This is a genomic window from Psychrobacter cibarius (assembly GCA_030686115.1).
In the GTDB taxonomy this organism is placed as follows: Bacteria; Pseudomonadota; Gammaproteobacteria; order Pseudomonadales; family Moraxellaceae; genus Psychrobacter; species Psychrobacter cibarius_C.
Genome location: CP131612.1, coordinates 921,772 through 1,037,114, shown reverse-complemented (window position 1 = coordinate 1,037,114; position 115,343 = coordinate 921,772). Strand labels below are relative to the sequence as shown.

Genomic DNA, 115,343 nt, shown 5'->3' with positions numbered 1-115,343 from the left:
GGATGGAAAGTCGAGCGATGTCAGTGCCACATTAAACAATCAAAGTGCCAAAGCACAGCTGTATCCGAATGTTAAAGTCAGCGTATACGGCGCAAATGATATGATTGGAGAATTCATCGCCACGCCAGCTGATTATCTATTAAGCAAGCAAAGCCAATTAGCGGCGAACAGTAGTCGAAACATATTATTTACCATCCCTGTTGCTAATAGACAAATTCGAGAAGTGACTATAAGTCCTCTGTATTGAGTGGATAATTACTAACAAAATAGCTGTTTCTATAAACAACCTCGTCTCTTAAAACTTCAGCCGTCAGAAAAACATAGGCAAGTCGCAAGTTCAATAGTGATGCAAGTGCGACCCAGCCAGTTATATTTTGTGGCAATGTTATAATAGTAAGCATATACCCTAGTCATACTGCTGCCAATATAAGGTTAATCTGTCAGCGCTAAACGATATTAATTTGATATAATACCCTAATATCTTATGGTTTGACTCTTTCCAATCCCAAGGACATTATCTTATGGCACCTCATGCACAGCATAATGCCAATCATTTTGCCACAAGCTCTGAGCATCCTGCCGATTATAGTACAGCTAACCATCATTCAACTCGTCATGTTGACTCCTCATTAGACAGCGATGCGAGCCAGCGTCATGAACCACTGCGCGTACATGTGGAGCGTGTGGTACGACAGTACTTCGCGATGCTAGGCGATGAGATGCCGACCGACTTGTATGAGCTTATTTTAAAACAAGTTGAAGAGCCACTATTATCGGTTGTCCTTGAAAAAACGCGAGGCAATCAAACCAAGTGTGCACAAATCTTAGGTCTGAATCGTGGCACTTTACGCAAAAAACTCAAAACTTATGACTTAATGTAGCATCTGCTATATGCATTTCTCTGTCTTTATTACCAATCATTATGTATGGCAATTTAACGTTATTGACGCTATCCACCATGATATGTCTGCAAAAATTGTCATTGTTACCTTGCCAGACGTTTACGTCAGGCTTTTTTTATGGAAATTTTCTTATGAGTACAACCCCACTTGCTCTATTGTCAGTCTCTGATAAATCTAATATCGTTGAATTTGCGCAAGGCCTTATTAAGTCAGGCTTTGGCTTACTGTCTACTGGCGGTACTTATCGTTTACTCACAGAAAACAATGTTGCTGTGACCGAAGTATCCGATTACACAGGTTTCCCTGAAATGATGGATGGCCGTGTCAAAACGCTACATCCTAAAATTCATGGTGGCATCTTAGGACGCCGTGGTACAGACGATGCCGTCATGAGTGAGCACGCGATTGAGCGTATTGATTTGGTTGTCGTGAATTTATATCCGTTTGCTGAAACTATTGCTCGTGCGGATGTCACCATGAACGATGCTATCGAAAACATCGACATCGGTGGTCCTACGATGGTGCGTTCTGCGGCGAAAAACCACGCTCATGTGGGTATCGTGACTGATCCAGCAGATTATGAGCGCATACTTGCCGCTTTAGGTGATGGCACCGAGCTGACACCTGCTTTGCGCTATGACTTAGCGGTTAAGGCTTTTGAGCATACTGCACAGTACGACGGAATGATTGCCAATTTCTTAGGTAGCCGTGTCAATGAAGGCCAGCAACCTGAGAATTTCTCACGTACATTTAATGTGCAGCTCGAAAAAGCACAGGATCTACGCTACGGCGAAAACCCACATCAAAACGCCGCTTTTTATACAGAAAACCATCCGCTAAAAAGCCAACAGGCCTCTATAGCGACTGCTAAGCAACTGCAAGGCAAGGCGCTGTCTTATAACAATATCGCCGATACTGATGCTGCTCTTGAGTGTGTGAAAGCCTTTAGCGCCCCTGCTTGCGTTATCGTTAAGCATGCCAATCCTTGCGGTGTCGCTGTGGATAACGATCAAGTAACCGCTTATAACACTGCCTTTAGTACTGACCCTGAGTCTTCTTTTGGCGGCATTATTGCTTTTAACCGCCCATTGACGTTGGCAGCGGCTAAAGCCATTATCGACAATCAGTTTGTAGAGGTTATTATTGCACCAAGCATCGAAAATGGTGTGCTTGAAGCGACAGCTGCTAAGAAAAATGTCCGTGTATTGGTGTGCGGCGAACTGCCAGCGCCAGATCAACGCGATAGTCAGCTTGACTACAAGCGCGTCAACGGTGGCCTGCTAGTACAAGAGCAAGATCTTGGTTTGATTACAGCCAATGACTTAAAGATTGTCACTGATGTACAACCAACGGAAGCGCAAATCGCCGATCTATTATTCAGCTGGAATGTAGCAAAATACGTCAAATCTAATGCAATTGTTTATGCCAAAGGTCAGCGTACTATCGGTGTTGGCGCTGGTCAAATGAGCCGTGTCAACTCAGCGCGTATCGCTGCTATCAAAGCTGAGCACGCTGGATTGGCTACTGAAGGTGCTGTTATGGCATCAGATGCCTTCTTCCCGTTCCGTGATGGCATCGATAACGCTGCCCAAGTCGGTATTGCTGCTATTATCCAGCCAGGTGGGTCTATGCGTGATGATGAAACCATCGCTGCGGCAAATGAGCATGGCATCGCGATGGTATTCACTGGTATGCGTCATTTCCGCCATTAAATTGTTCCGTATCACTTTGAATAGTAGCATTGATAGCAGTATTGAATTTCGTATCGCCATTAATGCTAAATCTTTATGATAACAATAATACTCATTAAAAAAGCCACTGTAGACAGTGGCTTTTTTATGCTTAAAACTTGAGAAGATTATTTAGAACGAATGACTAAGTAAGTATCTCAAGTTTGCTTTAACCGTTTTATTTCTAACGCCCTTGCGCATTTGCTATATTGGCGTCATTAATTTCAACTTTATATACCAAGCGGAGATAATCCAAGTAATCTTGTAGCTGATCTTGCCCCAAGTTATCACGAATGATGGCAGCCGTTTGTGCTCTTTGCACATCAGATAATGGCGACTGCTCCTCTGTTTTAATACGATCACCGACCAACAAAGTCGCGCCCATCTCAGTCTCACTGGCAATAGCAACGACGCCATTATTAGCTGCTTGCTGACTAAAGGCCAATCCGCGTTCTTTCTCTGTCAATAGAGTGGTTTGGCGATTCACTTCACCTAATGATTGAAAACGTACTGGCTGTTTATTGATATCAGCAGGCGTTTTAATACCAGCGGCTAGTTTCTTCGCCTCTTTTAACGCCAATGCCGTGGCCTTTTCTTGACGTAATATCTGAGTAATTTTTGGTGTAGCAGCAGCTAAGCTAAGCGTTTTCGTAGGACGATAGTTGCTTGGTTGCACCCATACTGTCCCGTTACCAACTTCGATACCTGCGGTTACTGCCTGATCTTGAATCGTAAACTCATCAAAAGCCTGCTTAATCACTGCTGGTTGTGATAACTCCGATTTGTTGTTTTCTTTACGATAATCCTTGATACGTTTTAGCGTTACGTTCTCTTGCTGAGCGATGTCTTCAATACTGAAGCCATCTGCTGCCAAGTCATTAATCGCTGTCACTTTATCTGCATAGATTTCTTGACGCTTATATTCTTTGGCTTTTGCTGTCAGCTCTGCACGCATGCTTTCTAGGCTTGGGATTTTACTACCGTTATCTTCGGTTACGGTAAATATCTGGTAGCCAAAGCTAGTCTTAATAGGTGCTGTTACATCACCCACACTTAAGCCTTCTAAAGCCTGCTCAACCGCTGCGGCATCATTACCAAACACAGAGGGATTAAAGGTACCAATATCGCCACCTGTTGCTCCTGATGGATCATCTGACTCGGTTTTAGCCAATGCCGCAAAAGACTCACCTTTATCCAAGCGAGCTTTGATTTTGGCCGCTCTGGTCTTCGCGTCTTTACCCGTTAATAGGATTTGACTGATTTTACGTTCATCGACGACCGCTAGCCCTTGCTTATAAGCTTCATATTGCTGCTGCAAATCTTCTTCCGCAACCTCATTCACTTGAATGGTTTTAGGACTTAATTGCAAATATGCCAAATCCACCATCGCCGCACTTTTTAGCGTGTCTTTATTGGCATCATAATAGGCTTGTATATCGCCTTTGCTTAACTTGACCTGATCTGCATAGTCTTGCCAATTAAATCGATGCAGCCAGATATTGCGCGACTCAAGTTGTAAGTCAATCAATTGACTGACCGCTTGCATCGGATATACTGCCGTGCCAACAATACTGGCATTGAGTTGGTCGAGGCTTAACTGGTTACGAAACTCAGCAAATAGCTGATCTTTGGTCATGCCGCGCTGGCGCAAGAAGTTTGAGAATTGGTCGTTAGAAAAATTGCCTTCTGCGTCCTTAAAAATTTCTTCTTCACGCAATAAACGATTAATCGTGTCATCAGAGACTGTCATACCAAGCTTGCCCGCTTGCTGCTCCAGTAGCGTACGATCAATGAGACCTTTGAGCACCTGCTCGTGCAACACATCTTCATTTAATAGACTGGCATCATCAACTTGTTCTAGTATTTCAGTACGACGGTTATTTACGGCAGTCTGATACTCGGACAACCCTACGCTTGCTTCACCCACCTGAGCGACTTGGTTGGGATCGACCCCGCCTCCAAAATAGCTTTCGACACCCAATAGAGCGAGCGGCGATAGGCATAAAATCAATAAAATGCGACCTGGCCAGCTTTTTAAGAAATCGCGCAATTTATCCATAGTTATCTCTGCTTTATAAACCTATATTGATGAAAAACCATTGTAATATTACTATTAATATCAATGCTATCTAAGCAGGCAATGGTAAGAATAAGAACGTGTGAATTTGATATAGAACAACAAGACTGAGTAAAACAGCCTTATTTAAACAACGCATCTATCGCGCGCCCTATGATACGTGATTTTTGATGCAGACTCAAAATATTCACGTGGTATGATACAAACTATAGCGATAAAAAAAGCACCTAATATTTAGGTGCTTTCTTATGATTCATATTATGACTTTTCAGCCATGCTATAAACCATATAGTGTTTTACTAAGTAAACGCTGTGTTCGTTCGTATATCACGTCGTTATACAGCATCCGTTTTTAATAAAACGGCTTAGTTTAAACGCTCTTTTAAGTTTTTACCCGCTTTAAAGCTTGGTACCTTACTTGCTGGAATGCTAAGCTCTTCACCCGTCTTAGGATTACGGCCAGTACGTGCTTTACGGTCTTTTACGCTGAAAGTACCAAAACCAACCAATGAGATGCTATCGCCAGCTTCTAGCGCTTCACCAACACTTTCCATAACAGCATTCAATGCATCGCCAGCTTGGGTTTTGTTTAGGCCACTTTTGTCTGCGATGCTATCAATTAATTCTGACTTATTCATAAAATTTCCTTCAAGTTTAAGGGGGATAATAAACGCTCACGCCAAGCATTGTAACGCTCTCATAGCATTTAAGCAATAAAAACTGCCTGACTGGCGTATTAACAGGTTTCGCTTTGTTATCGTCTTTATATCAAGGCAGCATAAGGAGCGCAAGCGATTTTACATATTTTTGCCTACTGTACTACGTATTTGACACTCAATGTTACGCAAAGCCTCTGCAACGGTCATAACTGCTAGTAACCTTGGCTTTTCCTAACTTCGACTTAGCGAGTCAACCTCTATACTGCCTTATCGTTAAAAGAGATGTCATCTCATACTAAGGCATCGCCAGTCATAAATATCTGTGTCCTTGTTGATTACCAAATTGTAAAGTAATAATTTTCCAACTGACAGAAACTAGCGTTACTTTTTATTATAAAGGCGTTACTATAAGCAAAATATCACTGCACCTTTTGGGTCAATTTTGACTCTTGTTTGTCTTTTGCCTCTAATTTGCCAAATATAAAACGGATTATTTACATGAAGCGTTCTACGTTGTCTCACTCTTTTCTTAATATCATTCTGGTGTTCATCGAGTCGGCGCTGACACTATTGTTACGTTTAGATCCCGAACTACGTAAGGCCGCTTACCCACTTGCCAAGCAAGGTACTGTCGTGGCGCTACGCTTGTATCTACCGCATGTTGAGGTGTTTGCCACGTTTAGCACCAAAGGCGTATTATTAGACGCAGAGTTACCTATTGACCGCAGCGAACCTGACGTCATCATTAATGCTTATAGCATCCAAGTGATCAATGCGATCACCACCCATGACAGCGAAACCACCGAAAAACTACAAATGCGCGGCGAGTCTGTTCAAGTACAGTTGGTCAAGCAGTTTATTATGCAACTCGGTCTTGGCAGCTTAATTCAAGGTCTTATTAAAAAGATAAAAGGTGGCAAAGGTAAGACCAAGCCTACTGAAGCTGAAATGGCTGACAAAAAAGACAGCTATAAATTACGCATCAAAGAGCAGCAAACCCAAATAAACACCTTAACTATTAAAAACCGTGAGCTTGAAATCACGGTTAAAGAGTTACAGAGCAAACAAAAAACGCTGATAATCGTCACCGTGGCTGCTCTCGTCATTATGATCGCAGCCATTATCGCGCTATTGATGAATTAATGTCGCCAACGACGACTTACCAATGACAGCTTACCAATAACAAGCTACTTACTTTACCAAACGCGTTTGATGCCGATTAAGGCATATTAAGCGCTTAATATACTAAGCGCTTAGATGACTGGGGCGTATTGAACATTCAGCACGCCCTAATATAATTGATAGTCGTTAAAGAAAAAAATTAGAACTCAAACCTCAAGACTGTATTTTAGTATTTCAAAATTTTAGTATTTCAAAAATGCTAGGAATCAATGTTCTCAATCTTATAGTCCCTCCTTTTAATACCATTGTTTTTATCAATCATAGTGATAAGCTCGATTAACCATTCAACCACACTTTAATCTTGACTAAATTACTCAGGATTAAGTATAATTGGCTTAATCGTTGCACACATCGGGTTCATCATCTGCTGTTTAATAACGATAAGACACAACTTAGCGGTTATGTGATTTCATCAGTAGCTTTCATATTGCGCTACAAGCTGCCACCACTATCATTTTGCTAAGGTCGTTGTTAAATAAAAATGACTTAAAAGTTTGGAGATAACACATGCGTTTGACTACTCGAGGCAGATATGCCGTTACTGCGTTACTGGATTTGGCACTACAAACCAGCCAACAAGACACTGCAGTCTCCTTATCTGATATCGCCAAGCGGCAATCGATTTCTATCTCTTACCTTGAACAACTGTTTTCCAAACTTCGTAAGCGTGGTCTGGTCACTAGCATCCGAGGTGCGGCCGGTGGCTATCATCTGGCCAAACCATTGCATGAGATAGATGTCATGAGCATCATATCTGCCGTTGACGAGTCGGTTAATGCGATGCAGTGCGAAGGACGTGGCGACTGTCAAGGTGGTACAATGTGCTTAACCCATGATTTATGGTGTGCACTGTCCAATCATATCGAACAGTACTTGAAAAATATAACATTAGCGCAATTATTAGACATGGAAAATGTGCAGTCAGTGTCAGAGCGTCAGCACAACTCTACCAAAGAGATTTCCATAAAAGATATCAACACTATTACCCTATCGAACAGCGAGGCAAACCCAGCATGAGCCAACATAACAACCTTATATACTTAGATTATGCCGCCACCACACCAGTTGCTAAATCAGTAGCTGCTAAGATGAGCGAGTATCTGACAGTAGATGGCATCTTTGGTAATCCAGCCTCGCGCTCGCATGGCTATGGCTGGCAAGCAGAAGAAGCGGTAGAAACAGCGCGTCAACAAGTGGCCGAAGTCATTAATGCTGATCCACGCGAAATCGTCTTTACCTCTGGTGCAACAGAATCAGACAACCTAGCGATTAAAGGTGCAGCGCATTTTTATCAGTCTCGTGGTAAGCACATCATTACCAGTAAGATCGAACATAAAGCCGTATTAGATACGTGCCGTGAGCTTGAGCAAGAAGGTTTTGAGATTACTTATCTTGAGCCGCAGCCAAGCACTGGGCTAATCTTACCAGAGCAAGTTAAAGAAGCATTACGTGATGATACTATCTTAGTATCACTCATGATGGTGAATAATGAGCTTGGTACGATTACTGATGTCGCTGCCATTGGTGAAATCACTCGTGAAGCGGGTGTAGTCTTCCACGTCGATGGCGCACAATCTGTTGGTAAAGTATTGATTGACCTTGAAACCACGAAGATCGATTTGATGAGCTTCTCGGGTCACAAAGCCTACGGTCCTAAAGGTATTGGTGCATTATTTGTTCGTCGTAAGCCACGTATCCGTTTGAAAGCAGAGCAGCATGGCGGTGGTCATGAGCGCGGTATGCGTTCAGGTACATTACCGACGCATCAAATCGTTGGTCTTGGAGCAGCATTTGCTTTAGCCAATGAGCGTTATGAAGAAGACCATGCACATGCAGCTAAATTACGCCAAAAACTGTGGGACGGTCTACAAGATATCGAAGAGATCTACCTAAATGGTGATCTTGAGCACAGCGTGCCTAACATTGTAAACATCAGCTTCAACTTCGTTGAGGGCGAGTCTCTCATGATGTCACTTAAAGATTTAGCTGTATCATCAGGTTCAGCCTGTACATCAGCGACGCTTGAGCCATCATATGTATTACGCGCTATTGGTCGCCCAGATGAATTAGCACACAGCTCAATTCGTTTCAGCTTCGGTCGTTATACCACTGAAGCAGACATCGATACTGTCATCAAACAAATGCATGAAGCGGTCGATAAATTACGTGCCTTATCACCACTTTGGGATATGTACCAAGAAGGTGTTGATTTAGATTCAGTCGAATGGGCTGAGCACTAAAATTACCGAAAGCAACGACATAGTTATCAAACAGAACCATTAAACGATTGATCAGACACTTATAAATCCAGTTTTTATAAATACCGTTTTTATAAATACCGTTTCTATTAACTAAATGTTTGACCCCAATTATCGATGAGTAGTTAGACATTTAAAGTCAGTAATTGACTGCTCATCATCTAACTAGGAGAAAACCCCATGGCCTATAGTGACCAAGTTATTGATCATTACGAAAATCCACGCAACGTCGGCAATCTTGATAAAAATGCCAAAAACGTTGGTACTGGTATGGTTGGTGCCCCAGCTTGTGGCGATGTAATGCGCCTACAGATTCAAGTTGATGATAACGGCATCATTGAAGATGCACGCTTTAAAACTTATGGCTGTGGTTCAGCAATCGCTTCAAGCTCGCTCGTGACTGAGTGGCTAAAAGGCAAAAGCTTGGATCAAGCGGGCGAAATCAAAAACAACGATATCGCGAAAGAGTTAGCCTTACCACCAGTAAAAGTGCATTGCTCTGTACTTGCTGAAGACGCCATTAAAGCCGCTATTAGCGACTATAAAGGTAAGCATAGCGCAGCAGTAGAGACAGAAGAAGCGGCTAGCTAAACCTATTAGCGTAAGTATTGTACTTCTAAGTACACGGTCTTAATGAAAGTACTTTAGTAGTCGATGTATTGAACAGCTACTAACGCTAAAGAGGTGACAATAACGCTAATGTAATTGTCACCTTTTATTTTCTAGTGATTCTTAACTGGTCGTTATTAAGATTTTTTTGGCAAGTGCGCTATTTTCATTGCCAGTTTATACAGATTTTTTTGATTGATATTTATTATTGATAGTCAATGGGAGTTGGCATGATTGAAATGACAGAACGCGCCGCTCAGCATGTTCGAGACTTTTTGGACAATCGCGGCAAAGGCGAAGGTATTCGAGTGGGTATCCGTACCGCGGGTTGCTCAGGCTTAGCTTACGTTTTAGAGTTTGTAGATACCCCTGATGAAAATGACACGCGTTACGAAAGCCGCGGCGTTAACATCTTTATTGATCCTAAAAGTTTGGTGTATTTAGATGGTTTGTTGATGGACTACGAAAAAGAAGGTCTTAACGAAGGCTTTAAGTTCACCAATCCCAATCAAAAAGGCGAATGTGGTTGCGGCGAATCTTTTACCGTTTAATGGTTCAAAGGTTAAAAAACCCTTGAGTTTAGAGTTTCCTAACTCTATATTCAAGCCATAGTAAATATGTTCTCAGCCAAAGAAAACTTTCAAAATAAATAACAAGCAAGGCGTATGATATGACAGACATTACTGCAGAAGCCCAGTTTGATAACTTCTTTGCCCTATTTGAGCAGCCTGTACAGTTTGAAGTCAATCAAGAGAGTCTCGATCAGCATCTACGTCTGCTACAAAAACGTTATCATCCTGATAATGTCACCAAGAATCTAGCCAATACTACGCAAGCGCAACAGCAGTCTGAGCAGGCCTCAGCGTTAATCAACCAAGCCTACCAAGCATTAAGTGCGCCTGATAGTCGTGCTAGCTATCTACTAGACATGGCAGATCAAGCACAGAATCTAGAGCATTCAATTGCAGACTTGGACTTTTTAGAAGATGCGATGCAGATGCGCATAGATTTAGATGACGCTATCGAGGGTAAAGATCGTGCGACATTGCAACAACTACACCCTCAAATCACCGAGCGACTGGCAAAACAGTCTAAGCGTTTTAACGATGCTTACCAAAACCAAGATTGGCAAACGGCGATTGATGCGACACAAAAACTAAAATTCTTAGTCAAATTAAATGCTGACGTGACTACTGGTATCGATGAGTTAGCGACTGCTGAGCATTCAGATGATGATGATTTATACGTCTAACTAACTGACGTATAAGCTTGTTAATTTATTTTATATGCCAAATTTATTTATAAATGGTATTAGCTTATGACGCTTATTTGAAAACTATATTATAAGCGATGGTTAAAATAGTCACAGCGATGCCGTATAATCCCTTATTTCAAGCACTTTTAATTGCTAAGTATCTTCGTTTTCACGTGCATACAACGCAGTTAAACTACAATAGTGCGCTTATCATATTTGTTTCATTTCACTTATTAATTTTATCTCTTTCATTTTATCTTTGAGTTATCTTATGTCTTTATTGCAAATTGCCGAACCCAATCAAAGCGCCCAACCCCATCAGCATCGTTTTGGCCTAGGAATTGATCTTGGTACTACGCGCTCATTGGTCGCGGTAGTACGCTCAGGCAAGGCGCAAGTCTTAGAGGCAAGCGCAGCTACCGATACCTTATTACCTTCTGTGGTCTATTATCCAAGTGTAGGTAAGCCGTTAGTTGGCTCTGATGCATTAGCCCACTTAGCGGATGATCCAAAAAATACGATCGTCTCGGCTAAACGTTTTATGGGTCGTAGTCAAGCTGATATCAAATTCTCTCATCCTTATGAGTTAAGCGGCAGCAAAGATGACATGCCAGCATTTGTGACGGCTCAAGGTGAAGTATCGCCTGTTGAAGTATCAGCACGTATTTTAGCAGCGCTTGAGCAACGGGCAGCGAGCGCATTGCCTGCAGACAGTATCGAGGGTGCGGTCATTACTGTCCCTGCTTATTTTGATGAAGCCCAGCGTCAAGCGACCAAAGATGCAGCCCAAGCGGCTGGTATCAAAGTGCTACGTCTGCTAAATGAGCCTACTGCTGCTGCCGTCGCCTATGGTCTCGACCAGTCAACGCAAAACGGCGATAAAGAAAGTTATTATTTAATTTACGATCTGGGTGGCGGTACTTTTGACGTTTCTATCTTAAAGCTGACTGATGGCGTCTTTGAAGTATTGGCAACTGGCGGTAATAGTGCATTAGGCGGTGATGACATCGATCGTCTAATGACCAATTGGCTTATCAAACAATTAGCTATCGATCCTAAAGATGTGAGTCGTCATGATAAATCGATACTCGCCCAACAAGCCAAGGCTTATAAACAAGCCCTGACTGATGCTGAGCAAGTCAATATTGACATCACTGTCAATGAGCAATCTTACCAAGGTGTGCTTCGCCGTACAGATTTGCTGGCTATTGCAGAGCCAGTTAGCCGCCGTACACTGAGCGTATGCGAACAAGTACTGCGTGATGCCAAGCTTTTGAGTGCTGATCTAGACGAAGTGATTTTGGTCGGTGGCTCTACTCGTATGCCTGCTATACAACAAGTTGTGACAGAGTTTTTTGCCAAGCAACCACTTTGTCGTCTAAATCCAGATGAAGTCGTGGCTTTGGGTGCTGCCCAAACGGCGCATCAATTGGTCAATGGCGATAGTAATAACAACCTACTATTGTTAGACGTAACGCCGCTATCGCTTGGTCTTGAGACCATGGGTGGTTTAGTTGAAGTACTGATTCCACGTAATACGCCTATCCCTGTCAAAAAACGCCAAGTGTTTACCACCTATCAAGATGGTCAAACAGGCATGGTGATTCATGTGGTACAGGGCGAGCGCGAGACAGTAGATAACTGCCGTTCATTGGGTCGTTTTGAGCTATATGGTATCCCGCCGATGAAAGCTGGATTTGCTCGTATTGAAGTGACCTTTAGTATCGATGCGAATGGACAACTAACCGTCAGCGCACAGGAAACCACAACCAAGACAGAAAGTAAGATTGAGATTGTGCCTTCTTATGGGTTATCAGATGAGCAAAAAGAGCAATTGCTCGTCGCAGGATTCAAGCATGCAGAAGAAGATAAAAATACACGTTCTTTAATCGAAACCAAAGTAGAAGCGGAGCGTGAAGTATTAGCGCTACAATCTGCCCTTAAAGAATTTGCAGCTTTATTGTCGTCTGAGGAGCAACACTCATTGGCTGAGCAAATACAAGTGTTGCAGACAACGCTCAGTACTGATGATTTGGCACTTATCGAAGCACAGCAAGCAAAGCTCAAGCCTCACAGTGATGCTTTTGCTGCCCGTATTATGAATCAAAGCGTCAAAGCCAGCATGGCAGGCACGAATGCCCAAGATTGGTAGCAGATACATTTAAAATGTGACTTAGTCACCATACTAAGCTCATTTCTTATATTTTTATTCTTTTAATTGATTAGCACTGGAAAGACGATTTATGCCAAAAATTACCGTACTACCGCATCATGAAATTTGCCCTGAAGGCGCCGAAGTCGAGCTAGAAGCTGGCAGCAACTTATGTAAAGCGCTATTGGAAAAAGGCATTAAAATTGAACATGCATGTGAGATGTCAAAAGCCTGTACCACGTGCCATGTGGTCGTCCGTAAAGGTTTTAATAGTTTAGATGAAATGGATGATATTGAAGCCGATTTATTGGATCGTGCTTGGGGATTAGAGCCTGACTCACGCCTATCTTGTCAGGTCATGCTCGATGATGAAGACTTAACCATTGAGATTCCTAAATATACGCTCAACCATGCAAAAGAAAACCACTAAACGCTAACCGTGAAATTCATCTGACTGTTATATTGCAAAAGCCAGCTATCATAATAATAGCTGGCTTTTTTGTGCTTGATTTTATAAACATTATTTTTGGATGATTATTTATGACGATTGTCATTGATTGTCATTACGTTTGCTTGCTGCCGCTATGTCAGTTGCCACTTTTTCTTGCTCCTGCTCGACACGCTCAAGCGCAAAATTTAAGCGTGCTCTGATATCTTGATAATCATTATCCTTCATATCTTTAAAATTTAGATGCAAATTGAAACCTGGTAATGTGTGATCAACCCACTTTGATAAATGACCTTTATACGTATCTGGATCCAGCACTTGCCATGCATTTACCTTGCTATCAAAACCCTTTAACTTGAACGCACCCGCATGCTGACAGTCATAATTATGACAGATATAATCGTAGGTACTCTCACTGACCAGTATCTCATCTTTACCAGCGCTTGACTCAAGTCTTGCCGCGAGATTGGCCTCTTTACCAATAAGAGTATAGCTTAGACGATTATTACTACCAAAATTACCAACATGGCAATAACCTGTGCTGATGCCGATACGGATGTACAACCCCTCAAAGCCCATCAAGCGCCATTTCTGCCTCAAAGTTCGCATCTCGCGACGCATGTCTATTGCCATTGCAATACAGTCTAAAGCATCTTGGCGCGCACCGCGACTATTTGGCTCACCAAAAAAACACACCATGCCATCACCAATAAATTTATCAAGTACGGCGCCATGCTTGTTTGCTATCAATGTCATACAATGCATATAAGTATTTAAGATATCAGCCAAATTGTCAGCGCTCAAACTATCTGACAATTCCGTAAAGCCAACGATATCTGAGAACATAATCGTCAGCTTAGCACGCTTATTAGCAACAGTAACTGGGCTATCAGATTTTACGATAGGCTCCCAAACTTGCGGAGGTATGAAGCGCGTCAACTTATTAATGACGGAGACCATCGTGCTTAATCGTCCAACAGCCTGATGAGCACGAGTTTCATAACCAATATACTCTTGGTACACATGCCAAAACTGATACAGTATGACGATCATACTGGCTAATAATATTATTGGTGTGGTCCAGCCTTCATGGCAATCTATATCAGCACTGCTTAGGGTAACGCTAACATAATAGAAAACAATGACGGTTATTACAGAGACGGCAATCAGTTTTAAATGATTTTCAGGGCTACTGATAATAATTCTGAGTGCTATGAGCGCGGCTAAGCTAAGCGAAATAACCGTGCAAAACTGTATCGACCCAATAACTACCGATAGTAAAATGATAACAATGTTAGACGTCCAAAAGCTTTTTTGGCGGCGATAGTTATAAATCAAAATCATTAAACTTGGCAGACAAACAATAACGAGCAGTGCCATTGAAGTAGGTCTAAAATTAAAATGTACAGCGAGGAGTATTACCGTGAGTATTAAAACGAAGACTTCTGGATAGTCAAATCGATAAATCCCTTCATTTTTTGAAGAGTGATTTGGTCTCAGCGTGTCTAAAAAAGGCATATGAAGTATTCGCTCACGTAAAACAGGCTATGTAAAAAACTAAAAGGCTTGAGGATAGCACACGCGTACTACCTGCCTCTACGCCAAGTTGTGTATAAAATTAATCAATGATTACATTATACTTTTTAAATACTATAAAACCCATGTCACTGATAGCCAAAAGCCTACCACTCATCACTCATCTTGTCTTAATACGCTACCAAATCGGGATTATAAGACATATCGTTTGAGCCATATACAAAAAATCCAGATAATATTTATCTGGATTTCAAATACTTAAAACCTATTAATATATAAAAATTAGGGGCTGTAATAACTGAGCATAACGTTGGCACATAACCATAAAACGGCTAAGACACCAAAATAAGGCTTAACTTTAAACGTTTAGCCAGTTTTCCAGTTACTTTGATGGGTCAATCGATGCCCAGTTAATCAATACCTCGCCAATAGAGTATCATTATCGATTTGCCAATCAACTTACCGACCTGTTACTACTCAGGTATTTATTACATTTGCCAGTCAAATGGCATTTGATGATGACCACGTAGCGCCATCATTAACGTCTGCTGCATCTGCGCCAACACTTCTTTAGTATAAGGAATAGCAGGGACGCCCCATACTGGATTTGGCCATTGCATGTCGTTTTGATAGCGAACGATATGATGAAAATGAAGTTGGGGTACTTGATTACCGAGTGCAGCTACATTCATTTTATCGGCTTGAAAGGTCTTGGCTAGCTGACTCGACAACCAGCTTGACTCACGTAAAAACTGTGTTTGATCGGCTTCAGATAACTCATATAACTCTTTGATACCTGATACGCGCGGCACTAATATTAACCAAGGAAACTGGCAATCATTGATTAAACGACAAGTCGATAATGGGAAATCACCCACTAAAAAGCTATCGGCAGCAAGTTTATGATGAAGTTGGAACATAATGACGGTTCTCTTGTTATGACACTAAGATAAATGGAATATAGATCTAGAAAAGCAGAATTTAATTTACTAAAAAACAATAGGCTAAATATAGGATGTCGCTATTTTATCAGTTATCCAACCGATAAAATAGCGCTATGACTCATTGTCTTGACGTCCTACTTGAGCACCGGCTAGCTGACTTATTGAGCTGATTGAATCTACTAAAAATCATTGCTGAGCTCTCAAAATGCCGAAATGCCAAAACAACTACGCTGACTCTGCCACCGTATGCTCGCTAAAATAGCATAATAATTCTTGAATCGCGGTGACGCGCTGCTGCGGCGTTGCCAGTTTATCAGCATCTTGATAACGAATACCAGAAGCACCGTTCATACGATAGCGCTGACCATTTGATTGAATCAACTTAATAATCGCCAAGGCATCGACTGGGGTATCAGGCGCAAACTCTAATGTCATGCTATTACTATTGGCATCAATCTTATTAATCTTCAGCGGCTCAGCTTGTATACGCAGTCCGTGGATGGCGAACAACTGCTTAGTTTGCTCTGGTAATGTACCAAAACGGTCAATCATTTCGGTACGAATATCAATCAATGTCTCTTTATCATCGGCATTACTGATACGCTTATAAAATAACAAACGCTGATGGACATCATGGAGATATTCTTCTGGTATCAATGCTGAGCTATGCAGATTAATCTCACTAGTCAGCGACAACGGTGTGCTTAAATCAGGCTCTTTACCCGCTTTAATGGCTTTTGTCGCTCGCTCCAGCATGTCCATATATAAGCTAAAACCAATCGCCTGCATATTACCACTTTGCTGCTTACCAAGTATTTCGCCAGCACCGCGAATTTCTAAGTCTTCGCTAGCCAGCATAAAACCTGCACCTAAGGTATTGGCACGTTCAATCGCATGCAATCGGCGCTTAGCATCGCCTTTTAGACCTTTGATAGAAGGCACAAGTAAATAACAATACGCTTGATGATGACTACGACCGACACGACCACGCAGCTGATGTAATTGTGCCAAGCCAAACTTATCGGCGCGCTCAATGATGATAGTATTGGCATTGGGCACATCAATACCGGTTTCGATAATGGTAGAGCATATCAGAACGTTGAATTTTTTATGATAAAACTGCTGCATCACTTGCTCAAGTTGGCGCTCTTGCATTTGCCCATGAGCAACCCCTACTCGCGCTTCAGGCACCAATTCACGTATGGTTTCTGCCATACGCTCAATGCTCGCCACATCATTATGTAATAAATAAACCTGCCCACCGCGCAATAGCTCACGCAAGATGGCCTCTTTCATTAAAGCATCAGTTTTTTGCATGACAAAGGTTTTAATCGCCAAACGTCGTGCTGGAGGTGTCGCGATAATTGACATGTCACGCATACCTGAGAGCGCCATATTGAGCGTTCTAGGGATCGGTGTCGCTGTCATCGACATACTATCCACATCAGTCTGAATCGCCTTGATACGCTCTTTATGGCGCACCCCGAAGCGATGTTCTTCGTCGACAATCATCAAACCTAAATTAGAGAATTTCACATCAGGTTGTAACAGTTTATGGGTGCCGATGACAATATCGACTTTACCTGCTGCTAAATCTATCAACACCGTTTCTTGATGCTTTTTGCCGCCAAAGCGTGAGAGCGTCTCGATACGCACTGGCCAATCAGCAAAACGGTCGCGGAAATTGTCTTCATGCTGACCGGCCAGCAAGGTCGTCGGCACTAGCACCGCTACCTGATAACCGGCGCTGACAGCAATGAATGCTGCCCGCATAGCCACTTCTGTTTTACCAAAACCCACATCACCGCAGATGAGCCGATCCATTGGTTGGTTTTGTCGCATGTCTTCCATCACCGCATGAATGGCATTGGCTTGATCCGGCGTTTCTTCAAAGGCAAATTGACTGGCAAAGAGCTCATACTGTGACGCATCTATTTTAAAATGAATACCGACTTTAGCTTCACGACGCGCCTGCATATTAAGCAGCTCAGCCGCTACATCGTGAATTTGCTCGAGCGCTTTTTGCTTGGCTTTATCCCATTTGCCGCTACCGATTTTGTGCAATGGCGCAAGTGCTGGGTCACCGCCACTATAACGGTTAATCATTTGCAAATTAGCAACGGGCACATAAATACTGGCATCATCGGCATATTTTAAGTGAATAAACTCTTGCTCACCATCACCCACATCTAACGTAATCAGCCCATTGTAACGCCCAATACCATGCTCGATATGCACCACTGGGCTGCCTTCGGTTATCTCGGTGACACTCTTAACCAAAAACTCTTCGGACACCCCGCTTTGACGACGACGGCGTGTTTGCAGCACTTGCCGACCAAATAACTGCGTCTCACTAATCAGCACTAAACGCTCAGGAACATATACCCCACGCTCAATGGGCGCAACGGTTAAACCAACCTGCGGCAGCTTATTACCTTTAACGCTGTTGGTTTTGTCCGCTGTTAGAAACGCTGCAAAGCTGTCATAAGCCTTAATGTCAATCTTGCCTTTAAACAACTCGATGAGAATTTCGCGGCGACCCGCTGTTTCAGCAACGATCAATACTGGCGTCGCTGTTTGTGCTTGCAGCTCTAAAAATTCTAATAGCTGGGTAAGAGGCTCAGCCTTTTGGTGGTTAACGGTCAATTGTGGCGGCTCTTGCGCACTGAGCGTCACCAAGCCTTGCTGCTTATTTGCCGTCAGTGGCAATTGTGGCTGTAAATCTGATTGGTGTTCAACTTGTAACAATGAAGCATCTTCCAATAACGAATCATCGCTGTCAATCGCAGCAACATCCGTCATGCTAGCCAGCTCATTGCGCGCACTGAGAATCACCCGTGGATAACGATTAAGATGCGCGTTTAAGGTATTTGATAGCAAATATAACCATTCAGGGGCGACAATAGGTTTATCGATATCATGACGGCGCTCTTCATAACGGCGCTGAATTTGTGACCAGTAATCTACCTGTTTTTCATTAATCAGTTCATCAGTGATAAAAAGCGCATCGCTTGGTAAGTAAGCAAACAAGCTACTCTCTGCTGTCCACTCTTTTAAATCAAAAAATAGCGGCTGATAATATTCAAGTCCGCTACTAGCGATACCTGCCATTACGTCTTTATGTAGCTCAAACTTACGGCTGCTCGCATTAGGGAACATCGTGGCGAAGTTGGTACGAAACGTCTCACGCCCTTCATCAAGCGGAAATTCTTTGGCGGGTAGTATTTGGAATTGTTCGATAGGTTTTGAGATATCTGGCAGCTTGTGTAGCAGTGATAGTGACTCTTTGCCCATGCTACTATCGTTGCCGCTCATCATTGTTTTGAGGTCATCAACGGTCAGTGTCCGCTGGGTTTGCGGATTAAAAAAACGAATGGTCTCAATCTCATCATCAAACAAATCTAAACGTAGTGGGAACGGCTGACCCATGGCAAAGATATCAATGATGCTGCCACGTACCGCGAATTCCCCCGGCTCAAACACATTCTCAACCGCGCGGTAGCCTGCCTTTGCCAGCAATACGCGCTGGGTATTTATATCAAATCGATCACCAACACTCAAATCAAAATGCTGCCCTATCAGCCAGCTTGGCGGTGCGACACGATGCATCAATGCCTGAATCGAGATGAGCAGCACGCCTGACGTTGGCATATCGGTTAATAGATTGATACGCTCACTAACAATATCTTGATGCGGTGACAGCTCATCATAGGTCAACGTCTCCCAATCGGGGAACACATAAGCATCGACGCCGCAAAATGCCAATTCCGTCTCTATTTGATTGAGCTGGTTTTGGTCACGCGTCACCACAACTTTTAATCGGTCGGCAACATTCCATAGCGGTGTTTGCACCAGACTTGCTAGCCACAAACTGCTGACTGCACCATGCACAGGTGCCAGCCAACGCCGCTCGGCATTCTGGATAGGAAACAACTGCTGGTTAATTGGTTCAAACGCGTCAGTCAAAGCAGTGATAGGCATAAAGAGTAGGATCAATGTTAGGAGTCAGAGAGCTATTATACGAATATTTCAGCAATTACCAAAATTTATGCCGTAACGGTTTGTCACTTAGTATTTTTATTAAAAAACCAATAGACAAATAGCTGATAAAGATTATATTCGTATATAAAGACAGGATGATTAAATGTAAAAACCTCAACGGCTAAGCTGAGGTTTTTGAGTGCTATTTATTAAGCTGGTGTTAAATGACAAGCCACTTTTAAATTAATGGCTTGTCGCTAGCGATAGTGCCATTGTTATCGGCATAGACAAACATACCAGAATTTAGTGTTAAATCACCAAAGCTAATTTCAATATCGGTTTGACCTTCATCGCGGCGATTCGATTTACGCGGAATGCAACCAAGCGCCATAACACCGATGTCCATTGCTGCCATATCATCAACGTCACGGACGCAGCCGTACACGATAACCCCCGCCCAGCCATTATCAATCGCTGACTGCGCAATCATGTCGCCTAGCAGCGCACAACGCATTGAACCACCACCGTCAACCACCAACACCTTACCGTTACCATCCGTGTCTTTACCATCGCTATTTAGCAATGATTTGACGCGACTATTGTCTTCGAAGCATTTCACCGTCACAATTTCACCGCAGAATTTCTTTTTGCCGCCAAAGCTATGAAAAGACTTACCTTCGATATTAGGCAAACACACCTGCGACTCAGGGTTGGCATCCAATAAATCACAGGTCACAAAGTTCTCTTTATCCATTATTATTGATTCTGGCATGTCTGACATAGTGACGCTCCTTGTTATGTATGATTGGTTATTCATGATTGATTATTTATGACTGGGGCTTAATTTTAATCGTTCCCTTAACTTAATACTTAGGCTATTTTTTAACTTTAGTCATCGCTAGCATTTGCTTATTTTCGATGATATCAGTGGTTTGGATAGCTGGTTCATTACGGTATTTATTACGCTGATAAACATCATGCGCACTCATCGCCATGGCAATGGCAACGCGTTTGGCGGAAATGGGATGCAGTGACAATGATTCTGAGACCAAGGGCGATATCAGCTGAAAGGCTTTTTGACCAATACTTTCAAGCGGACGACCTTTATGCTTCCCAAGTAACAAGGACGGACGGAAAATAACTAGCTGCGTAAAACCTAGCGCCATAATAGACTGCTCAGTTTCAGCTTTTACGCGATTGTATAAAAACCGACTATGAATATCAGCATTCATGGATGATAACAAAAAGAAATTTTCAACACCTTTGTCTTGGCACAGTTTGGCAAAATTGACATTATAATCATGATCAACCTTTCGAAAGGCCTCATCGCTACCAGCCTGCTTCTTAGTCGTACCAAGACAGCTAAAAGCGTCCGTCCTTCGATCAACACCAACGCTGGCAAATATTTCAGCCAAATTATCAAAATCATTAACCTGATAAAAACGCATGCTGGTATTGATATAGCGTGGCGGACGCCTTGCAATCACAATTAACGTGTCATAAAGCTCACTAAGCTGTTTGACAAGATGCTGTCCGACCAATCCTGTCGCGCCAATTACAATTGCTTTTCGCTGCATAGCCTATCCATTTATAGTGTGTTGGAAAATAGATGATAATGAAAAATCTGATTTTAAAGCCTATCACCAAAGCTTTTCATCTTAGGGCGTATCCTCATTTTGAAAATGGTAATAAAAATGAGATAAATCATAGTCAAATGAGGAAAATAGCGCAGATACTATCAGAATGTTAAATAGTATCGGGATATTAACCAGCTATTTGACATTTTTTTTAACATTGTTTGGCAAGATTCAGCCACTTTTAGCCCATTTAGATGTCCATCGATTGAATTGAGGACATGCCCTAGTATCATACCTAAATTAACGCATAACTGAGGGTATTCTATAGAATTTATTGTAAGAGATTTTATCGGCTAAGCGATTTATTCACTCATAAGCGGTTTTTGGTGCAACAATATTGATAAATATTTCAAAAAACAGCTGAGCAGAGACACAAAAACTGTCATCTATATGATCACACAACTTCTTTAAGCATTAATCATCAAATATATTGTTCTAAGGGCGATAATTTGCTAAGATAACCGGCTTTACACGTTAACGCTGTTTAATTATTCCAAACAGTTTTGGCGCTTGCGATGCTCTATTGCTCATTTAGGTGCCTTTAATAACAGATAGGTACTTTAATATTAGACATCGACATCATGTTTGGCGAGACGGCTGCTCGTTACCGATGATGGTTAAACCCTTTTTTATTGTAATCCACATTCATATTTTTATCTGTCTTTATCAAGGAGATTCGCGTGGCTAATACTGCACAAGCTCGTAAACGCGCCCGTCAAAACACCAAACGTCGTCAGAACTCTGCGTCACAACGCTCTATGGTTCGTACTTACTTAAAACGTGTTGATGCGGCTATCGCAGCTAAAGATTATGACGCGGCTACCGAAGCTTACAAAAAAGCGGTACCAGTTCTTGATCGTATGGCTGACAAAGGTATTATTCATAAGAATAAAGCTGCTCGTCGTAAGAGCCGCCTGAACAAAACTATCAAAGGCCTACAAGCTTAAGATTGTTAACGTTTAGACCACATCTCGCCTTTATAGCGTGATGACTAAAACCTTGTCACTGGTTCTAATACTGGGGCAAGGTTTTTTTATGTCTGATCAAAAAATGAGTAGTAATCTTTTAAATAGTATTTAGATTAAATAGTATTTAGATCCATTTCACTTCTGGTGGTAAGAGCAATGTATTAGGATGAAAGCCGGCAGCACGGTAGTCTTCTAATAAAGTATGAATCGGGCGCACATACACTTCACCGCGCCAAACGAAGTGTGCACTGGCTTGTTCAAACGGCTTATCATCAAACCACAAAAACACGCCTTCCATCATCTTTGGCCAATCATTCCAATCAATCTCGACCACATCAAACATCACTGCTAAAAAAGCAGACAACAAAGTATCATGACTGACGGCAAGCATGAGATGCCCTTGCTGCGGCTGATGTTGATAAAACAGCGATAAAATATCGAGACCGCCTTGGTAAGCGTTTTTGGTACCTTCAAGATTGCCTTGCAAAAATCGATTGATAAAGTTGAGCACGCCAATTTCTTTAAATACTGGATTTGCTATTTCAGGCTCAGTCACTAAGCTACCAGGCTCGACCAACAATGACTGATGCGTAATATCACGTTGTAGTCCCGCCCCTGCTTGCATCAGCTGCGCCGTGTCAATACAGCGTCCAATCGGACTTGAGATACTGTCTACATCGAGCGAGTACGGTAAATGCCCTGCTAACCAACGCCCCCACGACTTCGCTAGTACTCGACCTTTAGGTGTTAGGGGTAATTGATAACTGGCAAAACCATTGCCATCAGAGCGTTCACGTAAGGAATGTCTGGTAAATAAAATAAGCCGTTTATCTTCAGGCAATAAGCTGACTGAGGAAATCATACTATCAGGCAAGTGCGAAGGCGCCGGAGCACTTGGAGTATGACTCGCAAGCTTTTCAGCAGACAGTTTTGAGGGATTGTTATTGAGATATTTGCTCATGGTAGCAAGCGTAGCAGATTTTTTGATATGAATGAACAAAATATCAGTTCAATTGTAATATTGCTTACGAGTCTAGGCGGTTAGACTTTAAAATAAGCACTATTTTATATTCACTATTTTAAAAAATACGAATCAAGGTGACAAATAACTAAAAAGATATTTACTTTCAAGAGGCTAAAATTACTTAGCCGATATCAATGACTTTGTCCCACGCGAACGCTAATGCAGTGCTGCTCACCTCATTTGGATACGCACGTGGATTGACAATGACTCGTGTATTACCAATACGGTAATCAAATGCTTCGTGAGTATGTCCATGTACCCATAGTATTGGCGCCCAATCTTCATGCATCCAGCCAGATAGATCACTGATAAAAGCTGCGTTACTTGGTAGATTCGCATACTTCTCAGAAACCGATAATGGACTGATACTATGATGACTCATTACAACAGTTTTTTTGCCAAGTGTTTTGGCGGTGATCAATGCTTGCTTTAACCATTGACGCTGCTTAGCATGGATTTGCATCGATACTTCAGGTGAAAAAAGCTCGCCTCCAGCATAGATTTGTTTATAGTCACGCATAAAGCGCATAGCAGCAGCTATAGTATCTTCATTGGCCTGATATTGGTAATCTGTCCATAAAGTACAACCTAGGATACGTATGTCACCAATATCAACATGTTGACACTGTAGAAAACGGACGCCTTGCTGCGACTGGGCATTATAATTATCCCAAGTCGCAAGCTTTTTATCAAAATGTAGCACATCTTCATTAAAGTATTCATGATTACCAGCTATCGTAATCACAGGCACTTGCAAACGTGCTGCCTGCTCTTGTAGCCATGGCATACCACTATCGCTGTTGGCAGTATCGCCCGCGACTAATACCACGTCTGCATCAGTTTTGGGAATATGCCCTAGCGGATGTGACTGACGCGCATAACTGTCAATATGTAAGTCACTTAAAATCTGTAATTTCATAAGTTCTAATATCATTAAATAAACGTAAATAGTTTAGCACTTTTTGATATACCCGCAAAAATTAAAAAAAGACAGCGGATTAGGCTGTCTTTTTTATCATGCTGACACTATAAAATGCTAAACGCTTTGTAAATATCAAAATATTTTATAAGTATCTAAATACCTCGGAGTATCTTTTGTAATTTAGCCGCAGGATCTGCTGCCTGAGTAATTGAACGACCAATCACCAAATAATCAGAACCATCGTCTAACGCCTGTTTTGGCGTGCAAATACGTTTTTGATCATCTGCATTGTCGTCTAGCAAGCGAATACCAGGGGTAATCAATTTAAAATCTTGACCACATAGTGTCTTGAGCGTTTTAGCTTCTTGCGCTGAACAGACCACGCCATCAAGACCTGCTTGCTTGGTTAATTGTGCCAATCGACTCACTTGCGCATCTAGACCATCGGTAATACCTGTTTGCATCAATGCTTGATTATCCATAGAGGTCAGCACGGTGACGGCTATCAGCAAGGTATCAAAATTACCGTCTAACAAGCGCTGTTTAGCCAATGACATCGCCTCTAAGCCCGCGCTGGCATGCACATTCACCATCCATACGCCAAGCTCAGCTGCCGCTAGTACCGCTTGAGCGGTAGTATTAGGAATATCATGGAATTTCAAGTCTAGAAATACGTCAAAATTACGCTGATGTAGCGCCTTAACTATCTCAGGACCACAGCGAGTAAATAGCTCTTTACCCACTTTTAAGCGGCATGATGTTGGATCTAACTGATCAGCTAATGCTATCGATGCCTCCATCGTCATATTATCTAAGGCAACGATGACTGGGGAGTTCATTGTATTATTCATGGTTTTACCATATCTATATCAGAATTATCAAAACACTATATATGGACTGCTCATAGACCAGTACAAAATATAATTTATTCTCGCTTTTGTTTGGTAAGTGTCGCGCCTTCATCTACAGTAAGTACTTCTGCGTCTTGCACTTGCACATTGGTTGCTGTCGAACCATAAACAGCTTCTTCCACCGTTGGTGCACTTGCTTGGCGATCAATGACAGCATTGGCTTGTGTCAATTGCGCTTGCAAGTTCACATTCGCTTTTTGCAAACGCGAGATTTCCCACTTATTCTGTAAAACACGGAAGATAAGTAGTGCCAACAAGATGCCGATAACAATACCAAGCATAAGGCATAAAATCAGCAGCAATCCTAGATTCATCGTCGGTGCTTGCGAGAATAATAAATTTACGCCAACTTCGGTATTATTTGCCAACACCAAACCAAGTGAATAAGCAAAGCTCAAAAACAGCAATACAAATAGTAAAAAGCGCATGAGACGTCTACCTCGATTTGGAATGTCGTTAGTGTTTTAAAAATAGCACTTTAAAACCTTCATCAACCCACACATTTATATGCTTATAAACTCATTAGTGATAAATTCTAGCAAAAATGGCTGGCAAGCACTCTTGTTGGCAATTTTACCCAATAAATACTTTATAACACACTTAGCTATTTGCTACTGTATCATTGACTGCTTCACGTAATGCTTTACCTGGTTTAAAGTGCGGTATCGCTTTGGCTGGTACAGGTACGCTTTCTCCTGTCTTAGGATTTCGACCCATACGGGCACGACGATGGTGCAGACAAAAACTGCCAAAACCACGAACTTCTACGCGTCCATCATTGGCTAACGTATCGGTCATCAAGTTTAATATTTCACGTACTGCATCATCGACTACAGTATCAGTCATATTGTCACAGTTCGCACTTAAATTACTAATAAATTCGGACTTGTTAATCGCTTGCTGCATTATTACGCTTGCCTTGTTGATTAATGGATAAGATGACTGTGAATTGAACCATCATTTTCGATAGTTGGTTACTTTTAAGACAAGCTATACGTCAAGATCATAAGGATAAATAGCTATTCACTAAAACAATATCAGTGTCTTAAATAAGTAATAATTCACATCTCGTTACTCAATGTTGCAAATGATAGCGGATATTACGGTAAATGGAAATAAGAGTTTGCTTGTTTGAGCAAAAACCTCATTGATTAATAGGACACTTAAAATTTAAGCAAAAAAAAAGCGACCATAGTCGCTTCTTTTATAATCTTATATCAATAACGTGCAGCTTACTGCATTTGCTCTTTGATCAAGTCACCAATTGTTTTTGGCTGTGCATCAGAACTGGCAGTAGTACTAGTCGTGCTAGTGCTGCTTAGCTCTTTAATCGCTTGACGCTCTTCAGCTTCGTCTTTCGCTTTGATAGACAAGTTGATGTTGCGAGTTTTACGATCAACACTGATGATTTTCGCTTCAACGTCATCACCAACGCTCAAATGCTTAGTCGCATCTTCAACGCGATCACGTTGAATTTCAGAGGCACGTAGATACGCTTCAACTTCGTCAGCAAGCTCGATAGTAGCGCCTTTAGCATCTACTTCTTTTACTTTACCATTAACGATAGCACCGCGGTCATTGTTGACTAGGTATTCGTTGAATGGATCAGAGCTTAACTGCTTCACGCCTAGGCTAATACGGTTTGCTTCTGCATCTACTGACAATACCATTGCTTCAACGGTGTCGCCTTTATTGTAGTTACGGATAGCGTCTTCGCCAGTTTCGTTCCAAGAGATATCAGATAGATGAACAAGACCATCAATACCACCGTCTAGACCGATAAAGATACCGAAGTCAGTGATTGATTTGATCGTACCAGTGATTTTATCACCGCGCTCATGTTTCTTATCAAACTCATCCCATGGGTTAGCTAGAGTTTGTTTGATACCTAGGCTGATACGACGACGTTCTTCATCGATATCAAGAATCATTACTTCAACTTCATCGCCCACTTGAACAACTTTTGATGGGTGGATGTTTTTGTTGGTATGATCCATTTCTGACACGTGTACTAGACCTTCAATACCTTCAGAAATCTCAGCGAAACAACCATAATCAGTTAAGTTGGTGACGCGTGCTTTAACCACACTACCTACTGGGTAAGTGCCGCCAACGTTATCCCAAGGATCAGTACCAAGTTGTTTTAGACCTAGGCTAACGCGATTGCGCTCACGGTCAAACTTCAATACTTTAACTTTTAGGTCTTGACCAACTTCAACAACTTCAGATGGATGCTTGATACGGCGCCATGCCATGTCAGTGATGTGCAATAGACCATCGATACCACCTAGATCAACGAATGCGCCGTAATCAGTAAGGTTCTTAACAATACCTTCGATCTCGATGCCTTCTTCAAGCTTGTTCAATAGCTCTTCGCGCTCAGCTGAATTTTCAGCTTCCATAACTGCACGACGGCTAACAACAACGTTGTTGCGTTTTTGATCAAGTTTGATAACTTTGAATTCTAGCTCTTTGCCTTCAAGATGCGTGGTGTCACGGATAGGACGAACATCGACCAATGAACCTGGTAGGAACGCGCGTACTGAACCGATATCTACAGTGAAACCGCCTTTCACTTTGCTTGAGATGATACCTTTTACGATTTCATCATTGTCAGCGATTTTCTCAAGGAAGTTCCAAGTTTCAACACGTTTGGCTTTTTCACGTGAAAGCAAGGTTTGACCCATGCCGTTATCAACCGCTTCAACCACGACATCAACGCTATCGCCAACTTCAACTTCAAGTTCGCCTTCTTCGCTTAAAAACTCTTCACGAGCGACGATACCTTCAGATTTCAGACCAGTATCAACAGTGATCCAGTCGTTATCAATGGCCACAACAGTACCAGTGATAACCGAGCCACGCTCGATATCCAGACCTGTTTCTTCGATGCTCGCTTCAAATAGTTCAGCAAATGATTCCATTATGTCTACCTTTGTATAGCCGTATCCTGTCCAGCACAGTACGGATCAAATTTATGATTGCATAAAACGAGAATACTGGTTTTATATCCCATACAATCATATATAAAAACGTTTGTTGTTAGTAAGCACATAACTTATTAAACTTACTAGCAACAACTGTCTTATATTGCAATGCCTTATACTTTTAAATCTCTATGATTTAGAAAGAATATTTTTATCACTCTCTAGAGATTATTAGCGTCTACTACTGTGATTTTATACTAAAATCAAGCGTATAGGAAACTTTTTCATACTTACTAACTTGTTTTTATTAACTATTAAAGAAAATACCTTTATCCTGACAATGTCTTTTCACTTGTGCATAAACTGCATCAGCATCTAAGTTAGAGCTATCTAGTAGTAGAGCATCTTCTGCAGGCTTTGATGGTGCAGTCGACCGATTCTCATCACGATCATCACGAGCTTTAATTGTCGCTAAAATCGCGTCAAAATCTGCCGTCTGACCAGCATTTATTAACTGTGTTACGCGGCGCTCGGCACGCGCTTCAGCACTGGCAGTCAAATACACTTTTACATCCGCATCTGGGAACACAACCGTCCCCATATCGCGACCATCAGCGACCAATCCAGAACGAGTTGCCATATCTTGTTGCAACTTTAGTAATGCTTGGCGAACTTTTGGAAATACTGCTATTTGTGATGCATAGCCGCCCACGGTTTCATTACGAACCTGCTCACCAACCGCTTCACCATTCACTAAAATATCAACACGTCCTGATGCATTGTTAGGTACAAAAGCAATCTCTAGGCGCTGCGTCAATGCTAATACAGCCATCTCGTCAATGGCTTGGCTTCCGTCTGCCGCAACTAATCCCGCTTCAAATGCTTTGAGTCCAACGATACGATACAGAGAACCTGAATCTAGCAGTTGATAATTCAATGCTTGGGCCAAACGCCACGTCACCGTACCTTTACCTGCCCCACTTGGTCCATCAATGCAGATAACTGGATAGCGCAACACTGGCGCTTGGTTATAATTACTGCCAGCACTAAAGTTATCAAGTATAGCGTTATCAGCTGTAGAAACGGTCATAATACTCACTTAATAGTAGACGATACTGATACGGCTTAGTGCATGCTAGCTGCAGAAAAATATTTACTTATTTATCAAACGCTTGACAATTAATTCATCATTTCGTCATCAAATAGGGCGATATTATAGCAAAGAAACCTACCCATCACTAGCAGCAAGAATGATATCTTGTTAATTGCTTATATTGTCTTTCTTTTTTGCCGCTTTTCGTCGTTCACGGAAAAAGGTCTTAAGCATCTGGCTGCTATGCTCACGACATAAGCCATTATGTACTTCGATAGCATGATTATAAAAAGGCTGTATCGGTAAATTTATTTGACTACCAACCATACCCGCTCGTGGCTCGCTTGCTGCATAAACCAATCTATCTACCCGCGCATGAATGAGCGCTCCGATACACATCGTACAAGGCTCTAAGGTAACGTATAATGTTGTCTGTAATGGTAAACGATAGTTTTTTAAGCGCGCACACGCTTCTCTTAATGCGACAATCTCGGCATGAGCGGTCGCATCGTGACGCCCAATTGGTTCATTAAATCCTTGACCAATAATCTGCTGATCGTGTACCAGTATCGCCCCTACTGGCACCTCTCCACGCTCAGCACCTTGCCTAGCAAGTTTGAGAGCTATTTTCATCCAGCTCATATCTTGAAGTGACCAAAATGCGCTGGCTTGCATATCTTCAATAACTAACTGACTATTTGCGGTTGGATATCGCTTCAAGCTTATATTTTGTATATATTTCATTTATTTTGACAACTATTGCGGTAATTGCCAATCGATAGGCGTTTGCCCATACTGTACCAGATAATCATTGGTCTTAGAAAACGGCTTGGAACCAAAGAACCCACCACGATTGGCAGCAAGTGGTGATGGGTGTACAGCGGTCAGAATAAGATGCTTATCAGTATTGATATATTTGCCTTTTTTCTGTGCTTTACTGCCCCACAATATAAATACGGTATGTTCTGTTTGTTCATTAACCACATCAATCACCGCATCGGTAAACTGCTCCCAACCTTTATTTTGATGACTATTTGGCTCACTTTCTCGCACGGTCAGAGAGCTATTTAATAGCAAAACTCCTTGCTGCGCCCAGTAAGTCAGGTCGCCATGTTTTGAGGGTGCGATACCAACGTCACTCGCCATCTCTTTTAACAAATTATTGAGTGAGGGTGGCTTTGGAATGGCTTTGGGCACTGAAAACGATAAGCCCATTGCCTGCCCTGGTCCATGATAAGGATCTTGACCTAGTATCACGACTTTAACTTGTGATAAAGGGGTCAGGTTTAACGCGTTAAATATTAAGGGTGCTGGCGGATAGATACTGTTTTCTGATTGATAGGCTTCTTTTAAAAACGCACGCAAGTCGTCCATATTGTTAGAAGTTAACTCGTCTGCTAACGCCGTTTTCCAATCTTCTGGCAAGCGCACATTGTCTAAAATAGCCTGCTTTTGCGCTGGCGATTTTGGCGTTTGTTCATCGAATAATTCCATAGTATGTCCTTTTATATTTGTTATCGATTAGATAAATATCGAATGGAGGGCGTGAACCAATCTCGCACATGAGAGCTCGTGATTTCATACCTTGATGTTGTTATGAATTATAGCAATAAAAAAACGGCTACCACAGTAACATGGTAACCGTTGTTATTACATTAGCAGCAAAAACTTAGCTGGCGAGTGACTCAGAGTCTGGATGTGGCTCATGAGTCTCAACGACCGTTAAGATAATGCGACTATCTGCTGATCCTTTATCTGTAGACTTATAATCCGTCTTACCACTGTACTTATCAAGCTTAACAGAATCACCATCTTGCTCATCATTAGCTTCAGGCTCTAAGGTAAGATGTACTACCCCGCCATTGACCAAATCACCAAACAAAATCATACTTGCCAATGACTTTTTGATCTCATCTTGAATCAGACGCTGCATTGGGCGTGCACCCATTAGGCGATCATAGCCTTTGTGAGCCAAGTAATCGCGTACTTCGTCATCAATCTCTAAGGTGACTTGTTTATCATCAAGCTGGACTTGTAGCTCAACCAAGAATTTATCAACCACAGATACTACCACGGAGGTATCTAATGGGTTAAATTGGATGATGGCATCTAAACGGTTACGGAACTCTGGCGTAAAGACACGTTTGAGCGACTCCGTATTATCACGGCTATGGTCTTGCTGAGTAAAGCCCATTGAAGAGCGGCTAATACTATCAGCACCAACGTTGGTCGTCATAATCACAATGACTTGCTTAAAGATAGCCACACGACCATTGTTATCAGTCAACGTACCATGATCCATGACTTGCAGTAACAAGTTGAAGACATCAGGGTGCGCTTTTTCAATCTCATCAAGCAATAAAACACAATGTGGATGTTGATTGATTTTTTCAGTCAACAAACCACCTTGATCATAACCGACATAGCCAGGAGGCGCACCAATCAGACGTGAAGCAGTATGGGCTTCCATATATTCTGACATATCAAAACGAACCAGTTCTACGCCTAACAAATTTGCCAATTGACGTGAAACTTCGGTTTTACCCACCCCAGTAGGACCGGCAAACATAAACGAGCCGATAGGCTTATCTGGTGCTTTGAGACCGGCACGCGATAGCTTAATGGCATCGGCTAAGGTTTCAATTGCCTCATCTTGACCAAACACTAAGTGCTTAAGATCACGATCTAAGTGCTGAAGAATACTCTTATCATCACTCGATACTGACTTGGGCGGAATACGTGCAAGCTTGGCAACAATCGCTTCAATATCTGCCACATCGATTTTCATCGGTGGTTTTTTCTTAGCCTTGGCACTTTTTGACTCACTGAACGATTTGGCACGATCGTTGGCTTTTGCAGTTTCCGCTTCATCCTGCATTTCGCTATCGCTATACGTGTCACCATCGAGACCCTCAACATCAGCATCAATCTGAGCATCAAAATCTTGCTCTATATCCGCAATGAAGCTTTCTTCTGCATCAATATCATTAGCATCAGGAATCACGCCTAAACGCTTATAGGCACCTGCTTCGTCAATCACATCAATCGCTTTATCTGGTAAAAAACGCTCGTGAATATGCTTAGCAGATAATTGAACGGCGGTGACCAACGCTTCATCAGTATATTCAACGTTATGAAATTCCTCATAACGAGGCTTCAGACCGCGTAAAATATCAATTGTATCGTCAACACTCGGCTCTTTGACATCAATCTTCTGGAAACGACGTGACAGTGCATGGTCTTTTTCAAACACTTGACGGTATTCGGTAAAGGTAGTTGAGCCGATACAGCGCAGCTCACCATTAGCAAGTGCTGGCTTAATCAAGTTTGATACGTCCATATTGCTACTCATTGACGACCCTGCGCCAATAATCATATGAATCTCATCAATAAATAAGATTGCACTGGGCTTTTTCTTTAGCGCATCAAGCAGTGACTTCATGCGTTTTTCAAAATCACCGCGATATTTAGTACCAGCAATTAATGAGCCAATATCAAGGCTATAAATCACACAGCCGTTCAATGGTTTCGGTGCTTTATCATTAATAATCAACCACGCCAAGCCTTCAGCAATCGAGGTTTTACCAACGCCTGGCTCGCCCACCAATAACGGGTTATTTTTACGGCGGCGGCATAGCACTTGAGCGGCGCGCTCAATTTCAGGGCCACGTCCAATCAATGGATCAGTCTTACCTTCGGCAGCCCGCTGGTTTAGGTTGGTCGCAAACTCAACCAAGGGATCCTTACTGGTTTTTTCTGAGGCACTACGGCGTTCACCCGTCATAGAAGCACGTGGCTCGGATGGCTCGTCTTTATCTTGACCATGTGATAAGTACTGGGTCAGCTCAAGACGACTTATGCCCTGTTTTTTGAGCAAGTAAACCGCATAAGTATCGTGCTCTGAAAACATAGATACTAAAATGTCTGAGCCTTCAACAAGGCGACCACCACCAATAGATTGCACATGGAAAATAGCACGCTGCAGAATACGATCAAAGCTTTGGGTTGGCTGCGGTGACTGCTCCGTATCTGCGTCTACCGTTGGCGTATGCTTATTGATATAAGCTTCTAACTCGGTACGCAGCGTTGAAACATTGGCATTACAGGCAGTTAATGTATTGGCAGCGTGAGTATTCTCTAATAACGCCAATAATAAATGCTCAACAGTGAGGTACTCATGCGATTTTTGGCGCGCAAGTGTCATTGCTAAACGCAAAGAAACTTCAAGATGACGACTTAACATAACGACTTCCTACGGTTATACCTATCTTTATAATTGATAGCTTTATGAATGAGTTAGTAAGTAAATCAGGGCGACAGATGGATTGTTCAAGGGCTAAATCTGTATTATCAAAAGACAGCGCTAAATGATATTGACCATGTATTACTCAAGTAGCAGTGCTATCTACTTATCACCAATTAAGCGTTTTGATCACTCATACTTGCTTTTCTTTATCTCAACACGATACTTAAGAAGAGTCAATCTATTAACACAGACTAAAATGTATCAAGGCGTACTGCGCATCAATACTTATAGTAAAGAAATAGTATGAAAGCTTCAAAAGCTGAGCAAATAAAGGAGAAATGGGTAATAGAATAATAAGTGAGAAAATGAAAGATACAAATGACTTTTTTAAGCCATCAGCTAATTAAATTATAGAAAAATTCAAGTTAATAGGATGACTAGAAAATGATACGAGTGCAGCAATCATTTCTATAAAATTTAGACAGCTGTTTGATGTGATGACTTAATATAGATAAGGGTATATTAAAGAAAAATCAAGGTTAGGAAATTTTTATAATAAGGAATTTATGAGTGACTGCTTGGATACAGAGTACCTATCAAGCTCACAATGAGCGGTTTTTAGAGCTTGAAAGGGTTTCTAAACGATAAAACCATTGGAAATAATAAGATAGAAACACGAGAAGAAGATAGAACTTTAAATTCATATTTACGCTATTTTCTTATTCGCCTTGATGTGGCTCAATCTGGGTCAATAAGGGATAGCCTTCACGATGTGCCAGACTATTTACCTTTTTGGCTTTGGTCTCAGCGATATCTTTAGGATAGATACCAGCAATGCCTTTGCTACTGTTATGAATCGTTAGCATAACTTCGACTGCCGAATCCATACTATGACGAAATTCAGACTGTAAAATATAAACAACGAACTCCATCGGCGTATAATTATCATTATACATAACGACTGCATACATAGGCGGCTTAGCCACTTCTGGCTCTGCTACCAGTACATCTGCTTGTGGCGAGGTCTCGCCGTCCGTATCGCCATCTTGTGCACGATGAGCAGGTATGGTTGGAAAGTGCCAATCAGCAACAGTTGGCAACGCTTGCAATAGGGTTTGTTTTATCATAATTGGCATACAAATTAATGGTTATATTTATAACAGAATAAAGAGCGCTAACAGAGGTTGGCAAATGCAATGCTTATTATAGCGCTCTTAAATATGAATAGATTAAGGCTCAATCGGACTTTCGTCGACTTCAGGTAAATCTAAAAGTGATAGCGGCATATTATCAACTCGGTCGCCAAGCTTCCAATCATAGAGCTGCTCCACTTGTTGCCCGCCAGCTTGTAAGCTGAGTTTGACTTGTAACGGTTTAAAGCCTGATGGCATCATGAAACGACCACGAATACGAACGATACCTTCAATAGTATAAACTGGAGGATCTAGCGGCACCTCTACAAAATCATCGTCATTGAGCAACGTCAACGTTGGCTTTAGGCGTTTGGCTTTGCCATCGCTAGCAAGCATGCCTATATCGAAACCATATTCGAAGGCATTTTCAGGTAACGGCTCAATCTTTGCTGCTATTACTTGTAAAGGCATGCCGCCTTTGTCACGAAGGACATCAGCATATAATTCATTCAGTTGAGAGACTTGTCTATTCTCAACCGTTAATTCTTGCTGTTTTTCACGCAACTCTTTGATGTTAGCCAAGCTAATCGCCAACTCCTGCTTAGCAGTAGCGGCTTGATTGGCCGCTATTTTATGACTAAGACGCAAATCTTCAAGCGCTTCTGTTGCCTCAGTGCTATTGATCATCGCTTGCTTGGTTTCAGTTTGCATAGAATGAAAGCCACGCTGATATCCTAATTTATGACCGAATATCAATCCAACAATGGCAGTCACCAATATGACAACGACAAAGAGAGCCAACACCAATGTGGATGCCCCTTGTTGGGTACCACCTACCTTAGTTACTGAACTAGCATTGGTTTTAAGAGAATGCGGACTACGCTCTAAATGATACAAATCAGAGTCTTTGCACGATGAAAGTGCGGGCTGTGAGCAAAAGCGTCGTACAAGCTTGACACGCATTTAGACAATATCTCTTAACAGTAATGGCAATATTATAGCGGAATTTATAATCAATACCTAGCACCATAAATGTGAATGATTTGACCACAGCTAAACATCTGCTACGGAACAATAGGTGCAAAGTTTAGACCCATTGTTTCATCGAATCCGAACATGACATTCATATTTTGTACCGCTTGTCCTGCTGCGCCTTTTACCAAATTGTCTTGTACGACAATTACTGTCAATTCCGAACGTTCATTGTTTTGATGCACAGCAATGCGTAAACGGTTGCTGGCGCGGACACTACGGGTATCTGGATAAATACCTTTTGGCATGACATCAATAAACGCTTCTGATTCATAGCATGTTTCAAATATCTGCTGCCAATCAATGGCAGCACCCGCATCCGTCAGCTCAAGATGAATAGAGCTCAGCATGCCACGTATCATCGGTACAAGGTGCGGTAAAAAACGAATGCGATGGGTGAACTGGCTGTCTAATAACTGCGCCACACCTTGCTCAATCTCGGGCAGGTGACGATGTCCTTCAACGCTATAAGCTTTAAAGTTATCAGTAGTTTCAGCATAATTAAGCGCAAGTGAAGCTTGGCGACCAGCGCCAGAAACACCAGACTTTGCATCGATAACGATGCGTGATTCCACCAATCTCTCTGCTTGCTTATTTTGCATATCGATTATTGGTTTCAAACCCAAAATAGCAGTGGTCGGATAACAACCAGGATTACCGACGACTAAAGCAGTGGCAAGTTTATCTCGATTCACTTCAGGTAAACCATAAACAGCTGTCTTTAGTAGCTCAGGACAAGCATGCGACTGCTGATACCAGTGTTCAAAATCGGACAGTGACTGCAAACGAAAGTCAGCAGCCAAATCAATGACTTTCACACCGGCTTGCGTTAGCGCCTCTGCTTGCTTCATCGCTACGCCATGTGGAGTGGCAAAAAAGACCACATCACACTTTTGCAGCGTTGCAAGCGTCTCATCGCCCAAGTCGCTAAAGACAATATCTGATATACCGCGTAAGCTTGGAAATATCTCATCAGCGCGTGTACCAGCTTCGCTACGCGAGGTTAGCAAATCAATAGATACTTCAGGATGCGCAGATAACAAGCGAATCAGCTCAATACCCGTATAACCTGTGCCACCAACAATCGCTGCTGAAATCATAAGATATTCCTTTTTCTTTTACTTGGTAAATATCAGTATTTGTTAAACAAATCTTAGATAGAAAGCTCGCTTATATACCTGAACTTTGTCATTTTTAGATTCTAGCGGCTTTAGATTTTATAATCGTGCACCGCATCGATAAATACTTTGGCATTGTCAGGATTGACCCACTGCGTAATACCATGACCTAAGTTTGCTATATAACCCGTTTTTTCGCCGCTTGCATAAGCACTATCAAGCATTGCATTTACTTCAGCACGAATCGTCGCAGGTGAACCATACAATGTTGCTGGATCTAAGTTGCCTTGAATGGCTTTACTACTCTGTAGTTTTTTATGCTGTTTGGTCAATTGACGCTGACTTTCAGCCAATACTTGGCGTGCACGATCAATGGGCATCGTCCAATCTAATCCTAAAACATCGGCTTGACTATCTGCTTGCACATCCAACCATAACCCACCACCTTTGGTAAATAATACCACTGGTATTTGCGGATGGCGTACTTTTAATTCAGCGACGATACGCTTATTATAAGCATGAGAAAAATCAATAAACTGACGATGACCAAGCGCCCCGCCCCAACTATCAAAAATCTGTAGAATTTGAGCACCAGCGACCACTTGTGCATCTAGATAATCAATGACAGAAGTGGCTAATTTATCTAATAATTGATGCAGAAAATCAGGGTTACTATACAAAAAGCCTTTAGTATAACGATAGTCTTTTGAACTGCCGCCTTCGATCATGTAAGTGGCCAATGTCCACGGACTACCAGAGAAACCAAATAACGGCACTTGACCATTTAACGCTTTGCGAATGCTCGTCACTGCACGCATGACATAATCAAGAGAATCATTGGGTTCAAGTACTGGCAATCTATCTAAGTCTGCTTGCGTACGAATAGGATGTTTAAACTTAGGGCCTTCGCCCGCCTCGAAGTATAAGCCTAGACCCATAGCATCAGGTATGGTCAAAATATCACTAAATAAGATAGCAGCATCTAAATCATAGCGGCGTAGTGGCTGTAAAGTGACTTCAGTGGCGCGGTCCGTATCTTTGCACAGACTCATAAAGTCGCCCGCTTCTGCACGAGTGGCTTTATATTCTGGTAAATAACGACCAGCTTGACGCATCATCCAGACTGGCGTGGTGTCTATTGATTCAAAGCGTAATGCCCGTAACAATCTGTCGTTCTTTAAAGGCGCAAACTCTTGCTGGATCGAGTTACTATTGTCTGAAGCACTCATGTACAAATCTCCAAAACAACACCGCATTCATGATCATCAATGAATACGGTGCTGGATAAAATAAGTTGAATAAAAGAATATTAGAACGTTTAGATAGCGACAATCTATTCTAAAAAACCACAAATAATGAGATATTCGCTAATAACAATTTATTGGTTAATATCTCTCGTGTTAACAATCATAAGAATAATAATCATTAAAAGTATTTGTGCTTTTTAGAGCGTCATTTGCCGTTGGTCTTTAATCAATAATATCGTGCTCATATTTGAAATTAGATGAATACCATGAATGGTCTACATGGTCAGCGCTAAATTATCACGGTGTACCATGACCACACGCTCTTCATTATTACCAAGAATTCTATCAAACTGTTCAGTACGCTCGCGAGCCACTCGGCAAGCATCACGAGATGAGAAGTTCACTTGTCCAACCGCTAAACGCTCGCCCGTATCTTGATGCACCACCTCAACCACGTCACCTTCATCGAAATCACCGCGTACTTCCACAACGCCGACCGGTAGCAAGCTCTTGTGATGCTCAACTACTGCTTTTGCTGCGCCTGCATCGACTATTAGAGTGCCTGACATACGTAAATGTGCGGCAAGCCATTGTTTACGTGCAATGATTTTGTCTTGATCATTGGTGGTCAATAAAGTACCAACCGCTTCGCCTGATACCACACGAGTGATAACATCATCGATAGCACCGCTCACGATAACGGTTGGACAACCACCCATCGCTGCAAGACGACCAGCACGAATTTTGGTCAGCATACCGCCGCGACCAAGCTTGCCACCATCTCCTGCAATATCAAATAGGTAATCCGCCATCGCACGCTCTTGGCGAATCATTTTTGCATTAGGATTGTCACGTGGGTTGTCCGTAAACACCCCATCTTGATCAGTCAAAATGATATATAAATCGGCATTGACCATCGCCGCCGCCATCGCGCCCAAAGTATCGTTATCACCAAATTTAATTTCATCAATGGTAATGGTATCATTTTCATTGATGACTGGGAGCACGCGCCACTCTAGTAATTGTGTCAACGCGCCCGTCGTATTGAGATAACGGCTACGATTAGACAAATCATCATGTGTTAGTAGCAGCTGCGAGCTTTGAATACCATGTTGGATTAATGCTGACCACCACGTTTCAATCAAACCCATTTGACCAATAGAAGCACAGGCCTGTAGTGCTGCTAGTTTCTTCGGGCGTTCCTCAAGGTTCATTCGTACCACACCTTCAGCAACGGCACCTGACGATACCAGTAGCACTTCGACGCCTTGCTTATGCAGCTTGGCAATCTGCTTTGCCCACTCGTATATGGCAGTTCGATCCAGCCCTCGACCGTTATTGGTTAACAACGATGAGCCAATCTTGACAATAACGCGCTGAATATCAAAGTTGCGAGTTTGTTTAATAAACCTTGCTTCTTCGGTCGTGTTTTCTATGTCACCTGCCATATAAACTCCTGTCTCTCATGTGAATTGATTACGGGGATTGATCTAAAAAACTCAAGTATATCAGCTCAAGCGTGTTAGCTTAAGGAACATAAATGACCTCGACACCATCTTCGTCGTCATCGTCAAAATCAGCATCGTCGTCGCTTAAATCTACACCTTCGCGAGCCGCTTTACGAGCCGCACGATAGGCTTCACGCTGCGCCTCAGTGTTTAGACGTACTTCTACTTCTAAGCGCTCAAAACGGGTTCTTTGTGCTTCAGCGAAGATAGGATCTTCTAGTTCACGCTCACGCTCTAGTTCAATCTCATTCATTAAATGGTATTTAACTGCATCAGTCCCTTCACCCATTAAGGTTGACGTGCGAAATACATCGCCTGTCCAATCAAGCTCGGCGACAATATGAGTACAAAGCTCATCTAACTCTTCGTCAGGCACCTGATCAATTTTGTTTAATATCAAAATCTGGGGCAAGTTGGATAACTCAGGCGAAAAACGCTCAAGTTCATTCAAGATAACACGAGCGTTGGCTACCGGATCGCTGCCATCAATTGGCTTTACATCAACCACATGTAACAGACGACGAGTACGAGCCACATGTTTTAAGAAACGAATGCCAAGTCCAGCACCTTCTGAAGCACCTTCGATCAAACCTGGAATATCTGCCATCACAAATGAGCGATGACGACCGATATCAACCACACCTAGATTCGGAACGAGGGTGGTAAACGGATAGTCAGCAACTTTTGGTCTAGCAGCAGAGACTTGACGAATAAAGGTAGATTTACCAGCATTAGGCAAACCAATCAAGCCAACATCAGCCACAACTTTTAACTCAAATTTAAGAACTTTTAACTCACCTTCAAAACCGGACGTCGATTTACGCGGTGCTTGATTGGTAGAGCTCTTAAAATGGGTATTGCCCAAACCACCATCACCACCTTTGGCAATCAGTAACGTCTGACCAAGTTCAATCAAGTCACCCAACACTTCGTCAGTTTCGGTATCAACTACCGTGGTACCGATAGGTACTGGTAAAAACAAATCATCAGAGCCCTTGCCTGAACAATTTCTACTGTGACCATTCTCAGCGCGCATAGCATCGTGACGGCGGGTATAACGATAGTCCACTAGGGTGTTGGTGTTATCCTCTGCAATGACGTAAATATCTCCGCCCTTGCCACCATCTCCACCATCAGGTCCACCACGTGGGACATACTTTTCTCGGCGAAAACTGGCGATTCCGTTACCACCGTCACCTGCTTTTACCGTTACGACGGCTTCATCAATAAATCGCATCTTACGTTCCTTTATTTACACTCTAGTTTATAGACTCAATAGCAGTCATATACTGCTTTTTTGCCTATAGGTATCTTTTAAAAAATAGGAGACTTGCGTCTATGTTGCTATATATCATTATATCATTGCTTTATTTATGACAATAACACCCGATAACCAATTGGACTATCGGGTGCGGTATATATTAACTTAAAAAATCACATCTATTTGTCCATGCTAAAAGTGACTATCAAAGTACTTTCTTATGAAGAGTACCTCAATATTAAAAACTCACTACTGCTGTACAAATGTATTAAGCTGGAATCTGTGTATAACTGATGCCTGCCATTTGTGTGGCTAAACGTAATACTTGCGTACTATAACCAACTTCATTGTCATACCAGATATAAACAATGGCATGATTGTCGGTCAAAATAGTCGCTTGGGCATCAACGATACCTACATGGGTATCACCAACAAAATCCGTCGATACCGCTTCAGTAGAATCTGTATAAGCAATCTGTGTTTGCCACTGACTGCTATTAGATACTTTACGCATAAACTCGTTTAATGCATCAGCATTTTCTGGTGCTGTTTTAAGATTCAAGTTTAAAATCGCTAAGCTGACGTTTGGCGTTGGTACACGGATGGCATTACCCGTTAGTTTACCACTAAGCTCTGGCAGTGCTTTACCAACCGCTTTAGCAGCACCCGTACTGGTAATAACCATATTCAATACAGCACTACGACCACGGCGATCCGCTTTATGATAATTATCAATCAAGTTTTGATCGTTAGTGAATGAGTGAATCGTTTCAACGTGACCGTTTTCGATACCGTATTCATCGTTCAATACTTTTAACGTTGGGGTGATTGCGTTGGTGGTACAGCTCGCCGCACTGACGATGGTATCTTCACCGACTGTTTCGTTATTTACACCATAAACAACGTTTTTAATCTCACCGCCAGCTGGGGCTGTTAATAGGACTTTTTTCACACCAGTCGATTGCAAATGCTTGCCAAGACCCGCTTCATCTTTCCAAATGCCCGTATTGTCAATCACTAACGCATCATTAATACCGTAAGCCGTATAATCAATCTCGCTTGGATCTTTAGCGTAGATAACCTGAACAAAGCGGCCATTGATAATCAAGCCGTTGTTTTCATCATCAACCACCACGCCACCAGCAAAGCTACCATGAATCGAATCACGCTCTAGCAATGAGGCGCGCTTGGCCAAATCGCCAGATGCCGCAGGACGTACAACGATGGCTTTTAACTGCATACCTTTAGCACTTGACGCTTGTGATAATAGCAGGCGAGTTAAGATACGACCGATACGACCAAAACCGTATAGCACAACATCAGTCGCAGGATTAACAGTAGTGTCATCATTATTAACGGCTTGAAGTGCTGCTTGTAAATCACTGTCATTAGCGATTAATTGACCAACATCAACCTGTGCAGACTGAAGCTTATCATTAGCCGCTAGCGCTTTAACCATGGCTAAAGTGTCAGCGATATCAATAGATTTAGCGTCTTGGTTACGCAAGGCTACTTTTTGATGCAATGCCAATATTTGACCAACTGACGTCGTATTTAACGTGTCACCGAACAAGGTTACTTGTACGTCTTGCTCATTATAGAGCTTATTCAATAGCCCCATCAGCTCAATCGCTTGTTGCTCTTGATTGTTGTAGTTGCTTAAGTGGTCTTGATGTAATTGGCGTAAGGTATCAGCGTTGCTCACGAGAAACATCCTTATGGTCAGTAATGTGTGATCAGTAAATGATAGAGAATACAGATTAGATAGATTATGTGTGGTCTACGCAATCACTCTAGTATGGCAACCGCACGATATTGGTGTCAGTTATTGATGTAGAGTATTGAGATCGCCTAGATTTTAGCCTAAAACGGCCTATTTTGCCAGTGATAACCGATCTGCTAGCGCTTATAAAGCATTTTATTGAGTTATGCAGGTTATTATGAAAATAAAGGCAGCCAATTATGCTGCCTTATTGTTCATGATTGCCAGTATCAAATAGTGGATGATGAAGTAACACTACTATTTAACCCAGTATCTAGTAAGTGATGCTCGTTATGGAACGAGGCTAACCGTTTGATTGGTCTGCGGGGTTAACTTAAATTCTTTTAAGTCATAGCCTTGCTGTTGAGCGATTTGACGATATTTGGCATAAGTTTCTTGAGTGACGTTTGGCGAACGCGCCAATAACCATAAATATTTTTTATCAGGTGTTCCTACTAAAGCAGTCTTGTAATCAGCATCACGTGCTAGTACCCAATAGTCGGCACGACCAACTGGCAACCAACGAATCCACGATGGTAGAAATGTGACCTTTAACTTACTGCCTGACTCATCAACAGGCTTAGCGATACCCTCAGAAGTAATACCAGAACCGTCTTTCTGTACGCATTTATTAGTGACTATGATACCTGAACCGTCGGTTTTTTCCGTATAATTGGCGGTGACATCACTGGCACAATTGCGCTGAAAATACATGGGCAAACGACCTATCTCATACCATGTCCCTGCATACCTTTTTAGATCAACGCTATCCACTGTGGTCGGTGTGCTTGCAGACTTATGAATGATGGCGCTTGGCTTGATTGACAGTGTCTCTGTAGTGGTTCTATCAGTAGTGGCGTTAGCAGTCATGTCAGCGGTAGCATTAACTGGTGGCGTCGCCGCATACGCTGAAAATGCAGCTAATGGGATGATAATTGCTAGAGCTATGCCCGTATGCTTGATAAGTCCATTCATAAATATACGCTCCGGTATTTCTTTGTATGATGAGTAAGTAGAGGTTGATGATGAATCAGTATTTTGCTTTGAATGGTGGTTCTGTCCAGATTCTTTTCGCACAGGAGAATTTATTGAACCATTTATCTTATCCCCTAAAAAATCTGATATTAACGGTTCTTTTTCGCTCAACTCTTGTGACCATTTATAATCGTTAGTGCAGTGACCACTATCCTTGGTACAGCAATCACTAACGAAATTACTGCTTTCGCTATGTTTTGAATCGCCGTCTTTGTTATTGTTGCTGTTAATCATAGCAGACTCTTTTGCCTGTACAAGGCTCTTATCGGCGCTTTTATATCCAAAATAGTGATCTTGCGAAGACGTTTTTTTTGCCAAATGGGTAGAATATTGGTCATTTAGATTATCATGGTTGTAGCTAGCATCGTTGCTGGCGTGACCTGTCTGCCGTGTACTATCCTCATTGAGATGATAGTGGCGCGACTGGGTAGTCTGCTTAGATTGAGAACCAGCTTCCTTTGTATCAGACCATGCTGATTGAGGTAACTTATTGGTTTTCATAGAGGTACCATTATTGATAGTGACTGTTAACTATTCTTCTTATATGCCCTATATGTACTCTCATCTTCTGTGCGTCTTCAACTTTTAAAAATATATTGAATGTAAAAGCTGGCGCTGCAAAAACCAAATATTATGAGAGGGCTTAAGAGGTATATTGATAAGCAATTTGCTTATAAGAATATAGAGTAAGTACTCTTTGTTTAGGTGATATATATTAATGGCAGCTCGGCTATTAAAACAGTGTCGCAATGTAGGAAAAAGCAACGGTTTGTAAGTAACTATGTGTTTATGCAGTAGAATAAATACCGAATAAACACATAGTTACTGATTGGATAAATATATTAAAAATCAATTATTTGACCTAATAGATGCCAATTAATGGCAATTCTAGTTCAGGACTGGTCAGCATTGGTGCCAACACTCCCTCTATTAGTTTTTTACTATTCAAAGAACTGTCGAATACCAGCAACACTGATACCACCATACTCTAATACTTGATGAATCATCACAGGTGATAAACCACCCAAACCGATAATCGGCATGTCAGCCAATTGTGCCAATGCTGACCATGATTCCCAACCAAGTGGTACAGTATCAGGATGTGTATGGGTAACTAGTACAGGAGACAAAAAGGCGCCAATGACGGGCGGTAATTGCTGTTGTAACCGAGCATGAGCCAGTTTATTGGCAGCATCAATACTGGCGGCATCATGACAACTGACTATTAACGGATAATTTTTAGACAGCACTCTATCTTGTGTATCCTTCGACCATTGTAACAATGCGGTATGAGACAGATGATTGGCAACGATTGAATTGGCAATGGTTGTGTCTTTCATTGCTAGCGGCGCTTCAGTGGTTAGGGTCTGTCCATTGACATCACAAGGGACAATCGCCTTAATATCTGGACGCATATGCATCAACTGCGCTGCTATACTTTCTGAGCCAGCTGCCTTTATTCGAATATATACCCAAGCATTGGCTGTTAGCTTGTTTTGATGAAAAGTCAGCCATGCGGCCATTGGATCAGGTGAGGCATCAAAATGCGTCAATGGATAGGTAATTGCTATCGTTGTTGGCACACTCAACCATTCGAGAATCGTCTGGTTAGCAGCGGGTAAATGATACTTTCCTGCTAATAAATCTGACTTATTTACCCACGTTAGCGCCTGACCTTCTAGCCCATATTGGCGATGCTTATGCTGCTCATACTGCTGCGCGGTCAGCTCAACCTTATAAATCTGTAAACTGACCTGCTTATCACCATAATCATGATGCAGACGTCCAAGCTTGACCATCGTATTGTCACAAATCTCAATACCTGTCTCTTCAGCGACTTCCCGAATTAATGCCTGCTCGGCGTTTTCATTGGTTTCTATTTTGCCACCTACAAATTCATAGCGGTTGCCTTGATGCTGGGCGGCGTTTCTAAATCCAAGTAAATATTGGGCTTTATGATGAATGACCGCAACTGCCACGTTTACGATAAGTACTTTTTCGCTGTTAAATGAGCCATCAATGTGGTTGTCTGCTTCATTTGGCATCGGCGTCTCCTTTATTACTGTTTTTTTAAAGTGCGATTTAGATAGATTTATACCTTCAAAAAACCAAGTTAATTTAAAACCAACCTATTGATTTATAATAATAATCAGCTAATTTTTATTTATTTAAACCTCATTTACAAAAGTTGCTTTAGATAAGTTTACACAATGACTGCATTTTATTTTATCAATTACCTTGCAAAATCTTCCAATGTAAATGATAATTATTATCGTTAAAGATAGTTACTGTATCGCCATTACTATTCAGCCATTTTTTATCAAAAGGAATTTACTATGAGCATGGTTATCTCTCGTTATTTGAATTGCCGTGAAAACCGTTTACCAACTTTGCAATCACAACACTTATTTGCACTCACTAAAGAAGTGCGTATCGAGCATGAGGGTGAAGAGTATCGATTACGTTTAACACGTAATAATCGCTTAATCCTGACTAAATAGATTAATATCATTGATCATCAATATTAGGGCGTGTCCTCGTTTTAAAAATGGTGATAAAAATGAGATAAATTGCCGTCAAACAAGGAAAATAGCGCAGATAATATCGAGATATTAGTCAGCTATTTGACGCCGTTTAGCAAGATTTAGCCATTTCTAACCCATTTAGATGACTATCGATTGAATTGAGGACATGCCCTAGCCTACCTATAAAAAAACGCCTTCATTAAAAGGCGTTTTTTATTGGATAAAACGATACGATTTAGAACTGCCAACTGTAAACCACATCTACCGCGTTTTCTGCCGCTGAGGTTGCCTCTACATAAATACGTCGAGTTAACTGATAACGAATGGATAAGCTATTTTGAGCATTAAATACCCCTACTCCGTAGCGTATATACAAGTCAGGCGTCACATAACCGGTGACGTTGACGTTGGTGTCTTCACTACTGCCTGAGGCATCAACGGTCAAGCTCTGAAAACCAAAAATCTGACCGATTTGATTGGTTAGATTACGCGTGCCACTCAGTCCAAAGCTTAAGCCCGCGGCGGCTAGGTTATTCGTCACTTGCGATTTAAAGCCTTGCTCACTGATTTGGGTGGCGCCCTTGTTATTAATTCGACCTGTCACCAAAGCATTCATCGCCTGCTGTTGGGTCAAACCTGCATTATTAAAGACAATAATATTGGGGCTTTCTGTATTGCCTTTGACACGGACACCTACGGTTTTGCCACTGATCGTTTTAACCGCCTCAATACTGAGGTTAGGTTTCATCACATCACCGTTAAAGCGCACTTGTCCGTAGTTAAGCTCTAGGTTCTGACCAAAAGCGTTGATATTGGTACGACGTGATACTTGCACCACCCCTTTTGCACGCATGACACCCGTGCCATTTTGAGTGATATTAATCGCACCAGCTAAAGGAATAACGGCACCAAAACCACGGAAGTTGATATCATCACCCAAGTCGACACCGATATCCGCATTGATTGACCAAGGTTTCGATATTGCCAATACCTCGTCTATATTGCCAATGAGACGACGATCAAGAACTACTGCATCCTCGGTTTGAGTAATGATATCTTCGCTGGCTTCTGGCGGACGAATGGTCGCTGACGGTACGCTGACCGCCCCTTTAATATCAACATAGCGATCGCCTGGACGCACGATGATATCAATATCAGGATTGATTTCTGCCACTAACAATGGTGGCTGGGTAATCACCAAACGCTCGCCGCTGACGCTAAGCTTGGCTTGGAGTTTTTGTTGCCAATTAACTGTCCCAGTCAAAACCCCTTTACCCGTACCACTGCTAAAGGTTCCATCAATAGTCGCTTGCGTGCCACGAATTTTGGCGTCAGTATTTACATTGGTTAAATTAATGGGCAAATCAAGCATCGCAATACGGCCATTAGCAAGTTTCACATCGCCATAGAATTGCGGCTTATCTAATGTACCGCCCAATCCTCCTGCCATCGTGACATTGCCCTCTAGCACTCGCATACCTGGGAAGAAAGGCTTGAATATCGCAAGGTTAAGCTCATTCAATACCAAAGCGCCCGAAATTGGCTTAGGCGTCTTATAAGGATCAACGACCACTTCCGCATAGCCACGCGCACCGCCACCAGTGTTGATGTCGGTACGTAGTTTGATGCCCTCAGGGACGGACAATGCAATTAGTGAGACCCGCTTATAAGGCAGAGTGACGGGTAAACTATCACCATCTTGAATCAAGCCGATTTTGCCGTTGTCTGAATACAGTGTGGTATTAATCGTCGGTGGACGACCACGTTGCCAGCCAACAATCGCCTTACCATTAATTTTGCCATGCCAGTCGATATCTTTGGGTAAAAAGACCGATAGTAATGACGTATCTAGATTTTGTAAGGCAATATTCACCTCACCTTTATCAGGTGACGCGATTAAGTTTTCACGTAAGCATACCTTGCCCGTTTGATCGGTGGCTTGCCAGCAGTGCGCTGCCAACTGTACTTTTAAATCGTTATTATTGCCATTTTGATTGTTGGGTAAATTAACAATTAACTGCGCGGGCTGTAACTGATTTAAGGTCGCATATTTAGATTGAACACGGCCCTTACCGATGACGCCAGACCAGCTCAGTTTATCCCGATTGAAGCCGCCTTTAAGCCTTGCGCCAATCGTAAGCTGCTCATTGGCAACGTCAAGATTGACCACATGCGCCTGCTCAGTACCATTAAATGTTGCTTCAACGCTTTTAAAACTCTGTCCAGCTGCATCTAAGCCTTCAGCGGTGATAATAAGCTGACTTGGACTATTTGCCAAATTGACCAGCTTACCGCGCACGCGACCTTGGCGCAAAATAAAGCCCGGCAGTGCAATTCGCTCACCGACTAAATCGATATAAATGGTTGGCAGCGCTTGCCCTACTGGCTGTGATAAGGTCGCACCGCCAGTGACTTTGCCAGCCAATTTATCTGACAACTGATCCAGACTGGTGATATTAATTTTGGTTTGTAATTGCTTAGCATTGCCATCAGCAGTGACATAATTATCACCCCAACGTAGCACTAAATTATCCGCGTTTAAGCTGTCTATCAAGGCATTTACTTGCTTATATTGCGCCTGTGCATCTTGCGTTTGTAGGCGCTTGAAATAGCTTGCCAAATCTTTTGGCAGACGCATCTTCGCCGCTAAGCTACCTTTGGCACTAAGCGGTTGACCTTTTAGCATACCTCTTAAATCAATTTTTTTGATATTAATGATTTGCTGCGAATCACTCCAGCGCCCATCCGTATCGATAGTGCCGGTGATAAGGCTTGGGGTGTCTTTGAGGAAATAACCAATATTAAAACGATCCATCACTGCGTCAATATCCCACGCAATGCCTTGACGTACATCAACCGTCCCTTTGGCGTCAATACTGCCTGCTGCGCCCACATGACGGAAACGCTTGATACGAATCAGCTGATCATCACCACTGGCATCAATGGTCAGCTTGCCCGCTGGCAGTTGCTCAGCATCTAGCACTCCATCGAAATTCACCGCAAAACGTTGCAGTTTGCCTGCGGTATTTTTACTATTCTTAGGCGCAGTTTGCCACTCGCCACTGGTTTTCAAGTCGCCAGTGATAATCGCTGGATTATTGGGCAAGAAATAACCCAAATTAAACTTATCGAAGCGACCATCTATCGTCCAGCCGATATTTTTACGTAAATCGATGACACCCTTGGCATTCACTGCGCCCGCTTCACCATTGTAATTGAGCTTACGAATACTGATAAACTTTGGCGTGCCAGCCGCATCAATAGATAGGCGTCCTTTTGGTACATCTGCAGTATCGACTTGCCCATTGAAGCGCGCATCGAACATAGATAGCTCGCCACCAACGATATCGATTTTGGCATCACCCGCACCCGTTATGCCAATAGCACGGCCATCTTGAGTCGCATCAAGTTGCGCCTGCAAGTCGGTCTTGTTTAAGGTGATAATATGACGCTGACCACTAATGCCACCTTTAGTAATAGTTAATAAACGACCACGCGCGCTGACACTACCGGTTAGGCGCTCAAGCGGCAAATCACTGCGATACTGTTTGGGTAATAATCCATTGGTACGCGCATCTATCTGCCATGTGAGCGGACGCTTTTTATTTGCCAATTGAATCTGCCCAGTACCTGATAAGTCGCCCACGACTCCTTTATAATTCAGGCGATTGATGTCAATGACATCCCCAGCTTTGCGCACGCTCACGTCATAGTTGCCTTTAGGAGCGGCATTCAATTCATTAATGACCGCATTGGCATCTACTGATAACCGTGAGCCACGAATGATGACATCCGCCTGTCCACGCGGACTATCAATATTACCGATATTAGGCACATCGCGGCGGATTAGGTTTTGCCATTTGGCATCGATATACCAAGGCGCTACCTGTGTCGACTTCGCTGACGTTTTGCCTTGGACGATATTAGCATTCACATGCTCGCCATCACGTTGACGCAAATCTGCATCAAGCTCTACGTTACCAGCACTGTTTTGCTGCTGATAATGTAATGACAGTCGACCATTCAGCTTTTGTGGTGCATATGCTTTGAAATCAGCATAGTCATCAGGAATAACACGGCGAATATCAAAATTGCTACCTGTCGCTCGTACTTTTGCATCAAAGCTGTCTTGCCAATCTAAAATACCTTGCAGAATTAAATTTCCAGCTGGCACCTGAGCATCTAAGCGATCAATACGTAACTGACTGTTTGCAATGACGGCGCGACCTTGATAGTGACCAGACGGAATGTCTTTAGCCGTCAGCTCAGTATTGATACGCAGACGTATTTCAGAGATCACCCCTGTCGCGGTAGCAGTGCCACTTTTTAAACGAATTTTTTGGCTTTCCGCATAAGGGATCAAAATATCATCCCATTGCAATTTTGCCTGGAACGGCGAATCCTGATCTAAACCTTGTACAACAAAATCACCGCTCACATCGCTGTCATTGTAGCGACTACGAACTTTACCGACCGTACGTTTTAGCGTGCCTGTTGCTGTGATATTCAATGGATCAACGTAGGCTTTTTCTAGCGCACTGACTTCTGCAATCGCGCTTAAATCTAGCGAATAGTCGCCTTGTAAATCAATTTCACCTTGTAAGGCACTAATTTTGACGATATCAGCATATTGTAAGTCGCCGCGACCAACCGTTACCATGCTACCGACCCATGTCAAATCACGGGCAACAATATCCTGCACAACGATTGGCTCTTTGGTCACTTGTTTATAAGTAATATTTTTTATTTTAGCGTGATCAAAGCGTAAGTTCACTGGTAGCTGTAACGTTTTATAATCGAACGGCTCACCCGTTGGTGGCTTGTTATTGATAATCTCAATGGTTTGTATGTCTGCATCACGCAGATGCACTTCTTTGGCAAATATGGCACGCCAGCCTATCTTGACATAAGCTTTATCAACCAATACTTCAAGGTCTTCAGTCGCCTTGATATCGATATCAGTGACCCAGATTCCATCACGTAAATTACCGCGACCATATTTAAAATCAATGCCCGTCTCAGCACTGACTTTCTCTAATATAAACTTCGTACCCGACTCTGTGCCCATTGCGTAAAAAAACACGGCAAACATGATGGCTAGCACAATTAAAATAAGCACCAGTAATTTGAGCAAAAATGACAGCGGATACCAACGTCTGACGGCACGAGCGTCGCGCTGTGCTGGATCTTCATCTGGGGCGTTATTAGGCGGGGTATTTTTTGTCAGCATGACACTCAACTACGTTAAAGAATGGTCACCGGCAATCGGCACGATAAATAAGAAATACAACGGATATTGCTAATAGCGCGTATTGAACCTGTCTCTATGTCACTAACGGAGACGACTTAATAATGTTCAATACGCGCTAAATGATGTCACTACTGGATTACATGGCTATAAAGGCGAGCCAATAAAGAAATGCAGTCTAACGGGTATGCTTTCTTCTGTCACCCCAGCAGCCACATCAACTCGTACCACACCGACTGGCGATGCCCAGCGGATACCAACACCGACGCCGACCTTTGTCTCAGTCTCGAAGTTTTTGTCGTAAGCATTACCCACATCAGTGAAGAATGCCCCGCGGAATCCTGGTTTAAATTCATAGTTATACTCTGCACTACCAACCGCAAGCACTTGCCCACCAGTCAAATAGCCCTTGTCGAGCGGTGACAAGCTCTCATAGTCATAGCCACGAATACTTTGGTCACCACCCGCAAAGAAGCGTAGTTTATAAGGCACATCATAAAAATCATCTGCCCAGATGTAGCCTGTATTCAGACTGCCCAATACTTGATGCTTTTGCTCATCGCCAAAACTATAAATGCCGCTGACACCTGCGCGAATGATTGCCATATTAGTGTCGCTAAGGGCTTTATCAGCCCCTGCTTCAAGCGAGTAATACTGACGCATACCGCGAGTCGGATTGGTCACGCTGTCTACGTCGGTTTTATTCATACCATAACCAAATAGCAGCGCTTGCTGCTTAGGCTTAGAGGAAGTAAAGCGAATAGGTAGATCGTCCAACTCTGTTTCATCGACCCCAGTCTCTAGCTCATCTAAACGGTAATTCACAGAGTAGCTGCGATTCCAGCCACTGTCACGGCGAATATTACGCGCCAATGCTGCTTTTAGCGTCGTAGTAGATAAGTCGAAGTTGCCTTCACCTTGGTCGATGACCTCTTCTTCATAGGTAAGACGCGCATCTAATTTATCGTTAAGTGGATGTTTCCAAGGTCGACTGGCATAAACAGCGACGTTTTTAGTAATTCTGGAAACTTCGGTCTCTGCACCGGCTTGATAGCCTTTACGATTGAGCAAATTATAGTCTATTTTTGCCGTCGCTCGCACGCCCGTATCTGTGCCGTAACCAAGACCTACTTGGGCATCGCGCGGCTTACTTGAAGAGACAAAAACATACAACGGTACTTTTTTACTTTCTGCCACTTGTCGCGGCGTTTTTCGACCAGCCAGCGTTGGTGGTACAAAGTTTTCATCAGTGATTAAGCTTTCTTCATCAGGGAATATTTTTTGCGCAATATTACTGATGCCGTCGCTTATTTTACCCAAAAGATTGTCCGCCTCTTGGTCTTTTTCATCCAATACACGGTCATTTGGTAAGCGGCTCAAGCGCTCTGCTTTTTGTTTGATAGCTTGTAGTTTATCAAGTGTTGCTGCATCAGCTTCAAAATCGATCGCCGCAATATCGGCGGGATTGACTGTTTCACCGCTATTGGCAGTCGTATTACCCTCACTCTCTGCGTTATTTTTATCACCATCATCAGCGTTATTGTCTTGATTAACACGGCTACTATTAGAAGCAGCTGAACTTTCAGCACCATTATTGCCCATAACATCTGAGACGCCATCACTATTAATATCGTCGTCGAGTGTGCCGCTATTATTGGTAGGCGTGTTATCAAAAGCCAAAGTACTGGCTTCACTGCGTTCATCTGGCGGCAATATCGACTCAACGTTGACTGTATTAAAATAACGAGTCGCTGATAAGTCATTGCTAAACTCGGTCACCGCTGGACGATAAAAAGGATCGCCGGGCTTAAAGTCAAACAACTGTTGTAATAGTGACAACTCAACAGGTAACTTGTCAGGATCTTGGGTTAAGGTGTTGGTTTCTTCATCGTATGTAAAAAACACAACGTCATCAAACTCATAACGATCCCCAGTGTTGTAGACCAGCGACACATCTGCAGTATTATCTGGCAAGATAATATCAACGGATTTGTTGAGCCAATATTGATCAAAATAGCCATAAGTATTACTCAGCGACTCAAGGGCCGCCTTGCTATCTTTATAAACACGGTGATTGAAGATATCACCCACTTGTGGCGGCAAGTCTTTTTCAAGTGCTATATATTCTGGTTGTTCACTGCCTTCACCGCGAATCTCAACAATACGGCTGTCCACACGTACCGGCTCGCCCAGCTCTTCGATAATGACATCGATCGTGTCAGCATTGCGCTGACGTAGGCGTAACGTAATATCATAGTAACCCACTGCTTGAGCTGCCTCTAATGCTGTTTGGCGTAGGCGTGGCAAGGCGGCCGTAAAGTCGGTAACTGACTGAACTGTCGTATCATCAAGGGCAGCCTTGATGTTTTTCATGGGCTGAACGTCATTGTCCGCTTTGGTGAGCTTTGGCTTACCATTGACAGTACCTTCAGCGGTCGCCTGCCGTAGATAAATTGTGGTATCTACATGTGGTAATGCCATCACACCTGCATTGAATAAACGGTTATAAAGGCGTTTCACGATATTGCCTTTATTACGCGCCATTGGCTTGGGCTTACTCGCTTGTTCGATACTCTGGTTTATTCCCTGAGAGTCCGCTTGATAGTCTGGCAAGTAGTCATCAGGATTGATGATATCTGACGTTGTACCATCTTCATTGGTCTCATCACTGGCATTGGCGACAATCTCATTATCGAAAGTACCGGTTCCATCCACGCGTCCACTACTGACAGAGTCGCTAACATCGATCGGACGCGACATAACTTCAGCCGTCTGTGCACTTTCAGCAGCGCTCTCATTCCTACCTAATGTCTCAAGATTGTTAGGAGCTGGCAGATTGGTCGCATCCAAATCCACATCTAAACCAATAGGCGGGGTTGTATCATCTAATGTAGCAATTGGCGCGTCAAAATCTCGATCGTTATTGCTGATATCATTATTATTGTTACTGTAATTGTTATAGTTAACGTTGGTAATATTATTGATGTCATCAATATCTTTGGCATTCTGCATGTCCATCGCAGCCAGCTCACGATCAATCTCTTCAGGCGTCATCATCTGATAACCCTGCTGCTGTATGGCTGCGGCTTGTTGCAACAAGTCATCATTGGCGTTATTGGAAAGATCGAGCTGAGCATTATTTGCGCCAGCCATATTATCCATGGCATTTGCCTGAGAATTGGCCATACCCTGAGACTGAGCAGCTGGTTTTTTAGCGCTTTTATCTTGAGCATCAGACTTTTTAATGCCTAGGCTTTGTTCGCTGTACTCATCCAATACTGACTGATCGATAATGCCCTGCTCTACTGCCTTTTTTAGGCGCAATGCATCCAAAGCGATATCGAGCTGAGTATCATCATCTGACAGTGTGGTCGATTGAGTGCTGGTTGATTGATCGACAGCTATTTGATTGCTCGTAGGTTGTTTAGGAGAACTGACATTATTTGTGGTATCAGCCAATGCAGCAGGTGCCATACCGAAACCCACCAGGCTGGTCGCTAGCGCAGTGAAAAGTGCTGAGCGCGTAAAATGAATGCGCGGCGCATTGCCATGAGTTGCCATAGCTGCTGCACGACGTGTTTTTTGAAAACGGTCACTCTGAAAATCTTGAATTTCAATATCCTCTCGAACATTATCCGTATCACACTGCATCATCGATACATTGCGCGCAAGCGTTGAAGGCTGGTGTTTCATGTGTATTTCCTATCACCTCACGCGGCACAATATTATGAACGATAACAATCGCCTAGTCTTACCGGTGAATAAACTTATAGCAGTTGGCTGAATTATGGTTTACTGTCTTGCTTTGGATAATGACCGTTTATAACGCAAACCTTGGTGTCAGATTAGCACCATGTTTTTATCAAAAAATAGACATGCGTGAGTGGTAGCAAGCCTTTGCCATTACTCACACCTCGCGACGCAACCATGCAAAATTTACAAATCATAACTTAGATAATTATGAAATCATAGCGTCGAGCGCATGTATTTTTACCAAAGCCTTGCTATTATACGGCTTAATATTGATAAAACCTATGCGATATTTCGATAAGTTTTTGATACTGTTAATAATTATATCGATAATTACTTTCACTTTAAAAGCGGTATTCAGCGCTTTTCTTTGATCTAGCAACCGCGACCCGTCTGTAGGAATTTTCATGGCCAATCAGTTTCAATTATTTAAGCACCGCCGTTTTAGCGCCATGTTTTTTACCCAGTTTTTGGGCGCGTTTAATGACAATATTTTTAAGCAAGCGCTCATACTGGTTTTGACTTACACCGCTGCGAGTCAGTTGGGCATGGAAGTCAGTATTTTGAATAACTTGGCCGCGATGTTGTTTATTTTACCTTACTTTTTGTTTTCTGCACTGGCAGGACAAATCGCGGATAAATTTGAAAAATCAAAACTCACACGATTGATTAAATTGCTAGAATTCGTGATTATGGTGATTGCGGCAGTAGGGTTCGTGTTTGAGTGGTACGCATTGTTATTTGTTGCGTTGTTTCTCATGGGCACTCAATCTACTTTTTTTGGACCTATTAAATACGCCTACTTACCACAAGCGATGAAAGAAGATGAATTGGTTGGTGCTAATGGTTTGTTTCAAATGGGGACGTCGTTAGCGATCTTGCTCGGTATGATTATCGCGGGCGTTTTAACCCAGATAGCGCAGCCGCTCTATTGGATAAGTGTGACAGTATTGGTCATCGCCGTCTTGGGTTATTTTGTCGCAAGATTGATACCCCACATGCCAGCGATGCAGCCAAACCTAAAAATCAACTGGAACATTGTGACCACTAGTGTGGCGACGGTGCGCTACTTATATTCATTGCCTTTTTTGTTCTTTGTCATCCTTGGTAATAGCTGGTTTTGGTTTTATGGCGCGACGTTTTTGACCCAAACGCCAGAATTCAGCAAGGTCATCTTACATGGTGATGAATCAGTGGTTATTTTCCTATTAACCTTATTTTCTGTTGGTGTGTCGATTGGCTCATTATTATGCAAATCACTAACCAAAAACCAAGTCAGCTTACGTCTTTTGCCCTTTGGTATCGCCGGCTTAAGTATTTTTGCAATTGATTTGTATTTTTCACTGTCAAGTCTCAACATCAATGTGAATAATGCGACTCTGTTTGGCATCAGTGAGCTATTTGCGGTGAGTGGCAGCTGGCGCGTCTTTGCTGATTTATTCTTTTTGGGCTTTAGCGGCGGTTTATACATCGTACCATTATATGCCTCTATGCAAGCCTATGCACCAAAGAGCCACCGCGCGCGCGTCGTTGGTGCCAACAATATCTTTAACGCGATATTTATGGTCACCTCAGCGATTTTCTCTATCGTTATCTTGAACGCTTTGGGGTTCAATTTACCTCAGCTATTTTTGGTGACAGGACTCATAAACATTGCCTTCGGTGCCTTTTTATACAGTAAACTCAATAAACATATTAAAAATGCGGTCATCCAAACGCATGATGAAGTGGCTCCATAAGTAAGATTGACATGCTGCTATAGCAATCAATGTATTATCAAACGGATAATATTGATGCTGATAATTTGGATTGTTTGCTATAGTAATACTTATGCGTTAATCACTATCATTATTTTAGAAAAACAGATAATGTTTTTAGCAGAACAGATAAGTTTAATTTTTTGATCGTATTTAAGCCATCAGGAGTGAATCATGGCCCTGCGTCCCTTATCCAAAGTCGACCAATTATTACTTGGGGTCGATAAGGCATTACGAGCTGTCGTACCACATTCAAACCCTAGCACTCGTCCACTACCAGTCAGCAGTGACGAGATTCCTGAGCTCACCATCACCGAGGCGCGACATGTCGCAGGATTGATGCGTATCAATCATACTGGTGAAGTATGTGCGCAAGGTCTGTATCATGGTCAAGCATTTGCCGCCAAAGACAGTGGCGTCAAGCAAGCCATGCAACAATCAGCCGAAGAAGAAGTCGATCATCTGGTCTGGTGCGAGACGCGATTAGACGAGCTTGGCAGTCATGCCAGTGTCTTTACGCCATTATGGTATGGCATGTCTTTCGGTCTTGGCGCAGTCGCGGGTGCCATCTCTAATGAATTTAGTTTGGGATTCGTCGCAGAGACAGAAGCTCAAGTCAGCGAACATTTACAAGAGCATATCACCCAATTACCAGAGCACGATAAACGCTCAAAAGAGATACTGGCACAAATGGATATTGAAGAGTTGCATCATCGTGAGCTAGCCTTAGCAAATGGCGGCGCAGCGTTATCACCGCCTGTACGTCATACTATGCGCTGGATGGCCAATCGCATGAAAGCCACGGCATATTACTTATAATTGCCATCTGTGATAGCAGATTTTGAGCGATAGGTTGTGATGATAAGTTCGTTGTGATGGTAAGTACAGTGCGCTTTATCATTGATATTGCTCTCATTTACCCTGCTGTCGCTGGCATGACGTACACGCTATTGCGTTACTATTAACAATCCTACTACTGATAGCGCTCAGTTGAATTTGTTAGGGTATTAAAAATTTGTATGATTTTGCCGCAAAGACATGAGCTAATAACCATTCAATTGCTAAATAACAACTAAATAAATTAAGGTAACGATTTTTATGAAAGCCATCAACCAATCGACTCTCTCTGCCCGTTCGTCTAGCAAGTCGCCTAAACTGGCAACTCTGACAGCACTGGCCACAGCTTGTGCCATGCTATTATCAGCGCCTGTCAATGCGGCAGAAACCAATGCAACAACAGATGCTGCAAAGACCGATACTACTGCCACATCGGTGCCTAGCGCTATGGATTCTAGCAAACGTGTGATTCGCCTTGCTCGACCGACTGCGGCTAGTACAGCACAAGAGGGTACTTTACCGACTGCGGCGGTGACAGCCAATACTCAACCAACTGACCTTCAAAGCAGTAGCGTTCCACAAAGTGCTCCTTTACCAAATAATGCTCAGCCGTATCGTGCGCCAATGAGTACATTGCAACCACAAGATGTTGTACCAGCACCAAAAATACCTGAGTTCACTGGCACCACTCGAGTTTATGAGCCTGGTCCTTTGACCGCTACTGGTGTCGACCTGCGTAGTGGTCAGCTTGCCAATATACCAACGCCGCAAGTGCAATTGTCAGACGTAAGCTTTGTACCGACTGTGTTGATTCCTCAGCAAAACGGTAATAACAACGATCAGCTAGACGTGAGCTTGCTTGATGACTTCATCGAAGACGTCTCACCAAATGCCCGTCATTACCCACCAAACTTCCCTAATCGCTCACAGCGCCATTATACGCGTGAAAAAATCAAAGTATTGGCTGAATGGATACAGCCTTATGCTGAATCACCAAATGCCTCTTATGATGTATTGATTCGTGCTGCTAAACTCAATGGCATGGGACGTAACTTAGATTTGGGATCAGACTATACGATACGTGGTGGAAAATATGTTGACCGTGCCATTAAACTGCAACCTGATAGCGGCGAAGCCAACTTCTTATACGGCATGATGTTGTCAGAAGGCGGTGGCTTCAAAGAAGGTCAAAAATACCTAGACCGCGCAGTGTCTCTTGGCTATACCGAAGCAGAGCAAAGCTTGGCACAGTCAGACTTATTAAGTGACCGCCGCGATAACGCACTAGAGCGCTTACGTCGTCTTGAACAGAAAAATCTTAACAATGACATCATTCGTCAGCAAATCAAACTTATTGAAGAGGGTAAATTCTACATTTGGGATATACCTGCGCCTGACATCAATGTTAAGCCTAGTGCTTAACATTGATTAGGTGTTTAAATGTTATTAAGTGAATTTACCAAATACCATGATTGCTCCATAAGCTAGATTGACTCGACTAAGCCCCTGACTTTATATCGAAATTACTTCAATATAGAGTCAGGGGCTTTTTTATGTCTAGCAAAACTCCATTGAACCCAACTTGCTGTCTACCTTATTTAAATGCGTGTTCAATTCAATTATCGAAGTTTAAACCGTATTTTTGAAATTTAAATAAAATAGTTTAATGCGAAAAGTTACGCTACACTTCTTCTTATAAATTACTGACTCAATCATGCTTTTACGACTAACTGGACTCACCTATGACTTTCGCTAGCCCTATCAAAAATATGGTGACGCATGCTAAGAAAACCCCATTTTCGATCACATCAGTCGCCTTGATAGCCGCGGTAGTATTACTACCTGCGTGCAGTACGGTATCAGTGAATAAGCAAGCGTCAGCGAAGACGATTACTGCACAGCGCGGTAATATTATCACTACCAAAAAATTAAGCAGTGATACGGCATCAGCGCTCTTATCGGCAGGGCTCAATGAGCAAGCCTGTATGCAGCAGTTTGATTTATGCCTCACTCAGCTTACTGACAGTATTTTGAATAAACACTACCGTCCTACTTTGGCAGTTTTTGCAGAGTTACACTACGCAAAAGCGCGACAGCTTTCTGCCTCTCAGGACTGCCGCAATGCGCTGGCTCGCCCGCCACTTGATCCTTATTATGCCAACGCACCTTTAGAGGATACAGAAGCTAAAGTCCAGCAAGAAAACACCAATCGCTGTCTAACAGGTTATCAAGAGCGGCTATTCGATGCTATCAAATCCAGTTATACCTATTTATTTTATGACAGTTTGACCCATGACTTTGAGGGCGCAGATCAAGATAAAAGTCCCTCTCAGGCACAGAACCGTATTCCGAATGACACCGATATTCAGACCCAAGACATCTATAATGCCGCCAGTAATGATGTGATAACCCAGCTGTATAGATCAACCAACGGCTCAAATAAGTTGATGGGCGGCACCAAAGTAGATTATTTACCCACATCCGCTAGCAATCTTAATGACAGTAACCAAGCCGCGATTGCCAATTACTCACCGCTCAAGGGCAAACCGACTGATCAAGTCAACGTCATGAAAATACAAATTGATGATTATGATCTTGGTGTTTATTTGCCTAATGAAAATAACTATTTGCAAAATGCACATAAGCAGACCTCTGCACTAGCAGACTTGGTTTCTACTTACGAATTACGCCTCTCTGGGCTTAACTCAATCAGCAAACGTCCAGGCTTAGGTATCAGCTTGGTGGCCTCACTAGATGACCGTTATACCACCACGATTCGCCAATTATTAGTATCATCATTGTCAGGTCGATTGGCCAATGAAAAAGATGGAGACACAGATGAGAGCAAGCCAAGGTCGCGTATCTACCCTACTGGACATTTGCTATTAACAGGATTGATTGAACCAAGCGGCGATAGCGTACTGGATGTACTAAGCAGTCGCAAGCTCGATATTCATTTATACAACCCATACCAAAGCGAAAGCGTTAACATCCTTAATAGTGACTATCCACTGGCGGCTAACTTTTCTGCAGGTTATGGCTTGTGGCTGTCAGAGAACCAGCTAGATGGCGTCGGTTATCTCAATTTAATCACTCGCCAGCCAGAGGCCAGACTGCCCAAATTATTCATGCTTGAACCTTATGATCCCAATAAGCGCGTCCTGATTATGCTGCATGGTTTGGCTTCTAGCCCTGCCACTTGGGTCAATTTAACCAACGATATTCTCAACGACGATAAGTTGCGTGATAACTATCAAGTGTGGCAGATATTCTATCCAACCAATTTACCCATTTTAGAAAACCGTTATCAAATACAACAGTTAATCAACAGCACCTACGAGCAAACTGATCCTAAAGGACAAAATCGCGCCAGCAAAAACAGCGTGATTATCAGTCATAGTATGGGTGCCATTATCGCTCGCATGATGCTATCTGATGAAAACTTGGTCGATGACCTAGATAGACTAGACGATCAAAATGTGCTGTCTGACAGTGAAAAACGTAAGATTCGTGACGCACTTAAAGCATCATTTGGCGAAGATCAGCTAAAAGAACGCTTTGAGCTAAAAGCCTTACCACAAGTAGATACGGCTGTCTTTTTATCAGCGCCTTTTCGCGGAACTGACTATGCAGATCGCTGGTTCACTCGGGCACTGCGCCGTATTGTCTATTTGCCAGTCGGTTTGGTAAAAACTGTCACGGACAATTTAGCAACTATTGCCACGCAAGGTGATTTGGCACAAAATCCTTTGGGTGCGTTATATTTACAAAATGGCGCAAGTCAGCTGAGCGACAAATCCTCTTTTATACAGCTGACGAAAGACATCACCATCAATGATCGTGTTACCTATCATTCTATCATTGCCAATAACGATGCCGATATTACCAAAGGATTGGCGCAAATGCAGCCAGCCGGTGCAAAGGTTGATTTATCGCAAGCAGTAGAAGACATTGAAAATGAAACAGTCGGTACAAGTAGCCCTTCTGATAGCTCAAAGCTCTCTGCCCAACCACTGGTTGCAGCCGTCACTGTCAATGAAGATATCAGCCAGGCACTAACTGAACGTTTATCAGATGGTATTGTTCCTTATACCAGTGCTCATCTCGATGGCGCGGCTTCTGAGACGATTATCAGCGGTGGTCATAGCATTCAAACTAACCCGCAAACTATTTTGACATTACGCCAGATTTTACATAAACAATTGCAGTAATAATGATTGCTTGTGTCATATAGCACTGCACTGGTCTTTGCACTTTAAAATTAAGAGTAGAACAGATGGCTTTGCAACTTTGTACTCTGTTGGATATTTGTGCCCATACTAGGACACAAATAAAACATTACTGTTATTAAGGTGAACTTGATAACACCTTGTTTTCCCAAGCGATTAGTCTGATATATCTGGGTTTATCTCAGCAGTTTTTAATGACTATCAGGTATGCGACCAATCTATTGCGCAGCTTGCGTGTGTGTCGAGGGAAGCGCATAATATATTGACAGCACCTGACAGTAATGTATTAATTTATAGGGATATAAATTACTTAATTCAGCTAAACAGTCGTTAGCTTAGCCGCACTCTATCCCTAAGATTGCTCGCTAATCAACACTGAGCCATTGCCCGTACTATTTTTTACCTTAATCTATAGACGACTGCGGGCAGTTACTTGAGCGTTTTATGGAAGCCAGCGCTATTCAGCTAACAGATAAGGGTAACCGTTTATGTTCGCTACGTTTATGATTGACCAGCTCGATGCGCTGATGCTCGCGCGTATCCAATTCGCTTTTGTTATCTCGTTTCATATTGTTTTTCCCGCGTTTTCTATCGGACTTGCCAGCTGGTTAACGGTGCTTGAATTCCGTTGGCTCAAAACAGGCGAGCCTATCTATGCTGAAGTCTACAAGCATTGGGTCAAGATATTTGCCGTTGTTTTCGGCTTAGGCGTGGTATCTGGTGTAGTAATGTCCTACCAGTTCGGTACTAACTGGGCGGTCTTTTCTGACAAAGCCGGTAACGTGTTGGGCCCACTACTCGCCTACGAAGTATTGACCGCATTTTTCTTAGAAGCGTCCTTTTTAGGTATCATGTTATTTGGTTGGGGACGTGTCAGCAAACGTATGCACTTTGCCTCAACCGCTATTGTCGCCATCGGTACGCTGATTTCAGGCTTTTGGATTTTGGCAGCCAATAGCTTTATGCAAACGCCGCAAGGCTTTATGATGGGTGCCGACGGTCTACTCTATCCAACCAATTGGCTGGAGATTATCTTCAACCCGTCATTCCCTTACCGTTATGCTCATATGATGACAGCGGCATTCTTGACGACTGCCTTTGTCATTGGCGGGGTTGGTGCTTATTATATTCAGTCCAAAAAACACACCGAACACCGTCAACATGGTCGTGTCATGCTAGGTATGGCCATGATTATGGCGATATTTGTCGCACCCGCTCAAGTATTGATTGGTGATGAACACGGTCTAAATACCTTAGAGCATCAGCCAGCCAAAGTCGCAGCGATGGAAGGTATTTGGGAGGATGAGCGCGGTGCAGCGTTACGCCTATTTGCTATTCCTGACCAAGAAAACCAAACCAATAAATATGAAATAAGCATTCCCTATGTTTCAGGTTTGATTCTTACCCATTCGTTAGATGGCGAAGTAAAAGGTCTAAAAAACTGGGCGCCTGAAGACCAACCACCGGTGATGATTGTATTCTGGGCATTTCGCATCATGGTTGGTATTGGCATGTTAATGGTGCTGGTCGGCTTATTTAGTCTCTATAAATACTTTAAAAAACAACAATATAGCCCCGAAAGTGTCTGGTTCCACCGTGCTTGGATGATGATGACGCCACTTGGCTTTATCGCATTACTGGCGGGCTGGTTTGTGACCGAGACAGGACGTCAACCATGGACTGTATATGGTGTGATACGAACCGCAGAAAGTATGTCACCGCTCGCAGCACAGCAAGTAGCAACCACGTTGATTGGTTTTATTGTTCTCTATATATTTGTCTTCGGTGCAGGCAGTTTTTATATTCTACGCTTGATCGCTCAAGGGCCAAAACCGTACGAAGATCCTGCCGATGATAACTTCTATGAGCACTCAGTGACCGAAAGCCAAGGTCGTGCGCTCAGTGGCGATAGCAATCCTGCTAAGAGCACTGAAGAAGATATAGATACTCCTGCAAACGACGTCGATGATGGAGGGTTACGCTAATGTTTAACTACGGTGATGTATTAGACTTACCTTTAATTTGGGGCGGACTGATTGCTCTATCCGTCTTTATCTATGTATTGCTTGATGGCTTTGATTTGGGCTGCGGCATCTTGTTTCCCTTTGCTGGCTCAGATAAAAACCGTAGCCGCATTATGAACTCTATTGCCCCATTTTGGGATGGTAACGAGACTTGGCTAGTATTGGGCGGTGGCGGCTTGTTCGCTGCTTTCCCAGTGGCTTATGGCATTATTATGACGGGGCTTTATCTGCCTGTTACTTTTATGCTATTCGGTCTAATAATGCGCGGTGTGGCATTTGAATTTCGCTTCAAAGCATCGTCACGTCGTCACGTATGGGACACTTTCTTTTTTGTTGGTTCAGTCGTTGCTACATTCTCTCAAGGTATTATGCTTGGGGCGCTTGTACAAGGTCTTGAGGCAAGCAACCGTCTCTATACTGGTGGGCCATTTGATTGGTTAACGCCTTTCTCGATTGTCTGCGGCTTTGCCATGATTATTGGTTATGCCTTACTTGGCTCTACATGGCTCATTATCAAAACTGAGCATACCCTACAAGTCTGGGCACGCAAAGTGTCTGGCTGGATGCTGTCTGCTTTGGTAGTGGCAATGATCGTCGTCACAGCGTTTATGTATTTTTCAGACATTAATGCTCTTGAAGGCTGGTTTGGCTTTCCAGGTCTATTATATCTAGCGCCTATGCCAATTATAGTTTTACTATTATTTTTCTTGATGCGTAAAGACTTAAGTGGCGAGCGCGAATATCGTCCTTTCTTGTTGACTGTGGCACTGTTTTTGATGGGCTATATCGGGGTTTGTTTCGCCATGTTCCCATACATCGTACCGTATCAGATGACGATTTATGAGGCAGCCGCTGCTGACACCTCACTATCCTTTATGTTAGTTGGCGCCGTCATAATGCTACCGATTATCCTGAGTTATACCGCTTTTGCCTATTACACCTTTAAGGGTAAAACTGGACATGAGCATATGTACTAAGGGTAAACAAAGGATATAAAAATGTGGCTACTGCAAATATTAGCAGTGGCTACACTTTTTAAAGCGCATTAACACGTAGTAGGAGGCGAGCATGAAGAAGCTCAGTAAGAAACAGTCACAATGGGCATGGTTCATTGGGCTATATATAGCAGGGTTTGCAGTTATTTTTACGATTGCTCAATTAATCAAGTTGGCTATGGGTATCTAGCAGTCATTTGCAGCCCACTTAGCCATGGCTATATCACATAAAAAAGCAGCGCCGATTCATCGACGCTGCTTTTTTATACGACTACTTATGTAAGATTAGTAATAATTAGGCATCTTAATCTAAGTGCCTTATTATAAACACCATAGTCTAAACGCCATAATCTAAGCGCCTTGATGGTGATCAACACCGTTACTTTTGATAAATTCGTTTACCTGCGCCAAGCGTTCAGGCGTGCCCACATCTATCCAATTATCAGAAATGATTTCAGCCGTGATTTGGAACTTTATCATCGCTTGCTTGAGCAATGGTGCCAACGCCGCTGGCTGACCTGATACCAACCCATCGACCAATCGTGGTGACATCACACTAATGCCAGCAAAGGTGTATTTGTCTGCATCACCAATCGGCTGCTCGCTGGCTAAACCATTATTGATGGCAAAATCACCGCCGTTATTATGCTCTGGATTGTCAATCAATAACAGATGTGCGCGCTGATCAGCGCCAAGCTTATAATCTCGCAACTGCGCAAAATCATAGGTCGTCCATACATCTGAGTTCACTAAGATAAATGGCTCATCGCGCAGCTTGCCAGTTTGTAACGCTCGAAAAATACCACCTGCGGTCTCTAGAGGCTCATCATTCTCTACTGACCAATGTAATTTAACACCGTATTGACTGCCATCACCCAGTGTATCCATCAGCTTATCAGCCAGCCATGACGCATTAATGGTGATATCAGTGATACCAGCCGCTTGTAGCGCTTTAATGTGCCAGACGATAAGCGGTTGCCCACCCACCTCTACCAGAGGTTTGGGCGTATCCAGTGTTAACGGACGCAGACGCGTGCCCTTACCAGCAGCCAAAATCATTGCTTGGGTAATCATTGCTCGGTCAATCTCAGACATGTGCGCTCCTTTTTTTATTTTATGGGATTATACATTCAGATTAAAATTTGCTAATGTTTTAACGTAACTTATCAAATGAGCATTACTTATCAGATGAGCATTCGCGTCAAATAAAGCTCGCAAGTGGTTCGTTCTAAATATATTGCTGTACAAACTTACTCTGATAAGCTGGCAGTATATTATCCCTGAGACTCTCATTAAACGGCGCTACTGCTCGTTGCATATGCGGTCTACCGTGCGCCTCTAACCATTCTAACTCGAACATTAAATCACGCATCACCTTAGGTATATCCGCCAAATAGCGGTCTTTGCCATCTCGCTCAGACAAGCGAATAAAAATCCCCAACACTTTTAAATGTCGCTGCACGCCCATGACATTCATATCGTTTTCGAGCTGCTTTATGCTATCTACCGTAGTCAAGCCTGCCTGCTTTTGCAACTGCCAAAAATCATTAAGCCATGCAGAGACTTGGCTCTCTGGCCATTCTACATAAGCATCTCGCAGCAATGACACTAAATCATAAGTATAAGAGCCGATGACGGCGTCTTGAAAGTCAATCACGCCTAAACGCGAGCTATCCGCTTGGTCTTGCATCAAATTGCGACTGTGATAATCACGATGGACGATGACTTGTGGTTGCTGCAAAATCTCTTTTATTAAGGCTTCTTTTAAAGTCTTCCATAATGCTTTATCAAGCTCGACACCGATATAAGGTATAAACCAATCGCTGAATAAATCCATCTCACGATCTAATAGCTCGGTATCATAATCTGGCAATTGATGTTGCGACTTGGCTGTTTCAACTGGCACGGTCTGTAGCGCGACCAACGTCTGCATTGCCAACTGATAATGCTCATCTATCTGCGCAGGCGTCGCATCAACTAGCAGATGGGCGAACTCTATCGCACCAAAATCCTGTAACACCAAAAATCCTTTCGTCACGTCTTGTGCGATGAGCGTCGGCACATTGATCGCCGGTGCCATCAGCTTAGTCACATTGATAAACTGGCGCATGGCGTCTTGTTCGTCCGCTGAATCCATAACAATATAATGTGCGACTGTCGTGCCATTACTGTCTGACAGCTGGATTCTATGGTATTGGCGAGCACTTGCGTCACCGGGTAGACTATCGAGTTGGAACGTTTGACCAGCAAATACTTGCTGCAACCAGCTCTCTAATTGTTGTAGACGGCTATTGAGTTTGGTATCGATCATATTAGGCTCTAAAAGTATTTTATCAGTCATAATGGGCATCGCAGGTTAAATATAAGTCATAAACAATTAAAGTAGTGATAAGTCAGGCAAAACCTTGTTAAAATAGCAACGTCTTGAGCCAAAAAAACTGCGATAGCAGGCGTATTGGAATATCATTCGACATCTAGCGCTGAGCATAACCTCAGCAACCATTCAAAAAACAGCTTGGCTATATTATAAATTTTGGTAAATAGTGTAGCTGATTTGGTTTTTTTTGACTATGATTAGTCGTCATTATATGTAAAACAGCCAAATTCTTAAGATAGCATTATCAATCAGTGATTTTTTAGTCGTTTATTAACCGCCATACATGATTAATAATATGGTTACTAAATTCAGTATCGCAATTCAATAGGCTCTGCAATCATAGGTGTGCCCTTGTTATATTCTCCGCTTTACCAAAGCATCCGTTTGATCTTATTTGGTGCCTTAGGCTTGTCCAGCCTAACCGTTAGTGCTGCGCCCAGCAATGCTGACACACAGCAAACTGAGTCGCTAATCACTGACAGTAGCACCCACTATATCTCTGATGTTACACCTGATGCCAATCGCAGTAGCGTCCAAAAAGACAGCGACTATAATGATATCCGCTATCAAAATAGCAATAATCAAAAGACTGACTTTCAGCGTAATGCGTCTCAAAAGGCTGCTACTGATAACAATGCGTCAGACAGTAGTTTTGACAATACTTTTAATGAAAGCACCTTTAGTGAAAACACCTTCAACGACAGCATCTCTAATGAGAATGCTATTAATGAAAGTCCCTTAGACAACCGCCCTCTAGAAATTACCGCCATTAATGAGAGTGATGATCAAGGTTTTGTACCAGCAGCAGATACGATTTCGACCACTCAAAACAATAGCACTGCTCAGCTTACTGAAACCACTGCACCTAAAGCCGCACAGAAGACTGGTAAAGTTGATGTGAGTGATGAAAGTATTCAAGATAGTCTGCTGCGTTTAGCAGAGTTTTATGAGCTGACACCTGATACAGATGCCTCAACGTTAAACAATAGTGATAATGCTAACCAAGATATCATTCAAAACGAGCTAACACCTACCCCGCAAACCATTCCAAAAGTGGGTAAAAACTTACAGTTATTACCGAATGCCGTAGATAGCGCCCAACGCTGCGAAGGTCAATGGGTTTATCCAAAGAGCAACCCCAACTATCAACGCGCGGTCAATGAGGCGGGAGCAACCAATGGACAGCCTGCGCCAAACTTAAATGGTCTCCCGAATAATCAAGCGCCGCTGTTTTCAGAATCAGATTATGGTTATTACGACAATGTCGACTATGCAGAGCTGTCGGGCAATGTCATCATCAATCAGGGTACCCAGCAGATAGAAGCAGAAAAAGTCTTGTTAGATTTGAGCAATGGCGTAGCCGCCGCTCAAGGTAAAGTCATGTTTACTGACCAAGCGACAGGTCAGCAAGTATCACGCAACAACGCACTAGATAGCAATGCGCCAAACCGCTCATCGAATAATTCCCAAGCCAATTTCACTGAAAAAGCATCAAAAGGCGGGCTTATTGGGGTCGCCGATAGCTTAAATTATAATACTGAAACTGGACAGTCGACAGCCAATGATGTGGCTTTTGCTAGTGTAGAACTGCAAGCTCATGGTTATGCCAAGCGCTTGAACAGACCGAATGACAGTCAATATGAGCTAGATGATGTCATGTTTAGTACCTGTCCACCAACCAATCGTAAATGGCAGTTTGATGCCAAAAGCATTGATTTGGATACCGATACAGGTCGCGGCGAAGCCTATAATACTACTTTCCGTATCGCTGATGTGCCTGTGTTCTATTTGCCTTACTTCAACTTTCCGATTGATAATCGTCGCACCAGTGGTTTTTTATTGCCGAATGCCAGTATCAGTAGTGAAAGCGGTCTTGAGGTTGATATACCCTACTATTTCAATTTGGCACCCAATTATGATGCCACGCTCAATACCCATATTTATACCGATCGTAATCCTATGGTGTCAGGCGAGTTTCGCTATCTGACCGAAAGTTACGGCGAAGGTATTTTTAATGGTTCATATTTGCCTAATGACAAAGAGTACAATGACGAAGACCGCTCTAGCTTCTTTTATGATCATTATTGGTCATCTAAGAGCATTCCACGCTTAAGCGGTGATGCAAAATACAGCTATGTGTCAGATTCAGACTACCTCAATGATTTTGACACACTGGGTCTATCAGACAGCACCATAAACTTACCACGCCGTGCGCGTGTCAATTATTATAATGACTATGTTGATGGTGAATTGAAGGTAGAAACCTTTCAAACTCTAGACGCTTTTACCAGTAATGGTAAACCCTTAGAAGACAAAGATAAACCTTATTCAAGATTGCCGCAGCTCAAGCTCGATTATCGACTGCCTTGGGCGAAGAGCTTCGATATCACTGGTGTACACGATTCCGCTTATTTCAAAAAATCCATCGACGATGGCTCTGAGAATGAAAAAAGTGGCGGGCGAATTTATAATAAACTCAGCGCCGTTTATCCAATGGAAAAATCTTGGGGTTATATCAAGCCCAAACTGAGCTTACAACATCTCTATACCTCTTATGATGAGGATAGCTTAGCCGACAACCAGTTGAGTGATAAAGACGGTAGCCAGTCGGTATTTGTACCGCAAGCCAGTATTGATGCAGGTCTGAATTTCTATCAAGCAGGCTCGCCTTTTGGCGCATTCGACGATACCATGGGTGGCTATCGCTTGCTAAGCCCGCGATTGAAATACACCTACTCGCCATATGAAGACCAAAACGATATTCCGAACTTTAATACGCGTATTGCCTCTATTAACTATGAACAGCTGTTTTCTGACAGTTGGTTCTTAGGGCATGACCGCTTGCAAGATTTGCATTCAATTACTCCTGGTATCAATTATCGTTACATCGACGCAACGGGTGTGACACGTTTTGATGGTAGCATTGCAGAGCAGTTTTATATCGATAATGGACGTGTTACGCTTGATGATCAGCAACCTGTCTTCACCTCTTCATCTTCAGGGATGGTTTGGGATACCAGCACGCAGCCTTACAACAACTTTTGGGTTGATGTTAGTGGCGCACTGACCAATGATTATGATTTAAATTATATTACGACTGAGCTGCGTTATCAGCCGTCTGACAACAGCTTGTTTAATGTTGGATTTGTCAAACGTCAACGTGATGAAAACACCGATCAGCTGCCACTCTCTGCTTTTACCGCATCGGCTGTCTTTCCAATCAATAACAGCTGGCGAATCTTGGCTCAAGGTCAATACGATTACAATCGTGATAAAGTTCTTGATTCGTTGGTCGGCGTTGATTACGAAGATTGCTGCTTTGGTTTTGCAGTTTATGGTCGTCGTTACTATAATGACTTAAATGTCAAAGACAAACCAACGCAAGCTATTATGGCAGAGATTAGATTGAATGGTTTGGGTAGTGGTAGCAGCCGCCTGACTCGCTTACTCTCTGATAAAATCTTGGGCTTTGAACCTGTCCAGACTGCTTGGAAAGATTAAGACCGTGCTTGTATAAATATTTTTGCTATGTATTTCATAACCCAGTTTGTAACCCTATTATGGTCAACGCTGCCTAATATTTGACTGTTAAAAGTATTAAACAGCGTTGACCAACTACCATCCGATGCGATGACATTGATGAGGAGCATCATGAGATTTTTTTCTTTACGTCAAACCAGCCGTGCTGTATTGCTATCTATGAGTGCCAGCCTTGCGCTTACATTGAGCGCCCAAGCTGCCACCGTTAAACCTGCAAAATCACAAACGCCTCAAGCAAATGCCGTGACCGCGCAGAATAACGTCAATCGTTTGACGCCAGCCAATAGCACCGACGGTATTATTGCTTTAGTCAATGAAAATGCTATCTTAAAGAGTGATTTGATCGATGCTATCACTCAAGCACAAGCACGTGCACAAGCAGCAGGTGAACCAATAGCAAACTCAGCACAACTACAGTCTGAGGTGTTAAATGCGCTCATATTGCGTGAGTTACAACTATCTATGGTCAAGCGCGTCGGTTTAAACCCTGATGAAGCGGCTATTAATCAACGCCTTAGTCAAATTGCTCAAGCAGAAGGGCTGACGAGCATCTCAGCTTTGCAACAGCGTTTGGACGCAGCAAAACCTGGTAGCTATGCGGCGCTACGTGCGCAATTAATCGAAGACGCAGCCATTCAAGCCTTGCAACAGCGCCAAATCGGTAACCGCGTGCGCATTAGCGAACAGGATATTGATGCATTTTTAGCCTCGCCTGAAGCCAAGCGCTTAAACCAGAGTGAGTATCAAACGATTCATGTACGAGTGCCTTACATGGATGACTACAGCCGACTATCAGAAGCCCAACGCAATGAGGCGTTAAAGGTAGCAGAAGCTCTGCGTACTCGCCTGCTTGCACCAAACGTTGATGTCGCTGAAGCGGTCGCTGCTAGCCAAGGCAACTATCCTATTCCGCTACAAGGTGGCGATATGGGCTTTCATAAAGCCGCTTCTCTACCTACAGAGCTATCAAGTGAAATTACCAAACTTGAGGTTGGCGCGGTCAGCGCACCATTAATAACGCCTGAAGGTATCGATATCATCAAACTTGCTGACAAAAAAGCCAGCGACACTATGCTGATACCGCAGTGGCGTACTCGTCACATATTGGTAAAAGTTGATGAGCTACAGACAGATGCGCTTGCTGAGCAAAAGATTAATGATTTGTATGAACAGTTACGCAGCGGCGCTGATTTTGCTGGTTTAGCATCGACCTATTCAGATGATCCCGGTTCCGCTGGCCGCGGTGGCGATCTTGATTGGGTGAGTGAAGAAGACATGATTGGTCCATTCGAAGCCATGATGAAAAACACGGCGGTTGGTGACTACTCTGCTCCTTTCAAAACCCAGTTTGGCTGGCATATCTTGAAAATAGAAGGCAAACGCCAACAAGATGTTAGCGATCAATATCGTCGCAACATGGCACGTCAAGCACTTTATCAGCGCTTAGCACCGCAAGCCAAAGAAGACTGGCTACAAGAGCTACGCGCAGGTGCTTACATCCAAGTACTTGGCTAACTGATACAGGCATCGATAAGTCAAATCTAATAATGCTTTGTCAAAAAGGGTATATGCTAATGCATGTACCCTTTTTTTATTGACGTTCATTTATGCGCTAAAAATAATCAGAAGGTCATCTCAAATATATTGCAGCATATCCAAATACAAAAACATCAAATAAAATAAATGTAAGCATTACGCACACAAAGAAAAGCCCCGAACCTAGGGCGATTGGTTCGGGGCTATGGCGCTTCATATTGTTGTTATTATTTCTTCCATGCTGACTCATCCTAAGTCATAAACAGTATCCTATAAGACAGCGGGCTGACCTGTGCTTTTATTGATACTGTCTCAACACTGCATCCATGCGTATCCTTGTGTTGATGCAGGTATTGTAGGGTAATCAGTTTAATGCGACTAGACGCTAAAGACCTTATTTAACGTAAGCATATGCTTACAGCCTCTTTTAACATTGCATCATACGATGGCTATAGTAATGGCAGGCTATCAACCCTAACTTCTCTGCTCTTCTGCATGTTCCTTTGAGACTTTTTCACCTTCTTTTTTACCTTCTACTATTTTATTATCAGTCTCTTTTATATCTTCCGCTTCTGCAGTAGGGGCATTTTGCGCTTGATTGCTCTCCTCTTCTGGTTCGTATTGTAAAGTCGTCATAACAGGAAAGTGATCCGAACCTATCGACGGCATACGCCGAATATCTACCACCGTAAAGCAAGCACTATGGAAAATATGATCCAGCGCCCAACGTAAAAATGGATAGCTGACATGAAACGTATTGATAAAATGTCGACCAATACGCGGATCCAACAATCCTGAGATACGTTGAAAGCGTCGCGTGGTCTTTGACCATGCTACATCATTGAGGTCGCCTGCCAATATCGCCGTTTGCTTGTTTTCTTTGATGTGCTTGCCAACCATCAATAGCTCAGCATCGCGGGTAGTAGACTTATCCGCTTCCGTCGGACTCGGCGGCATGGGATGCAAGCAATACAACCAAATCACGCGACCACTTTGCAGGCGCAGTTGGGCATGAATAGAAGGTATGTCATCAATCATCAAGTACTTAACTTCAGGATCAATCAACTCAAGCTTAGAATAAAGATGCATCCCATACAGATTGTCTAGTGGCACTTTTACGGTGTAAGGATAATCAGCCTCGATTTGATGCAGCGCTTTTTCCCATTTTTCATCACTCTCTAGCGTAATTAAAATATCAGGCTGTCTTTGCTTCACCAAATCCACCAATTTTTGGGTGTCATCATTGGGCGTTAATACATTTGATACCATTATTTTTAGTTGATGCGCCTGCCCTTCTGGCTTGTCTTTTGCCTTTTGAACTTCTTTTTTCCATAGCTTGGTATAAGGCAATACCATCCTAAGCTGAAAGGCTAACGTAATGCTTAAGACGGTAAATAACAGCCACTGTCCCAGCTGCCACTCTGACCAAAAAATCAGCATACCAATCCAAGCGATGACACCCAACACCATGATCTGAATACGCGGAAATTCAACACCGCGCACCCACCAATTATCCAGTGGTATCCAGCCCCAAATCGTCACAAATGCGATGAACCCTGCTAGCCACTGTATGCTGTAATATAATAGTGAGAGATCCATAGTATGTATTAGCCGTCTATTAAATGATGAATATCGCCATGGTTTTAACTGAACTGACGTTAGCTGTTTACTTTAGCATTTCAGAAGGTTATCGCCTACTAATGAGCATGGATTATTCGTTAACCGCTATAAAACATTACACTTTTAATTCGCCCACCATAACGAGTACTACGGACAAACTTTATTTTTAGGGCTATCTACTTGTGGCGAGTGAAACATCGCCACTATCGCCATTAGATTGATAACTTAAAGTTATACTGAACATCATTAATAGTGTATGAAAAACCCCTAAAAATGGCCAAAACGCCTTGCTTTTTATGGCTATTCACGGCATTGTTATCGGCTGGCAATGCAACAATTTATGGTAAAAAGGATTGAGTTTCATGAGTAATTTAACAGTAGGCTTGGTAGGCTGGCGCGGCATGGTCGGTTCAGTATTAATACAACGTATGACTGAGGAAAAAGACTTTGACGGTATTACACCCGTGTTTTTCTCAACCAGCAACGCAGGTGGTGATGCCCCAAGCCTTGATGGTATTCATACCGGCCAATTAAAAGATGCTCATGATATTGACGCGCTAGCAGCTTGTGATGTCATCATTACCTGCCAAGGCGGCGACTATACCTCGCAAGTCCATCAACCACTACGTGATAGTGGCTGGAATGGCTACTGGATTGATGCGGCAAGCACCTTGCGAATGGAAGATGACAGCATCATCATTCTCGATCCAGTCAATCGCGCCGTTATTGACAGCGCCCTAGCCAATGGCAAAAAAGACTTTATCGGTGGTAACTGTACCGTGTCATTGATGCTCATGGCGATTGGTGAGCTGTTTAATAAAGGCTGGGTAGAATGGGTCAGCGCCATGACTTATCAGGCTGCTAGTGGTTCTGGTGCTAACAACATGCGCGAATTAATCGCTGGCATGGGCGTGCTACACGATGCGGTCAAAGACGAATTGGCTGATCCTGCCAGCGCCATCCTTGAGATTGATAAAAAAATCGCTCAGACTCAGCGCTCAGATGATTTTCCTAAGCAATACTTTGGTGTGCCACTAGCAGGTAGCTTGATCCCCTATATCGATGTTCAGTTAGAAAACAAGCAATCCAAGGAAGAATGGAAAGGCGGCGTCGAAACCAATAAAATCCTTGGTAACGCAGAAGCTGATAAGATTGCTATCGATGGCATGTGTGTCCGCGTTGGCGCGATGCGCTGTCATGCGCAAGGCCTTACCATCAAGCTCAAAAAAGACATTCCGCTAGAAGAAATCGAAGCAGCACTTAAAAACAGCGGCAATGAGTGGTTGGACTTGGTCGAAGACGACAAAGAAGCGACTATGAACCGTTTAACGCCAGTAGCCGTGACTGGTACATTGACAGTTGCACTAGGTCGCTTGCGTAAGCTCAATATGGGCCCTGAGTATCTAGGCGCATTTACCGTTGGTGATCAACTATTATGGGGCGCAGCCGAGCCGCTACGTCGTATGCTGAATATCATCCGTGAGCAAAAAGACTAAGTTTATTTTCTTAAAAAGTCAGTACAAAAAAGACAGCATTTGCTGTCTTTTTTATGGGCATATCATTTCCAAAAATTTGAATAGCACGGCAAACAGATGCAAACACTACTTATAATAAGCTCAGCAAATGTGACACCGCTCATCTTATGCTTTGAGGCTAGTATTACTTTGGCTTGTAAGCAATCATCACTTCATTACGGCGCAAAAAAGGCAGCGTCCAAGGCGGATTATAACGTGCCAGTTCAGGCTCGCCCGTTATAGTCAAATTTTGGGTTTGCATCCAAGATTGTAGCTCTTCCGTTTTAGTCGCTACTTTTTTACTGCCTGCCAACCCTGAAAACTTAATCACACCGTACGTCTGTGCTGGCACCTCGGTAATCGTGATGTTTAGATTATTAGGCTTTGGCAGTGTTTGCATCGTGTATTGACTGGGCATAGTAAATTGTACACGCCACTTACCATTGTCTTGCTGCATGCTTACTGGTGCTGTCATCGCAATTTTCTGTGATTCGCTATCACTCTTTTTGTTATTAGGCTGCATTGTAACGGGCGCAGTCATGCTAATTTTACTACTGCCGCCAGTTGGCGCTGTATTATTGCCAAATATATAGTCGGCTAACACTTTAAACCCTTCGCGACTCGCTGAGTCTTGGTCACCACTTACCAACGTTTGTGCCACTAGCTGCTTATCGTAACGACGCAGCTCAAAGTCATCCATTTGCGACAACACTGTATAATTCGGCTCTTCGGTCGCCATAGCTGCTCCTGAGGTTAATAATGAACCACTTAATAATAAGTAGGTTGCCTTTTTCATAGGATATCTCCAGCAGTTAAAACATCGCTTAGCAATGGTTACTGTCTCGCCATTATGATTTCTACTTTACCAATTACTCATAAGCACTGTCTGTGTCTTTTAGTTATGACAAAATACTATTAACCAAAAGACATATTTGTCAGATATATCAATACCTCATAAACATCCATGTCCAAAAAAACTGCTAACAATGCTATAATTAGCACTATTTTCATAGCTTACATAGCGGTTATCATATGCAATTTGTCTTACATAAAACGGCCAGCGGTGACACGCGTGCACGCCGTGGTACGGTTCATCTCAATCATGGCGACGTACAAACGCCAGCGTTTATGCCTGTTGGCACTTATGGTACAGTCAAGGGCATGCTGCCACGTGATATTGAAGCCATTGGTGCTGATATTATTTTGGGCAATACTTTTCATTTATGGTTACGTCCAGGTACTGAGGTTATTGATAAGTTTGGCGGTTTGCATAAGTTCATGCATTGGGACAAACCTATCTTGACCGATTCAGGTGGCTTCCAAGTATTCAGTCTGGGTGCCATGCGTAAAATCACCGAAGAAGGGGTCGACTTTAAATCTCCTATCGATGGTGCGAAAGTTTTTCTGTCTCCAGAAAAATCGATGCAGATTCAGTACAGCTTGAACTCAGACATCGTCATGCAATTTGATGAGTGTACCCCCTATCCTGCAACTCATGACGAAGCAAAAAAATCGTTAGAGTTATCATTACGTTGGGGACAGCGCTGTGTTGATGAGCACAACAGACTGGGCAGCACCAACGCATTATTTGGAATTATTCAAGGCAGTATGTATCCTGATTTGCGTCAGCAATCACTTGAAGGCCTGCTCGATATCGGCTTTGATGGTTATGCCATTGGTGGTCTGTCGGTTGGTGAACCAAAAGATGAAATGATAGATGTCCTAGACTACCTCCCTGATGATATGCCAGCAGATAAGCCACGCTATCTGATGGGCGTTGGTAAGCCTGAGGATTTAGTTGAAGGTGTACGCCGCGGTGTCGATATGTTCGACTGTGTGATGCCGACGCGTAACGCGCGTAACGGTCACTACTTCGTCACAGGCGATGCAGACAATGCTGGTGTGGTACGTATCCGTAACAGCCAATATCGCAATGACGAAGGTCCATTAGATCCTGAGTGCGACTGCTATACTTGCCAAAATTTTAGCCGTGCTTATCTCTACCATCTTAATAAGTGTAAAGAGATGCTGGGCGCTCAATTAGCGACTATCCATAACTTGCGCTATTATCAGCGTTTGATGCAAGGTATTCGTGATGCCATTGAACAAGACAAATTTGATGAGTTTGTCAGCGAATTTTATAACAAACGTGGACAAACAGTACCTGAGTTAAATCTACGCTAATCATATTTTTGCAATTGTCATACCTATAAAAAGGGCTTAAGAATTATCTTAAGCCCTTTTTAGTGTATCGCTTGTATTATTTCTAGTTAATCAGTACTAGCCCATTAACGAGGTTACAAATACCACGATCACGGCAATTGGTGCTACAAACTTAGCAACGATTTGCCATAATTGCCATGCACCATTAGACAGACCAAGCTCTTGCTGAATACTGCGTTGATCCATTTGCCAACCAACGAAAATAATTGCAGCAAGACCAGTTAGCGGGAGAAGGAATTTACTGGTAATTTTATCCAATGCATCAAAGATGCCATTACCCATGATAGTAAAGTCAGACCATAGGTTAAATGATAGTAGTGCTGCAACGCCTAATAGCCAAATCACCGTACTGGCAACGATGGTTGATACCGTACGACTCATCGGTGTACGTTCTTCTAAAAACTCAACGGTTGGCTCAAGCAATGAGATTGATGAGGTAATAGCAGCAAAAGTAATAAGTAAGAAGAACAATGTACCAATGATCGTTCCTGCGCCCATGCTACCAAAAGCGATCGGTAAGCTGACAAAGATAAGACCAGGACCTGAAGCAGGGTCTAGACCATTGCTAAAGATGATTGGGAAGATTGCTAGACCAGCAGCCAAAGCAATAACCGTATCTAAAATCACAACAGTACGGGCAGTTTTTAGTAAGTTCACTTCACGACCCAAATATGAGCCATAAGCAATCATAATACCCATACCAATAGATAGAGTGAAGAAGGCATGACCCAATGCTGCAAGCATCACATCGCCAGTCAACTTGCTAAGATCTGGTGTAAATAGATAAGCCACTGCTTCGCCAAAACCACCATTAATCATGTTATAACCAACGATGACGAACAAAATCACGCCGAGTAGTGGCATTAAAACTTTAGCCGTAGTTTCGATACCTTTGGTCACACCAATACCGACAATCAAAGCAGTAATAGCCATAAACACGGTATGCCAAATCGTCAACGTCCCTGCTGAAGCCAACATAGCATCAAAGGTCGCAGCAATAGAATCACTGTCTTGACCAATAAAACTGCCTGTACCTGCTTTAGTAATATAGTTGAGTGCCCAACCACCAATCACACTATAAAACGATAGAATTAAGAAACCACCTAAAATACCTGACGCGCCAATGACGCCCCAACTGCGCGACTTACCTTCACTTGCTGCAACATCCGCAAAAGTGTTGACTGGGTTCTTTTGCCCACGGCGACCAATCAGCCATTCAGCGACTAGAATCGGAAAACCTACCAGCGCGATACAGAATAAATAAGCGATAACGAAAGCTGAACCACCGCTTTCACCGACCATATAAGGAAACTTCCATATGTTTCCCAAACCAACTGCTGAACCAACCGCTGCCAATACGAAGCCAAAACTTGAGCTCCACTGTGCATGTTCTTGTTTATTAATAGCCATTTTTTCCGTCCTCGTGCTTCAATTAACATCACTGATAATCTTCCTTGATTATCATAAATAGCCATGCAAAATATCAGGCTATTCAATAAACACCTCAATGTGAGGCGTCCAGCAACATTAAGAAAGAATTGTTTACAATATCGTAAAGGCTCAGTTTCTGCTAAGCCACCAAAAAAGTCAAGCGCTCATAAACATAAAAAGCCATAACAATTGGTTATGGCTTCTGGTAATTTTATCTATAACTGACAAGAGTTTGGCTAATTGAAAAAGGCATACTATATATGATTTTCAGCAAAAGCCAATCGCCGTTCTAGCGCACCACACCACGACGGCTTTTTTGTAGTGAATCAATGAGCAACTGGATTTTCGGCTCTTTTGGTAGCAGCTCATTATTCAAAACTTCAAGCGCTTGCACGGTCGTCAGACCAGATCTAAAAATCATACGATAAGCTTGACGCAATACCTCAATTGTCTCTTTTGACCATCCTTTACGACGCATGCCTTCCACATTGAGACCATGAGTCGTTGCTGGATTGCCAGATACCATGGTAAAGGCTGCTACATCTTTTAGAATCAGACTTGCGCCTCCAATCAAGCTATAGTCATCCACCGTACAAAACTGATGAATACCTGAATTACCGCCAATGATCGTGTGATTACCAATAGTCACATGCCCTGCAACGCCAACATTGTTGGCCAATACATTATGATCGCCAATCACACAATCATGAGCCACATGAGTGTTCACCATCAGTAGATTATGGCTGCCTATTTTAGTGAGCTCACTATCTTGTGCGGTGCCGCGGTGTAAACTACAGGCTTCTCGAATGGTATTATGATCGCCAATCTCAAGCCAAGTACGCTCACCAGCATACTTTAAATCCTGAGGATCTTCGCCAATGCTCGCAAATTGATAAAACTCATTGTGTTGACCAATACGAGTCAATTTGGTAACAACTACATGGCGATGCAGAACCGTGTGAGCGCCAATAGTGACCTCATCACCGACGATACAATACGGACCAATGATAGCAGTCTCATCAATTTGGGCGGACGGTGAGATGAGTGCTGTTGGATGGATCTGACTCATAATGTGGGCCTTTGTATGATCTGATGCGAGTAAATGGTAAAACAAATACAGCCAATTTAGTTTTATGAGAAAACCTAAGCATGGCTCTGCTGTTAAATGCGAGTGTCAATTATAATGCTTATGACCCGCTTTGACCTAATTCTTTAGACGCTTTGTTTAAAGAATTAGGTCAGCTACGAGGCACAATGGCTATTAGTAAACGTTATTGTTCTTGGCGAGCAATCATTATTTGCGCACTGGCAGCTAACTCATCGTCAACATGTACAGTACAGTCAAATTTATAAATACCGCGCTTCTGCATCACTGTTTTAGCACGAATAGTCAGCTGATCACCAGGAATCACTCGACGCTTAAAACGGACTTTATCAACACCTGCAAATAGATATAAATAACCATCTTCTGCGGTTAGACCAGCACTGATAAATCCGAGCACGCCTGAGACCTGAGCCATGCACTCAACCATGAGTACCCCTGGCATAATCGGCTCATCAGGAAAATGACCATTGAAAAACTCTTCATTGATAGTCACATTCTTAATACCCGTAATGCACTCACCAGGTGTGCAATCAATAATCTTATCTACTAAAAGAAAAGGATAACGGTGTGGCAAATAATGCTTTAACGTATGATAAGTTAATGGCAGCGTAAGACCTTGCTCAGCTAAGCTTTTCATTTCTTTATCATTCAAAATATCGATATCGGTGCTGCTCATAATGGTGCTTCCTTGCTAGGTTTCAAATCGCTATGATTTTACTGTGTTTGTATATATGCATTGATATTTGCGCTAATCACGCCCAAGCTGACGGAAGCGTACAGCTGCCCGTCGCCAGTTAGCTGTCGGCATAGCAGCCGTTCCAGAGGAGTATGAACCAGCGGTCTTAATAGATTTGGTTACCATGGTCATCCCAGATAAAGTGACATCATCTGTAATCTCGATATGACCTGTGATACCGACCGCACCGCCAATAATACAGCGCTTGCCGATACTAGTGCTGCCCGCGATACCCGTTTGAGCCGCGATGGCTGTGCCATCACCGATACGCACGTTATGAGCAACTTGTACCAAATTATCAATAATAACGTGATTGCCAATGACCGTATCGTCAATGGCACCTCGATCAATGCAAGTTTGACTACCAATTCGCACATGGTTGCCAATTACGACCCGTCCTAACTGAGCAATACGCTCCCAGCCACTGGTACTAGGATCTTTGGTGGGTGCAAAACCAAAACCTTCTGCACCCACACTGACACCCGCGTGTAACCTCACATGATTACCAATAATACAATCATGCCCAATCACCACTTGTGATTTAATAACACCGTCAGTACCAATAGTCGTATTTTCTTCGATCACCACATGCGCCGCAAGTGAGCTACGCGCACCAATTTGCACATAATCGGCAATCACACAAAAAGGTCCGATATTCACCTGCTCACCAATGACCGCACTATCAGCAATCACAGCGCTAGGATGAATACCACCAGACAGTGACTCACGAGCAAACAACTGGCTAGCACCAGCATAAGCTAAGTATGGGCTTGCGACGACTAACGCTATCGCTGTGGTGGGCACTTGGTCGCGATATTCTGCAGTAACCAATACAGCCCCTGCCTCGCTAATAGCCAGACTAGAAATATAATGAGGATCGGCCAAAAAGCTTAACTGATTATGACCAGCCGTGGTCAAACTACCAATACTGCTGAATTTTTGACGTAACTGTTCAGCGCTGATTTCAGCCTTATTGGTGATGGGCTGACGCTGCTCAATCCGAGTGATAAGTTGCTCAATCGTTATCATAGTGACTATTAATATAAATATTATTATGAATAAGACAATCGCCAAGCTGAACAATCACCTTGGCGATCTACTAATATCTAACAGATGCTGCGTTCATGTAAGTAACTGCTATGGTTAACGACATGAACGCAAACAATCATGCTACGTTAGAACGTATTACCAATCTGGAACTGAACTTTTTCAGTTTCATCGCCTTCTTTATCACCAATAGGTACAGCATAACTTAATGAAATTGGACCAATTGGCGTATACCAGGTTATACCTGCACCCGCACTAAAGCGCATACTATTGTCTTGCGTCAACAGTGGTACGCCCGTATCAGTACCGTCATTAGGATTGATAAAAGTACGATCTTCCTTATCAGTCGTATCAAATACTTGACCGCCTTCAGCAAACAATACCGGACGCACCTGATCTGCCCAATCGCCCTTAAACGGCATTGGCAAAATTAGCTCACTACCGAAGCTGACTAACGCATTACCACCGATATCTTCGTCTTTATAACGCACATCATCATTTATGGCATCATAATACGTTTGTGATTTTGGCCCAAGTGTTGAGGCCTCATAACCACGTACAGAGCCATAGCCCCCAGCATAAAAGTTTTCATAAAATGGCAAATCATTACCATAGCCAAGCTTAGTATAACCGCGTGCTACCCAGTCTTTGTAGAAGGGATAATAGATGTTGCCGCTATAAACAAGTTTTTGATAGTTGGTATCACCCAAGCCAATGGTGGCATCGACCGTATGGCTCATACCTTTGGTCGGGAACACTGGACGATCTAAGGTGCTATAGTCCCAGCCGAATAGTAGGTTATAAGTATTGTAATCATTTTTAAAGCCTGTGCGTCCAGAATCCTCATTGTCATCATTGACAAAGTTCTCAAACGTACCGCCATCATCAATAATTTGCTGAACGTTTGATACACCTAAGAAGCGACCACCACGTACTGAAGTGTTATCAACGTTCAAACCAGCACTAACGCGTTTGGTTTCATCAACAGGATAACTGTAGTTCAGCGTAGCACCATAAGAATCGGTGACATAGTTACTGACGTTTCTATCATCGTATTTCGTTTCACGATAATAGGCACTAAGACCTTGTGAGACGCCGTTTTCGGTAAAGTACGGATCGGTATAACCCAAGCTATAAGAATCACGGGTTTCTGAGCGCGATAGTGCCGCTTTCACACGGTTACCTGTACCCATAAAATTGTTTTGTGTTAGATCTAACTGGAAAGTCACACCGCCGCTTTGTGAGTAACCCGCGGCAATCGTTGAGCTACCAGAAGGCTGCTCTTCAACCGTATAATTGATATCTACTTGGTCTGGTTGATTCGGTACGGGCTTGACATCAACGTTGACAGCCTTAAAGAAGCCTGTACGCATCAGACGTGTCCGTGACAACTGGATTTTGTCACTAGTTGCCAATGCGCCTTCTAATTGACGCATTTCTCGGCGCAGTACTTCGTCTTGAGTTTTGATGTTACCAGTAAAATTAATACGACGAACGTAAATGGGACGTGCAGGGTCGATGAAATAATCGATATCCACTACTTTGGTCTCGTCATTGATACGTGGTACTGGTCTCACCTGCGCCAAATAATAGCCTTCATTACCGTAACGACTCTTAAGTGCCGCAGTGGTTTCATCGAGCTTGGCTTGCGAGTATTTTTCATTGGGTGCAAAAGTCACCAACTCTGTTAGTTCATTGTTCTCAAAAGTCGGCTTACCTAAGAAATTCACTTCGCCAAACTGATATTGCTCGCCTTCGCTTAGACTCACTTCGATAAACACGCTGCTCTTATCTTCACTGATGTTGAGCACCGCATTATCTACTGCAAAACGCACATAACCATCGTTTTGGTAAAGCGCTTTTAGATTCTCTAAACTGGCAGCCAGCTTTTCTTTGGCATAACGATCAGACTTTGACAGCAGACGTGTCCACGAAGACTCTTTTACCGCAAAAACGTCTTTGATTTCTTCATCACTAAAGTGTTTATTGCCAATGATATTAATATCGACCACTTTGGCAGGTTTGCCTTCGACAAAACGCACATCGAGCTTGACGCGATTGCCATCAAGTAACGTTTGATCAACCTCGATATTGCTGTTGTAATAGCCTTGGCTGATATATTGCTGCTGCAACTCATTGGCGACGCCTTGTAGCGTGGCTTGTTTCAGCACATTACCGGCAGACAGACCAGCATTGTCTAGACCTTGCTCTAGCCCTTCTTTTGGAATGAGCTTATTGCCCTCAAAATTGACTTCAGCAATTGTTGGGCGCTCAACGACATCAAACCGTAGCTGTCCACCTTCGATACGGCTTTGAATATCAGCAAAATTTTCGGTCGCATAAAGCGCCTTAATACTGGCTGCTAAACTACTGTCATTTACCGTATCCCCTACCGAAATAGGTAGAACCGGATAGAGGCTATCGGGGGTTAAACGTTGCAAACCATTGAAACCGATGTCAGTGACTACAAATTCTGCAGCCTGTACTGGCATACTCATCATCGCTACAACTAACGGCAACCCTGCCGCGCTCATAAATAAAGGCGTACGCATAAACACTATCCGTCAATAAAAAACTTGCTTAAGTTAAGTTAAAAAGCCCATATTGTCTAGCGCATTTCGCATGAAATTTAAGCGCATACGCAGCAGACTCAGAACACTTTATATAAAATGCATCACAAAATAAACTAAAAATTACGATTAGTACAGAGGCCATGATACAAAGCATGCTACCTATCATGGTCATAATCATCCCATAATAGGCGTAAAACCATTAGTATCTCGTGCCTTATCGATCATATTAGCGATTCGCTGGTCAAAACAGCCGACTGATATCATTACCAATTGCTAACACCATGAAACCTGCCAGCAAGAGTAAGCCGATATTTAGTCCAATCATTTGCACCCCTTCTGAGAGTGGCTTACCACGAATCAATTCAATAAGATAATACACAATATGACCGCCATCCAATACAGGAATGGGCAAAAGATTGAGTACAGCAAGGCTCAAACTAATCAAAGCCGCCGTCGATAACACCATCTGCCAACTGATATCAAAACTCTGTTTGGCCACTTTGGCGATGGTAATCGGACCTGACAAATTATCCAAACCAATCATGCCTGATAGCATCTTACCCATTGAGCTGACGGTCATCACTGCGAGCTGTTCAGTTTTCTCAAATGATTTCACCAATGACTCACCAGGGCCATAGACTACGGTGGACTTGTAAGCGTCAGGAATAACAATTTCGGACTGTGCCACCATAGCACCAATTTGCCCATAATCGTTACCCAAATTGTCTTTTTTGCCTTGCGGCATAATCTGAAGCTGTACGGGTTTACCATCACGCAATACTGTGAAATTAAGCAAAATTTCAGGACTGTCGCGGATGATACGAGTGGCACTGAGCCAATCTTTAATTGGTTGATCATTGATAGCAATAATACGATCGCCTACTTTTAGACCTTGGCGACTGGCGGCACCATCAGGGGTCAAATCACCTACTATCGGTGCAATATCTGGTTGCCATGGCAGCATGCCAAAGCTGGTCAACGCATCTTTACCTTGCGCGCTGCCTTGCATAAACTGAGTTACGGGCGCTTGATAAGTTTTGATTGCATTATCAGCTTGTGTCTCTGATTGCAGAGTAATACTGACATTATCTGTCTCGCCCATCCGTCCAGCAAGCCGATAGTTGATGCCTTCCCACGTTTGTACCTCATGCCCATCAATCGCAACGATTTTGTCGCCAACTGGCAACTGTGCCATAGCAGCAGGCGTCTCGGGTAATACCTGCCCAATCTTCGTCGCTAACTGCTCTGATGGTGTCATAAACAACACCCAAAACAGCGCAATAGCAATGATAAAGTTCATGATAGGACCAGCGGCAACAATCGCAATCTTTTTTAGCGGATGCTGACGATTAAACGCCAAATGTTGCTCAGCTTTTGCTACCTCACCTTCGCGCTCATCGAGCATTTTGACATAACCACCAAGTGGCAAAGCGGAAATACGATAATCAATACCGCTTTTTTTGCTCGTCCAGCCAAAGAGTTTGGGACCAAACCCGATAGAATAGGTCAAGACTTTAACGCCGCAAAGACGAGCGACGATATAGTGTCCCCACTCATGTAAGGCAACAAGCGGACCTAAGACAAATATTGCCGCAAGGAGCGTTAATAAAAACGTCATGATCTTTTCTCAGTATGGTTTCTCAGCATTCTTTCTTAGCATCTTTTATTGACATCGTTTTTTAACGACGCAGTTGTTGATACAGTTACATCAACTTTGCCACAAGTTTGTCCGTCAGGTGACGCGCTATTTTATCAATTGCGAGTATATCTTCTATGTCAGCCGTTTCGTTTAACGGTGGCAGCTGTATGTCATTTAATGCTTGCTCATTGATATCAGCAATGTCAGTCAGGCGAATTTTCCCAGCCAAAAACGCCGCCACGGCAATTTCGTTGGCCGCATTTAAAACAATCGTCGCTTGCGTGCCCGCTTGCATGGCTTGGCGTGCCAAACGCAAACAGGCAAATTTTTGCAAGTCAGGCTCAATAAACTCTAAGCCGCTGAGCGCAAATAAGTCTAACGGCTGCGAGCCACTATCGATACGATCAGGGTAACTGAGCGCATGGGCAATGGGCGTTTTCATATCGGGACTGCCGAGCTGCGCCAAAAAGCTACCATCGCTATATTCTACCATTGAGTGAATGATACTTTGTGGATGAATCACCACATTTATCTTATTTTCAGGCAAATCAAACAAATGACAAGCTTCAATCAGCTCAAGCCCTTTATTCATCATCGTTGCTGAATCGACAGATATCTTTTGACCCATTGACCAATTTGGATGTTTGACCGCTTCAGCGACGTTCGCGTGCTGCATCTGCGCAAACGATTTTTGCAAAAACGGCCCACCAGAGGCCGTTAACCATAGCTTACGCACGCCGTGGTTTGGCTGATGAATTTGGGTATTGTCCTGCTGAATAGCCAGTGGTAAACACTGAAAAATAGCATTGTGCTCAGAGTCAAGCGGCAGCAAAGTAGCGTTATGCGTTTTGACGGCAGTAATCATCACTTGCCCTGCCATCACCAGCGCTTCTTTATTCGCTAGTAAAATACGCTTACCTGCACGAGCAGCGGCTAAAGTAGAAGGCAGACCAGCTGCGCCTACGATCGCAGCGACAACGGTATCCGTCTGCGAATCAGTGGCAATATCGACCAGCCCTGCTTCGCCGCCTACCACATCGATGTCAAGACCTGCCGCACGGAGTCGCTGGGAAAAATCATCGACTGCGGCGGTCGGTACGCTAACGCGCTTTGGCAAAAACTGCTGGCAAAGTGCAAACAGTTTGTCTAAACGGTGATAGCCTGACAGAGCATAGACCGTGTAAAGCTGTGGTTGCGCCGCTAATATTGCTAACGTGCTATCGCCAATCGAACCTGTCGCGCCTAGTACGGCGATGCGTTGCGTCATAACCATCGGTGCCTATAAATAATACTCTAAAAAATTAAATAAGAAATCGATAAAACATCTGATAAATAAGAGATGGACGATATCCAGTGTATTGACTAGTCACTCATCTTAACTACTATAATTAGGGCGTATCATCGTCTATGAATTATTTTTTCAGTCCTAAACCACTATCAAACCTAACTGCTGTATCGCCCAAAAACCAAGCGCAAATATCGGTGTGGCAGAGAGCAGTGAGTCGATACGGTCAAGCACGCCGCCATGCCCCGGTAAAATCGTTCCTGAATCTTTGACATCAGCGCGGCGCTTAAGCATCGACTCAAATAAATCGCCAAGTACCGAGGCTAAAATGGTCAAGGCTGATAATGCTACAAATGCGACTAACGGCACACCAGTCAATTGCAACTTAAATACACTGATGGCAATGACCACGAGCAGACCAGTGACCAAGCCACCAGCCAGCCCTTCCATACTTTTATTGGGTGAGACGTTCGGTGCCATCTTGCGGCGACCAAGTTTACGCCCCACAAAATAAGCGCCACTATCTGCACACCAGACTAAGAGGAATACATAGAGTAACCACCATGCTGACAGTTGCCATAAATAAAACATCGCCGTAATCGATGCGGTCAATATCACCGCACCCATCAATGCCAGTTTCTTGCCATACCAATTGGTATGAGTCGGGAACACTCGCACCCAAGACAGCGCCATTAGCCATATAGCCAGTGAAGCCACCCACCAAAATAACCATGTCACTTTAAACATGAGTGATACTAGGGTCAACACCAAAACCAATAGCACAAACAGCGCAGGATGACGCCACTTGGGCATCAGCTTAGTCCATTCGTGAGCGGCGATAATAACGCCAATCGCTAACAGCGGTGCAAATAAAATAGGGGTTTGGCTCGCAAACATTGCAATACCAACGATAATAACGAGAACAACTGCCGTCTTAATTCGTTGCCACATACTTATTGAGCCTTATAATAATGAAAAACGCATGGTCAAAACGTGCATTATAGCAGCTAATCTACAATAGCCCACTAATAGCAGTTGACGCTTATTGACGCGGTTTATTATTTCACAAACAAGCAATATTAACTACTTATACGATAGCGGCTTTGTAAGAGCTTTTTCCTTTACAAAATAACAGGCAAATGCTTAACACCATTAACGACTTGCTTGCTCTATCACTATCTGCTCACTGGTTTTGCCAAAACGGCGCTGCCGCTGAGCGAACTCTGTTACCATTGCTGCCAACTCATCGGCTGCGAAGTTCGGCCATAATGTCTGGGTAAAGAATAGCTCAGCATAGGCTGACTGCCACAATAAAAAGTTAGAAATTCGGTATTCACCGCCTGTGCGTATCAGCATATCTACTGCTGGTGCATCTGCTAATTGCACATAGTTACCGAGCAATTCTTTGTTAATATCATCAGCACGTAACTGACCAGCTTCTACTTGCTGCGCCAGCTGTTTTACCGCATGGGCAATATCCCATTGCCCACCATAACTGATAGCGATGACTAGAGTCATGGCTTTAAAGTCTGCTGTTTTCGCTTCAGCGTCCGCCATTAATGCTTGCAAATCATCACTCAGCTGACTGCGGTCACCAATAAAACGCAGACGAATACGATACTCATTCATGCGTGGTATTTGCTCATGAATGGTCGAGGCTAACAGTTGCATGAGTAGTGCCACCTCACTGGGCGGGCGTTGCCAATTCTCACTAGAAAATGCAAATACCGTTAATACTTCGATACCCGTATTAACGCAATACTCGACGATAGGATCGAGTGCATCTTTGCCAGCCACATGCCCTTGGCCTTTGCCCAAATCATTGGCTTTACCATAACGATTATTGCCATCCATGATGACAGCGATATGGCGTGGAAGAAGATCAGGAGCCAAAACGGCTGAAGTGGACATAGGCGAAAGTGCTTATTGTTAAGGTAAAATAATAATAACGGCTGCGATAACGATTAGAAAGCGTCATAACCACAATTCACAAACTTATCATAAACCCGTCTATAAGCGTGATTTAGTTTGCAAGATAGCGCTTATAAAATACAGTTTACAAATCTGAGAAAGCCTATTGCCGTATCCGATTGATATAACATTGACGCTATTATCGGTACCGTCTACACAATAATAAGCAGCCAATAGTACTGACAGATTGGCTGCTTATTATAAGGATATGATGTAACGGATTTTTGTCTTACATGATCGAAAAATCAGTGCTTTACACGTCCATCAAGTCAGTTTCTTTTTTGCTCAAACGTTTATCGATGGTTTCGATATACTTGTCAGTGATTTTTTGAATATCATCACTGGCACGGCGCTCGTCGTCTTCTGAGATCTCTTTCTCTTTGGCCAATTCTTTGATGTCATTCATCATGTCACGGCGAATATTACGGATAGAAACACGGCTACTTTCTGCTTCTCCACGCGCAAGCTTTTGCATGTCGCGGCGTGTCTCTTCTGTCAATGCTGGCATTGGTACACGAATCACATCGGCGGTCACTGGGTTGAGACCCAAATCTGCTTCGCGAATGGCCTTGTCGATTGCTTGTACCATGGTACGGTCAAACGGCTGAACCATGAGCGTACGTGAGTCTTCAACGTTGACACTCGCCACTTGATTCAAAGGTGTAGGCGACCCGTAGTAGCTAACCATCACGCCTGACAACATACCCGGATGTGCGCGCCCTGTACGGACTTTGCTAAAAGTGCTCTCAAGCGCTTCCAGTGTTTTTTGCATACGCGCTTCGCCGTCTTGCTTAATCTCTTTGATCATTAGATATCCTTATTTATCGCTATTGATAAATCATTCATTTGTTAGTAAATATACGGTTGTTCACTACTAATTATTAGCGACTGGTAGTTATTAACGACCAATCTAAGTTTAATGACTGGTATTCTCGTATTAATATTTAGAGCGTTCAGAGTGTTTAGAGTATTCAGGCAAATCAGTGATAAACGCGTGTGCCTTCATTTTCGCCCATAATGACGTTTAATAACGCATTAGGCTTGGTCATATCAAACACTTGTAGCGGCACGTTGTGCTCACGGCATAATGCAATGGCAGTTAAATCCATTACGCCAAGTTTTTGCTCTAATACTTCATCAAAAGTTAAACCATCATATTTAACTGCATCGTCATGTAAGCTTGGGTCTTTGTCATAAACGCCATCTACTTTTGTGGCTTTTAGAATTAAGCCCGCTTCAATTTCAATACCACGTAAGCAAGCAGCAGTATCAGTGGTAAAGAAAGGGTTGCCCGTACCAGCAACAAAGATACATACTTCGCCATTTTTGAGATAGCGAATGGCATTGCGACTGCTATAGCTTTCGGTCACTTCACCAATTGGCAAGGCTGACATCAGGCGAGTTTTAATATTGCGGCGCTCAAGCGCATCACGCATCGCCAGACCGTTCATAACGGTTGCTAACATACCCATTTGATCACCAGTCACACGGCCGACTAAGCCTTCTTGTTGCAACTGCGCGCCGCGATATAAGTTACCGCCGCCGACCACGATACCGACTTGAACACCAAGACCACGCAAATGGGCGATAGACAAGCTCATCTTATCGAGCACTTCGCTATCAATTCCCATCTCTTTGCCACCAGCTAAGGCTTCACCAGAGAGTTTCAGCAAGATACGAGAGTAACGCGGGTTTTTGTCAGACATGAGGTCACCTTGTTAGCATTAAATTATAATTAAAATAAGCGGTAAAACACAAATAGAGTTTGCCTTCGAATTTACACGTTTGTCATCACCGAGGTACTATATAGGAAGCACCGCAACTGATGACAAACGTGTAAAAAGGCTAAATTGCGCTAATTGTAGCAAAAACTGCCCGCGATTGGGCAATTTTCACTCGTATATTGTAGTGACTAATCAGCTACAGTGACTGCTTAGCCTTTGTAACTGGCAAACAAATCATACTCGCTAGCGTCGTCAATCGTAACCGTTAGGAATTGTCCGACTTTAACTTGAGCAGTAATCTCATCAACGTAGACGTGACCGTCAATCTCTGGTGCATCGGCATAGCTACGACAAATCGCAACACCCTCTTCACTATCAATTTCGTCGACCAATACCATCAAGGTTTTACCGACTTTCTCTTGTAGCTTTTGCGCTGAGATGTCTTGTTGCAGCGTCATCAAACGCTCATAGCGTTCTTGCTTAATCTCTTCTGGCACATGATTTGGCAGGTCATTAGCCACTGCGCCTTCGACTTCTGAATAGGTAAATGCGCCAACACGATCAAGGCGAGCTTCTACTAACCAATCAAGCAAGCATTGGAAATCTTCTTCTGTCTCGCCAGGGAAGCCCACAACGAAGGTTGAGCGAATGACGATATCAGGGCAAATCTCACGCCATGCATGGATACGCGCCAAGGTGTTTTCGCTATGCGCTGGGCGTTTCATCGCTTTTAGGATGCGATGGCTAGCATGTTGGAACGGAATATCGAGATAAGGCAGTAGCTTTTTCTCGCCCATTAGCTCAACCACTTTATCGACATGCGGATACGGATAGACGTAATGCAGGCGCACCCAAATGCCTAAGTCATTTAAGGCTTGGCACAAGTCATAAAACTTCGACTTCAGCGGCATACCATTCCAAAAGCTGGTCTTATATTTCAAATCCAGTCCATAAGCAGAGGTATCTTGCGAAATAATAAGCAATTCTTTCACGCCAGCATTTTTCAGCGCCAACGCTTCATTCATCACACTGTCAATCGGACGTGAAACCAAGTCTCCACGTAAGCTTGGAATGATGCAGAAAGTACAACGATGGTTGCAACCTTCTGATATTTTTAGATAAGCATAATGGCTTGGCGTCAATTTGATACCCGCCTCATTAATCAAATCTATCTTTGGATCATAACTAGCGTCCTGACTGCGGTCAGGCTTGGGCACATGCAGCGAAACGGCTCTAATGACTTCATCATACGCATGAGCGCCAGTTACAGCCAGCACGGCTGGGTGCATTTCACGGATTTTATCTGCTTCTTTACCCAAGCAACCTGTGACGATGACTTTACCGTTTTTGCTAATCGCTTCGCCGATGGCATCAAGCGACTCTTGTACTGCTGACTCAATAAAACCGCAAGTATTCACGACCACTAAATCAGCACCTTCATAATCGCTCGCCACTTGATAACCATCACGGCTAAGCTCAGTGATAATGCGCTCACTATCAACCAAGGCTTTTGGGCAACCTAGTGACACAAACCCAATCTTTGGCGCTGCGTTCACTGGCGCATTTTCAGTCGATAAAGCACCTGAAATCACATCGCTGCTTTGCTCAATGCTACGGTTTTGATTGTGATTGGCTTTATGATGGTAAGGTTGGTTAGTGTTTGCTTGACTAACATCTGCCTGATTGTCTTGTGCTATATTTGGTTTGGCAGGATTAAAAACGGTGGCAGTGTCTTTTAACATAGAATCTGTTGGCGTAGAAGTTGACGGTGAGGTAGTAACAGTCGTATTAACCGACTCGGTAGAAGTGTTGGGCATGGCTGACCTTGCTAGAGATAAATTGGCTGTGCGCATTGTACGTTTTTTTTGCAAAAATCGCCAGTTTTGCCGCTCTATAGTGTTGATTTATGGTTAAATATTATATCGCGTCTTCTTTCATTCTAGGCAATAGCCATGACAACCCATTTGACAACTGTAAAACTGACACCTGACTTAGCATTTATGTCACAGCATTTGTTCACCGCTATTTTATGGATCAATGATGATTTATCGATCACTTGGCTAAATGCCCAAGCCGAACAACTACTCGCTATTAGTAGTGGGCGCTTACTGGGTCAGTCTATATTGACACTGCTTGCATCCGAAACATCCAAAGCATTGAAATCAGCCGATAGCAATCATGACATTGACAACCATGTAACTGTCGATAAAAGTAGTGGTGAAGATACTCATGAACAAACTTGCTCTTTAAAAGAACGATTTCAGCAAGCAAAGCAGTATCAACAACCCTTTATCGATCATGATCACCTTATCAGCACACCGCTAAATGGTAATTTATCATTCTCGGTTGATTATAGCGTGACCCCTGTCATTTATGAGCAGCAACCTTATTTTATTATTGAGATGTGGGGCAAGGATCGCCAAAGTCGCATATCAGAGGAACAACGCCAGCAGCAACAATATAATGTTGCCCGTCATATGCTGCGCTCGGTCGCTCATGAAATCAAAAATCCGCTTGCTGGTATTCGCGGGGCGGCGCAATTATTACAGCGGCAATTCATCAAATTCAGTGACGCCTCGCCTCTTAATAGTGCTCCTCCTGCTATTCTTGGCACAAATCCTATGATAAACCCGAATAGCCATCTGCAAAAAACGGCTGAAAAACTGCGAAATTATACTGATATCATCATCTCAGAAACGGACCGTCTAACCCATCTTATTGGGAAATTCCTTGGCTCCAATCAATTACCAAATTGGCAAACGCTAAATATCCATGAGCCACTGGAGCATGTTTTATCTTTGGTCGTCAATCAATATCCGCAAGTGACGCTACAGCGCGATTATGATTTGTCATTGCCTGAGTTATGCGCTGATAAAGATCAGCTAATACAGGTGTTTTTAAATTTGATTAATAATGCCTGTGAATCGATGACTGAGTTTGAGCAAACGCTGCAGCAAAGAGAGTTGTCCGAGCCTAAGCTGCGACAACCTGTCACTTCACAAATGAGCAATCACGACAGCACCAGTTATAAGCCAACGCTACACATTCAAACTCGCATTGCCTTTCAACATACCATTGCTGGGCAACAGCACAAGCAAGTGCTACAAATCAATATTGCCGATAACGGTTCAGGCATTGATCCGGCATTGATCGGACAGATATTTTTCCCAATGGTGACCAGCCGTGCCGCAGGGACCGGGCTAGGATTGTCTATCGTGCAAGATATCATTAGTCATCACCATGGTATGATTGACGTGAGCTCCCAACAATCAAAAAACCTTAACGACAGTGTCAAAAATGACTACAACCACCAACACACCAGTTTTACGCTGTACTTGCCTTTCAATCAGCCAGCGCACCATGCTTAAAACAGCCAGTGCCCAAGGCTTAGAAACCATGACCTAACTTATGAAACAATCACCCTGAATCACTTGCTTATTAGGCCTGATAAATGACTGCATATAATGACAACGCCACATCTAACAGCGACAATCAAGGCTCTGCCCAAACATCAGACAATCAAGAATCTAGTAACCGAGAGTCTGATAACCAAGCTACAAAAGTAACGGTCAATAATGCACCTAATACTAACCCTGCAACGTTATGGCTCATCGATGACGATGCAGCCCTGCGTTTGGTGTTGGCAGATACTTTTGAAGATGCAGGCTTAAACGTTATTAGCTTTACCCAAGCGCAAGCGGCGTGGACACGCCTCAACGATATTTTGCAACAGCAGGAATCAGCCGCTCAGTTGCCCGATGTGATATTGACTGATATTCGTATGCCCATGATGGACGGGTTGTCTTTTAGTGATTGGGTACATGAGCATTTCCCTAAGCTGCCCATTGTCATTATGACGGCGCATTCTGACCTCACCTCTGCTATTAATAGCTATCAAACAGGTGCTTTTGAATATCTGCCAAAACCTTTTGACTTAGATGATGCAGTCGTCACGATTTATAAAGCCATTAATTATCAGCCTAATATGCTGGCAGCGGCGGCAGCAAAATCTACAGCTACACCTACTCCGAAGACAATTACCAAAAATCCATCAAATACTTTACCCAATATGCAGGTAAAACCCAATACCAGATCCAAGCTTGCTAGCAAGGCTACTCTGATCAGCCAAACCAATAAAACATCTAGCCCTAAAATCAAAGTTAAACCTGTTATCAACGCTAATGACAATCCAAGTGGCATCATTGGGCAATCACAAGCGATGCAGACGGTGTTTCGTGCCATTGGCAGACTGGCACACTCACCCATTACTGTCCTAATTACTGGTGAATCAGGCACGGGTAAAGAATTGGTCGCCAGTGCGTTGCACCAGCATTCACCGCGTCACCAGCAGCCTTTTATTGCCCTCAATATGGCCGCCATTCCACATGATTTGATTGAATCTGAATTATTTGGTCACGAAAAAGGAGCGTTTACTGGTGCGACGACGACGCGACAAGGTCGTTTTGAGCAAGCGGATGGTGGAACATTGTTTCTAGATGAAATTGGCGATATGCCTTATAGCACCCAAACTCGACTACTACGAGTACTGGCCAATGGTGAGTTTTTTCGCGTCGGTGGACAGCAGCCGGTCAAAGTGAATGTACGCATCATTGCCGCTACTCATCAAAACTTAGAAGAACTGGTCAAACAAGGCAAATTCCGTGAAGATCTATTTTATCGCCTTAACGTTATTCGCTTGCCCCTGCCACCATTACGGACACGACCTGAAGACATTCCAGCATTAGCCCATTACTTTATGCAGCGGGCTGCTGAACAGATGAACAGTGCAGAGAAACAGTTACATCCGACAGCACTACATATCATGCAGGCTTTTGAATGGCGCGGCAATGTCCGCCAACTTGAGAATGTTTGCCTTTGGTTGACAGTGATGGCCACAGGCGACACCGTGATGGTGGATGATTTGCCACCAGAGCTGCTTGAAAATATCTCGTCTGATTTAGAAGAGTATCAAGAGCAAAGTCAGCCTACACAAGCTATGACTCACAATGAGCAAATACGCCCTCATTCCCACAGTTCAAGTTGGCAACAAGCATTGGCTGCTTGGGCTGAGCAATCTCTACAAACAGGAGAAACCGATATTTTACAGACGGCAACCCCTGAGTTTGAACGCGTTTTATTGACGGCAGCGCTCAACCATAGTGGTGGCAAAAAGATCGCTGCTGCCAATCTACTCGGTTGGGGGCGCAATACCCTGACACGTAAATTACAGCAATTAGATATTTCTTCAGCAGAAGGACAAAATAATCATTATTAAAGGCGCAAATTCATAAAATTAAATACCATTTATATCAATAACTTATAAAAATAAGTGAAAATAAATGATAGATATTTAAAAATAATTGCAAATAGGGGTTGCCAAACGTTTCAAACTCTATATAATAGCCAACCACTGAGACGCACTACCGAATCAGTTAACTGTCTATATTATGTTTGAGTTTAAACGCTAATAATGATAGAGTAACGGAAAATGGGGCTGTGGCGGAATTGGTAGACGCACCAGATTTAGGTTCTGGCGCCGCAAGGTGTGAGAGTTCGAGTCTCTCCAGCCCCACCATTTTCGGATAGTACATCTTAGACCAAATATCAAAGCCTGCTTTTTAGCAGGTTTTTTTGTGTCTGTTCTTTTTGTATTTAGAGTGTGGTGGATTTATATTTTCCGATTTATTTGCTTAGAGCCATTACCTGGCAATACTTTCTAAATCTAAAAGTATCTGCTTCATACTCTTATACCGCCTCTCTACTCGTTTCGCTAATGCCTTATTAATAATACCTTGATAGTGACTATATTTTAACGGCAAGGTTGGAATAGGTTGTTGGCAATGCTGAATCGCCCATGCTTTTAATTTGTCATTACTGTTAGCACATATCTGAAACGGTCGCTTGCCTGTTAGTATTTCAACCATCATGATGCCAAACGCATAGATATCACTTTGCACCGTTGCACCCTGTCCTTGCCAGCGTTCAGGGGCAAGATACGCAGGTGTACCAGCAGGACTTGCCAAAATTGAGGCGTTAAGACATTCTGCTAAGGCAAAATCGGTTAACAATAAATCAGCCTTGATACAGCTATCATCCACATGATTGGGCAAAAAATCATCTAGCAAAATATTGCTAGGCTTAATATCATTGTGTAGCCAGCCAGCGCTATGTAGAGTGGCGATAAGGTGCGCAGATTGCACCATAAAATGATGCTTTCGTTGAGAATTCAATAACGAATGATTTCGAACATTAAGCTGAGTTGCTAAGCTACCACTGGGATAACATGGCATGGTAAGTATCGTAAGCTGCGAAAACTGATCTAGTACCTGTACCCTTAGCATTTCATAAGCGAGCATTGGCGGAGCAATAGCAAAAAGACTGTCTTGAAATCTCTTTTGGTTGGCTGATAAATTATTGATAGATTTTAGAACACCGATTTCATGTGTTAAGCCAGCCAAACTTTGATTGGTAGCAGCCGTTAACTGCCATTTAATCATCACTCGACCAAACTGTAGATGCTGGGCACGCGTCAAGCCTTCGTAGTCATTCTCGTTATTATTATTGTTACTTTGCTGGCTGAGTCGTTGATGTGATACCTCGCGATAATGCAAGCTTGAGAATAACGCAGTCAATGTTGGCAACATTTGCTGCGCTTGCATTTGTAATGCTTGTTTTGCACACGCTTTTGCATTAGAGGAATTACTGGCACTATTTTTCATGGTAAAGTGATACCTCGATATAGCTAGTATGCCGAACGTCATTTTAATTTTATGAGCGACTAAGTATGATGCCCCAATCCACTAAGCCTGTTACGAATTACGCCCTACCCGACCATTTATTGGATTTACTCGGACAGTATCTACAAGAGCAAGTCACGCCCACTATCGAGATTGATCCTGCACAGTTGGCCTATCGCTGGGTCGGTGGTCATAATGGACATTTGGAGCCATTGGCAGTGAACTTATTTTTAAGTTTAGACGACTTGCACGGTATCGATACCCAAAAGGCAAAACTGGTACAAAACACACGACAATTTCTAAAGGGCTATCCTGCCAATCATGTCTTGATGACAGGGACACGTGGTGCTGGCAAATCATCGCTGATTCGGGCATTGCTACAAGCCTATCATAGTGAGGGGTTACGCATTATTGAAATTGCCCGTGATGACCTGCGAGTGCTTGATAAGATACGCGCCGCCATTAATGCACTGCCGACCGAGTGTGGTTGTCACTATGTGGTGTACTGTGATGACTTAGCATTTAATGGTCAAGACGAGAGTTATCGGACGTTAAAAAGCGTATTGGACGGATCGCTAGACTCAGAGCAAGACAAGTTATTGGTTTATGCGACCAGTAATCGCCGTCATCTATTGCCTCAGCTAATGAAAGACAATGTCAATATTTATAATGGTCAAACCGATGAGGTCAATCCTTATGAAACCATTGATGAGACGGTATCGCTGTCTGATCGCTTTGGGCTTTGGTTGTCCTTTCATCCAATGGATCAAAACACCTATTTGCACATCGTGCGCCATTATTTATCACTTTCGCTAAACCGCCATCTAGATAATGCTAATGACGTTAAAGAAAGTAATAATGAAGAAAAAAATAAGACACTACCTGATAACATCAGAGCAGCAGCGTTGCGCTGGGCATCAGAGCGCGGTGGACGTTCAGGACGAGTGGCGTATCAGTTTAGCCGCTACTGGATAGGACAGACACGATTAGCAGCTGAAGACAGTCCATCGTAAAGCTTAATTAAAAGTTATGTTTATGATGACGCTCAGTGCTTAACGACCGCGTGCAGAACCCACATATTGTACGCGGTTATTTTCGTTAATATCTGCCAAATCAACGGCACCATCGACCATGTATTGGTCAAAATCTGCGGCTAACCATAGATTACCTTTGTAAACGCTCTGAGCATCTAAACGAATGTATGCCATATTTGGCGTTTTGCTATTAGGATTATCAAAACCCTGATAACGCGCGCTAAAATGGGTCAATATTAGATTGTTTACACCACTTTTTTCCACAAAACCCGCCACCGATTGCGCACTACTATGCATTGGATCAAACTCTGGATTTTTGCCTTGAATTTTAGTCAATACCTCGTGCGTATATGTCGCTTCATGCACCAATAAATCCGTATCAACCAACGCCGCAGTGAGAGACGCTGGCGTATCGTTATCACCAGCCACCACTACTCGCGTTCGTGATAGGTCATCATTGACATAATCACCTGCACATAACTGCTGACCCTCTTCAGTAATAACGTCATGACCTTGTTGCAATTTACCCCATAGCGCGCTTGCAGGAATACCTTGCGCTAGCAGTTTATCCGTATCAAGCGTGCGATGATGGATAGTCTGCGTGATACCAAATGCATGAGAAGCAACCCGATGTGACAGCGCCGTGATATCGATATCAAGCTGATGCTGGTCACTTAATAGGATATTCACCTTGTTTGTATCACTTTGCTCAGACAGTACCTCTTCAATGGCTACAAAATTGAGAGCAAAGGGTAAATACAATTCCGTGGTTAAGGTAATGGCTTCGAGCAATGTCTTGATTGCTTTTGGGGCAATAAGCGTCAATGGCTCACGGCGTCCTGACATGGCGGCACTCGCTAATAGTCCTGGCAGACCATAACAATGATCGCCATGCACATGGGTAATACAAATCGCTTGGAGCTGATGCAAAGAAAGCTTGGTATGCAATAGCTGCTGCTGCGTGCCTTCACCGCAATCAATCAGTAGCCATGGACGCGATTTTTTATTTTGATTGATATTCTGTGGTTGATTGACTTGCTGGGCGCCAGATAAATAAGGATTCAGACATTCAATCGCCAGTGCGGTCACATTACGCTGTTTGGTTGGCACACCAGCAGAGGTACCCAAAAAAGTCAGCTTCAACATAGATTACCTCTCTTACACATGATACTTATCTGCTATGACAATTGGCACATCATGGTTTTTTGCGCTGCAACCATCTGCCCACCATTGGCCGTACATTCACTGACCATATTGGACTCATAAGATTTCCAGCCGCCATAAAAGCTGGCAATACATAGAATCACTACGAGCAATTTTTGTGACCATGCTTTAATGGATACCTGCTGATGGTTCACATTGTCAGCAGTAGTATCAAGCGCAGGCTTAGCAGCAATGCCAGTATCAGTATCAGTATGCTTGTTATGCGATTTATTTAAGTCTGTCATTTCTTATCCTAAAAAAGGTTTTGTCTATGAATAAACAAAACCCTTCGTTTTAATATCAAATCAGTCATTTATGAACGATTAAATGCGCCGCTTTTAGAACTTCAAACGACCACCCTTTTCTTCTGCACGCTTAAAGGCATCACGCTCTGCACAGCGTTTTAGCCAAATTAAGATATTGGCATATTTACTGCTATCTAATCCTGTACCAGCATTAGCACCTACAACCGCAAGATGCATTTGGATATCAGCAGCACTAAATTCGGCCCCTGCAAACCAATGATTGTCTTGCAAATGCTGCTCCATCATCGCCAATATAGCATCCAGACTTTTGCTTATCATATTTTTTTCGACTTGGTTGCGGATGCTTTTGCTCACAGGCTTGATGAGCATGGGCGACTGCTCAACCACTTTGGTAAATACCAAACGCATGACCAATGGCGGCATCACTGATGCTTCAGCGAAATGCAACCAAAACGTGTAAGCCTCCCACGCCGCTTCATTATCATCCGCAGGCTTGAACTGTTTCTCACTATCATAATGCTTCAACAAGTACTCAATAATAAAACCTGATTCGATGAGCACACGGTCATTTACTTCTAACATGGGTGCATGACCGAGCGGATGTATTTTTTTTAAACTGTCAGGCGCACGGTATGCTTTATTGCGCTTATAGCAAGTCAATTGATAATCGACGCCAAGCTCCTCTAACAGCCAAATAATACGAAATGAGCGCGAATTTGCTAAATGATGAAGGTGTAACATAAACCATCCTAGTTATAATGTGAATAAGTTATCGTATGAATAAGTCATAATATGTATAGTTGGTGCCACGCATTCTATTAGTAAACGTTGTTAAGCGTGGCAGCAATGCTATCGATAATAGCGTAATTAATGCCTCTTTAACACAGAAACTGTGTAGAGTAATGACGAAAAACATTGCCCGCTAAGTCAGGTCTATATCGACTTGCTGGCAGGTGCTACTTTGAATGCAGCTCTTCAATTTTGCGTGTCATCTTATGTATTTTTTGCTGATACTTTCTAATTTTACGGAAACGATGCGCGGTTAATACACCTTTAATACGGCGGTTTTTCAGACGGCGACGTGGTGGGAAGCTACCCACTTGTGGCTCATTATAACCATGCAAACGGTCATCACGCTTACGCGCCAAGTAACCAAGCGCACTATCCACAATCATCATCAACAACGCGACAAAAATCATGCCGTACATAAATAAAGAGCCGCCCTCATCGATACTTTGATGCAAAATCGTGATGGAAAATATAAATAAAAATATCGGCTCAAGGTAGCATAAAGTGCCAAATAATGAGACGGGCAGCTTTTGGCTGGCAACCATGGTCAATGACATCGCAGCCGTACTGATAATGCCTAATAGTGGCAACAGATACCAAAACTTATCGGTAGATATCGCCAGCGCAAACCCGCCATTGAGATATAAAGCAATCAACACCACCGGCGTCAATAAAACAAGGTCAGAGATAAGCCCTGTAATCGGCGGCACTGCCAATTTACGACGCAGTAGATAATAGGGCGGATAACCCAAGCAAACAAATAAAGTCGCCCAAGAAATACTGCCGTACTGAAAGACATCATAGGCAATACCTGCGCCTGCGCAAATGGTGGCAATCCATTGTAACAAGCTCATGTCTTCGTTATAAAAAAACCGACCAACCATAATCATAATCATTGGATATAAAAAGTAACCCAGTGTCACCTCAAGCCCCAAATCATTGACAGGTGCCCACATAAATATCCAGATTTGCGCGCCCAATATTGGTGTGGGTATGATAAATAAAAACCATTCTTTGGGCGACTTTAGGGTTTTGAGATAATCAAAAATATGCTGCCACTGCTTAAGCACACTAATCAGCAGCACCAGACTCAATAGCATCATCAGTACGCGCCAAGAAGCGACTTGCGTCCCTGACAACGGCTGCATCAATAGACCAAATAAGAATAGCAATGAATATAAAAAATTTGCTGCCACTGCAGCGATGGTACCTTGCGACGTTTGATTCGTGGTAAGCATAACGACAACCTTGAAAAATGAGCGCACGTCCTTGGCAATTTTAGAAAAAAACAAAAGCCTCCGACGCGGACGTCGAAGGCTTTTTGATCTATAAACTCTGTTATCTACAACATAATCATATAAGATTGAGATAAATACTTGGAATATATCGTGTTTATCTTGTGGTCGGTATTATGTCAAAGTCAGAATAGATAAGCAATACACCTGCTTCACTAAAGCGTTCACCTACCCATTCATCGGCTTATTTTACACTCAGCTGCTCGATTTTTTGCTGTATTCTATCCATCTTTTTTTGATAGCGCCGAATCTTGCGAAAACGATGCGCGGTTAAAACTCCATCGATACGCTGATCTATGAAACGACGACGCGGCGGAAACCCGCCCACTTGTGGCTCTCTATAGCCATGCAAATGATTGTCACGGCGGCGCTTAAGATAACCTTTTATACTATCAGCAATCATCACCAGTAACGCCAAACTTACCATACCATACATGAATAAAGAGCCGCCCTCATCGAGGCTTTGACTTAGAATAGTGATGGATAAAACAAACAGCAGCATAGGCTCGACATAGCTTAATGCCCCAAATAATGACACGGGTAATTTGCTACTGGCAATCATGGTTAAGGACATCGCCAGCGCACTAAAGGCTCCTAGCAGTGGTAATAAATACCAGAACTTGATGTCCTGTGCTGCCGTACTAAAGCCGCCGCTAAAATACAACATAATGAGCACCACTGGCGTTAACAAAGCCAAATCAGACAACAGCCCTGTGATAGGCGGCACAGCCAGTTTACGCCGCAATAGATAATAGGGTGGATAGCCCAAGCACACAAACAACGTTACCCAAGATACTGAGCCATATTGAAAGATATCATAGCCAATACCTAAGGCTGCACATAGCGCGGCCACCCACTGCAACGCACTCATATGCTCGTGATAAAAAAATCGACCAAGTACAATCATCACCAGCGGTAACAGAAAATAGCCCAAGGTGACATCCAGACCAAAGCCATTGACCGGTGCCCACATAAATAGCCAAATTTGACCACCCAAAATCGGTGTGGGCAAAATAAATATCAGCCACTCTTTCGGAGTTTTTAAGGTTTTCAAATAATCAAAAACATGTTGCCATTGCTTGGTAAAACTGACCAACAATAGCAAACTTAGCAGCATCATGAGCACGCGCCATGAGGCTACCTGCGTACCTGTCAAAGGCAGCATAAAAAGCCCAAACACAAACATCATCGAAAATAAAAAACTCGATGATATCGAAGCAAGGGTTCCTTGAAAAGTTTGATTGGTCGAGAGCATAACAACAGCCTTAAAAAATAGAACTTTATGGGCATTATTTATAAAAAATTAGAGCAGCAGAAACTTAAAGGCAGACTCTAAAAATAGATGACATACAGAAAAAAATAAAAGCCTCCGACGATAACGTCAGAGGCTTTTTATAGAACAATCATATAAGACTAGATCAAAAAGCTAACTACTGAGACATTTATTCGTCGTCTGCGTTTTCACCGTCTGTACTATCAACATCTAATTCATTGTCAGTAGCAATATCCATAACGTCATTCGTTGCTGTGTTGCCAGTCGCCGCATCGATGTCTATCTGCTCTTGACCTTCTACATCAAATGTACCGTCTTCTCTCATAGCATCGACCAGCTCATCATCGCTTTCTTCATGCTCGACACGCGCCATGGCAACCAGTTTCTCATCTTTTGATAGACGAATCAGCGTGACACCTTGCGTATTACGACCAGAACTGGCCACATGCTCAACTGGTGTACGAACTAACGTGCCTTTGTCTGAGATTAGGATAATGTCATCTTCAGGATCAACCTTAGTGGCACGAACTAGCGCACCATTACGTTCACTGGTCTTGATAGCGATAACACCACCACCACCACGATTTTGCGTATTGAACTCATCAATGAATGTACGTTTACCAAAGCCGTTTTCACAAGCGATTAAGATTTCGCGTACATCATCTTCAATAACTACCAATGATTTGATAAATTCTTCAGCAGACAGACGCATACCACGGACGCCTTTCGCAGTACGGCCCATCGCACGAGCATCATTCTCATCAAAACGAATGGCTTTACCACTTGAAGCAAATAACATCACTTCTTGGCTACCATTAGTAATACGAGCGCTGACCAGCTTATCGCCTTCTTCTAGCCCAACTGCAATAAGACCGTTCGAGCGAATATTGGCAAACTGCTTAAGCTCTACCCGCTTCACCGTACCATTGGCGGTTGCAAAGAACACAAAAGGTGGCTCTGCTTGCGTGCTGTCGTCTAATAGATCATCATCCCCATCTATTAGATCATCTGTTAATGCGTCACCTTTTACCGATAGCTCTTCCACTATTTTTGGAATCGGTAGTATCGTAGTGACGGTTTCATCAGGATTTAAGCCAATTAAATTCACTAATGGACGACCGCGAGCACCTCGACTGGCAATCGGCACTTCAAAACCACGTAAGCTAAAGACACGACCGCTATCCGTGAAGCACAATACGGTAGCGTGCGTTGAAGTCACAACCAAATGATCAATCACATCATCTTCTTTCATTGCGGTTGCAGACTTACCTTTACCGCCACGTTTTTGCGCGACATAATCGTCAATCGGCTGAGTTTTTGCATAACCAGTACGCGAGACCGTCATGACAACCGTCTGTTCAGGAATCAAATCTTCACGGTTAAAGTCAGTACGTGAGTCAATAATATCGGTACGGCGCTCATCACCAAAGTTATCACGAATCTCAATCATCTCATTGGAGATAATGGTCATTAGCTTATCAAAATCACCAAGAATAGACTCTAAATGAGCGATTTCACGTAGCAAATCTTGGTATTCTTCGGTCAATTTGTCTTGCTCAAGACCCGTTAGACGATGCAACTGCATATCTAAAATCGCGTTGACCTGCTCAAGTGATAAGCGATAACGTTCTTCGCCCTCAATCAAGCCAAATGGTGCTTTAGGATCTTCGCCTTCGATATAGTCAGGACGCACAGATTGACTACCAGCAGCAGTAAGCATCGCCACCACGCTACCTGAACCCCACGTATTATTTAATAGGCTTTCACGTGCCAAACCGCGGTTTGCAGAGGCTTTAATCGTTGCAATAATCTCGTCGATATTGGCTAATGCAACGGTCAAACCTTCGAGCAAATGACCACGTACGCGCGCTTTGTTCAGCTCATAAATCGTACGGCGTGTCACCACTTCTTGGCGATGACGTACAAAGGCGGCAATCAGCTGACGCAAAGTTAGTAGCTTAGGCTGACCATTATCGAGCGCCACCATATTGATACTAAAGCTTGATTCGAGCGGCGTTTGCAAGAACAAGTTATTAACGATGACTTCAGCAGTCTCGCCGCGACGCAAATCAATGGCGATACGCATACCATCTTTGTCAGACTCGTCACGAATCTCGCTAATACCTTCAATCTTTTTATCACGTACCAGCTCTGCGATACGCTCAATCATTTTGGCTTTATTAGATTGATAAGGTACTTCGGTAAAGACAATACGCTCACGATCGCGGTTGACACCCGTATCACTCATGGCTTCAATATGATAGCGACCACGGATGTGCAAACGACCTTTACCCGTGCGATAAGCATCTAAAATACCAGCGCGACCATAAATGATACCGCCTGTAGGAAAGTCAGGACCTGAGATGTGTGACATCAACTCTTCAGCTGATACTTGTGGGTTTTCGGCATAAGCCAAACAAGCATTAATCACTTCTGTCAGGTTGTGCGGCGCCATATTAGTCGCCATACCAACAGCAATACCAGTCGCACCATTAATGAGTAAGTTTGGAACACGCGCTGGCATGACGCTAGGCATACGCTCAGAACCATCGTAGTTGTCTTCCCAATCAACGGTGTCTTTGTCTAAATCAGCAAGCATCTGATGCGTCAGCTTGGTCATACGTACTTCGGTATAACGCATGGCAGCCGGAGGATCATCATCGATCGAACCAAAGTTACCTTGACCGTCAACCATCGGATAACGCAAACTAAAATCCTGCGCCATCCGCACAATGGCATCATAGACCGCACTATCGCCATGTGGGTGATATTTACCAATGACATCGCCGACGACACGTGCAGACTTCTTATATGGCTTATTATAGTCGTTAGATAGCACGTGCATGGCGTACATCACACGGCGGTGTACAGGTTTGAACCCATCACGCACATCAGGCAGCGCACGCGAGACAATCACGCTCATCGCATAATCCAGATAGGATTGCTTTAGTTCCTCTACGATGCCAATAGGACTGACCGATTCGCTCATATACACTCCTTCACTCACATTGTTTTTCTAATGTTGACACGTTTGTTCAAGATACTCATGGGTTATACAAAAATATAGCTGCATCAATGCGCAGCTACTATCAGAATAGTGACCCTAAAAAAGCACTGTCAAAGGTGCAAAACAATAGGAAAATAGTGATACGGTTTTTGTTAAAAATAATGTTCAATTAAAGAAGCTATTTTAGCACAAATTTGCTGATTTAGGGGCGTCTGGCTGTTATTAAAATTAAGCAAAACAGCTGATTAGCGGTTTTTTTCACTCTAATAACAAGGGTAAAAACAACTTTAACGACATACTTGTTTTGATTGACTGATTTTGCCGTTTTTGCAAACAAATTTACCATCTTTTGAGCAGTGAGATACGCCGCCCATTTTGCCCGAACAAGGTGTATTCTTAGCCTGTGCTTGACTGATCGAAGCTACCATAAAGACACAGGCAATTAGTGATAATATTATCGATTTCATATTTTTCTCTTATTGAGGATTAAATGATATTCATGAAAAAACTGCATCCAGTGGATACAGTTTTTTCGATAGTCAGGCTATTTTTTATGGTTAAAATGACCTCTATTAAGCAGGTTTAAATTCCTGATTAAAGAACTCACGTGTGGCTTGCGTACACGCTGGGCTAACTAAGCCGCCATGATAGTTGGTATAAAAAGCCAATAACGGCACGCCACCTTGTGCAGTCGCATCCGCTTTCACCTTTTCAACGCTATTGCTGAAGTTTGTTTGTACATTGGTTACGATATCAGTGGCATTCCATTTGTTCATTGATGCCTGTCCAATCATCATAAAGGTCGATTTATCTGGACGCTCAGCAGCATTGTCTTTATCGACATCCAATACCGTAATATTGAGTTTTTTGGCGGAGTTTTTGTCAGAGGCTGCTTGTAATATTTCTACCATAGAGCCTGTATTAGTATCAAAATAAACCGTCGGGTCTTGGTTACCGCCACAAATAAGTGTCGGCATTGTCGGCACATAGCCACGTAAGTCATTATCCTTTAGTGCTTTACGTAAGTTATTCTCAGGAGCTACAGCTGGCATTTTGTTGCCGTTTTCTGTCATTAACCCATCGGGATGCTTAATGGTATCCGCTACATAAGCTGCGCGAAAATCCGTCTTAATCAAATAGTCATTTTCATCATAACCGCCCAGCACAGAAAACAACTTCCCTTGTGATAAACCAGTAAATATTGCATCGGTAGGGTTCTTTTGAAATAGAGCATTATTGGGCAGTTTGCCCGCCGCGACTAAGTCGCCAAATGCTGTCTCACTTGGTAACTGGGCATCGGCATACTTATCCAAGAATATGTCTGATTTTTTACCATAAATATTGCCATACTTTTCTTGTAAACCAATGCCAAGTAATGGCGCAAATCTAGACGCTCCAATATTGACGTTTCCTCTAAATATTTCATCGCCAAATGCTGCTAAAGCATAAGGCCCTGATAAAGGTGCAATGGCAGTGACAGGCTCATCATTTTTCTCGAACATTCTTGCAGTTGCCATCGCCACATGCCCGCCCTGTGAGTAACCACTGATAAATAACTTACCAGAGTCATCAAGGTTGGTGTAATCAGGATCATTAGCGCGCTGTTGTCTTGCAATGATGGTACGGGCACTGTCTAATGCATCAGCCATGTCAGTGGCTTGTTGTTCAGCCACAAGGTATGGATGGTAATCAAGATCAGACTCATCATAACCAGCATAGTTTGGTGCAACGACGATGTAGCCTTGAGCCGCAAAGTTGGCAGCGATTAATGTCGACTCACCAGCGGCTGGATTTTGAGGATTAGCGACTTGACTAAAATCGTAGCCTTTATCCGTAGTTGTGCCATGGGCATACAGCAAGATAGGTCGATCGCCTTGGCAGTCAGCACTGTCACCACTTGGTAGCATCAAAGCTGCTGTCGCGTTGGTACGCTCACCCGCTGCCCCTACTGTCGGATAGCTGACTTTTTCGATTTTGATATCGCATTTGGCATCAGGGGTTGCCGCACCATCAAGACCGAACTGGGTATTTATTTGCGCGATGTTAAATGAGCTGATTGATTTAACTGACATCGCAGAGTCAGAGCCTATGACAGTATCAAAGTCATTGTCATCGCCACAACCGACGAGCAGCAAGCTACTGGCAATGGCGACCGATAATAGGCAGCGTAGCATCACAGGCTTGCCCGTCGTAATGGATACTGATTGATGGGTACTGCTAGGTGATTTGTCATTTATAGCGGTAGTAGATTTAGATACGATCATGGTTGCTGTCCTTAGCGGTGGTAGATCAGACGTTTGCTGAGAGTCCTTGACAATAAAAAATTTCAGTATGGCAGACTCTTTTTATTGAATGGTTTTTATTGAATACATTAGATTATCAAATATTTTCAATAAAACTTACTCAATAATTGTTTCTTAAACCTTACTACTTATACCGTAAAATATTGTGAAAAGCTACTGGAAAACGGGTATTTAATAGCATCTTTAACGCTATGGTAAAGCTAGTATTGGTGTCAAGCCTAGCTTAGATTTTATCTTTGTTGTACGATGTTCCAAAATACCACCCTAATACAGATAGCGCTTTATGCAAACCAATAGTGAAAGTACCAAAGAACATGACAACCAATCGGCTGATCTGACACAACCAATTGACGCATCAGGCGATATACGTGCCGATCGTAGCTTCGATGCGATTGCGGATCATTTTGAAAAAAAGGTCTACGGTGGCTTAAAAGGCGATATTCGATTGGCGGTGCTACGCCGTGATATCTTTGAATATAGCGCGCAAATGAGCAAAAGCCTTGGGCGACCTTTACGTATTTTGGATGTAGGTGCAGGGCTCGCACAGATTGCAATAGAGCTTGCAGCTCAAGGTCATACATTGGTCATCAATGATATCTCAGCTAATATGCTAGAAAAAGCGAAAGCGAGTGCCGCGCAGATAGACGAAGACCTGAATATCACATGGTACGTTTGCCCTTATCAGGAGCTGCCAGAAAAGCTGGGTACAGAAAATAGTGAAAAGTTTGATTTAATCATGTGTCATGCGCTGCTTGAATGGTTGGCAGAGCCCGCTGCCGTGATGGACTTTTTTGATCAGCAATTAACGGATAATGGTGCGCTATCTTTATGCTTTTATAACCCAGCAAGCTTTGATTATCGCAACCTAATCATGGGGAATTTCAACTTACTCGATAATACAGAATATAAGGCGGATAACAAAAAAAGCCTCACGCCCAACCATCCTGTCGCCAAAGAAGAAGTTGAATCTTGGTTGGCTGCGCATCATTATCAGACCATACGCACCAGTGGTCTGCGCGTATTTCATGATTATGCCCCGCTTAAGCGTGGTGGTCACAATGACCCAGAAGCCGTGATACGCATGGAGCTGCGCTACTCGCAATTAGAGCCATATAAATGGTTGGGACGTTATTTGCACATATTGGCGACACGATAAGCTTAAGTGCAAGCCGCAGTTGTTTGACGTAAACATGAATTAATATAGTCGCCGCAGTTTAAAGTAGATACAAGGCAGCCAAGCGTCAATAGCATACCGTGTGCATGTCGCGAGGTTAATACCCTAATCATTTATAAATGCTGCGACTATTCTGTCTCATCAACTCTTTCTGACCTATCATACTCTGACCAAGTCGTCGCATTGATGTCTTTTTCATCAAATACCACGACGTGCTCTAAGATAGGTAAAATACCAATCTGTGACCCAATCTCGTGATTATGGTGACTGGCGACTAAAGACAGTACCGTTTGCCCGTCGTCAAGTTGCAAGCGATATAAATAGTTGGCACCGCGAAATACGCGTCCAACGACTAAAGCGGTTTGGTTGCTCTCATCGTCATGAATGATATCATCAGGGCGCACCAACACCTTAATCGGCGTACCGTTAGGATAATCGTACTCGCAATACTGTGGATACCCTGATTCATCATACACTTCCATACGTCGATAGATATCGCCTAATGCCGTCTCAACATGGCCTTCTTTGATGATGCCATCTATCATCGCGCCTTCGCCGACAAACTCGGCGACAAAAGGACTGATTGGCTCGTGATATAGCTCACTTGGGGTTGCCCACTGTACCAGCTTACCTTTATGCATCACCCCCACTTTATCAGCCAGTGCAAAAGCTTCGTTTTGATCATGAGTGACCAGTATTGCCGTGGTATTGGTGCGTTTAAGAATATCACGGACATTCATTGCCAATGATTCACGTAGCACCACATCTAGATTAGAAAACGGCTCATCAAGTAGTAATAGTTTTGGCTTTGGCGCTAATGCACGGGCTAATGCCACCCGCTGCTGCTGACCACCTGATAGCTCATTTGGACGTTTGTCAGCATGCTCAGACAATTCAACCAGCTCTAGCATCTCAGCGACACGGGATTTTTTGTCAGAGGCAGACCATTTATTCAGACCAAAAGCGATGTTTTTTGCCACGCTCAAATGCCCAAATAACGCATAATCCTGAAACACCATACCCATACCGCGTTTGGCGGGTGCGACGGCAAATGAGTTGCGGTCAGTTTTATCAGTAAGACATTGATTGTTTAAGAGAACCGTACCATCACGGCTTTGTTCCAGCCCTGCAATCGCTCTTAGTGCCGTGGTCTTGCCGCAGCCGCTATAGCCCAAAAAGCAACCAATCTCGCCTTGCTTCAATTGCAATGACAAACCATTGACGATAATCGTATCGTCATAACCGACGATTAAATCTTGCACACTAAAATAAGGACTAGTAGCCGTAGCTGCCTCAGTATTTGTCTCAACATCTTGGCTAAAAGCACTGCTTTTTTCTAAAGACTTACTAGGCTGGGCGGGCGACGTCTTAATTTGAGCAACTGGTAATTTTTTTATATGCTCCAGTCTTGCCTTGGCCTTTATTGACTTGGCATTGATTGATTTAGAGTCTGCTGAGCCTTTCATTGAATCAGTGTACATAGACGGTACCAGTTAGCTATTAGTAAATAAAACCCATAGATAAAACAGTGAAAACAATCATAAAATGGAGCGTCATCGGATAATGCAGATTCACTCTAAAAACACCTTAACCTTGCTTATCGCTTTGACGCAATAATATCCAAACAGGCAGCAGCCCAACCAGCACAATCAATAAACTGGGCAACGCAGCTCGTCCCCACATGCCTTCACTGGTCATCTCAAACACCCGCACCGCCAGCGTATCCCAGCCTTGACGACGCGTCATTAACGTAATCGGCATCTCTTTCATGACTTCAACAAACCCCATCAACAGTCCTGTCAATATTCCCGGACTAATAACAGGCAACATCACTTGCCGCCAGCGCTGGTAAGTACTGTCACTCAGTAATTTGGCGGCCGCTTCTTGATTGACCGTTAGTCGCTGTAGCTGTCGATCAACTGGCTGAAAACTCACCGTCATAAAACGCGTCGATAATGCCAATAGCATCACTATCACACTGCCTGATAGCACTTGCTGCGTGGTAATCCCAAAGGCAATCATTTGGTTGTCTAGCCAAGCAATTGGTATAAAGATGCCCACTGCCAATACTGTACCCGGCACCACATAACCCAAATTTGCCAAAGTAGTCATGAGCTTGGTCAATTTATCAGGATACTGCCGCTTAATCCACGCAATGATAATCGCCAAAAAGGCAATAAAAATCGTGGTCATGCTAGCAATCATGAGGCTGTTGGTCACAAAATCAATATAGCGCGCATCGAAATCTTGGCGAAAGTTCAATGCCGTCCAGTAGATGAGCTGCAAAAGTGGGATTAAAAAAGCGCCAGCAAATACCAAGGTACATAGCAATGTCATACCCAATTTCGCAGGCGTGCTGGCATCAAAACGCTGACTGCTGCCTTGAGTCACGTTATTGCCGCGCTTGGTTTGCCAATACTGCTCAAACAATACCACAATAAAGATCACACCGATGAGCAAAGCCGCCAATTGTGCCGCAGTGGTCAAACTAAAGAAGCCAAACCATGCTTTGTAAATAGCCGTGGTAAAGGTATCAACATTAAAGACTGACACGGCACCAAAGTCTGCCAAGGTTTCCATACTGGCAAGCAATAATCCGCCAATAATCCACGGCAATGCTTGTGGTAATGCCAACCGAAAAAACACGCGGCTACGGCTTAAGCCCAGCATTTGTCCTGCTTCAATCGCTCGCCTGCCTTGCGATAAGAACGCTTGACGCGCCAACAAATAGACATAGGGATAAAATGCTAGGGACAATACCAAACCTGCTCCCCAGACATTACGGATCGAAGGAATCGCTGCATCAAAGCCTAGGTCGCGCAGACCTGTCTGTAATGGTCCACTAAAATCAACAATACCAATGGTGACAAACGCCAATACATAGGCAGGTATCGCCAGCGGTAACATCAGCGCCCACGAAAAAAACCGCTGTCCAGGGAAGCGGTACATACTGGTTACCCAAGCAAGCGCGGTGCCAATAGTGCCAGACACAACCGTTACCATCAGCAATAAAATTGCGGTATTTTTAAGCACTTGCGGCAGCACATAATCTGCCATGTGCGTCCAGATATCAGCAATTGGCTGCGTCCAAGATAGCAACACAATCAAAATTGGCAAAAGCATAAACGACGAAATCAGTCCTAAGACTGATTTTGAGATAATACGTTTACGGACGGCGTGGTCTTGGCTGACAGTCTGCTTTCCATCAATATTATGATTATCCATATTGTTGGCATTAGCACTATCATTGACTGTATCGTTTTGACGTACAGACGCGTCTGGCGTTTTGATCATATCATTATTACCGTGTCATACGCATAAAGACCTTATAACATTATACCAAACTCAAAAATACGGCTAAAAACACTGTCTGCTTTGAACATAAACACTATCATTTAGCCTATCAAGCTTGATACTCATGCTTGATAGGCATTGTCATTTTTGAGAATGGTATGACTGTCAATACCTTATTTATAACCTGCTTTGTCCATCAACTGAATGGCTTGGGTTTGTAGCTCACCAAACTTTTGCACATTGATATCGTCTTTTTTGAACTCACCCCATGATCTGAGCATTTCTGACTCATCAACCCCTACTTTTACTGGGAATTCTTTGTCTGAGCTGGCATAAAGACCTTGCGCCTCATCAGAAGACAACCATTCTATCAGTTTAAGCGTACCCTCTGGATTGTCTGAACCTGCGACCACACCAGCACCTGAAATATTTACGTGTGTACCAGTCGTGCCTTGGTTTGCCCAAAATATTTTCACAGGGAAGTTAGGTTTTTCATCGAGCAGACGACCGTAGTAGTAACTGTTGGCAATGCCCACTTCACACTGACCAGCAGCGATGGCTTCTAGCATACTGGTATCATCGCTGAACACGTCAGTAGCTAAGTTAGCGACCCAACCACGGACGATTTCTTCGGTTTTCTCTTCGCCCAAATGCTCCATCATACTGGCCACAAGTGACTGGTTATAGACCTTTTTAGAGGTACGTAGGCATAACTTGCCTTTCCACTTCGGATCAGCTAAATCTGCATAAGTAGACAATTGGTCGGCACTGACTTTACTTGGGTCATAAAAGATCGTACGAGCACGCAATGATAGCCCTGTCCACTGACCTTTTGGATCACGATATTTGGCAGGGACATTTTCTTCTAACACAGTAGATGATACTGGTTGTAACAAGCCTTGCTGAGCGGCTTGCCATAAGTTACCCGCATCAACCGTGAGCAGCATGTCGGCTGGCGTGTTCTGACCTTCAGCTTGCAAACGCGCCATGAGCGGACCTGTACTATCTGTGACCAGCTCAATCTTCACACCTGTCTGTTCGGTATAACGGTCTAGCAATGGCTTAATCAGCTGCTCATTTCGCGAAGAATAAATGGTAATCGTTTGACCACCTTCACTCGTAGCACCATCATTAGCAGCTGGTTGCTCAGTAGCCGCCGCTGATGTCTCCGCCTCCACGCTCTCTTCTGTTGTAGATGAATTGCTACAACCAGCCAGTCCCAACATCATGCCAAATACGGCAACAGGCAAGATAAGCTTAGTAGAAGTTAGGTTAGCGCTAATGGCATTCAATGACATGGTTTTCCCCATAATGATGCTACGAAAAGATGAGATAAATAGACGAGATGACAATAAGATAAGACGGCGCTAAAGACCTCTAACAATAAGGTTCAATCACGCGATAATCTCTGAAACAACATACTAATAGAAATGAGATTAATTATCAATACATTTGTTTAACTCAGAAATGCACCGATAATTTGGCTCAACTGTCTCTTTTTAAGGACAAATTTATAGATCTTCATGGAGTAATGTATAGATTTTCTAATTGATGGCATGTCTTAATTATCTTTCAATGATCTGCTGATTCACGACAGCAACCATTGACCTAAAATCACATTGACGGCGGCTTCTGTACGCAGGATACGCGAGCCTATAGTAACTGCCGCGCAACCTTGAGTGGCAAGCAGTGCTATTTCATAATCAATCCAGCCGCCCTCGCTAC

Annotated in this window: 84 protein-coding genes and 1 tRNA gene (2 of these 85 only partly in view); 28 read left to right on the top strand and 57 right to left on the bottom strand. The window is 43.1% G+C overall.

What is annotated here, in order from left to right; translation table 11 throughout:
• The 3 genes from Q6344_04365 to purH form a co-directional block, all read left to right on the top strand.
• Window positions 1–247, top strand: partial view of a DUF3426 domain-containing protein gene (locus Q6344_04365; GenBank protein WLG14574.1) — the final stretch only. Its footprint begins 1,046 nt before the window's first position; the window shows 247 of its 1,293 coding nt (coding positions 1,047–1,293); its start codon lies beyond the left edge, outside the window; the stop codon is at window positions 245–247.
• A 415-nt stretch (window positions 248–662) separates the two neighbouring features.
• Window positions 663–881, top strand: coding sequence for a helix-turn-helix domain-containing protein (locus tag Q6344_04360; GenBank protein WLG15146.1), 219 nt, complete (start codon window positions 663–665; stop codon window positions 879–881).
• A 152-nt stretch (window positions 882–1,033) separates the two neighbouring features.
• Window positions 1,034–2,614 (top strand): bifunctional phosphoribosylaminoimidazolecarboxamide formyltransferase/IMP cyclohydrolase, encoded by a 1,581-nt coding sequence (gene purH, locus Q6344_04355; GenBank protein ID WLG14573.1) that lies wholly within the window; start codon window positions 1,034–1,036, stop codon window positions 2,612–2,614.
• Between the two features lie 202 nt (window positions 2,615–2,816).
• Here purH and Q6344_04350 read toward each other — a convergent pair whose 3' ends face one another.
• Window positions 2,817–4,691 carry a SurA N-terminal domain-containing protein gene (locus Q6344_04350; GenBank protein WLG14572.1) on the bottom strand — a complete coding sequence of 625 codons (1,875 nt, stop codon included), beginning with the start codon at window positions 4,689–4,691 and terminating at the stop codon, window positions 2,817–2,819.
• Between the two features lie 383 nt (window positions 4,692–5,074).
• Window positions 5,075–5,347, bottom strand: coding sequence for an HU family DNA-binding protein (locus tag Q6344_04345; protein WLG14571.1), 273 nt, complete (start codon window positions 5,345–5,347; stop codon window positions 5,075–5,077).
• A gap of 519 nt (window positions 5,348–5,866) precedes the next feature.
• On the opposite strand from Q6344_04345, the gene Q6344_04340 reads away from it, so the two are divergent.
• The 8 genes from Q6344_04340 to fdx all read left to right on the top strand — a co-directional run bounded on the left by Q6344_04340 (window position 5,867) and on the right by fdx (window position 13,254).
• Window positions 5,867–6,511: a hypothetical protein gene (locus Q6344_04340; GenBank protein ID WLG14570.1), complete on the top strand. Its 645-nt coding sequence runs from the start codon at window positions 5,867–5,869 to the stop codon at window positions 6,509–6,511.
• Between the two features lie 546 nt (window positions 6,512–7,057).
• The gene (locus Q6344_04335; protein WLG14569.1) at window positions 7,058–7,567 is read left to right on the top strand and encodes an Rrf2 family transcriptional regulator; all 510 of its coding nucleotides are present in this window, start codon (window positions 7,058–7,060) and stop codon (window positions 7,565–7,567) included.
• Window positions 7,564–8,790 (top strand): IscS subfamily cysteine desulfurase, encoded by a 1,227-nt coding sequence (locus tag Q6344_04330; GenBank protein WLG14568.1) that lies wholly within the window; start codon window positions 7,564–7,566, stop codon window positions 8,788–8,790. Before Q6344_04335 ends, Q6344_04330 begins: the two co-directional genes overlap by 4 nt.
• 198 nt (window positions 8,791–8,988) lie before the next feature.
• Complete coding sequence (gene iscU, locus Q6344_04325) at window positions 8,989–9,399, top strand: Fe-S cluster assembly scaffold IscU (protein WLG14567.1); 411 nt, start codon at window positions 8,989–8,991, stop codon at window positions 9,397–9,399.
• 248 nt (window positions 9,400–9,647) lie between these two features.
• Window positions 9,648–9,968 (top strand): iron-sulfur cluster assembly protein IscA, encoded by a 321-nt coding sequence (gene iscA, locus Q6344_04320; GenBank protein WLG14566.1) that lies wholly within the window; start codon window positions 9,648–9,650, stop codon window positions 9,966–9,968.
• A 119-nt stretch (window positions 9,969–10,087) separates the two neighbouring features.
• Complete coding sequence (gene hscB / locus Q6344_04315) at window positions 10,088–10,669, top strand: Fe-S protein assembly co-chaperone HscB (protein ID WLG14565.1); 582 nt, start codon at window positions 10,088–10,090, stop codon at window positions 10,667–10,669.
• Between the two features lie 274 nt (window positions 10,670–10,943).
• Window positions 10,944–12,824: a Fe-S protein assembly chaperone HscA gene (gene hscA / locus Q6344_04310; GenBank protein ID WLG14564.1), complete on the top strand. Its 1,881-nt coding sequence runs from the start codon at window positions 10,944–10,946 to the stop codon at window positions 12,822–12,824.
• 91 nt (window positions 12,825–12,915) lie between these two features.
• On the top strand, window positions 12,916–13,254 hold the full coding sequence (gene fdx, locus Q6344_04305; protein WLG14563.1) for an ISC system 2Fe-2S type ferredoxin: 339 nt from the start codon (window positions 12,916–12,918) through the stop codon (window positions 13,252–13,254).
• Window positions 13,255–13,374: 120 nt separating this feature from the next.
• Here the strand turns inward: fdx and Q6344_04300 are convergent, their stop codons facing one another.
• The 5 genes from Q6344_04300 to Q6344_04280 form a co-directional block, all read right to left on the bottom strand.
• On the bottom strand, window positions 13,375–14,652 hold the full coding sequence (locus tag Q6344_04300; GenBank protein WLG14562.1) for an adenylate/guanylate cyclase domain-containing protein: 1,278 nt from the start codon (window positions 14,650–14,652) through the stop codon (window positions 13,375–13,377).
• A 644-nt stretch (window positions 14,653–15,296) separates the two neighbouring features.
• The gene (locus Q6344_04295) at window positions 15,297–15,728 is read right to left on the bottom strand and encodes an HIT family protein (protein WLG14561.1); all 432 of its coding nucleotides are present in this window, start codon (window positions 15,726–15,728) and stop codon (window positions 15,297–15,299) included.
• 249 nt (window positions 15,729–15,977) lie between these two features.
• Window positions 15,978–19,733: a transcription-repair coupling factor gene (gene mfd / locus Q6344_04290; GenBank protein ID WLG14560.1), complete on the bottom strand. Its 3,756-nt coding sequence runs from the start codon at window positions 19,731–19,733 to the stop codon at window positions 15,978–15,980.
• 238 nt (window positions 19,734–19,971) lie between these two features.
• On the bottom strand, window positions 19,972–20,505 hold the full coding sequence (rraA, locus tag Q6344_04285) for a ribonuclease E activity regulator RraA (GenBank protein ID WLG15145.1): 534 nt from the start codon (window positions 20,503–20,505) through the stop codon (window positions 19,972–19,974).
• Between the two features lie 103 nt (window positions 20,506–20,608).
• Complete coding sequence (locus Q6344_04280) at window positions 20,609–21,310, bottom strand: NAD-dependent epimerase/dehydratase family protein (protein ID WLG14559.1); 702 nt, start codon at window positions 21,308–21,310, stop codon at window positions 20,609–20,611.
• A 740-nt stretch (window positions 21,311–22,050) separates the two neighbouring features.
• Between Q6344_04280 and rpsT the strand changes: the two genes are divergently transcribed.
• A complete protein-coding gene (gene rpsT / locus Q6344_04275; protein WLG14558.1) occupies window positions 22,051–22,317 on the top strand; it encodes a 30S ribosomal protein S20 in 267 nt (88 codons plus the stop codon).
• A 145-nt stretch (window positions 22,318–22,462) separates the two neighbouring features.
• On the opposite strand, the gene Q6344_04270 is transcribed toward rpsT, so the two are convergent.
• The 19 genes from Q6344_04270 to Q6344_04180 all read right to left on the bottom strand — a co-directional run bounded on the left by Q6344_04270 (window position 22,463) and on the right by Q6344_04180 (window position 45,602).
• Window positions 22,463–23,299: a histidine phosphatase family protein gene (locus Q6344_04270; GenBank protein ID WLG14557.1), complete on the bottom strand. Its 837-nt coding sequence runs from the start codon at window positions 23,297–23,299 to the stop codon at window positions 22,463–22,465.
• A gap of 184 nt (window positions 23,300–23,483) precedes the next feature.
• Entirely contained in the window at window positions 23,484–24,281 is a 798-nt protein-coding gene (locus Q6344_04265) for a metallophosphoesterase (protein ID WLG14556.1), read from the bottom strand.
• A 155-nt stretch (window positions 24,282–24,436) separates the two neighbouring features.
• Window positions 24,437–25,135 (bottom strand): orotidine-5'-phosphate decarboxylase, encoded by a 699-nt coding sequence (gene pyrF, locus Q6344_04260; protein ID WLG14555.1) that lies wholly within the window; start codon window positions 25,133–25,135, stop codon window positions 24,437–24,439.
• 74 nt (window positions 25,136–25,209) lie between these two features.
• Window positions 25,210–25,623, bottom strand: a complete 414-nt coding sequence (locus Q6344_04255) for a lipopolysaccharide assembly protein LapA domain-containing protein (GenBank protein WLG14554.1) — start codon at window positions 25,621–25,623, stop codon at window positions 25,210–25,212.
• Window positions 25,624–25,795: 172 nt separating this feature from the next.
• Window positions 25,796–26,101: an integration host factor subunit beta gene (locus tag Q6344_04250; GenBank protein ID WLG14553.1), complete on the bottom strand. Its 306-nt coding sequence runs from the start codon at window positions 26,099–26,101 to the stop codon at window positions 25,796–25,798.
• Between the two features lie 326 nt (window positions 26,102–26,427).
• Window positions 26,428–28,119: a 30S ribosomal protein S1 gene (gene rpsA, locus Q6344_04245; GenBank protein ID WLG14552.1), complete on the bottom strand. Its 1,692-nt coding sequence runs from the start codon at window positions 28,117–28,119 to the stop codon at window positions 26,428–26,430.
• 310 nt (window positions 28,120–28,429) lie between these two features.
• Window positions 28,430–29,212, bottom strand: coding sequence for a (d)CMP kinase (cmk, locus tag Q6344_04240; GenBank protein WLG14551.1), 783 nt, complete (start codon window positions 29,210–29,212; stop codon window positions 28,430–28,432).
• A gap of 171 nt (window positions 29,213–29,383) precedes the next feature.
• Window positions 29,384–29,959 carry a tRNA adenosine(34) deaminase TadA gene (gene tadA, locus Q6344_04235; protein WLG14550.1) on the bottom strand — a complete coding sequence of 192 codons (576 nt, stop codon included), beginning with the start codon at window positions 29,957–29,959 and terminating at the stop codon, window positions 29,384–29,386.
• A gap of 12 nt (window positions 29,960–29,971) precedes the next feature.
• Window positions 29,972–30,709, bottom strand: a complete 738-nt coding sequence (locus tag Q6344_04230; GenBank protein WLG14549.1) for a uracil-DNA glycosylase — start codon at window positions 30,707–30,709, stop codon at window positions 29,972–29,974.
• Between the two features lie 175 nt (window positions 30,710–30,884).
• Window positions 30,885–33,458, bottom strand: coding sequence for an AAA family ATPase (locus Q6344_04225; protein WLG14548.1), 2,574 nt, complete (start codon window positions 33,456–33,458; stop codon window positions 30,885–30,887).
• A gap of 722 nt (window positions 33,459–34,180) precedes the next feature.
• Window positions 34,181–34,588, bottom strand: a complete 408-nt coding sequence (locus Q6344_04220; protein ID WLG14547.1) for an ATP-dependent Clp protease adaptor ClpS — start codon at window positions 34,586–34,588, stop codon at window positions 34,181–34,183.
• Between the two features lie 102 nt (window positions 34,589–34,690).
• Window positions 34,691–35,557 (bottom strand): hypothetical protein, encoded by an 867-nt coding sequence (locus tag Q6344_04215; GenBank protein ID WLG14546.1) that lies wholly within the window; start codon window positions 35,555–35,557, stop codon window positions 34,691–34,693.
• Between the two features lie 101 nt (window positions 35,558–35,658).
• On the bottom strand, window positions 35,659–36,726 hold the full coding sequence (gene argC, locus Q6344_04210; protein ID WLG14545.1) for an N-acetyl-gamma-glutamyl-phosphate reductase: 1,068 nt from the start codon (window positions 36,724–36,726) through the stop codon (window positions 35,659–35,661).
• A 110-nt stretch (window positions 36,727–36,836) separates the two neighbouring features.
• Complete coding sequence (gene hemE, locus Q6344_04205; protein ID WLG14544.1) at window positions 36,837–37,973, bottom strand: uroporphyrinogen decarboxylase; 1,137 nt, start codon at window positions 37,971–37,973, stop codon at window positions 36,837–36,839.
• A 293-nt stretch (window positions 37,974–38,266) separates the two neighbouring features.
• A complete protein-coding gene (gene proB / locus Q6344_04200) occupies window positions 38,267–39,439 on the bottom strand; it encodes a glutamate 5-kinase (protein ID WLG14543.1) in 1,173 nt (390 codons plus the stop codon).
• Window positions 39,440–39,518: 79 nt separating this feature from the next.
• Window positions 39,519–40,736, bottom strand: coding sequence for an Obg family GTPase CgtA (gene cgtA, locus Q6344_04195; GenBank protein WLG14542.1), 1,218 nt, complete (start codon window positions 40,734–40,736; stop codon window positions 39,519–39,521).
• A 292-nt stretch (window positions 40,737–41,028) separates the two neighbouring features.
• Complete coding sequence (locus Q6344_04190) at window positions 41,029–42,474, bottom strand: glyceraldehyde-3-phosphate dehydrogenase (protein ID WLG14541.1); 1,446 nt, start codon at window positions 42,472–42,474, stop codon at window positions 41,029–41,031.
• 339 nt (window positions 42,475–42,813) lie between these two features.
• Window positions 42,814–44,058 (bottom strand): lipocalin family protein, encoded by a 1,245-nt coding sequence (locus tag Q6344_04185; GenBank protein WLG14540.1) that lies wholly within the window; start codon window positions 44,056–44,058, stop codon window positions 42,814–42,816.
• 440 nt (window positions 44,059–44,498) lie between these two features.
• A complete protein-coding gene (locus Q6344_04180) occupies window positions 44,499–45,602 on the bottom strand; it encodes an NUDIX domain-containing protein (protein WLG14539.1) in 1,104 nt (367 codons plus the stop codon).
• A 291-nt stretch (window positions 45,603–45,893) separates the two neighbouring features.
• Between Q6344_04180 and Q6344_04175 the strand changes: the two genes are divergently transcribed.
• A complete protein-coding gene (locus tag Q6344_04175; GenBank protein WLG14538.1) occupies window positions 45,894–46,058 on the top strand; it encodes a hemin uptake protein HemP in 165 nt (54 codons plus the stop codon).
• A 259-nt stretch (window positions 46,059–46,317) separates the two neighbouring features.
• Here the strand turns inward: Q6344_04175 and Q6344_04170 are convergent, their stop codons facing one another.
• Both Q6344_04170 and Q6344_04165 read right to left on the bottom strand, forming a co-directional pair.
• Complete coding sequence (locus Q6344_04170; protein ID WLG14537.1) at window positions 46,318–51,312, bottom strand: translocation/assembly module TamB domain-containing protein; 4,995 nt, start codon at window positions 51,310–51,312, stop codon at window positions 46,318–46,320.
• 165 nt (window positions 51,313–51,477) lie between these two features.
• A complete protein-coding gene (locus Q6344_04165; protein ID WLG14536.1) occupies window positions 51,478–55,023 on the bottom strand; it encodes a BamA/TamA family outer membrane protein in 3,546 nt (1,181 codons plus the stop codon).
• 464 nt (window positions 55,024–55,487) lie between these two features.
• Here Q6344_04165 and Q6344_04160 point away from each other — a divergent pair, with 464 nt between their 5' ends.
• The 6 genes from Q6344_04160 to cydB all read left to right on the top strand — a co-directional run bounded on the left by Q6344_04160 (window position 55,488) and on the right by cydB (window position 64,904).
• A complete protein-coding gene (locus Q6344_04160) occupies window positions 55,488–56,819 on the top strand; it encodes an MFS transporter (GenBank protein ID WLG14535.1) in 1,332 nt (443 codons plus the stop codon).
• Window positions 56,820–57,017: 198 nt separating this feature from the next.
• On the top strand, window positions 57,018–57,656 hold the full coding sequence (gene coq7, locus Q6344_04155; GenBank protein WLG15144.1) for a 2-polyprenyl-3-methyl-6-methoxy-1,4-benzoquinone monooxygenase: 639 nt from the start codon (window positions 57,018–57,020) through the stop codon (window positions 57,654–57,656).
• A 279-nt stretch (window positions 57,657–57,935) separates the two neighbouring features.
• Window positions 57,936–59,096: a hypothetical protein gene (locus tag Q6344_04150; protein WLG14534.1), complete on the top strand. Its 1,161-nt coding sequence runs from the start codon at window positions 57,936–57,938 to the stop codon at window positions 59,094–59,096.
• A 320-nt stretch (window positions 59,097–59,416) separates the two neighbouring features.
• Entirely contained in the window at window positions 59,417–61,885 is a 2,469-nt protein-coding gene (locus Q6344_04145; protein ID WLG14533.1) for an alpha/beta hydrolase, read from the top strand.
• Window positions 61,886–62,406: 521 nt separating this feature from the next.
• Window positions 62,407–63,888 carry a cytochrome ubiquinol oxidase subunit I gene (locus Q6344_04140; protein WLG15143.1) on the top strand — a complete coding sequence of 494 codons (1,482 nt, stop codon included), beginning with the start codon at window positions 62,407–62,409 and terminating at the stop codon, window positions 63,886–63,888.
• Window positions 63,888–64,904, top strand: coding sequence for a cytochrome d ubiquinol oxidase subunit II (gene cydB / locus Q6344_04135; GenBank protein WLG14532.1), 1,017 nt, complete (start codon window positions 63,888–63,890; stop codon window positions 64,902–64,904). Before Q6344_04140 ends, cydB begins: the two co-directional genes overlap by 1 nt.
• A gap of 369 nt (window positions 64,905–65,273) precedes the next feature.
• On the opposite strand, the gene Q6344_04130 is transcribed toward cydB, so the two are convergent.
• Together Q6344_04130 and Q6344_04125 are read right to left on the bottom strand one after the other, a co-directional pair.
• The gene (locus tag Q6344_04130; protein ID WLG14531.1) at window positions 65,274–66,017 is read right to left on the bottom strand and encodes a nucleotidyltransferase family protein; all 744 of its coding nucleotides are present in this window, start codon (window positions 66,015–66,017) and stop codon (window positions 65,274–65,276) included.
• Window positions 66,018–66,150: 133 nt separating this feature from the next.
• Window positions 66,151–67,233: a phosphotransferase gene (locus tag Q6344_04125; protein ID WLG14530.1), complete on the bottom strand. Its 1,083-nt coding sequence runs from the start codon at window positions 67,231–67,233 to the stop codon at window positions 66,151–66,153.
• 417 nt (window positions 67,234–67,650) lie between these two features.
• On the opposite strand from Q6344_04125, the gene lptD reads away from it, so the two are divergent.
• Window positions 67,651–70,800 carry an LPS assembly protein LptD gene (lptD, locus tag Q6344_04120; protein ID WLG14529.1) on the top strand — a complete coding sequence of 1,050 codons (3,150 nt, stop codon included), beginning with the start codon at window positions 67,651–67,653 and terminating at the stop codon, window positions 70,798–70,800.
• Between the two features lie 150 nt (window positions 70,801–70,950).
• Window positions 70,951–72,354: a peptidylprolyl isomerase gene (locus Q6344_04115; protein WLG14528.1), complete on the top strand. Its 1,404-nt coding sequence runs from the start codon at window positions 70,951–70,953 to the stop codon at window positions 72,352–72,354.
• A gap of 495 nt (window positions 72,355–72,849) precedes the next feature.
• Here Q6344_04115 and Q6344_04110 read toward each other — a convergent pair whose 3' ends face one another.
• On the bottom strand, window positions 72,850–73,974 hold the full coding sequence (locus tag Q6344_04110) for an endonuclease/exonuclease/phosphatase family protein (GenBank protein WLG14527.1): 1,125 nt from the start codon (window positions 73,972–73,974) through the stop codon (window positions 72,850–72,852).
• A 383-nt stretch (window positions 73,975–74,357) separates the two neighbouring features.
• On the opposite strand from Q6344_04110, the gene asd reads away from it, so the two are divergent.
• Window positions 74,358–75,491, top strand: coding sequence for an aspartate-semialdehyde dehydrogenase (gene asd, locus Q6344_04105; GenBank protein WLG14526.1), 1,134 nt, complete (start codon window positions 74,358–74,360; stop codon window positions 75,489–75,491).
• A gap of 163 nt (window positions 75,492–75,654) precedes the next feature.
• On the opposite strand, the gene Q6344_04100 is transcribed toward asd, so the two are convergent.
• The gene (locus tag Q6344_04100; protein ID WLG14525.1) at window positions 75,655–76,305 is read right to left on the bottom strand and encodes a heme-binding protein; all 651 of its coding nucleotides are present in this window, start codon (window positions 76,303–76,305) and stop codon (window positions 75,655–75,657) included.
• Window positions 76,306–76,541: 236 nt separating this feature from the next.
• On the opposite strand from Q6344_04100, the gene tgt reads away from it, so the two are divergent.
• Window positions 76,542–77,693 (top strand): tRNA guanosine(34) transglycosylase Tgt, encoded by a 1,152-nt coding sequence (gene tgt, locus Q6344_04095; protein WLG14524.1) that lies wholly within the window; start codon window positions 76,542–76,544, stop codon window positions 77,691–77,693.
• A 96-nt stretch (window positions 77,694–77,789) separates the two neighbouring features.
• Here the strand turns inward: tgt and Q6344_04090 are convergent, their stop codons facing one another.
• The 12 genes from Q6344_04090 to rimO all read right to left on the bottom strand — a co-directional run bounded on the left by Q6344_04090 (window position 77,790) and on the right by rimO (window position 93,060).
• On the bottom strand, window positions 77,790–79,142 hold the full coding sequence (locus Q6344_04090; GenBank protein ID WLG14523.1) for a sodium-dependent transporter: 1,353 nt from the start codon (window positions 79,140–79,142) through the stop codon (window positions 77,790–77,792).
• Window positions 79,143–79,452: 310 nt separating this feature from the next.
• On the bottom strand, window positions 79,453–80,232 hold the full coding sequence (lpxA, locus tag Q6344_04085; protein ID WLG14522.1) for an acyl-ACP--UDP-N-acetylglucosamine O-acyltransferase: 780 nt from the start codon (window positions 80,230–80,232) through the stop codon (window positions 79,453–79,455).
• Between the two features lie 202 nt (window positions 80,233–80,434).
• Window positions 80,435–80,905 carry a 3-hydroxyacyl-ACP dehydratase FabZ gene (fabZ, locus tag Q6344_04080; GenBank protein ID WLG15142.1) on the bottom strand — a complete coding sequence of 157 codons (471 nt, stop codon included), beginning with the start codon at window positions 80,903–80,905 and terminating at the stop codon, window positions 80,435–80,437.
• 111 nt (window positions 80,906–81,016) lie between these two features.
• Window positions 81,017–82,033, bottom strand: a complete 1,017-nt coding sequence (lpxD, locus tag Q6344_04075) for a UDP-3-O-(3-hydroxymyristoyl)glucosamine N-acyltransferase (GenBank protein WLG14521.1) — start codon at window positions 82,031–82,033, stop codon at window positions 81,017–81,019.
• A 146-nt stretch (window positions 82,034–82,179) separates the two neighbouring features.
• Window positions 82,180–84,603: an outer membrane protein assembly factor BamA gene (bamA, locus tag Q6344_04070; GenBank protein ID WLG14520.1), complete on the bottom strand. Its 2,424-nt coding sequence runs from the start codon at window positions 84,601–84,603 to the stop codon at window positions 82,180–82,182.
• A gap of 262 nt (window positions 84,604–84,865) precedes the next feature.
• Entirely contained in the window at window positions 84,866–86,242 is a 1,377-nt protein-coding gene (gene rseP / locus Q6344_04065) for an RIP metalloprotease RseP (GenBank protein WLG14519.1), read from the bottom strand.
• 85 nt (window positions 86,243–86,327) lie between these two features.
• Entirely contained in the window at window positions 86,328–87,536 is a 1,209-nt protein-coding gene (ispC, locus tag Q6344_04060; protein ID WLG14518.1) for a 1-deoxy-D-xylulose-5-phosphate reductoisomerase, read from the bottom strand.
• A gap of 153 nt (window positions 87,537–87,689) precedes the next feature.
• Window positions 87,690–88,499, bottom strand: coding sequence for a phosphatidate cytidylyltransferase (locus tag Q6344_04055; protein ID WLG14517.1), 810 nt, complete (start codon window positions 88,497–88,499; stop codon window positions 87,690–87,692).
• Window positions 88,500–88,700: 201 nt separating this feature from the next.
• Window positions 88,701–89,459 (bottom strand): polyprenyl diphosphate synthase, encoded by a 759-nt coding sequence (uppS, locus tag Q6344_04050; protein WLG14516.1) that lies wholly within the window; start codon window positions 89,457–89,459, stop codon window positions 88,701–88,703.
• A 313-nt stretch (window positions 89,460–89,772) separates the two neighbouring features.
• Window positions 89,773–90,327, bottom strand: a complete 555-nt coding sequence (gene frr, locus Q6344_04045) for a ribosome recycling factor (protein ID WLG14515.1) — start codon at window positions 90,325–90,327, stop codon at window positions 89,773–89,775.
• A gap of 172 nt (window positions 90,328–90,499) precedes the next feature.
• Complete coding sequence (pyrH, locus tag Q6344_04040; protein WLG14514.1) at window positions 90,500–91,225, bottom strand: UMP kinase; 726 nt, start codon at window positions 91,223–91,225, stop codon at window positions 90,500–90,502.
• Between the two features lie 227 nt (window positions 91,226–91,452).
• Entirely contained in the window at window positions 91,453–93,060 is a 1,608-nt protein-coding gene (gene rimO / locus Q6344_04035) for a 30S ribosomal protein S12 methylthiotransferase RimO (protein WLG14513.1), read from the bottom strand.
• Window positions 93,061–93,195: 135 nt separating this feature from the next.
• Here rimO and Q6344_04030 point away from each other — a divergent pair, with 135 nt between their 5' ends.
• The 3 genes from Q6344_04030 to Q6344_04020 all read left to right on the top strand — a co-directional run bounded on the left by Q6344_04030 (window position 93,196) and on the right by Q6344_04020 (window position 96,818).
• The gene (locus tag Q6344_04030; protein ID WLG14512.1) at window positions 93,196–94,611 is read left to right on the top strand and encodes a histidine kinase dimerization/phospho-acceptor domain-containing protein; all 1,416 of its coding nucleotides are present in this window, start codon (window positions 93,196–93,198) and stop codon (window positions 94,609–94,611) included.
• Between the two features lie 83 nt (window positions 94,612–94,694).
• On the top strand, window positions 94,695–96,518 hold the full coding sequence (locus Q6344_04025) for a sigma 54-interacting transcriptional regulator (protein WLG14511.1): 1,824 nt from the start codon (window positions 94,695–94,697) through the stop codon (window positions 96,516–96,518).
• 215 nt (window positions 96,519–96,733) lie between these two features.
• Window positions 96,734–96,818: transfer RNA gene (locus Q6344_04020), tRNA-Leu, on the top strand.
• A 124-nt stretch (window positions 96,819–96,942) separates the two neighbouring features.
• Here Q6344_04020 and Q6344_04015 read toward each other — a convergent pair.
• Entirely contained in the window at window positions 96,943–97,962 is a 1,020-nt protein-coding gene (locus tag Q6344_04015; GenBank protein ID WLG14510.1) for a protein kinase, read from the bottom strand.
• Window positions 97,963–98,030: 68 nt separating this feature from the next.
• On the opposite strand from Q6344_04015, the gene Q6344_04010 reads away from it, so the two are divergent.
• Window positions 98,031–98,993: an ATP-binding protein gene (locus tag Q6344_04010; GenBank protein WLG15141.1), complete on the top strand. Its 963-nt coding sequence runs from the start codon at window positions 98,031–98,033 to the stop codon at window positions 98,991–98,993.
• A 39-nt stretch (window positions 98,994–99,032) separates the two neighbouring features.
• Here the strand turns inward: Q6344_04010 and Q6344_04005 are convergent, their stop codons facing one another.
• The 8 genes from Q6344_04005 to Q6344_03970 all read right to left on the bottom strand — a co-directional run bounded on the left by Q6344_04005 (window position 99,033) and on the right by Q6344_03970 (window position 109,111).
• Window positions 99,033–100,160: a ribonuclease Z gene (locus tag Q6344_04005; protein ID WLG14509.1), complete on the bottom strand. Its 1,128-nt coding sequence runs from the start codon at window positions 100,158–100,160 to the stop codon at window positions 99,033–99,035.
• Between the two features lie 32 nt (window positions 100,161–100,192).
• Window positions 100,193–100,462 (bottom strand): hypothetical protein, encoded by a 270-nt coding sequence (locus tag Q6344_04000; protein ID WLG14508.1) that lies wholly within the window; start codon window positions 100,460–100,462, stop codon window positions 100,193–100,195.
• A gap of 93 nt (window positions 100,463–100,555) precedes the next feature.
• Window positions 100,556–101,224 carry a glutathione S-transferase gene (locus Q6344_03995; protein WLG14507.1) on the bottom strand — a complete coding sequence of 223 codons (669 nt, stop codon included), beginning with the start codon at window positions 101,222–101,224 and terminating at the stop codon, window positions 100,556–100,558.
• Between the two features lie 215 nt (window positions 101,225–101,439).
• Complete coding sequence (rarD, locus tag Q6344_03990; GenBank protein WLG14506.1) at window positions 101,440–102,510, bottom strand: EamA family transporter RarD; 1,071 nt, start codon at window positions 102,508–102,510, stop codon at window positions 101,440–101,442.
• A 241-nt stretch (window positions 102,511–102,751) separates the two neighbouring features.
• Window positions 102,752–103,822: an EamA family transporter RarD gene (gene rarD / locus Q6344_03985; GenBank protein WLG14505.1), complete on the bottom strand. Its 1,071-nt coding sequence runs from the start codon at window positions 103,820–103,822 to the stop codon at window positions 102,752–102,754.
• A gap of 187 nt (window positions 103,823–104,009) precedes the next feature.
• Window positions 104,010–106,829, bottom strand: coding sequence for a DNA gyrase subunit A (gene gyrA, locus Q6344_03980; protein ID WLG14504.1), 2,820 nt, complete (start codon window positions 106,827–106,829; stop codon window positions 104,010–104,012).
• Window positions 106,830–107,134: 305 nt separating this feature from the next.
• Complete coding sequence (locus tag Q6344_03975) at window positions 107,135–107,314, bottom strand: hypothetical protein (GenBank protein WLG14503.1); 180 nt, start codon at window positions 107,312–107,314, stop codon at window positions 107,135–107,137.
• A gap of 105 nt (window positions 107,315–107,419) precedes the next feature.
• A complete protein-coding gene (locus tag Q6344_03970; GenBank protein ID WLG14502.1) occupies window positions 107,420–109,111 on the bottom strand; it encodes an alpha/beta fold hydrolase in 1,692 nt (563 codons plus the stop codon).
• A gap of 322 nt (window positions 109,112–109,433) precedes the next feature.
• Here Q6344_03970 and Q6344_03965 point away from each other — a divergent pair, with 322 nt between their 5' ends.
• Window positions 109,434–110,306: a methyltransferase domain-containing protein gene (locus Q6344_03965; protein WLG14501.1), complete on the top strand. Its 873-nt coding sequence runs from the start codon at window positions 109,434–109,436 to the stop codon at window positions 110,304–110,306.
• Window positions 110,307–110,452: 146 nt separating this feature from the next.
• Here Q6344_03965 and Q6344_03960 read toward each other — a convergent pair whose 3' ends face one another.
• The 4 genes from Q6344_03960 to Q6344_03945 form a co-directional block, all read right to left on the bottom strand.
• Entirely contained in the window at window positions 110,453–111,805 is a 1,353-nt protein-coding gene (locus tag Q6344_03960) for an ABC transporter ATP-binding protein (GenBank protein ID WLG14500.1), read from the bottom strand.
• Window positions 111,806–111,911: 106 nt separating this feature from the next.
• Window positions 111,912–113,618, bottom strand: coding sequence for an iron ABC transporter permease (locus Q6344_03955; protein WLG14499.1), 1,707 nt, complete (start codon window positions 113,616–113,618; stop codon window positions 111,912–111,914).
• A gap of 173 nt (window positions 113,619–113,791) precedes the next feature.
• Window positions 113,792–114,916, bottom strand: coding sequence for an extracellular solute-binding protein (locus Q6344_03950; protein ID WLG14498.1), 1,125 nt, complete (start codon window positions 114,914–114,916; stop codon window positions 113,792–113,794).
• 290 nt (window positions 114,917–115,206) lie between these two features.
• On the bottom strand, window positions 115,207–115,343 hold the final stretch of the coding sequence (locus Q6344_03945; GenBank protein WLG14497.1) for a 16S rRNA (uracil(1498)-N(3))-methyltransferase. It continues 589 nt past the right edge of the window; only the last 137 of its 726 coding nucleotides appear in the window; its start codon lies off the right edge, out of view; the stop codon is at window positions 115,207–115,209.

What these genes read in the sequence shown, in the direction of transcription:
- purH (WLG14573.1), top strand. Translation starts at nt 1,034, where the DNA reads ATGAGTACAACCCCACTTGCTCTATTGTCAGTCTCTGATAAATCTAAT.
- Q6344_04350 (WLG14572.1), bottom strand. Translation starts at nt 4,691, where the DNA reads ATGGATAAATTGCGCGATTTCTTAAAAAGCTGGCCAGGTCGCATTTTA.
- Q6344_04345 (WLG14571.1), bottom strand. Translation starts at nt 5,347, where the DNA reads ATGAATAAGTCAGAATTAATTGATAGCATCGCAGACAAAAGTGGCCTA.
- Q6344_04340 (WLG14570.1), top strand. Translation starts at nt 5,867, where the DNA reads ATGAAGCGTTCTACGTTGTCTCACTCTTTTCTTAATATCATTCTGGTG.
- Q6344_04335 (WLG14569.1), top strand. Translation starts at nt 7,058, where the DNA reads ATGCGTTTGACTACTCGAGGCAGATATGCCGTTACTGCGTTACTGGAT.
- Q6344_04330 (WLG14568.1), top strand. Translation starts at nt 7,564, where the DNA reads ATGAGCCAACATAACAACCTTATATACTTAGATTATGCCGCCACCACA.
- iscU (WLG14567.1), top strand. Translation starts at nt 8,989, where the DNA reads ATGGCCTATAGTGACCAAGTTATTGATCATTACGAAAATCCACGCAAC.
- iscA (WLG14566.1), top strand. Translation starts at nt 9,648, where the DNA reads ATGATTGAAATGACAGAACGCGCCGCTCAGCATGTTCGAGACTTTTTG.
- hscB (WLG14565.1), top strand. Translation starts at nt 10,088, where the DNA reads ATGACAGACATTACTGCAGAAGCCCAGTTTGATAACTTCTTTGCCCTA.
- hscA (WLG14564.1), top strand. Translation starts at nt 10,944, where the DNA reads ATGTCTTTATTGCAAATTGCCGAACCCAATCAAAGCGCCCAACCCCAT.
- fdx (WLG14563.1), top strand. Translation starts at nt 12,916, where the DNA reads ATGCCAAAAATTACCGTACTACCGCATCATGAAATTTGCCCTGAAGGC.
- Q6344_04300 (WLG14562.1), bottom strand. Translation starts at nt 14,652, where the DNA reads ATGGCACTGCTCGTTATTGTTTGTCTGCCAAGTTTAATGATTTTGATT.
- Q6344_04295 (WLG14561.1), bottom strand. Translation starts at nt 15,728, where the DNA reads ATGTTCCAACTTCATCATAAACTTGCTGCCGATAGCTTTTTAGTGGGT.
- mfd (WLG14560.1), bottom strand. Translation starts at nt 19,733, where the DNA reads ATGCCTATCACTGCTTTGACTGACGCGTTTGAACCAATTAACCAGCAG.
- rraA (WLG15145.1), bottom strand. Translation starts at nt 20,505, where the DNA reads ATGCCAGAATCAATAATAATGGATAAAGAGAACTTTGTGACCTGTGAT.
- Q6344_04280 (WLG14559.1), bottom strand. Translation starts at nt 21,310, where the DNA reads ATGCAGCGAAAAGCAATTGTAATTGGCGCGACAGGATTGGTCGGACAG.
- Q6344_04270 (WLG14557.1), bottom strand. Translation starts at nt 23,299, where the DNA reads ATGAGCAAATATCTCAATAACAATCCCTCAAAACTGTCTGCTGAAAAG.
- Q6344_04265 (WLG14556.1), bottom strand. Translation starts at nt 24,281, where the DNA reads ATGAAATTACAGATTTTAAGTGACTTACATATTGACAGTTATGCGCGT.
- pyrF (WLG14555.1), bottom strand. Translation starts at nt 25,135, where the DNA reads ATGAATAATACAATGAACTCCCCAGTCATCGTTGCCTTAGATAATATG.
- Q6344_04255 (WLG14554.1), bottom strand. Translation starts at nt 25,623, where the DNA reads ATGCGCTTTTTACTATTTGTATTGCTGTTTTTGAGCTTTGCTTATTCA.
- Q6344_04250 (WLG14553.1), bottom strand. Translation starts at nt 26,101, where the DNA reads ATGCAGCAAGCGATTAACAAGTCCGAATTTATTAGTAATTTAAGTGCG.
- rpsA (WLG14552.1), bottom strand. Translation starts at nt 28,119, where the DNA reads ATGGAATCATTTGCTGAACTATTTGAAGCGAGCATCGAAGAAACAGGT.
- cmk (WLG14551.1), bottom strand. Translation starts at nt 29,212, where the DNA reads ATGACCGTTTCTACAGCTGATAACGCTATACTTGATAACTTTAGTGCT.
- tadA (WLG14550.1), bottom strand. Translation starts at nt 29,959, where the DNA reads ATGAAATATATACAAAATATAAGCTTGAAGCGATATCCAACCGCAAAT.
- Q6344_04230 (WLG14549.1), bottom strand. Translation starts at nt 30,709, where the DNA reads ATGGAATTATTCGATGAACAAACGCCAAAATCGCCAGCGCAAAAGCAG.
- Q6344_04225 (WLG14548.1), bottom strand. Translation starts at nt 33,458, where the DNA reads ATGTTAAGTCGTCATCTTGAAGTTTCTTTGCGTTTAGCAATGACACTT.
- Q6344_04220 (WLG14547.1), bottom strand. Translation starts at nt 34,588, where the DNA reads ATGATAAAACAAACCCTATTGCAAGCGTTGCCAACTGTTGCTGATTGG.
- Q6344_04215 (WLG14546.1), bottom strand. Translation starts at nt 35,557, where the DNA reads ATGCGTGTCAAGCTTGTACGACGCTTTTGCTCACAGCCCGCACTTTCA.
- argC (WLG14545.1), bottom strand. Translation starts at nt 36,726, where the DNA reads ATGATTTCAGCAGCGATTGTTGGTGGCACAGGTTATACGGGTATTGAG.
- hemE (WLG14544.1), bottom strand. Translation starts at nt 37,973, where the DNA reads ATGAGTGCTTCAGACAATAGTAACTCGATCCAGCAAGAGTTTGCGCCT.
- proB (WLG14543.1), bottom strand. Translation starts at nt 39,439, where the DNA reads ATGGCAGGTGACATAGAAAACACGACCGAAGAAGCAAGGTTTATTAAA.
- cgtA (WLG14542.1), bottom strand. Translation starts at nt 40,736, where the DNA reads ATGCGATTTATTGATGAAGCCGTCGTAACGGTAAAAGCAGGTGACGGT.
- Q6344_04190 (WLG14541.1), bottom strand. Translation starts at nt 42,474, where the DNA reads ATGTTTCTCGTGAGCAACGCTGATACCTTACGCCAATTACATCAAGAC.
- Q6344_04185 (WLG14540.1), bottom strand. Translation starts at nt 44,058, where the DNA reads ATGAAAACCAATAAGTTACCTCAATCAGCATGGTCTGATACAAAGGAA.
- Q6344_04180 (WLG14539.1), bottom strand. Translation starts at nt 45,602, where the DNA reads ATGCCAAATGAAGCAGACAACCACATTGATGGCTCATTTAACAGCGAA.
- Q6344_04175 (WLG14538.1), top strand. Translation starts at nt 45,894, where the DNA reads ATGAGCATGGTTATCTCTCGTTATTTGAATTGCCGTGAAAACCGTTTA.
- Q6344_04170 (WLG14537.1), bottom strand. Translation starts at nt 51,312, where the DNA reads ATGCTGACAAAAAATACCCCGCCTAATAACGCCCCAGATGAAGATCCA.
- Q6344_04165 (WLG14536.1), bottom strand. Translation starts at nt 55,023, where the DNA reads ATGAAACACCAGCCTTCAACGCTTGCGCGCAATGTATCGATGATGCAG.
- Q6344_04160 (WLG14535.1), top strand. Translation starts at nt 55,488, where the DNA reads ATGGCCAATCAGTTTCAATTATTTAAGCACCGCCGTTTTAGCGCCATG.
- Q6344_04150 (WLG14534.1), top strand. Translation starts at nt 57,936, where the DNA reads ATGAAAGCCATCAACCAATCGACTCTCTCTGCCCGTTCGTCTAGCAAG.
- Q6344_04145 (WLG14533.1), top strand. Translation starts at nt 59,417, where the DNA reads ATGACTTTCGCTAGCCCTATCAAAAATATGGTGACGCATGCTAAGAAA.
- Q6344_04140 (WLG15143.1), top strand. Translation starts at nt 62,407, where the DNA reads ATGATTGACCAGCTCGATGCGCTGATGCTCGCGCGTATCCAATTCGCT.
- cydB (WLG14532.1), top strand. Translation starts at nt 63,888, where the DNA reads ATGTTTAACTACGGTGATGTATTAGACTTACCTTTAATTTGGGGCGGA.
- Q6344_04130 (WLG14531.1), bottom strand. Translation starts at nt 66,017, where the DNA reads ATGTCTGAGATTGACCGAGCAATGATTACCCAAGCAATGATTTTGGCT.
- Q6344_04125 (WLG14530.1), bottom strand. Translation starts at nt 67,233, where the DNA reads ATGATCGATACCAAACTCAATAGCCGTCTACAACAATTAGAGAGCTGG.
- Q6344_04115 (WLG14528.1), top strand. Translation starts at nt 70,951, where the DNA reads ATGAGATTTTTTTCTTTACGTCAAACCAGCCGTGCTGTATTGCTATCT.
- Q6344_04110 (WLG14527.1), bottom strand. Translation starts at nt 73,974, where the DNA reads ATGGATCTCTCACTATTATATTACAGCATACAGTGGCTAGCAGGGTTC.
- asd (WLG14526.1), top strand. Translation starts at nt 74,358, where the DNA reads ATGAGTAATTTAACAGTAGGCTTGGTAGGCTGGCGCGGCATGGTCGGT.
- Q6344_04100 (WLG14525.1), bottom strand. Translation starts at nt 76,305, where the DNA reads ATGAAAAAGGCAACCTACTTATTATTAAGTGGTTCATTATTAACCTCA.
- tgt (WLG14524.1), top strand. Translation starts at nt 76,542, where the DNA reads ATGCAATTTGTCTTACATAAAACGGCCAGCGGTGACACGCGTGCACGC.
- Q6344_04090 (WLG14523.1), bottom strand. Translation starts at nt 79,142, where the DNA reads ATGGCTATTAATAAACAAGAACATGCACAGTGGAGCTCAAGTTTTGGC.
- lpxA (WLG14522.1), bottom strand. Translation starts at nt 80,232, where the DNA reads ATGAGTCAGATCCATCCAACAGCACTCATCTCACCGTCCGCCCAAATT.
- fabZ (WLG15142.1), bottom strand. Translation starts at nt 80,905, where the DNA reads ATGAAAAGCTTAGCTGAGCAAGGTCTTACGCTGCCATTAACTTATCAT.
- lpxD (WLG14521.1), bottom strand. Translation starts at nt 82,033, where the DNA reads ATGATAACGATTGAGCAACTTATCACTCGGATTGAGCAGCGTCAGCCC.
- bamA (WLG14520.1), bottom strand. Translation starts at nt 84,603, where the DNA reads ATGCGTACGCCTTTATTTATGAGCGCGGCAGGGTTGCCGTTAGTTGTA.
- rseP (WLG14519.1), bottom strand. Translation starts at nt 86,242, where the DNA reads ATGACGTTTTTATTAACGCTCCTTGCGGCAATATTTGTCTTAGGTCCG.
- ispC (WLG14518.1), bottom strand. Translation starts at nt 87,536, where the DNA reads ATGGTTATGACGCAACGCATCGCCGTACTAGGCGCGACAGGTTCGATT.
- Q6344_04055 (WLG14517.1), bottom strand. Translation starts at nt 88,499, where the DNA reads ATGTGGCAACGAATTAAGACGGCAGTTGTTCTCGTTATTATCGTTGGT.
- uppS (WLG14516.1), bottom strand. Translation starts at nt 89,459, where the DNA reads ATGTCCACTTCAGCCGTTTTGGCTCCTGATCTTCTTCCACGCCATATC.
- frr (WLG14515.1), bottom strand. Translation starts at nt 90,327, where the DNA reads ATGATCAAAGAGATTAAGCAAGACGGCGAAGCGCGTATGCAAAAAACA.
- pyrH (WLG14514.1), bottom strand. Translation starts at nt 91,225, where the DNA reads ATGTCTGACAAAAACCCGCGTTACTCTCGTATCTTGCTGAAACTCTCT.
- rimO (WLG14513.1), bottom strand. Translation starts at nt 93,060, where the DNA reads ATGCCCAACACTTCTACCGAGTCGGTTAATACGACTGTTACTACCTCA.
- Q6344_04030 (WLG14512.1), top strand. Translation starts at nt 93,196, where the DNA reads ATGACAACCCATTTGACAACTGTAAAACTGACACCTGACTTAGCATTT.
- Q6344_04025 (WLG14511.1), top strand. Translation starts at nt 94,695, where the DNA reads ATGACTGCATATAATGACAACGCCACATCTAACAGCGACAATCAAGGC.
- Q6344_04015 (WLG14510.1), bottom strand. Translation starts at nt 97,962, where the DNA reads ATGAAAAATAGTGCCAGTAATTCCTCTAATGCAAAAGCGTGTGCAAAA.
- Q6344_04010 (WLG15141.1), top strand. Translation starts at nt 98,031, where the DNA reads ATGCCCCAATCCACTAAGCCTGTTACGAATTACGCCCTACCCGACCAT.
- Q6344_04005 (WLG14509.1), bottom strand. Translation starts at nt 100,160, where the DNA reads ATGTTGAAGCTGACTTTTTTGGGTACCTCTGCTGGTGTGCCAACCAAA.
- Q6344_04000 (WLG14508.1), bottom strand. Translation starts at nt 100,462, where the DNA reads ATGACAGACTTAAATAAATCGCATAACAAGCATACTGATACTGATACT.
- Q6344_03995 (WLG14507.1), bottom strand. Translation starts at nt 101,224, where the DNA reads ATGTTACACCTTCATCATTTAGCAAATTCGCGCTCATTTCGTATTATT.
- rarD (WLG14506.1), bottom strand. Translation starts at nt 102,510, where the DNA reads ATGCTTACCACGAATCAAACGTCGCAAGGTACCATCGCTGCAGTGGCA.
- rarD (WLG14505.1), bottom strand. Translation starts at nt 103,822, where the DNA reads ATGCTCTCGACCAATCAAACTTTTCAAGGAACCCTTGCTTCGATATCA.
- gyrA (WLG14504.1), bottom strand. Translation starts at nt 106,829, where the DNA reads ATGAGCGAATCGGTCAGTCCTATTGGCATCGTAGAGGAACTAAAGCAA.
- Q6344_03975 (WLG14503.1), bottom strand. Translation starts at nt 107,314, where the DNA reads ATGAAATCGATAATATTATCACTAATTGCCTGTGTCTTTATGGTAGCT.
- Q6344_03970 (WLG14502.1), bottom strand. Translation starts at nt 109,111, where the DNA reads ATGATCGTATCTAAATCTACTACCGCTATAAATGACAAATCACCTAGC.
- Q6344_03965 (WLG14501.1), top strand. Translation starts at nt 109,434, where the DNA reads ATGCAAACCAATAGTGAAAGTACCAAAGAACATGACAACCAATCGGCT.
- Q6344_03960 (WLG14500.1), bottom strand. Translation starts at nt 111,805, where the DNA reads ATGTACACTGATTCAATGAAAGGCTCAGCAGACTCTAAATCAATCAAT.
- Q6344_03955 (WLG14499.1), bottom strand. Translation starts at nt 113,618, where the DNA reads ATGATCAAAACGCCAGACGCGTCTGTACGTCAAAACGATACAGTCAAT.
- Q6344_03950 (WLG14498.1), bottom strand. Translation starts at nt 114,916, where the DNA reads ATGTCATTGAATGCCATTAGCGCTAACCTAACTTCTACTAAGCTTATC.